Here is an 87,534-nt window from a genome sequence, read left to right as displayed (position 1 = left end):
GTCCAGATGGACTTTTTATTTTTCTAAAGTGTTCAATTTGATTTTACAATCGGCGAAATAATTTTTTGACTAAGTAACTCTTTATTTTGCAGCCAAAAATCTAATGCATTTTCACCTAAATAACCTAAATACGCTGCTTTAAAACTTATATCTAATTCTTGCCAATGTTTAGTGATTTGAGTCATTTCATGACTTAAATCTAAATATGTATTATTGCCAAAACCACCAGTATGCGTTGATAAAATTGCAGTCGGTAATACAGTGGGCTTCAACCCACATGCACCCAAAATTGGCAGGGCAACACTCAATGAAACTTGCCCCATACATGATAAATCTTGACTGATTAATACTCCCCCATCAATCATTTTTTACTCCAATCAAAAAATCCTGCTATTAGCTTAACATAGTTAATAGCAGGAAACATTAAAATTTAACGTGCATTGAATGTATTTGGCTTGATATGATTTAAAATTTGGTAACCAATTGCTTTGTTTCTATTTTCATCATTTTGAGTTTGATTTAAAAACATGATTAAACCATTTTGATTATCAGATGTCATTTGAATCCAATTACCAAAGTGAGTGTTGTATAAGTTACCATATGCTGACTTCAAGGCACCGTTATTCTTGATATACATACCACCTGAATAACCATTTGGAGATTTAGAACTCAAGTTAGTCATGTAATTATACTCGGTTTTATTCAAAATCTTTCCATTTGTAAGTCCAACTTGAATACGGTAGTAATCCATTGGTGTAGAGAACAAATTACCTGCACCAACTAATTGAGAAGCTTGTTGTTTTTTAACATATTGTGCCCATTGATAATTTTTCCGATTCCAGGTATAAGAAATACCATCAGTCATACCAGCAGGAACATCTTCCAAGAAGTAAGTTCTCTTTAAATTAAGTGGATTAATAATTCGTTCTTTAACATTATCTTTATATGATTTGCCTGTAACTTGACGAATAATTCCTGCTAACAAAATATAGTTGGTATTATTATAAGAAAAATTGCCTGGTTTATTTTGACTAGTAGAATTTAACTTATCAACCACCCAATTGATGGCACTAGCTTCAGAAACTACGGACCCACGGTTAACTTCCGTGTCACTAGCCTTAAGTCCTGAAGTGTGCGTCATCAAATTACCAACGGTAATATCTGATGAGCCCTTTAAGTTGGGATACCAAGTTGAAATTTTAGTATCTTGATTAAACTTTCCGGCATAGATTAATTGTGTAATCATTGCAGCCGTAATTACCTTTTGCAATGAACAAACAGGATAAACAACCTTTCTATTTCCAGCACCAAGACGCTTGCCATAATAGCCATAGCCATAACTAATTTGTTGTGGATGACCATCTTTAATAATTACGGTAGTACCTCGTGCATAATAATTAGCCAGTGTACTTCTAACAAAACTACGCATTTCAGTTTGATTATAACTTGCGGCATTTACTTGATTAGCGGCTGCTAACCCACCTATTGGTAAAGAGGCAGCCACAGTAAGTGAAGCGGCTGTTTTAATTAATGCCTTTCTTAAATTAATTTTTTTCGTTTTAATTCCCTCCAGAATCGATCAGTTCTTTATAAAATATATTAGCATTTATTTTTTTCAGTGAAGTTACAGATTAGATAAAAATTATTCATAATTAATATGGATAGTCATCTAAATGATCTTTTTCCGTAATTTTGCGGATAACTTTAGCTGGAACTCCCACTGCTAAGGAATTATCTGGAATATCATGCGTAACTACAGCACCTGCTCCAATTACACAGTTGTCGCCAATCGTCACTCCTGCACAAACAGTAACGTTGCTGGCCAACCAGCAATTATTCCCTACCTTAATAGGTGCACCATATTCAATATCTGCCATTTTGCCATCTGCTTGCATTCTAGGATTTCTTTGTTCAGGTAGTAAGGGATGCAAAGGTGTAGCAAAAGTAACATTAGGGCCACACATCACATTATCACCAATGGTAATTGGACAAGTATCCAGAATCGTTAAATTAAAATTAGCATAAAAATGATCACCTAATTTAGTAAAGCGACCATAATCTACCTCGATCGGTCCTTGCAAATAAACCCCTTCTCCGTGATCCGGAAAAAGCCGATCAATAATAGCTTTTCTTTCTAACTTATCTTCATCAGTTGTCAAATTATAATCTCGTGATAAACGATGTGCCAAACTAGAAAAATGTCCCAATTCTTCGGTATCAGGGCGATATGGTTTACCAGCGAGCATGTTATTAGTATTTTCTTCCATAATTATTTTTCCGCATTCTTTTTAATTTTTTGATCATTAATAATAATTATATGATATACTCGTTACTGTTGTTAAAAAATAATATATTAAAGAGGAAAAAATGCAAAAGAAAAATATTACAGCTATTTGTATTGGATTGCCTGTCTTTTTGATCTTGGCAATCTCAATCATGATTCATGCCAGCTGGATTAATGGTTTTGACAATTTCTTTGAACAAATTGTTCATACCATTCCTAATCTACAAGGCATTATGAAAAAGATTACTTTTTTAGCAGATACTAAAGTTGATTTAGTATGGATGATTTTAATCGCCATTATTTTATGGATTAAAAAGCAACGCCCTCTTTCGCTTAGTATCGTAATTACTTTAATTACTGCAGATGCTTTTGGATGGGTGGTAAAACACATTATTCAACGTGCCCGCCCTGTGCAACACTTGGCCGCAGATGATGGCTTCAGTTTTCCTAGTGGTCACACATTAGGAATGGCAATTATCGTCTTTTGGTTAATGATGATTTTAATCCCAGCATTAGTAAGAAATAGAACTGCCAAGATTTGGTTGAATGTTTTATTAATCGTTTGGCTGATTTTAGTCATGATTTCAAGAGTATATCTTTATGCTCACTTCCCATCAGATGTTTGTGGCTCTGTTGCTCTTGGAGCAATGTGGGTTGGCATTATCGATGCTATCTGGGATAAAGTTACTCCTAGAACTTCTAAAAATAACTTTTAAAACCAAAACGCTAGTTTTCTAGCGTTTTTTTATGCACAAAAAAAGTCACTAAGGAAAATGTCCTTAGTGGCTTTTCTACACCTTCAAATTTCTTCCTATCAGCAAATGCCATAAGAGACATCTTGCCTAGCCTTTTCATCCTCGGAGCGCTCATCACACGCTCCGCTATTATGATAACAGATTAAATAAGAAATATAAAGTGGTTTGTTTTGATTTTATTGAAACTAAAATTAATTTACCCATTCAGTGATTTTACTGTCATTTTCAGCTACGCCAATCACATTTAAATCTTTAGCCCATTCTTTAAAGTGGTTAACATATGCCTTGCGATTAGCTCCTGCGGAAGTAAAGAATGAGGCTACTTCTCCTTGATATCCCTTCATTTGATCTAATAAGGTCTTGATTGGAGTTGCTGGATAGCCTGACCAAACAGGACTACCAATTAAAATTAAATCATAATTATTAAAATCAATATTATCTAGCTTAATATCTGGAAAACTATTGGCTTGGATTTGATCTAAAGCGATATCATTGGTTTTATATTGATCCGCATCAAAAGTGCCGTCAACAGCATCGACTTCCTTAAGATCACTATCTGAAATTTGAGTATGAATCTTTTCTGCTAATTTCTTAGTATTGCCCGACCATGAATAATACAAAATTAACGTTTTCTTAGCCATAATTAGCCCTTCCTTTAATTATTTTATAGATATAAATAACCTTATAATCATAATTTACCAATTATAGCCGCCAATGTAAAAAGAATAACCTATTAATTTATAAATTGTCTAATTACATTAAGCATTGTGTGACCATATTTTTTCAATTTAGCTTGACCAACACCACTTACCTCTAAAAAATCATTTTCATTTTGTGGCTTAATTTTGGCCATATCATGTAAACTACGATCCGAAAAGATCATAAATGCAGGAACTCTTTGTTTTTTAGCTAGTTCTTTGCGTTTTTCTCTCAAAGCGTCAAATAGACTCACATTTTCATCTTCATCAAAAATTTGCTTCTTCTTTTGAATCTTACTGATCCGCCGTTTTACTATAGCTTTTCCATCTAAAACATCCCAGCCGCGGTTAGTTACATGGAGCAAAGGGTATTTTGTCCCTTCAATTTTTAAATATCCAGAGGCAATTAAATAGTCAATCAAACTTACAGCCTCTTTTTGACTGACTTTTAAGCTATTAAAATGTTCGTATTGCTCCGCATGCATTTCCTGCATCCGCTGATTAGTCGAACCAACTAAACATTGAGCTACGACATTTTTACCAAAACGTCCATCAAGTTCATAAACTAACGCAATAACCTTTTGGGCATCAGTAGTGATATCTTTCAAATCACCTTGATTAAGACAATTTGAACATTTACCACAAGGCGGACAATCTTGACCGAAATAGCGCACAATAAATTGTTGCAGACATTCACCGGTATTTACGTAATCAGTAATCACCTGGAATTTTTGATATTGTAATTCCTTATATTTTTGATCTGCATCTGATTCTTCAATAAAATAGCGATACTGGTGCAAATCCCCTGGATGGTAAATCATCACTGCTTCACTTTCTTCACCATCTCGGCCGGCTCGACCAGCTTCTTGATAATAGCTTTCAATGTTGCGAGCACTTGATGCATGAACTACAAAGCGGACATTACTTTTATCAATTCCCATACCAAAAGCGTTGGTCGCCACAATTACTTGAAATTCATCAAATTGAAACGCCTCTTGCACTTGTGATCTTTCTTTTGCATTCATCCCGCCATGATAAGCGCCTACTGAAATTTCTTTTTTAGCAAGATAATCCGTTAAAGATTCAACTTTTTTACGAGTATTAGTATAAATAATCCCGGCTTCATCAGGATGAGCCTTAATGTATTGCGCAATGTAAAGCTGAGTATTTTGCGGAGAATTAACCACCTTAAAACTGATATTGGGACGAGCAAATGAAGTAATAATAAAGTTCTCTCGTTGGATATTTAACTGTTGTCCAATATCATCTTGAACTGCTGGAGTGGCGGTTGCCGTCAATGCTAAAATATTCGGCTTACTTTTAAGAGAATTAATTCCTTCAAAAATTTGTCTATAAGCCGGGCGAAAATCGTGGCCCCACTGTGAAATACAGTGCGCTTCATCCACTGCGACCAAATCAACATCCAAGAAGTTAAGCTGATATCTAAAATAATCTATCGTCAAACGCTCAGGCGTAATATAAATTAGTTTGATTTTTCCCTCATATGCCTGACGTAAAATAGGATTTACTTCTTCTTGCGGGGTGGTTGAATTCAATGCCGCGGCGTTAATACCATTTTGTTTTAGAGAATCAATTTGATCTTTCATTAAAGAAATTAACGGTGAAATAACCAGCGTAATACCAGGATTCATTAAAGCAGGAACTTGATAGCAAAGCGATTTACCTGCACCTGTTGGCATAACTGCCAAGACATTTTTTCTATTTAAAATTAAATCAATTACTTTCTTTTGACCGGGACGAAAACTAGAATAGCCAAAAGTTTGTTTTAAAATTTGTTCTGGATTCATAAATTTTCCTAACTTATTTGAAACATTTTCTTTATTTTAGCAGAGTCCATTAAGGATTATAATTGAAGTATTATATGTAAGAAAGAAGGAAAAAAATTGATACATCTTTTTCATCGACGTATCACATTCTCGCTCGCTTTAACTATTGGTTTTTTAACTCTGATAATTATCGGAAGCATTTTATTATCACTACCTTTTGCAAATAAAGCGGGACAAACAACTAATTATTCTGATGCACTTTTTACTGCTACTTCAGCGGTTTGTGTTACAGGATTGAGTACAGTTACAACAGCAACACAATGGTCATTCTTTGGTCAATTAATTATCATGATTCTGGTCGAAGTGGGCGGTTTAGGGTTCATGACTTTTGCAGTTATGCTCAGTAATTTTGCTCATCAACGAATGAGCTTAGGCGCAAGAATGCTAACTGGAGAAGCATTAAACCTTAATCGTCCTTCTCAACTTCGAATAGTACAATTGATTATTAAACTTTCCTTGGTCGTTCAACTGATAGGGGCAATATTACTCTTTATCGCTTTAAAGCCGCGATTAGGGATAGGAAAAGGTATTTGGTATAGCATCTTTCATTCGGTAACAGCTTACTGTAATGCAGGATTTGATTTATTCGGACCATCTCTTGAACAGTTTAATAATAATCCCTATTTTCTAACTATTATTATGCTTTTAATCGGTGCTGGTTCATTTGGTTTCTTAGTATGGCGTGACTTGTTAACATATCACATTCATCATAAGCTTACCTTACATACTCGATTGGTATTAACAGTTGGCATAATTATTTTAATATTATCAATAATCGGTTTCTTAATTAGTGAACAAAATCTTAAACAATTTGATGGCAATCTCAACGCTGTTCAGAGATTTTTCAACACATTATTTTTGGCAGTAACGCCAAGAACAGCTGGTTTTGCTTCAATTCCTTATACTAAGCTTAGTGCAGCTAGCATTGTAATTACTATTATCTTAATGTTCATTGGTGGAGCTCCTGGATCTACTGCGGGTGGTGTTAAAACGTCAACAATAGGGATTTTATTCTTACAGAGTTTAGCAACCTTTACTGGAAAAGAAGCATCATTTTCTCATCGTCGCTTCACTCGTAATAATATTAATCGTGCCCTAACCCTATTTTGCTCTGCAATTTTATTAATTATTTTTGCGACACTATTGCTAACTATGACGCAACCACTCTCACCTCATAATGGCATTATCGAAGCAGTTTTTGAAGCAGTTTCTGCATTTGGTACCGTTGGATTAACTCTCGGTCTTACTCCACACCTTAATTTATTTGGAAAAATTATTATTATTGCTTTAATGTTTATCGGACGAGTTGGCATTTATACTTTTATGTATTCTATTTTCAAATCTCATCCTGCTAAACAAAGTTATCGTTACCCAGAGGAGGAAATTATCATTGGCTAATTTACATCAACAACAAAGTTTTGCAGTTTTTGGTTTAGGAAAGTTTGGCATGGCACTGACCATGGCGCTTTTACAAGCTGATCAAGATGTTTTAGTAGTAGATTCAAATGAAGAGGTCGTTAATGATGTCGCTCATTTGGTTACACATGCTGTAATTGCTGACGCCACTGATGAAGAGGAATTACGTGATCTTGATATCGGTTCTTTTGATCACGTTTTCGTTACTATGGGCGAAAACGTGGAAGGTAGTATTATCACTACTATGTTAGCTAAAAAGATTGGTGCACCAGATGTTACTACCCGAGCTAATAATCATAATCACCGTTTAGTTCTAGAAAAGATCGGAGCTGATCACGTCATTGAACCTGAACAAGATATGGCCAGACAATTGATTTTTCATCAGCTTCATCCTAATGTCGTCAACTATTTCAATCTTTCTAAAAACGTATCTTTAGTCGAAGTTAGCGTTGAAAACCCTAGCTTTTTTAACAAATCATTAGGTGACTTGGACTTCCGTAAAAATTACGATGTGAACATCATCGGCATTACTCATAATGGTAAATTGAATCAAGTTCCTCTTGCTACTGACATTATTAATCCGCATGATCGGATCACTTTGATAGGGTCAAATGAAGCCGTGCAGAAGATTAATGAAATTTTACAAGAAGATAAATAAATATAGAGCATTACAAAAAGCCTTGAGAATTTCTCAAGGCCTTTTAATTTGGTCAAAACTTTATTTACTTATAAAAGGTTTCTTCAACGGCATGCGTAATCGCAATTTTATCATGTGCATAAGACAAACCGCCTTGAATATAAAGCATGTATGGATCACGAAGTGGACCATCTGAAGAAAGTTCAATAGTTGAACCTTCGACAAATGAACCTGATGCCATGACAACTTCATCTTCATAACCATCTTGGTGATATGGAATTGGATCAACAAATGAGTTCATTGGTGAGTAGTGTTGAATAGCCGCACAGAATTTAACCATTGGGTCTGGTTTACCAAAGGTTACGGTTTGCACAATGTCGCTTCGTGGATCACTCCACTTTGGTGATACTTGCATCCCCATTTCTTCTAACAATGCAGCTGTAAAGACCATTCCTTTTTGTGCTTCACCAGTTGTATGTGGTGCCATGAAGAATCCTTGGTAGATATCACGTAAATAGCCCCAAGTTGCGCCTTCACCTTTACCAGCACCAGGAACAGTTAAACGCGAACCTGCTCCATCGATTAAGTCTTGACGACCAACTAAGAATGCGCCACCCTTTACTAAACCAGCACCCGCATTTTTGTAAAGTGAACCTGCCATCATATCTGCGCCGTAGAAAGTTGGTTCTTCACATTCAGAAAATTCACCATAGCAGTTATCAATAAAGATGTTAACATCAGGACGAACTTCCTTGATGAACTTAAGCATCTTTTTGATTTTGTCCATAGTAAAAGTTTTACGAGTTGCATAACCCAAAGATCTTTGAATGGCTACTACTTTAATTGACTTGTCTTGCAAATCTTTTTTAGCATTTTCATAGTCAACTTCGCCATTCTTTAATTCAGTTGTCTTGAAATTGATGCCCCATTCCTTCATGTTGCCTGGTTTATTACCAGCAAGACCAATTACTTCTTGGATCGTGTCGTACGGGGTACCTGTCAAATAGTAAAGAGTATCGCCTGGGCGCAACATACTAAAGAGACCGACAGTGATGGCATGAGTACCTGAACCGAATTGTGGTCTAACTAAGGCATCATCAGTCTTGAAATAATCGGCATAAATATCTTCGATCTTGTCACGGCCAATGTCGTCGTAACCATAACCAGTTGAAGGCACGAGGTCTTCTTCACCAACATGATGCTTTCTAAACAAATCAAGTACACGTTGTTGATTATATAAAACTTGTTCATCAATCTCATCAATGCGAGGTTGGATCATTTTTTCTACTTTAGTAACTTTATCACTTAATTCTTGTGGTAAATTTTCTTTCCATGAAAAACTCATTTCTTACTCCTTAATTTATCTATCCTTGATAACTTCAGCTTGCACTTTTATGCTGCCATCTTCTTGTGGTTCTAAGTAAACGCCCTGAATTTCTGGTACAAAGCCTGGAAATTTTTCAATCGCATGAGCCAAAACTTCAAAGTATTTTTGATCGATCTCTCCCCACTTTTCACCTGGTGCAACGATAAAGACTCCTGGTGGATATGGCAAGGCACCCTCAGCTGCCGTTCTGCCCACTACATCTTCAAGATCAACTAATTCTGTTTGATCTTTCTTAAAGAGTTGGTCAGCTTCAGCCGGTGTCATTTGGTAATTTTGCATATTAGGCTTAGCAAACAACTCTTGCTGCAGGACAAAAGTTTTATTTTCTTTATAATACTCATGCATTTTCTGGCAGAGCTGCTTCAACGTATAACCATGATAACGCTCAGGATATTCTTGATATAAAAATGGTAAAACATCCTTTACCAAAGCATCTTCATCATAATACTTTTCAAACTTTAAGAAGGCATCCAGCAAAGTATCTAATTCTTCTTGTGAATCACCAGGTGTTAGAAGAAACAGCAAAGAATTCAAATCATTTTTGGCACGAATAATATGATTTTCCATTAAAAATTCTGCAACTACCGCACCAGGAATACCGGTTTCTTCATACTTAGCATTTTTGACATCAATGCCCGGAGTTTTAACTGTAATCTTGAGTGGATCGATCATAGCTTCACCACTGCCCATTTTTCTAAAGCCATGCCAATCGTCATCTTGACTCATGTTCCAGTATTTAGCTTCATTCATTAAATCAGCAGTAGGAATTTCAGCAAAATTGTCAGGTACTAATGGCTTAAATAATTTAGATTGCTTTAATAACTTTTGGCGCCATTCAATGCCCATGCGTAGGGTGTCTGCCCACCACTTTTTGTTTCCTTCACCAGCAGTGACATAGGAATTTACTGTAAGGGATGCATATAACGGATATGCATATGAAGAAGTAACAAACTTCAAATAAGCATGATTGAAATGTTTGTGGTCCACATAACGCTTTTGCCCTTTAATATGCGAATCCTTTTTCAAAATTTGTGAAGCTTGAGCCATCCCTGCTTGTTGCTTATGCAAGGATTGAGTTACTAAAATTCCCGGATCATCCGGTCCCAGATTTAAAAGAAGCGGTGACAAGTGTCTCATAATTGGTACAAATTCTTCAAACCCGCCCCAAGCACAGTCAAACAAAATATAATCGCAAAGTTTACCAATTCGATCTACAATCCATTTTGCATCATAGAATACGCCATCATAGGTTTCTGCCTGCACTATTGCTAATCTAAATGGACGCTTAGCCTTGGCTTTTTCTGGATCAACTTTTGCTACTTCAGCTCTAATTTTGTCTTCAGTCAAAAAGTCAGGATCCATCTCACCAATCAGCCCCAAAGCATTACGATCAGTTGAAATGTAAACCGGCTTAGCACCGCTCATGACCAATGCGCTGTTATACAAGGACTTGTGGTTATTACGATCAAATAAAACCAAATCTCCTTCAGATAAAAGTGCGCTGGCACAAATTGAATTAGCACTAGTTGTACCGTTAGTACAGAAGTAAACCTTATCTGCATGATAAGTTTTTGCAGCTAATTTTTCAGCATCAAGTGGTGTACCTGCATGAGTCATAGTATCACCCAGCTGAGGCACAGTATCACTAGTATCAGCAAACATTAAATTCTTACCAAAGAACTTATTGAAAACAACACCTGCTGGATGCTTATCATAATACTGACCATTATGGTGACCTGGGGTAGTAAAACTAATCGGTTTTGCCTGCGCAAAATTAATTAGATCAGTCAAAAAACCTGGCACCATTTTCTGTTCATAATTTTTTGCCAGATCAACAATTTTTTCTCGATCAGCTGTTGAAACTTGCCTATCAACTTCAATTATTGGAATGGAAAAGCCAGATTGATCTCTTAACGCTTGGGCTTGCTTTTGCGCATTAGGATCTTTATTTTGAATTACAATTGCAGCTATTTCTGCACTATTTTTAACTCGATCAATAGGAACTGATTCCCAATTTTTTATTTTGCTTAAATTAACGCCGCTTCCGAACGCTATTTTCAAAAAATCCATGCTTTTCCTTTCCATTTTTATTACAAATTACGAATTCAAGTTGCAAAACTTAAATAATTCTTTATAATCTTTTTACAGTATTATGTAGTTTCTGAATCACTTCACAAATTACGGTACATATTATATAAATATTGGAGGTTTTAAACAAGTGCACTTGCCCTGTTCGCCCCCTGAACATAAAGATATTTAAATGTAATTGAATAAATACTTGGAGGAAAATATTTTTATGTCAGAGGAAATAGAAACCATTAATTTTGAGCCCGGCAAAAAACATTATATGAGCTGGCCGGTCATCGCATTAATCGACTTTGTTACTATCATCAGTTTTGAAAACATCTTCTATCCATTTCAAAACCAAGGATTATCTGTAGTTGTATCTTGGATTTTCCTTTTATTTGCCTACGTTATTCCTTATGCTCTTATGTCCAGTCAAATGGGATTAACGTTTACAGATCAGGCCGGAGGTTTAGCATCATGGGTACGTCATTCATCTAATGACACTCTCGGTTACTGGACTTCTTGGATGTATTGGGTTCAAACTGTACCATACTTAGTTGACGTTTCTAACTCAGTCATCGTGTCATTCTCCTGGATTATTCTAGGAAACAACACGCTAGACAAGCATATGTCTACTTTCTGGTTTGGAATTCTTACTTTCGTAATCATTTTAGTCTTTATCTTGATTGAAAATGCCATTAAGAATTCACTTGAACTGCTCTCATTAATCGGTGGTGGTGCAATGTTCATCATGTCCATGCTCTTTGTTTTACTTGCTGTTTGGGCAGTAATGCATGGTCATCATATTGCCACGCAACCATTTAACTGGGGTGCATTCAAACCATCATTTAGTTTGCGTTACTTCTCTACCACCGGATTATTAATTTTTGCTATGTCCGGTGCTGAACTTGCTGCTCCTTACATTGTGCAAATGCGTGATCCTAAGCACGAATTTCCTAAAGCAATGTGGATGTTGGCATTAATGACTGGTTTCTTAACTATCTTTGGTACCCTAGCTTTAGCAATGTTCTTTAACGCACACCACATCCCACATGATTTCAAGATGAATGGTCCTTACTACGCTTTCCAACTTTTAGGTGAAAGTTTAGGTTGGGGTAAAATCTTGATGTACATCTTTGCAGTTGTCCAAGCTCTCTTCATGATGGCTCAATTAGCTGTTTTGCTTGATGCTTCAAGCCGTGTATTTGCTGGTGACGTTGCTGATAGATACATGCCTAAGTGGTTAACCGGTAAAAAGGATAAGACCGGTCGTCCAGTTCACTCATATACTTTAACTTGTGGCTTAGCATTATTCTTACTCTTACTTACTGGTACTTTGCCAAACATTAACTCAATTTATAATTGGCTCTTAAATATTAATGGTATTATTTCACCATATAAGACTTGTTGGGTATTCTTTGCTTTCGTAATGTTAAGAATGCACCAAGAAAAGTTCCATTCAGATTATGTCTTTATCAAAAACAAGACTGGTGCTCTAATTATGGGCTGGTGGTGCTTGATCTTCACTTTCATCTGTGCAACTTTAGGATTCATTCCTCAAGAAGCTGAGGCAACATTTGGTAGTGCTGCATTTAACCACCAATTACTTATGAATATCATTACGGTAATTGTTCTCTTCGGTTTAGGATTCTTGCTTCCATGGTTACGTAAGCGCGAAGAAAAACGTGAAATGAATATATAATAAAAAAGGAGATGGCGCTAAGCCATCTCCTCTTTGTTTTGGTTGATAAAATCGAATTGCTTTTGAAAAACTTTTTTCTCACGTAAATCATACACTGATCCAATCACAGGTGTTAATGCAAAAGCTCTTAATGTATCAAAGTCTTCTGTCTTATTTGCATAGATATGATGCATTTCCGGCTTAATTTCAAAAATTTTATTCAAATAAGACGGACTAATTTCATCAACATATCCTTGCAAAGTAAAACCTACGCTAGTTAAAGTTTCTCGACCACGTAATGCTGTGATAGATACGCGATTATGTCTTTTTAGATTACGGTAAAAACTTTTTTGATTCGTAGTAGCGAAAATTAAGCGACCATTTTCATTAAAATCGATGTCTATAACATTGGTATGTGGTTCTCCGTTTTCATCTACTGTACCAAAAATTGCTGAATGAAAGCAATCTACAATTAAATCCAAAAATTCATCATTACCAATATCATCAGTTAATTCAGGAACGTGTTGTCTCATTGTTTTTTCCATTTCTATATCACTCTATTACATCTTTAATAAAGATTTTATTTCTTAAGTGACATAGTGTCAATGAATATACTACATATTTAGAATAACTTAATTATTGAATCTATTTACACAGTTGTCCTATCCAAAAGCCTATGAAAACTAAAATTACTCCCCCCAGATATGAGGTCACTGCATAAAGAATCAAGCCATGGTAATTTCTACTTTTATATAATTCAACTAATTCAGTATTCATTGTCGAAAAAGTTGTATAACCGCCTAATACACCGGTTCCAACTAAGGAATAGAAAAAGACATTGGTTCCAAGACCAAATATAATGCCTAAAATAAGTGCCCCCGTTAAGTTAATAAACAATGTGGGAGTTGGCAAATTAGAAAACTGTTTACCTATCCATTCCCAATGTTTTTTACCATAATTAGTTATTGCATATCTAATCATCGCACCAATTGACGCACCAAGTCCTGCTAATAGAATCTCCACTTTAATCTTCCTTTCTAAGCAACATTCCCACGTTTTTGCCGATTCTCATACCTAAAAAGGCAAAAATAAAGCCAAAAATAATTGAACTCAAAAAATAAATTAAAGCAGTCAATGGTAAACCGGCTTGAATATTTTTTAAAATATCTAAATTAAAAGTAGAAAACGTTGTAAAAGCCCCCACAAAGCCCGTACCAATTCCTACAGTTAACCATTGACGGAAATCTTTAAATTCCATAAAAAAGTAAGTGAAAAAGGCTAATAAAAAACAACCTATGATATTTCCCCAGAAGGTACCATAAAAACTCCATTGAGCATTTAAGCTATAGCGCGCCATGCCACCAAAAAAGGCAAAACAGGCTATACTAATATAATTGCTAATTTTCATTAAAAACATTCCCCCAAACAAAAAGCGTCCACTCTATCCCTCTGGATAAAGTAGACGTCATTAGATTACTCGGTTAATGGTGAACGTCATCACCTATTTAGTTAACAAATATGATGATACAACTTAATTTCAGGTTTCGCAAGTTACTATTTTTTGATTTGCTAGGTTGAACGAAGTGAAACCTAGCTTTTTATTTTTTAAAGTAGAATTTAGTAACAATCTACTTAAGGATGATATGATATAATAAAATAAAAAATTCAAGAAAGGATTTTTGCAATGTTTCCCTATGAAGATAAATTTCAAACATATTGCAAACAAAAAAAGCAATTAGCGCCTTCTACAATTGCACTTGCTGCTAAATCAATCACTACTTTTTGGAATTATTACGCCACTAATATCGGCCCCAGTGCTTCTATCAATGAAGTTACCACGAGCGACATTCGCAACTTTTTAGATTCTCTTGAACAAAAGATGCACTTCAAGAGCAATACAGTTAACAAGTATCTCAGTCACTTAAAAATGTATTTTGTCTTTTTGGCCGAATATGGCTTTATAAATTCCTACCCACTTTTCACATTACGTGGAAATAAATTTGATCGTAAACAAAAGTACGTTATCAACTGGATGGGTCATTTGTCAGAATTGACTAAAATGACTAAATTACATCCAGAAACTATTAAGATGATGACAGCTATTTCACTCGGCTACAAGCCAGCTGAAATATTAACTATGCGCATTAACACTCTGCTTGATCAAGTTTCTTATTCACAATTAAAGAAATATCTACAAGCCCATACTGACTTTTCACAAGATGCTAACCCATATATTTTTGCAACCAAAAGTGGCGATCACTATGCTTCAGATTTTAATATCAATCAAAAAATCGCACCAGATCGTGATCTAATTGGTATGCAACTAACTAGTCATAAATTACGCATGAGCTTTGTTTACTCAATTCTATCTAATCCTAAGCTCTCAGACGAAGAAATCCTCAAAACATTGCGCATCCCTCTTAAATCTCTGAACTACTACCGCAAAAATATGATGCTCTATGTTGAAACTACGGAATTTAAGTTAACTCAACCTTAGTCACTTCTCCACTCGAAAAGCTATGAGCTTCATTATTTGTTAAAATAACCAACTTTCCTGCATCATCAATAGTCTTAACTAGTCCTGTCACTTCTTTTTTTCCCAGCTTAAGATTTACTCTTTTACCTATTAGCCAAGATAGTTTGCGATATTGCTCCATAAACTGATTTTGACCATAATTTTTACTTGCTAAATCAACTGCTTGTAAAAGTTCATTGGTCATTTTTTTATGCTCAAAAAGAGTATCCGAAATGTACCCTGCTTTGAATCTTATCTGCTCTGGAAAATCGTGCGTTGCGATATTGATGCCGACACCAATTATTAAGCCACTATTCTCATATTCCGTTAAAATACCTGCTACCTTTTTATTTTTTAAATAAATATCATTAACCCATTTCAAACGGAAGTCTTTTTGAGGATAAAATTTTCTGAGCACATCAACTACATTGGTGGCTATACATGGCGTTAATAAATTGATTTTTTCCCGTACAATTTCAAAATTAGGAAAAGCCATACTAAAATAAATTCCTGTTTGAGCGGGCGAATAGAAAAAGCGACCTCGTTTGCCATAACCATTAGTTTGGCTTTGGGCAACAAAAGCCGCTTTTTTCTTGTTTTTATTTTTCAAATAATCTTTAGCCAAATCTTGTGTAGATTCAACCTGATCATATTGATAAACTTGCATTTTATCTTAAGTGAACACCCTTATCAACAAAAATCACGTCACCAGTTAAACCAGTTGCTAGATCACTCATTAGGAAAGCACAAGTATTTCCAACTTCTTCTTTAGTGACATTCACACCATCAACGGTTTCGCTTTGAGAGATTTTCAATAAATCAGCATGTCCTTTAATACCAGAAACTGCTAAAGTCTTCATTGCCCCTGCTGAAATAGCATTTACGCGAACACCTGCTTCACCTAAATCACGTGCCAAATAGCGGACACTAGATTCAAGAGCTGCCTTAGCAATGCCCATAGTATTGTAATTAGGCAAGGCACGATCGCTACCCATATAAGTTAATGTGACAATGCTGGCAGGATTATTTAAAATAGCAGCTCCTTCTTTGGCAACAGCGAGTAATGAATATGCGGAAACATCTAGAGCTTGACTAAAACCTGCGCGAGTTGAATTAAGAATCGAGCCGCCAAGTTCTTCTTTTTTAGCAAAAGCAATGGCATGAACAATTCCATCGATTTTACCAAAACGACTCTCAATAAGATCAAAAGCGTTGGCAATACTTTCATCATTGGCAACATCACATTCAATTAAACGATTTTCATCCGTTACTAACTTGGAAATAAATTTCTTTAAGCGTTCGTTTTGATATGTATAAATCACTTCTGCGCCTTGCTGCTCCATTGCTTGTGCACATCCCCAAGCAATAGAACGATTATTAGCAACGCCCATTACCAAAATTTTCTTTCCTGTTAAGATACCACTCATTTTTTCACCTAAAACTTCCTAAAACGTTCATAGCGTCTTACTAATAGCTCTTCAGCAGATAAATTTTGCAGCTTATCTAATTCAGTTTGTAAAACTTGCTCAATATTTTGACATACTTGCAGATGGTCTGCTGGCTCGTCAATAATACCTTCAATTACCTTTTGCTGTAACAGATTCTTTGGTGTTAACCGCATCACTTCCGCAGCTTCTGCTGCTTTTTTAGCATCTTTCCATAAAATAGAAGCAAAACCTTCAGGAGACAAAACAGAATAAATACTATCTTCTAGCATCCACACTCCGTCACCACAGGCAAGAGCTAAAGCACCGCCTGATCCACCTTCACCATATATTATGGTAATAATTGGCGTTTTAGCTTGGCCAATACGCAAAAGATTTTGCGCAATTGCTTCACCTTGGCCATTTTCTTCTGCACTTTTACCTGGATAAGCACCCGCAGTATCTACAAATAAAAATACTGGTCGATGAAACTTAGCTGCATTTTCTACTAAGCGACAAGCTTTGCGATATCCGCTAGGCTCTGGTTGGCCAAAGTGCTTTTCTATTCGTTCATTTAGACTATGGCCGCGACTAGTAGTAATGACAGTTACCGGTTGACCATGAAACGTTGCTAATCCGCCAACAATTGCTGGATCATCACCACTTAAGCCATCACCATGCAATTCAAAGAAATCTGGAAAAAGGACTTTTCTTAATTCATGACCTGAGATATGTTTTTCATCCCTAGCTGCCTGAACAACTTCCATTGCTTTCTTAGTCATTTGCTTCACCACCAAACTTCAAAAGCCACTCGATTGTGCTTCTTTCATCTTGTCTTTTGACTATATGATCAATAAAGCCGTGTTTAAGCACATTCTCCGCATCCTGCAAATCAGGAGCAATCTCTTGGTGGATTGTTTGCTCAATTACACGTCGACCGGCAAAGCCAACCATTGCATGTGGTTCAGCTAGAGTTATGTCTGCTTCTGTCGCAAAACTGGCAGTTACTCCTCCAGTAGTTGGATCAGTTAAAACAGCAATATACAAAAGACCAGCTTGACTGTGCTTAGCAACGGCATTGGATACTTTAGCCATTTGCATTAATGATAAGATACCTTCTTGCATGCGGGCACCACCAGATGCAGTAAATAAAACAACAGGCAATCCTTTTTTTGTAGCTTTTTCAAATAAACGGGTAATTTTTTCACCAGTCATTTGACCTAATGAACCCATAATAAAGGTGGGATCCATGATGCCTAGTGCAAAGCTTTGACCGTCAATCTTAGCCTGTCCTGTCAAAACAGCTTCATTAAGGCCACTATTTTTCTTTGCTTTAGCTATCTTTTGATCATAATTGGGAAATTTGAGTGGATCTGAAGGCGAAATCTCGCTGTCCCATTCCTCAAAATCATCGACTAACCATTCAATTCGCTTTTTAGCGGGAATTCTAAAACCATAATCACAATTAGGGCAGGTCAAATATGAATCTAACTGATTAGCAAAAATTTCAGTATGACACTTCGGACATTTCTTAAGTATGCCATCAGGAACGCGATCATCGGCAACTTTATTCGCCTTCACATGCTTTTCAGTTAACGTATTTTTATGCGGAAACAGCTTGACCATGTGCACGCTCCTTCCATTTAGGTAAAAATTCCTTCTCTAAATAAGTATTAGTAAATTTGCTGCTCTTAAATCCGGGATCCTTTAAAATTGCTAAATGAAATTCTTGGTTTGTAGTAATTTCGCGAATAACCATTTCTTTTAACAACCGTTCCATTTTAGCAATTGCTTCTGTACGAGTTTGACCGAAAGCTACTACCTTGGCAATCATCGAATCATAGAATGGTGAAATCATGCCGCCTTGATAAAGTGCAGTATCGATTCGCATCCCTGGATTGCCAATTGGTAAATAAAGATAATCAATATTCCCTACTGAAGGCATAAAATTATTGGCCGGATCTTCCGCATTAATGCGGCATTCGATTGCATGTCCCTTTGCCTTTAAATCAGCTTGAGTAAAAGGCAACTCTTGACCTGCAGCAACCATAATCTGAGCTTTTACTAGATCAACACCCGTAACCATTTCAGTAACAGTGTGTTCAACCTGAATACGAGTATTCATTTCCATAAAATAAAAATGATGGTCTTGATCCATTAAAAACTCAATGGTACCAGTATTTACATAATCTGCTGCTTCTGCTGCTTTGACTGCAATTTCACCCAAATGCTTTCGTTCAGCAGGAGTAATTAACTCACAAGGACTCTCTTCAAGCACCTTTTGCTTATTTCTCTGCAATGAACAGTCTCGCTCCGGGAAGTACACAGTATGACCAAAACTATCCCTAAAAATTTGGACCTCAATATGCTTTACATTTTGCATAACTTTTTCCAAATACATGCGATCATCACCAAAATCATTTTTAGCTTCGCTTTGAGCAGAGGCTAATGCGGCAGCCATTTCTTCGGGTTTTGTAACCTGGCGAATGCCTTTACCGCCACCGCCAGCTGCTGCCTTTAACAAAACTGGATAGCCTATTTTTTCCGCAATTTGCTTAGCTTCATCAGCTGAAGTAATAAAACCAGTACTACCTGGAGTAACTGGTACACGGTGAGCAACCATAGTTTGACGTGCATGTTCCTTATTTCCCATGCGATCAATTGTTTCAGCTTTTGGTCCGATAAAAATCAAGCCGCAATCAGTGCACATCTGGGCAAACTCAGCACTTTCTGACAAAAAACCATAACCTGGATGAACTGCTTCCGCACCTGTCCCTACAGCTGCTGCTAAAATATTTTTAATATTCAAATATGAATCAGTAGGCTGCGGTCCTCCTACACAGACTGCTTCATCAGCAAGCTGTACATGCAAACTATCACGATCAGCAGTTGAGTAAATTGCGACAGTCTTAATATTCATCTCTTTTAGCGAACGAATAATGCGAACTGCAATTTCGCCTCGATTTGCTACTAAAACTTTTTTAAACATCAATTTCACCTAGCCAATCATAAATGTTAATTCTGCTTCTGCAATCTTGTGTCCATCTATAGTAGCAATGCCTTTACCTACACCAATATTTTTGCGAATCTTGGTTAATTCAGTTTTTAACACTACTTGATCACCTGGACGAGCCTCTCTCATAAAATCAGCTTTTTGAATACCACCAAAATATGCAGTCTTGCCCTGAAAATCTGGAGTGCTCAAAAGAGCTACCGCTCCAGTTTGAGCCATTGCTTCAACAATTAGTGGCGAGGGGAAAGCTGGATCACTTTTTGAAGAAGCTTGCACAAACTTTTCACTAAAACTCACATTATGAATCGCTGTAGCACTTTTTCCTTCTTCAAGATCAATTACACGATCTATCAAAAGCATCGGGTATCTGTGCGGAATAATTTTTTCTATAGCAGCAATGTCTAATTCTTTAGCCATTTTAATCTTCCTTTACTGAAATCAAGGGTTGATCGACTTCAACTAAATCTTCGTTCTCAACATTAATTGCTGTTACCGTTCCAGTTAAAGTACTCTTAATTTCTGTCATCATCTTCATGGCTTCAATGATGCAAACAGTTTGACCTTTTTCTACGTGATCACCCACCTTTACAAAGGCTGGTTGACCTGGTTTTGCTTGCAGATAAACAATACCCACAATTGGAGCCTTAACTGCCGCATCCTTAGCATCAGAAGTACTTTCCACTTCAGTATCTTCAGATTTAGCTAATGTTTTAGAAGCTGGTTCTTTATTTTCAACTACTGGAGCAGGTTTACTTTGCATCTTATTAATCTTGTTTTTACTCAAGTAAAGATGAAAATCACCCTCGTCAATTTTCAATTCTCTAGTATCAGAATCTTCAAACTGATCCATTAAACTTGAAATTGCTTGCAAATCCATTAATTTTCACTCCATTTTCTAAATGCTAATACAGCATTATGTCCTCCAAAGCCAAAGGAATTAGAAATCGCATATTCAGTAGAAAAGCTTTGATTATCTTGATTAATTAAATTAATTGAACACTCAGGATCTTGATTAAAACATCCCACATTCATTGGAAACTTATCTTTCATCAAACCTGCTACAGTAATTACGGCTTCAATTGCGCCAGCTGCACCTAACAAGTGTCCTGTCATGCCCTTAGTTGAAGAAACGCGCACGCTGCTATCTGATCCAAATACCTGATTAATAGCCTTGCTTTCTCCGCTATCATTAGCATGAGTTGCTGTACCATGTGCATTAATATAACCTATCTCATCCGGCGTAATCCCAGCTTCATCAATTGCCATTTGCATTGCACGAGCTGCGCCTTTACCATCTGGATCAGGTGATGTAATATGGTAGGCATCACTTGTTGTACCGTAGCCAACAATTTCTCCTAAAATCTTGGCACCACGCTTTTGTGCATGTTCCAAGCTTTCTAAAACCATTGCTCCACTGCCTTCGCCTAAGACAAAACCATTTCGATCTTGATCAAAAGGCAAAGAAGCACGGTCAGGATCTGTATTTTGTGATAAAGCAGTCAAAGCAGCAAAACCGGAGATTGCTGTTTCATTGACAGTCGCCTCACTACCACCAGTAATCATTGCTTGAGCTCGGCCTTCACGAATTTGGCGATAAGCTTCACCGATCGAATTAGTACCCGAAGCACAAGCAGTCACAATTGAGGTAGAAATATTTTGTGCATTAAAACGAATTGAAATATTTCCGGCTGCCATATTAGCAATAGCCATAGGGATAAAAAATGGAGAAACTCGACGTGGACCTTTATCATGCATGCGAATAACTTGTTGTTCAATTGTAGTTAATCCACCGATACCTGAACCAAAAATCACACCTAAATCTTCAGGCTTAGTATTTTCTTCATTGATTCCGGCCATCTTCACTGCTTCTGATGCAGTTTGTACTGCATATTGAGAATACAGATCCATTCGGCGAGCCTCTTTTTTACCAACGTATTCTTTAGGATCAAAGTCATCTATTTCGCCGGCAACCGTAATCCCAGTTTCACTCGCATCAAATTTACTAATCTTTTTAATGCCGATTTTACCTGCCAAACTATTGTTGACAAAGTTTTCATAGTCATTTCCATTAGGAGCGATGGCTCCCATTCCTGTAATTACGACTCTTTGCATTGAGATTTCTCCTACATTGTCATTCCACCATCAATCACGATAGTTTGACCCGTAATATAGTCATTTTGTGCCAAAAAAATAGCAGTCTCTGCCACTTCGTTAGCCTCACCTAGACGAGTTAATGGTATCTGCTCTAAAATATTCTTTTTTACTCTGTCTGATAATTCAGCGGTCATATCAGTATTAATCATTCCTGGTGCAATGGCGTTCACACGAATATTACGCATAGCTGCTTCACGTGCTGCTGCTTTGGTAAAACCGACTAGACCTGCCTTAGCTGCAGCATAATTAGCTTGTCCTGCATTGCCATGTAAGCCGACTATACTGGACATGTTGATAACCACGCCGCTACGCTCTTTATTCATCTTTTTAATAATTGCCTTAGTTAAAAAGAAAGGAACTCGCAGATCAAGATTAATAACTTGATCGAAATCTGCTTCACGCATCCCGATCAACATTTTATCGCGATTAATACCAGCGTTATTGATTAACACGTCAATTTTCCCATATAGATCCCATGCTTTTTTAGCAAACTCTTTTAAATCTGTTTGTGCTAAATCAGCAGATAAATACTGATATTCCGCGTTTTCACTATCTAGAATAGCCTTAAATTCGTCGCTCAGTTGTTCATGTCGTCCATTAATAATGACCTTTGCACCCGCCTTAGCGAACGCTAAAGCCATCGCTTGACCAATGCCACGGGTTGAACCAGTAATCAAAACTACTTTATTTTTTAATTCCATGTTCTTCCTCAATAAATTTTTGATAATCTGTCAAATTACCAATATGATAGTGTTCAAGTTTGCGGTCAACTTGTCGTGCAAAGCTGGATAAAGTTTTTCCTGGACCGATTTCAAGAGTAGCGTCAATTCCTACTTGATCTATCAAATATTGCACACAAGAACCAAAATGAGTTGGCACAGCTAATTGTCTTTCCATAATTTCAGCCCAGTCATCAGTAAATGGTTTAACCGTAGTATTAGAAATTACTGGGATTTTAACTTGAGCAAAAGAAACGTTAGCAAGTCGTTGATGCATTTTTTTGCTTGCCTCGTTAAATAAAGGCGTATGAAAAGCACCATTTACTTTTAATTCGACAGCTCGCTTTGCTGCTTCCTGATCATTAATTTCTTGCACAGCCTTTTTAACTGCTGACTCTTCCCCACCAATTACAATTTGCTTAGGTGAATTAAAATTAGAAAAATATACTTGTTGGTCAGTATTTTGCAATGCCGTCAAAATTGCATTTACTTTATCAACATCTGGCTTGATTAACGCAGCCATGCTACTAGAAACTTGATCAGCATCTTCTTGCATATATTTTGCACGATCACTAACTAAACTAATTCCCTCTTTTAAAGAAATCGCTTTGCTGGCAATCATTGCCCCATATTCGCCTAAAGATAAACCCACCATTCCAGCAGCATTAAAATCTGGCAAATCACGTTGCAACATCCGATAAATTCCGGCTTCAAAGGCAACTAAAGCTGGCTGAACATGAACTGTCTTTTTCAATTCATCATGCTCGCTCTTAAAATCAGCAACAATATCTTGACCGCTAGCTTCACTAGCAATTTCTACTGTTTCTTTAAAAAGCGGATCAGCTAAGAAATCAATTCCCATACCTGCCCTTTGAGCACCTTGACCGCTAAATAGTAAACCGAACTTCATTATTTTTGCTTGTCCATTTGATCCTTAACAAAATCAACTAATTGACTAATAGTTTGAATACTATCATCAGCGTCAAGTTCAATGTCATATTTATCTTCAAGTTCATTCAAGATTTCAAATAAATCTAAACTATCGGCATCTAAATCTTCTTTAATATTAGTGTCCATAGTGATCTTTTCAGGTTCAACATCTAATTCGTCTTGTGCAATTTCTTGAACATCTTTTAAAATTTCTTCTTTAGTCATTATTTTTACCTCTTATTTTCTAAAATTTAAATATTAGTGTGGCTACGGTTAATCCTCCGCCAAAACCACTCATGGCGACTAAATCGCCTTTCTTAATTACTTTATTAGCTACACATTCTGCTAAAAGAATTGCCTCACTGGCTGCAGCAGTATTGCCGTATTCAGCAATATTCATTGGGAACTTGCTTAGTGGTTGATCCAATTTTTTAGCGACTTGCTTAATTATTCGTTCATTAGCCTGATGCAATAAAAAATGATCTATTTCATCCAAATTAACATTAGCTTGTTGAGCGGCCAGTAAAATAGATTTAGGAACTTGATGCGTTGCGAAACGATATACTTCTCGACCGTCCATCTCAAAAGCAGACATTTTTCGATCATTTTCAAGCAAATCCTTTTTCGGCTTAGTATGACCAGCAGTTAACTTATTACACATATTTCCAAAAGTTTTTAAATCCTGGCATAATAAATGCTGATCATTGCTTACACTTAGTAATGCAGCTCCAGCACCATCGCCAAACAAAACGGCTGTCAAACGATCATGCCAATCAATCAACTTAGATAAAACTTCCGCACCTATTACAATCGCTTTGTGCCAGTGATTGCTAAGCAAAATGCTACGAGCTACAGAAATAGCATAAGAAAAGCCTGAACAAGCTGCAGACAAATCAAAGGCAACGGCATTTTTTGCTCCCAACATTCCTTGGACCATCGCCGCGGTACTCGGAGTCATATTATCAGGTGACATTGTCGCCACAATAATTAAGTCAATTTCGTCCGGAGAAAAGTTGCTTTTTTCTTGTAACTTCTCTACCGCACGAAATGCTAACGAAGAAGTATTTTCCTCTGTACTTATATGTCTTCGTCTGATTCCAGTCCGCTTACTAATCCATTCATCAGAAGTATCCATGAATGAAGCCAATTGATCATTTGTAACAACTCGTTCAGGCACTGCAAAACCAGTAGCTATAAACTCAACATCTTTCACGTTTTTCAATCCCATCTAGTGTGAATTGACGAATTTCTCCAAATTTTTAAAAGCGTGATAGATCGTTTGTAATTCATCATCATTTAAATTCTGCAAAAAGCTTTTAACCATCATGTTGTGATAAGCATGATAAGCACGGCATAATACTCGTCCTTTTTTGGTTAAAGCTAATCGAACTACTCTGCGATCTTTTTCATCACGAATTCTTTCTGCATATCCCTTACGGACAAGCCGATCGACTGTCGAAGTAACTGTAGCACGTGACAAGTGCAACTTATCGGCCACTTGCGAAACGGTTAGATGATCATACATCGTAATCGCATCGATTGCATGTAACTCTTTAACAGTTAAATCTTTGAACTGACTCTTTTTAAGTTCTTCTTCTTCAATGCGATTAATACCGTAATAAGTGTTGTAAAGCGCATCATTTATCTCTTGATATAAGTGTTTCATAATCTAGTTCCTTTATCGTTTATATTCAACTTAAATTATAAAACAAAATCATTTAAATTATTTAAGAGAAAGAAAGTTCTGCACTACAAACAAGCTTATCTTGGATATATGCTTCAGTTTTAAAAATAAATTCGTCTTTAAGCTTACGTTTAACTTTAATTGTTAACTGATCTCCTGGCTTAACCATTTCTCTAAAACGAGCTTTTTTAATTTGACTCAGTTTCAAAGCAGATCGATCATTATCAAGCAATACTTCACATCCCTGCGCTAACGCTTCAACGATCAATACTCCTGGCATCACCGGATTACCCGGAAAGTGCCCTTGAAAAAATTCTTCATTCATCGTTACATTCGTCAATGCAGTTAATTCATTCGAATTTTTTTCAAGAACACAATCTACTAAACTAAGCGGCTCACTACGTCCAGTTAGCCGTTTTATTTCTACGGCATTCAAGATCATTTAGTTCACCTCTTTATTTTGCTTATCAAATAGTTTGATATTCAAATTATTTGATAAGCAAATCATATTACTTTCATTTAAAATGTCAATAGTTCAATTTCGTATAGAAAATCTTGAAATTGCTTTATTTAAACAATGAAAGCCGTTAAATTTATTTTTATTTTTTCTCAAAAAACAAAAAAGCCTTCCAATCGGAAAGCTTTTAAAGTCAAATATTCAAATTATTTTTATTCTTCAGGATCTGCATCTGAGTGGAACGTCATACTAAAACCGGCTTGAAATTCTTTATTAGGTTCCAAATGATTCATGCCATATTTATGTTCTAATTGACCATCTGCATCATCTCTGTCAGCAATTCCCCACCATGGCTCAATACATACATAATCCGCTGTCTTAGGATATTGTGACCAAATACCAACAAATGGTGCATTTCTGGTCCAAACATTAATATGGAATTTACTCTTGTCAGTTCTAAGTGATACTTTATTATCGTGTCCATGTAATTCATAAATTAAAGCATCATTCTTAAATAATTCATCACTCAAAGAAATAAAACTATCAGTTGAAGCTAATGAGCGGTTATTCCAATCAAGGAATGCGTTCTTTAAAGGAATTTTCACACGAGCTACAGATGGATGCATATCGAAGAAGTAATCTTCCTTCTTTTCATCATCTTTTATTGGCAAGTCAAATCCTGGATGTCCGCCAACACCAAAGATCATAGTGTCATCAGATTTATTTAAAACGCTAAAGTTTTCTTCAAGTAAATTATTCATCAAATTATAATTTACTCTAAATTCAAATTTGAAAGGATAAACCTTATGGGTTTCTTCGTTATCTTTTAACAAGAATGTGATACTTTCTTGAGTATGATTTTCAACCTCAAACTTAGAATCTCTTGCAAAACCATGTTGTCCTAAATGGTAAGTCTTACCCTTATAAGTATATTCGTCATTCTTCAGTCTACCTACAATTGGGAAAAGAACCGGTGCATGTCTTCCCCAAACTTTAGGATCAGCTTGCCACATAAATTCTTCACCAGTATGAACACTTTTAACACTTTGAATCTCAGCACCTTGATCTGAGATTACAACTTTAATCATATTATTTTCAATAGTATAATCCATAACTTAATTTGTCCTTACTTAGCTTATTTAATAATATCAAAAATATAATGTAATCGCTTTGATTACTTATATTTTAACATTAATCATTAAACAAAACAGATGCTTTTAACAAAAAACAGCTGGATAATCAGCTGTTACTTAATTTATAAATTATAAAATGAACTTAGTTAAGTCCTTGTTCATGATAATGTCATGTAATTTTTCTTCAACGTATGCTTCAGTAATGGTAATTTCGCCCATTTCCATATCAGGACCTTCATAGAGAACATCTTCAAGTAATTTTTCAAGAATAGTAGAAAGACGTCTGGCACCAATATTGTCTGTCCCCTGGTTAACATCAAAGGCAATTTGAGCAATCTTATCAACTGCTTCTTGAGTAAAGATTAACTTAATACCATCAGCCTTCATTAAAGCAATATATTGCTTAAGCAATGAATTTTGTGGATCCTTTAAAATCTTGACAAAGTCTTCCTTAGTCAATGCATTAAGTTCTACTCTAATTGGAAAACGACCTTGCAATTCCGGAATCAAATCACTTGGCTTGCTTTCTGCAAAGGCACCAGCAGCAATAAATAAAATATGATCAGTTGAAACAGGACCATACTTAGTATTTACGGTTGAACCTTCAACGATTGGCAAAATATCTCTTTGTACACCTTCACGAGAAACTTCACCAGAATTACGCTTGTTACCAGCAATAATTTTGTCAATTTCATCGATAAAGATAATACCATTATTTTGGCTTCTCTCAATAGCGCGTTGATAAATAGTATCATAATCTACCATCTTACGTGATTCTTCTTGAATCAAGACTTCACGTGCGTCACGAACAGATAAAGTACGCTTAACCTTCTTCTTTGGCATAATGTCATTAAGCATGGAACCCATGTCCATTCCCATTTGTCCCATCATGTCACTCATTGGATTAGCTTTAGGAGCTTGTTCAACTTCAATGGTTACTTCACGATCTTCAAGCAAACCTTTATTTAGCTTTTCAGCAACATCCATCCGCTGATTTCTAACTTCATCAGTTACTTCTTCTTGATCGCCATTTTGATTATTTGGATTTGCACCGCCCATTAGCATAGACATCATGTCTTGCATTTGTTGCATTTGGTTTCCACGCTTTTCACGCTTAACACCAGGAGCAAGCAAACGAACCAATTGCTTGTTAGCTTCTTTAGTAGCTTGAGGCTTTACACGCGCAAATTGATCCTTTTCTTCCATACGTACAGCTTCGCCTACTAAATCACGGACCATTGATTCAACATCACGACCAACGTAACCTACTTCAGTAAATTTAGTAGCTTCTACCTTAACAAATGGTGCTTCTACAATTGAAGCTAAACGACGAGCAATTTCAGTTTTACCAACACCTGTAGGACCTGCCATTAGCAAGTTTTTAGGTGTAATTTCATGTTGCATTTGCTTAGACAATTGCATTCTACGATAACGGTTATAAAGAGCAATTGCAACTGACTTTTTAGCTTCATCTTGACCGATAATATATTCGTTTAAGATCTTAACTATTTCTTTTGGTGTTTTAATAGCCATACTTTACTCCTTAAATTTCATCGGTAACAATATGATCATCAGTAAAGACATCGATTCCTGAGGCAATTTTTACAGCTTCATGAGCGATTTCATCAGCTTGCATATCATTTGCATGACGTGTCATTGCAATAGCTGCTGCTTGTGCAAAGTTACCTCCTGAACCAATTGCCACAACGTTTTCATCTGGTTCAAGAACTTCACCATTACCTGAAATTAGTAACAAATCTTTATCATTAAATGCGATTAACATTGCGTTTAATTTTTGCAAAGTTGGATCCTTACGCCATGCTTGAGCCATTTCTACGGCTGCACGACGAAGATCACCACTATATGCTTCAAGCTTGCCTTCAAGCATATCTTGCAAGCTAACAGCGTCAGCAACACCACCGGCAAAACCAATAATTACACGATCATGGTAAATACGACGAATCTTACGTGCAGTTGCCTTAGCGATTACCTTTTCACCTAAAGTAACTTGTCCATCACCTGCAATTGCAGTTTTTCCATTAAATCTTACTGAACAAATTGTTGTCATATTAAACCTCAACTTTCTTTATTACGAGGGAAGTATTTTTCATAATCTGATTTTAAATGCGCCATTGTAACATGCGTATAAATCTGGGTAGCAGATAAACTACTGTGTCCTAATAGTTCTTGGACGCTGCGTAAATCCGCCCCATTATTAAGCATAGCGGTTGCAAAAGTATGACGCAACTCATGAGGGTGAACTTTTCCACTTATTCCAGCCTGATTAAAAGTTTTTTGCATCACATATTCAATTCCGCGTTTGCTCAAAGGCTTGCCTAAATTACTTAAAAAAACATGCTGTTCAGCATCATTTTTTAATAAATTAGGTCGTGCATCTTCAAGATACTTAACTAGCGATTTTTTTGTATGATCATCAAAAGCAACGTAACGATCTTTATTTCCTTTACCATGGACCAAAATCGTTTGTAAATTAAGATCTATTTGATGCAAGGTTAAATTGCTAACTTCACTTACACGCATCCCCGTAGCGTAAAACAGTTCAAATAATGCCAAATTACGCACTGTCAAAGGCTGATTACCTTTCAGTGAGTCAAATACCTGCTTCAGCTCGTTCTCGTAAAAAAATTCTGGTAATTTTTTCTCCCCACGTCTTAGGGCAATTCCCTGTGTGGGATCAATCTGGATAAATTTTCTTCGCGTCAAAAAGCGGAAAAATGAATGTAAACTCGACATTTGTCGCGCTTGACTGCTACGTGCTAATTTACGATCAGCTAAATTTTGTAAATAAATCTGAATATCACGTTCTTGCACATTCTTCCAGCCATCAAAGCCACCATTATTTTGCCAAAATTTTTTAGCTTCTAACAAGTCGGTTTGATAAGAAGAAATAGTTAAATCGCTATAATGTCGCTCATTTTGCAAATAAGAAATAAAATGAGTTAATTCATCTTGTTTTTCTGACATTAATCTAAAACTTCCGCTTTAAATTTATCTATGCTTTCGATACCACGTTCACTAATTTTTTCGTGACGTTCACGCTTTTTACGGATCTTCTTACCTTCCCAGGCAGGTAAAAGCGCAAAACTAGCATTCATTGGTTGAAAATGCTTGGCACTAGTAGTAGTAACATAATTTGCCATTGACCCTAATGCAGTGTCTTTAGGAAAGGCAATTGGCTCCTCACCTAAAGCTTCACGTGCAGCGTTAATTCCGGCTACTAAGCCACTTCCTGCACTTTCAACGTAGCCTTCAACACCTGTCATCTGTCCTGCAAAGAACAATCCAGGACGCTTCTTAGCTTCGTAACTAGCAGTCAACACGTCTGGAGAAGCCATATAAGTATTTCTGTGCATCTTGCCGTAACGAACAAAACGAGCATTTTCAAGTCCAGGAATCATAGAAAAGACCCTCTTTTGTTCACCATACTTCAAGTGAGTTTGGAAACCAACGATGTTATACATTGAAGCAGCAGCATTATCTTGACGAAGTTGGACTACTGCATATGGTGTTTCACCGGTATGAGGATCTTCCAGACCTACTGGTTTAAGCGGTCCGAACAACATCGTCTTAGCACCTCGAGCGGCCATAACTTCAATTGGCATACAACCTTCAAAAACATCATTCTTTTCAAAACCATGTAATTGAGCAGTTTCTGCTTTAATTAATTCACGAGTGAAGTTTTCATATTGTTCCTTGTTCATTGGACAATTTAAGTAAGCAGCTTCTCCGCGGTCGTAGCGTGATTTTTTATAAACAATATTCATATCAATTGAATCCGCAGCTACAATTGGAGCAGCGGCATCAAAGAAATGCAGACTATCTGTACCAGAAAACTTCTGAATTTGCTCAGCCAATGCGTCACTGGTTAAAGGACCAGTGGCAATAATAGTGATGCCTTCTGCCGGAATTTCAGTAATTTCTTCCTCATGAACTGTGACATTATCTAAGCCACGCAAAGTATCAGTTACGTATTTACTAAAACTGTCACGATCCACTGCTAATGCTCCACCAGCAGGAACTTGGGTCTTATCAGCGGCTTTCATAATCAATGAATCAAGATGACGCATTTCTTCTTTTAAAAGTCCTACTGCATTAGACAACTGATTAGAACGCATGGAGTTTGTGCAGACTAATTCCGCAAATTCGCCGGTTTCATGTGCAGGCGTCTCTTTTTGAGGACGCATTTCGTACAGGTCAACGTGAATTCCACGCTTAGCTAATTGCCAGGTTGCTTCACTTCCAGCAAGACCTGCTCCGATTACAGTTACATTTTTGGGCATTAAATCACCTTATTCTTAATCTTATTTATCTTCATTTTCTTGTGGTTCCTCACGGTAATCACCATTTGGACACAAGATAACTGGTCCTTTCTTCGAATGCTTTTCTACTAAGAAATGACCATCGTTAGGGCAGTTCCTGCCAATTGGTTTGTCCCATGATACAAAATCACATTCTGGATAACGTGAACAGCCATAGAATTTGCGATTTCTACGTGATTTCTTTTCTACCACTTCACCTTTACCACACTTAGGACAAACCACACCAATCTTCTTCACAATTGGTTTAGTATTACGACAATCTGGGAAACGTGAACATGCATAGAACTTGCCATAACGTCCCATCTTAATTACCATCGGTGCACCACAGATATCGCAGTTAAATCCAGCTGGTTCGTCTTTAATTTGTACCTTTTGAATTTCGCTATCTGCTTTGTTCAATTCCTTCTTAAATGGTTGGTAATATTCGTCAACTACACTTACCCATTGCTTTTTACCATCTTCGACTTCATCTAATTCATTCTCAAGATGAGCAGTATAGTCTACATTAGCAATGTCTGGGAAAAATTCTTCAACTAATGTATCAACAATTTCACCTAATTCAGTTGGAACAATTGAACGACCATCTAACTTGACGTAATAGCGACGTTGAATGGTATCAATTGTAGGTGCATAAGTTGATGGACGTCCAACACCATTTTCTTCTAGAGCGTGAACCAAGCTAGCTTCAGTATAACGAGCAGGGGGTAAAGTAAAGTGCTGCTTGTTATCTGACTTGGTCATTTTAACTTGATCGCCTTCTTGCAAGTCTGGCAATTCAACATTCTTTTCTTGCTGATTATCATAAACTTTAGTAAAACCAGCAAATTTCATTTTTGAACCAGTAGTTCTAAAAATTACGCCATTTTGCACAATATCTGCTCTAACAGTGTCATAAACAGCAGGAGTCATTTCACTAGCTAAGAAACGTGACCAGATTAGTTTATACAAACGGTATTGCTCTTTAGTTAAAACATCCTTTAATGATTCAGGAGTTCTATATACGCTAGTTGGACGAATTGCTTCGTGGGCATCTTGAGCATCTTCCTGATTCTTAAAATGTCTTTGACTCTTAGCAGCAAATTCTGCTCCATAATTTTCATGCAAGAACTTTGAAGCTTCTTGTTGAGCAACTGGAGAAGTTCGTTTAGAGTCAGTTCTCATATAGGTGATTAAACCGACAGTGCCCTGCTTGCCTAGACTAATTCCTTCATATAATTGCTGTGCAATGCTCATAGTTCTACGAGTTCTATAGCCTAAGCGTTTATTAGCTTCTTGTTGCATAGTTGAAGTAGTAAATGGTGCAGCAGGCTGTCTGCGACGTTGACGAGAAACAACTTTTTCAACAACAAAGTCTTTCTTCTTATCAATCTTTGCTAAAACTTCTTTAACTGCATCAATATTTGGCAATTCTGTCTTCTTGCCATCAACACCATAAAAAGCAGACTTAAACTTTTCTTTGTCTTTTGCAAACTCGGCATCAATTGTCCAGTATTCCTTAGGCTTGAAGTTCTTAATCTCTTTTTCACGATCAATAACTAGCTTCAAAGCAACAGATTGAACACGACCAGCACTCAAACCTTTTTTCACTTTAGCCCATAAAATTGGGGAAAGTGAGTAACCTACGATTCGGTCAAGAACACGACGAGCTTGTTGAGCATCAACAGTATCCATATCGATTGTTCGTGGATGCTTAAAACTTTCTTTAACCGCATCTTTGGTAACTTCGTTAAAAGTTACTCGGTTTTTGGCATTCTCATCTAAATTAAGAGCATGCGCAACGTGCCAAGCAATAGCTTCCCCTTCACGATCGGGGTCGGATGCCAAGTAGACTTCTTTAGCTTTTTTAGCTTCGCTTTTAAGTTCTTTAATTGTGTCACCTTTGCCACGAATGGAAATATACTTTGGCTTATAGTTATCTTCAAAGTCAATCCCCATTTGAGACTTAGGTAAATCACGAATATGGCCTTTTGAGGCAATAACGTGATAATTTCTACCCAAATATTTTTCAATAGTTTTAGCCTTTGCAGGAGATTCCACAATGACTAAAGTTTTTTTACGTTTTTTAGTTTTTGATTTACTTTTTGCTTTAGTAGGCATTAAATGCCTCCTTATTTAAATATTTTTTTTACTTTATACAGTCCAAAGATAAATAATACTTTGTTAATTGTCAAATCTTTTCGTTTTTGAATTTAAAATCAACAATTGGTGTAGCGCCCGCTTCAATCAACTGATTAGGACCTGCCGACAACTTACTAGTAATTGGACCAGGGACTGCATAAATATCTCTATTTTCTTGTAATCCTAAGCTCGCAGTAATTAGTGAACCAGACTTTTCTTTAGCCTCTGTAACAATGATACTTTCACTCAAACCAGCAAGAATCCTGTTACGCTCGGGAAATCTATAGGGCCTCGGCGGCGTATCTGGCAGGTATTCACTAATAATTAAACCATTATTTTTTATTTGCTCTTGCAAGGAATAATTTTCTGTAGGATAAGAATGGTTCAAGCCATTGCCAACTACGGCAATAGTACGACCTTCATTTTTTAAAGTGGCTTCATGTGCCAAGGCATCTACTCCCCTAGCTAAACCACTAGCAATTACTTTATTTTGATCAAGCAAATTTGGAACTAATCGATTAATTACATCCCTACTGTAGCGTGTCGGATAACGCGAACCAACAATCGTTACGATATCCTTCTTTAATAAAGACAAATTTCCCTGTGCAAATAAAATTAAAGGCGGACGATAAATCTGCCGGAGTTTTTCAGGATACTCTTCATCAAAGAAACTAATTACAATACATTGCCGCTCAATTTGGCTAGTCAGTTTGGCTAATTTATCATCATTAAAAGCCAATTGACATGCATTTATCAATTTTTCTGATAAATCCATCTCGTTTAAATCATCAATTTCAATTTCTAATCCCGGCTTCATTTGATTGGTAATCGTTAATAATTTTACGTAGCCGACACCCTTTTGCAATTTTAGTCTTAATAAAAATTCTTTCTTTTTCATAAAAAGCCTCCACTATTTATTACGCAAAAAAAGAGGCTTTTTTCTTTTAAAATCGAATTTTATTTAAAAAAATCACTTACAGGAGCAAAAGTCTTACGGTGAATCGGAGTTGGACCATATTTCTTTAACGCTTCAACATGTTCCTTAGTGCCATAACCCGCATTTCTAGGAAAACCATATTGTGGATAAATTTTATCATAATCATCCATCAATTTATCCCGAAATACCTTAGCAACAATAGACGCAGCTGCAATAGAATTGGATTTAGCATCCCCCTTGATCAACTCAATTTGGGGTATATCTATTGGTACATTCATAGCATCAACCAAGAGTGCATCAGGTTTTACATCAAGAGCTTTTACTGCTTGAGCCATCGCCTGACGGTCTGCTTCATAGATATTAATCTGATCAATTACAGCGGCACTTTTGACGCCAATTCCGACGCTGACAGCTTCTGACAAAATCTTAGGATAAAGTTGCAGTCTTTTTTCAGGGCTTAATTTTTTAGAATCATTCACTTCTAATAAATCAAAATTATGATCAATAATCACAGCAGCTGTGACTACTGGCCCAGCCAAAGGTCCACGACCAACTTCATCAACGCCAGCGACTAATTCTCCTTTTTGCCAAAATTGTTTTTCATATGAAAAGCGTTCTAAAAAAGCTTCTTTCTTTGCTAATAACTTAGCTTGCTTTTTTCGATAACTAACTATTAATTTCTGTACGCCCACCCGAGGATCTTTTTCTAATTCCGCTAATTGAGCCTCAGTTACATCATTTGATGATAATAATTCTTTTACTTCTTTAATCGTCATTGCTTGGCCTATCTAACGTAATTCTTCCAATTGCGCCCTTACGTAATCGCTGCAACATAAATAGTGAAAATCTATCATAATCATCACGCATACCATATTTTTCAGTCATTGCTAAAAGAATATCCGGATCTGACAAATTCTCAATATCTGCACTATTTAACTTAGAAAACTTAGTCAAATCTTTCAAATAGTGCTGGCGTAAATTCTCAAGTACATATAAAGCCACATCATCAGCATGAAATACGCTATCCTTAATTGCACCAAAGGCAGCCAACTTATAACCAACTTCTTGGTCTGAAAACTTAGGCCATAAGATACCCGGTGTATCCAAAACTTGAATATTACTACTGGTCTTTAGCCATCTTTGGCCTTTCGTAACGCCTGGCTTATTACCTACTTCAGCCACATTGCGTCCTACTAAGCGATTAATGATGGTCGATTTGCCGCAGTTAGGAATACCTGCAAGAGCTATTCTAATCGTAGGATTTGAGGCACCTCTAGCTTCCAGTTTTTTAGTCTTTTCTGCAGCAGCTTTTTTAACCATTGAGATTAACTTTTGCATATTGGTATTATGCAGTGAATCAATAGCCAAGACATATTTACCTGGTCCACTTAATTTAGTGGCCCACTTTTTAGTTAAAGCAGGATCAGCTAAATCTGCTTTATTCAAAATAATAATATGAGGCTTATTGCCTACTAATTCTTCTATCATTGGATTTCTTGATGATTCGGGAATTCTAGCATCAAGAACTTCAACTAAAACATCGATCAAGCCTAATTTGTCTTCGAGCTGATTTCGAGCCTTATTCATGTGACCTGGATACCATTGAATTGTTGCCATATTATCTCTTCTTTCTTTAATATTATTCTTCTTCATCACCTAAGAAAATTACTTCCGCAATCAAAATTTCTCGATATAATACCAAAAAGCCATGCCGATACTCTTGTTCTTGCTGTGCAATTTTTCCTAAATAATTACGTTCTTGTCTAAAAGCATAGCGATAAACTTCCGCTCTAAATTCTTTTTGATCATCTGTTAATTCTTTTTGTTTAACAGTATATTTAACTTCTCTAATAAAATCCTTAATAGAAGTTTGATTCATTTGTGTTCGCAAATCGAACTCTAGCTGCTTGCGAATCTTTTTAGGCAAATAAACCTGATTCATCTGCTTTAGTGCATAATGAACCATCGCCTTGCGTACACGATTTACTTCTTTCCTTTGATCTAAATCAGGCTTGTCTTTTTCCAAAATAAATCTAAACACAACTGTAGGAACTATTAAACTTAATAAAATCAATACAATTTCACTAACTAAAATCAAATGAAAATCAGCAATATTAACGCTCATTTCACTTAAAGTATAAGCCAAGGCAAAAGTCACTGCACCATGAATTCCACCTAAACTAAAGATTAATGCGTCCTTTGAACTGACTTTTCCTTTAATTGATGGTGAAAATCGACAATAGAAAAAGCGCACTGCCAAATTCGCAACATATAAAATTATACCAATTAAAATTGCCTCAATCGTCTGTTGATTGAAAACATCATCGCGCATTGATCGAATAATAATAATTCCTAAAAGCAAAAAGACAGCACCATTTAAAATATCAATTATTAATTGTGAAAATTGGTGATTACTGTAAAAAATCGATGCATTCGTTAAACGACTACGCTCAGATTCTACGTTGTGAAGTAAACCCGCAGCTACCACAGCTATGATCCCTGAAACATGAATTTCTTCAGCTACAAAATAAATAATAAAAGGTGTCAAAAAGAATAAAACTTCCATGGGCATCTTTACATCAGATACCAAATGGTATTTTGATCTGAAGCTCTTTTGCCTCAAAAAGACTAGAATAGCCGCGATTAAAATTCCTAGCACAATTCCACCACCAGCAGAATAAAGGAAGTCAATAATCGCTTCACCAACATGAAGCTGCTTATGAATATACCAATCTACTGCCATATTGAGCAGTATAATACCGGACGCATCATTAAATAAAGATTCATCTTTAAGATAAAAACTAATTTTTTTAGGCAGCTTTAGCCCGTGAATGACTGATTCAGTTGCCGTTGCATCTGTTGGTGTAGAAACAGCTGCCAAAATAAATGATAGTGGCAGAGAAAGTCCTATAGCATAAACTCCCAATCCTGCTACAACTGTTGCTAACACGATCATTACTACCGTTAAGCCAACGATTGCACGCCAGCTACGTAAAATACTATATAGCCGAGTTCTTTGGCCCTCAAAAAATAAGAGCGGTGCGACAATCAAGCCCAAAAAGACTTCTGAATTAAAATTTTCAATTAAAAGATTGGTCTGCGGCACTAACGCAATTGCCATCCCAATAACTAGGGCAATATAATTAACTGATATTTTTTGTAAAAATCGTTGCTGGATCATCGTTGCCATGGCAACAGCAAAGACGAGCACTCCAATAAAAATCATTACTTCCATTTTATTTCTCATCCAATGAAAAAGCCCAGGCAACAGAGGCTTGGGCTTAATACATCATTTTGTCTTCGTACATTCTATATGCACGATCAAAAATAGACATACTTGGTAAATAACTAGCATTAAGTTCTAAATAATCTGACAATTTTTCATAATCTTGTTCCTGCTTAGGAAAAGTCAGATCATGCTGTGCGTTATTCGCAAATTGTGCTATTTCATCTGAAGAATCCGCATCACGCTGCGTCATCAAATAACGATAAAAACTTTCTCGATAAGCCATTTTTACTCCGTATAAAACATAACTGCGTAGGCACCATGACCTGCATGAGTAATAATAATTGGACTAGTTTCTCGAATCAAAATATCTAAATTAGGATTTACTTCCTTAAAACGAGCAGCTAATTTTTCCATATCATCTAGTGTATCAACATATGAAATACCTACTTGCTTAACCTGATCACCCAATTCCTTCAATTGGTCAACCAACATATCATTAAACTTTTCGGTGAATTTCTTGCCCCGTCCCTTTTTAGGTACTAAGACTTTCCCATTCTTCATTTGCAAGAAGATTCTAATATTTAACATGCTGACTACACGACTAGCCAATTTTCCAAGTCGGCCGCCTTTTACAATATTGGTTAAATCAGGAATCATCATTTCCAAATACATATTGTCTTCCATTTTCTTCAGATGATCCAAGATTTCATCAATAGACTTGCCTGCTTGAGCATCTTTAGCTGCAGCAAGGACTTCATAGCCTTCGCTTCGATCTGTATAACCAGAATCATGGCATACGACCTTAGCATCAGGAACCATTTGAGCTGCTTGCTTAGCGGCATCGATTGTTCCACTAAGAGACTTAGCCAAAAAGATTCCTAACACTTCACTGCCATCAGCAGTCAACTTTTTAATTGTTTCTACAAAGCGACCAATTGGAGGCTGACTGGTCTTAGGCACATCACTGCCTTCATCCATTCTTTCAATAAAGTCGCGTCTAGTAATATCTACACCGTCAACATATGTCTTACCATCAATAGTTACTGACAAAGGTACAACAGTAATATCATATTTTTTTATTTCTTCTTCAGTTAATTGAACTGAGGAATCTGTCATAATTTTAATTTTTGACAATGTATTCGACCCCTATTCTAAGATGCTCACTTTAATTTTTATGATAAAATATGAGCAAGTAACATATAGTTAGTATATCAAAAATTTTCCAGAAGAAAAAAGGAATGATTGGATTGTTGGATTGTTGCATCACAAAAATGAAAAAACTTTGGCAGGAGCCAAAATTAAGATCGGAAAGATACTATTTACTTGATAACATTTTTAGTGCTATTACACATGGCATCGGCTTTGGTCTAGCTGTTGCAGGCTTAGTAGTTTTAATTGTTAAAGCTGCACATACTGGCAGTCCCATGCGCATAGTAACTTTTACTATTTATGGTTCATGCCTAGTCTTGTTATATTTGTTTTCAACTTTATATCATAGTTTAGTTTTTACGCGAGCTAAAAATGTCTTCCAGATTTTCGACCATTCTTCAATTTTTCTCTTGATTGCAGGTTCATATACCCCATACTCTTTAGTTGCAATTGGCGGTGCATGGGGTTGGACATTATTTGGCTTGATCTGGGGATTAACGATCTTTGGGATCATCTATTATATTTTCAACCGGGGAAAGCATGTAATTCTCGACACCGTACTTTACGTTGCTATGGGCTGGTTAGTAATTTTATCCGGTTCATACTTGTATGTGCGTCTTAGCCCAACAGGCTTTTGGCTATTAGTCAGTGGTGGTATTGCTTATACGGTCGGAGCGATTTTATTCAGTATGCGTAATGTGCCATTTATCCATACGGTTTGGCATTTATTCGTCATGTTAGGTTCAATTTTAATGTATTTTTCCGTTTTACTTTACGTTTAAAAAGGATGTATCAATTCTGATACATCTTTTTTAGTTAATCTAAATTTTCTAAATACTTTTCTATTGCATCTGGACTATTCTCTAATCTGCTTGAAACTACTAATTCTCTAATTTGATTAAGAGTATGTCCTAATTGAGCACCAGGACGCATCCCATGCTTAATTAAAAAGCGTCCATCTATTGCAAGCTCAGCTGGCTTTTTAATCGGCAAAGCCATATAACGATCAACCAACGCTTCCGAAGCAACAGGCTGTCCCAAAATATGAGCCACATCGATAGTATTAATTATTGTCCTTTCACCTGCTTGGAATAATTCATAATCATTCGGAGTATAATCAGAAATAAGGTCAAAGAATTTAATAATACGTCCTACCTGTTCAGTCATAGCATTAGAATTTTTCCAATCTCGCATAAATCGACTGATTTCTTCATTAGGAAGCTTAAGTAGAATAATAATCAATGACCACAAACTTGTTTCAAGAGTTGGACTAAACTGCAAACGTGGATAAATTTGCAGTAATTCTTTTTTTCCTGCAAAGTCAGGAACATCTTCACTTAATTGCGTATCAAGGAAAATCTGAAAAGCTTGTCTTGAATGAGGACCCAATCCCATCTTTACAAATTCATCCCGAATTCGTTCTACCGAAATTTTCTTTAAAAGTTCATGATTATCCTTAATTGCTTGTCCAGTCTTTTCTTCCAAATTGAATTTTAATTGACTGGTAAAACGAACTGCCCGCATCATTCTTAATGCATCTTCATGAAATCTCTTTTCAGGATCACCAACCGCACGAATAATATGATTTTTTAAATCTTCTATACCATTAAACAGGTCAACAATTTGCCCATGAAGATCCATTGCTAGTGCGTTAATTGTAAAATCTCTGCGCTTTAAATCTTCATCAAGGTTTTGTACAAATGTAACATGATCTGGTCTTCTAAAATCTTGATAACCAGATTCAGTTCTAAAAGTGGTAATTTCATAGCTTTCACCGCCATACAAAACGGTTACCGTACCATGCTTAATTCCTGTATCAATCGACTTTTCAAAAAGCTCTTTAACTTCTTCAGGATAGGCACTAGTAGTAATATCTACATCATGAACATGTCTATCAAGTAAAAGGTCTCTCACTGAACCACCGACAAAATATGCTTCAAAGCCGGCATCTTCTAAAATCTGTAAAACCGGCATTGCTTTAATAAATACTTCTGGTAATTTATCTACTTTAATCATTAGCAAAATCTCAATTCTTAATTTCTTTATTTATAACTTTTCACTTTTAGTTTGTTAAAATGAAGGGAAAGACATAAAGGAGGTAATCATTATGCTTAAAATCAATAAATCTACCGCGATTGATATCTTTATGATTGCATTAGGATGTGCCATCTATGGACTAAGCTTGGAAATCATTTCAGTTCCCAATGAATTAGCCGACGGTGGAATAAGTGGTATTTCACTTATCTTACGCCATTTTTGGAATATTAATATGGGACTTTCCACCCTAGTACTTAATATCCCATTAATCATATTAGGTTATCGTTTTATGGGCAAACGCTTATTAACCTATACAATCTGGGGAACGCTCTGCCTTTCCTTTTTTCTTTGGTTTTGGCGTTCAGTACCTATTATAAAACAATTAGATTTAGAACACGACCTCTTCCTTTCTGCAATTTCAGCAGGTGTACTCTCAGGTATAGGTTTAGGGCTGGTTTTCAGATATAACGGTACCTCTGGCGGGACTGATATTATTGCTCGAATTTGTCAAATCAAATTTGGCATTTCATCTGGCAAAATGCTGCTATTCTGTGATGCTGTAGTTTTATTTGCATCCCTGTCCTATCTAGATCTCAAGCATATGATGTATACTTTGCTTGCTTCTTTTGTCTTATCACGCGTAATGGATACTGTACAACAAGGTGCTTATAGTGCACGTGGTTTATTAATTATTTCTAATAAGTATGAACAAATTGGTAAAATGATTGATTTAAAACTTGATCGTGGTTTTACTTACTTTAAAGCTCTAGGTGGTTATAAACAAGATGATAAACGAGTAATCTACGTAGTCGTGTCTCCTAGAGAAATAGCGACTATTAAACAACTAATTAGGCAGGAAGATCCTAATGCATTTGTGTCAATTATTGAAGTTCACGAAGCGTTAGGTGAAGGATTTACATATAAGCAAAAACGGCATCACTTATTAATCCGTAAATAAAAAGCGTCCGAGAAAAGCAATTTTCTCAGACGTTTATTTTTTACAAATTATTGTACAAATCTTGCATTTCCATATCTTCGGGTACTAATTCAAGATATTTTTGCAATAACTGTTTAGTAATATCAGGATTGTTTTGAACACTAAAGAACATAATCATTTGATGCAAGAAATCTGGATTCTCTTTAAAATCTGGATAAGCCAATAAAAATTCACTTTGTGCTTTTTCTGTATCATCTAGACGTTCATATGACAAAGCCATATTCCAGTGAGCTTGAGCATCAATGTTCTCATTATCAAAGTCTTTGAATAAGGCAATATTTTGCTTATTCTGGTGTCGATGCAAATATAGGTTAGATAGTTGCATCCGTAATTCACTGTTGTCAGGCGCCTGTTTAAGCCCCTTCTCGAGCAAATCTGCCGCAGTGTCCAACTGATTCAAATTTGCGGCTGCACGCGCCCCCATTGAATAAAGAGTTTCATCTAATTCATTATAGGCTAATCCTGCTTGTACGCTGCGCAATACTTGCTCGTTATCATGCTTATGTTCATAAGCTTGAGCAAGTAAAGGATAAGCATTGACATAATCAGGACTTTGATCTATTACTTCGTCTAATAGCTTAATAGCCTTATCATCATCACCAACAGCTAGCATTACTAGCCCAGCTTCATACTTGCTATCAATATCTAGCAGGCTACTGCTGTGCTCTCTAATAATTTTTGCGGCTGCTTCGTAATTGCCTAATTTTGCGTTAGTAGCAATTAATCTTTGATTTAGGTTAACTTCACCAAAAGTTTTCTGGCGCTGAATTAAATCTTGGTATAAAGATAAGGCTTGTTCATAGTTTCCACTTAAATAGTCAAGTTCAGCTAATCCAAATTTAATTGCATCCTCTTCTGGAGCAAGTTTAAGAGCTTGAAGCAATTTATCTTTAGCTGTCTCAATTAAGCCGCTTGTTTGGTAGTAATCTGCTTGTACAAGTAAACTATCCAGATAGGCTGAAGACTCTTTAGAAACGCCATACAGAAGCGAGAGACCATCATCTTCATCTCCATCATTAAGCATAATTTCTGCCAAATAGACTTTAAATAAGTCTTCCTGAGGAAATTTTGCAATTAAAGCGCGATAAACTTCTTTAGCTAAATCTGTAAATCCTAAATCGGTCAGATTTTCCGCTAAAGAAGATAAAATTTCAGGGTCATCTTTATCTAATGCTTCTTTTAAAAGATTTTTGCTTTGTGAAAAATCATGGTTTTGAATTGAATCAAGTAATTGTTCTGAATAACTCATTATTTTGCCTCCAGTCAGACTTTAATTGTACTAAAAAAAGACGCTGGAACAAAGTCCAACGTCTTTTTAAACTAAGGTTAAGTATCTTACTTAACAGCTTCTTTAAGAGCCTTACCTGGCTTAAATGCAGGTACTTCACTAGCTGGGATTTCGATTTCATCACCAGTTTGTGGGTTACGACCCTTACGTGCTGCACGGTGACGTACTTCAAAAGTACCAAAACCGATTAATTGTACCTTTTCACCCTTAGCAAGGTTGTCTTGAATTGAGCCAAAGATAGCATCAACAGCAGCAGCAACTTCCTTCTTGGTTAACTTAGTCTTTGAAGCAACTTCAGAAACTAATTCAGCTTTATTTGCCATAAATATTTCACCTCCTGAATTTGAACCCGAAGTTCAAAGTTTTTTCTTTGTTTTGAAAAAACAAGGAATAATGATCTAGATCTAGACTAATCATTGTTTCCTAGAAACCAAAATATCACAAAACCCCTGTTACAACAAGGATTTTTACAAAATATTGGTGTTTTTTTCATTATTTTCTCTTACGTGGAAGAATTTTGATCGGAGTTCCAGCAAAATCAAAGTTTTGTCGCAATTGATTAATCAAAAATCGTTCGTAAGAAAAGTGCATTAATTCTGGATCATTGACAAAAACAACAAAAGTTGGTGGATTGGTACTTACCTGTGTCATATAGTAAACGCGCAATCTCTTTCCCTTAACCATTGGTGTTGGAACTAACTTACTTGCTTCAAGCAATAAATCATTCAACACGCTTGATTGAATACGTTGATTTTGATTGTCATAAACTTCTTTAACCATTGATGGAATTTGATCAAGACGTTGACCAGTTTTAGCTGAAACAAACAAAATTGGAGCATAATCCAAATATTGAAATTCAGCTCTAATCTCGCGTTCAAATTCTTTAGCACTAGTACTATTTTTCTTTGGTAAATCCCACTTGTTTACAACAATGATAATTCCGCGCCCTGCTTCATGGGCATATCCGGCCACGTGCTTGTCTTGTTCTCTAATGCCTGTACTTGCATCAAGAACAAGTAAAACCACGTCTGAGCGTTCAATAGCAGCCATAGCTCGCAAGACAGAGTACTTCTCGGTTTTTTCGTAGACTTTTCCACGTCTTCTAATACCAGCAGTATCTACAACTTTAAATTTAATTCCGTCTTTAGTAAATGGCGTATCAACTGCATCACGAGTAGTACCTTCTTCATTTGCAACAATTACTCGATCTTCACCCAATAATTTATTAACAATTGAAGATTTACCTACATTTGGTCGTCCAATTACGCTAAATGAAATGACGTCATCAGCTTCGCTATCTTTTTCTGCTGGAAAATCATTAACTATTTCATCTAGCAAATCACCGATTCCCGTACCATGACTACTAGAGACAGGAATTGGATCACCTAATCCTAAACTATAAAAATCATAAATATCATTTCTTTGCTCAGGATTATCTGCCTTATTAACCGCTAAAATTACCGGTTTTTTAGTGCGATAAAGAAGATGTGCAATTCTTTCATCAAGATCAGTCACATGATTTACTACATTAGTTAACATCACGATGACATCTGCTTCTTCAATTGCAATCTCAGCCTGTGCACGGATCTCTTCTTCGATTTTTCCGCCTTCCCAGGTAATACCACCTGTATCGATCAAATCAAATTTATGGCCCATCCATTCAGCTTGAGCATAATTACGATCACGAGTAACACCGGGTTTATCTTCTACGATTGCTAAGCGTTGATTGATTATTCTATTAAAAAGTGTAGATTTACCTACATTTGGTTGTCCAACGATTGCAACAACTGGTAAAGCCATATGCCCCTCCTTTAAAAATATAAAAATAAAAAAGCCGACACAGAGTCGGCTTTTTTAACAGAAATGACTACTTACGGTCCTTTAATTGGTCACCAATGATATCACCTAATGCAAAGCCGTTATCGTTGTCACCCATGTACTTCTTGTTAACTGAGTTTTCGTTACGTGAACGATGTGGACGAGAACTGTGGTTATCTGATGAAGAAGCGTTTGAGTCAGCAGCCTTGATTGAAAGTGAAATTCTTCTGTCACTTGGGTCAATGTTCAAAACCTTAACCTTAACAGTTTGACCAACCTTCAAAACATCGCTTGGCTTGTCAACGTGCTTGTTTGAAATTTCTGAAACGTGTACTAAACCTTGAATACCGTCAGTAACTTCAACAAATGCACCAAAGTTAGTTAATGACTTAACTTCGCCTTCAAAAATATCGCCTTCGTTTAAGTCAGCTGTAGCTTGTTCAAATGGTGAAGGTTCAGTTTGCTTAATAGACAGGGAAATACGATGTCTGTCATTGTCAATACCAATGACCTTAACCTTAACATCTTGACCAGCCTTCAAAACATCACTTGGCTTATCAACATGCTTGTAAGAAATTTCTGAAATGTGAACTAAACCGTCAACACCACCGACATCGATAAATGCACCGAAGTTAGTTAAGCGTGAAACCTTACCTTCGATAACGTCACCAACAACTAATTGTGATGCAACCTTATCAAATGCTTCTTCACGTTCTTCTTCAACTAAATCCTTGTGTGAAAGAATCAAACGGTTCTTGTTAGGATCAATTTCAGTAATCTTAAGCTTCATAGTCTTACCAATGTATGGCTTAAGATCTGAAACGTAACGGTTTGAAATTAATGAAGCTGGCAAGAAACCACGTGTACCAACATCTACAAGTAAACCACCACGAACTGATGAAGTTACAGTACCTTCGATAGCATTTCCTTCTTCGAAGTCCTTTTGTAACTTGTCGTAAGCTTCTCTTTCCTTCAAGCGGGTAACTGAGAAGAAGAATTCACCATTTTCCTTATCGCCACCGGCTCTTCTTAATACCAAGGCCTTGAACTTGTCGCCAGGCTTAACTAAATCATGTAAGTCTGCGTTACGATCTGAAGTGTATTCACGACGAGTAATAACGCCTTCAACACCAGCGTTTACAACGCCAACATCGATTTGGCCGTCTTCAACGTCTAATACTTCGACATCGACAATATCTCCGACCTCAACTCCTTGCATTTGCTTTAATGCGTCTAAAAATTGATTACTGTTTTCTGACATATGTACCTCCCAATATCATGTCCCATTTTAAAGGAAAGTTTGATATTTTTCTACTATTTTGTGCTGTTTTTTTAAAAATTTTTTTGACTTTTTTCGATTTCGGCTAAAATTGCGTCTACAACCTGCTCAATTGACATATTTGTAGTATCAATTTCAATTGCATCATCTGCCTTTTTTAATGGTGAAATCTTGCGGTGTGAGTCTTTATAGTCCCTTGCTGCAATATCTTGTTCGATTTCATCCACTGTCTGATTAGATTCAATGCCGCGCTCTTTAAAATCTAAAAGTCGACGCTCAGCACGAGATCTAGCAGAAGCCACTAAGAAGATCTTTACTTCCGCATCTGGTAAAACGGTCGTACCGATATCACGACCATCCATGATTACATCAGTTTTACCTGCCATTTGACGTTGTAAACTAACCATTTTTTCTCGTACTTTAGGCAAGGCAGAAACTTGTGACACATTAGCAGAAATTTCTGGTGTTCTAATTTCTTTAGAAACATCTTTTCCTGCTACATACACCTTTTGCTCACCATGTTCAGATTTCAATTCAATTCCATCTTCATCAATAGCTTGCAAAATTCCTGCTTCATCCCCGTAATCTAGCTTATGATTACGAGCAATAACTGTACATGCACGATACATTGCACCAGTGTCTATATAAACGTAAGACAGCTTTTTAGCAATGATTTTAGCAACCGTGCTTTTACCTGCTGATGCAGGTCCATCTACTGCTACTTGCATTTTAATAAAAAAGAGATCTTACTGCTCGACCTCTTTTACCCTTTCTGAAAGATTATCTCAATTTAAGTGTTTGGCCAACATTGACGTTTGAAGAATCTTTAAGATTATTTAATCTGGCTAATTGATCAACAGTCATGCCATATTTTTCTGCAATATTAGTTAAAGTATCACCATCTTTAACTAAATAAGTCTTAGGTTCAGTCTTTTGAGATGAACTTGAACTAGTCTCAACAGAATTCTTCTTAGCTGAAGATGAAGTCTTTTTAGCTTTACTTGATGATTTAATTGCCTTAGATGACTTTTTAGAAGAAACCTTCTTAACTGTTTGAACTTCTTCAGCTTTTTCAGAATGGCCTGATGACAAACGATGAACAACTGGGATTAATGCAATTAATATAACAACTAAAATCACAATAACTGCAATCCATCTAGCAGATCCACTGGGCTGCTTATCCTGTGAACTTCGCTTTTCAGTTGGCCGTTCATAGTGTTGATATGGCCCTGTTGATTTTTTATCCATCTGTAAATTCCTCCATTCACTTAACGGATTAATTCTAGCATACTTTAATAGTCTTTGAATATGAAAAATCCCATCAACTTAAAAAGTTAATGGGATTTTACTTTAATTCAAATTAAATCTTTTTCGTACAAATGGCTTAATCGTCTTAATAGTTGCCTCAAAAAGCAAATATACAACGACACTGTTAATTACACCTTTTAATAAATTAAATGGCACTATAATCGTAAAAATATAAGCTTGCATAGATGGTAAATGTAATAACTGACCTAGATATACCTTTTCAGTGAAGTGATACAAAGCACCATAACTATTAATCGCAGGTAAATTAGGAACCGCAGTTACTGCATATACTGGAGTCAAAATAAATGCGTTAGTTAAAGACATCACACAGGTCATTGCCAGAATACCAATAATTAATCCACACATTGGTTTAACTATTCCCATCTTAGTTTTTCTATTCTCAACCGTAACATTCTTACTAAAGAAATAAAATGGCAAAGAGAAAGACATCGAAGCAAGAAAAGCTGCAATTTCACCTACTACACTTGGTAAAGCAAAACCAGCAAAAATCAAGCTTAACACCATTCTAATTAATGCAATAATTACACCTGGAACAGCTCCAAAGATAAACATTCCAACTGTAATAATTACATCTGAAAAATCAAACTTTAAAAAGCCTACGCCAGGGATAATTGGAAACTCAAATTTCATTACCACAAAGGCAATACACCCAATTAACGCATACGCAATAATATTAGCTAATCCTGTAGCATTTGCTCTAGATTTACTCATGACTTACTTTCCTTCCTACAAAAAAGGTCTATTGCTCCAGCAACAGACCTTTATAAAGTAAAGTAAGATTTACTTTATTGATCTGTCTTCTTCCATCTAGACTTTAACTATCGGTATCAAAAGATTCAGCCACTTGCGTGGGTCGCGGACTCTAACCGCCGGTCGGGATTTTCACCCTGCCCTGAAGACAATAACCTATATATTTAATTTCTAAGTATAAGTTAATCTAATCTCATTAATTTGTCAACTTCGCGCTTTGACAATTCGCGATATTGTCCAGAAGTAAGAGAATCTAAGGTTAAAAATGCATATTTTTCACGGGATAATTTTTCAACTAAATGTCCTACAGCCTTAAACATACGCTTAACTTGATGATAATGTCCCTCGTGGATAGTCAATTGAACAATTTGAGTATCTTTACGCTTATCTGTTTTAAGAATCTTTACCTTTGCTGGAGCAGCCTTAAAACGATCCAATTTAACCCCTGTAGTTAATGTTTTAATCTCATCAGGAGTTAAAATCCCCTTGATTTTAGCAACATAAACTTTAGATACTTCATTTCTAGGGTGCATTAATAAATTAGCTAACTTACCATCGTTAGTCACTAAAAGCAAACCTGAAGTATCATAATCAAGACGGCCAACTGGATATAAACGATATGGCACATCTTCAAAATAATCAACAACCGTTTTTCTACCCTTATCATCATCTGCAGTAGAAACAACACCACGTGGCTTATAGAAAAGATATGTATGCAAGCTTTCTCTTTCAATTGGTTCATCATCAACCGTAATATTACTGAAAGTTTCAACCTTGGTTCCTAGCTTAGTAACTACCTTACCATCCACTTTCACGCGGCCAGCTACAATCATTTTTTCTGCTTTTCTTCTGGAAGCAATTCCTGCTTCTGCTATTACTTTTTGCAGTCTCTCTACCATTATCTTTCCTCTTTCTGCATTTGCTTATCTGCGGTTCCTTTTGCCTCAAACAAATCTATTTCACCATTACTATCATTATCCGCAAAATCTTCTATTAAAGGCAAATCTGCTAAACTATGATAATTAAAATACTGTAAGAAATAATCCGTAGTTACATACAATTTAGGATGTCCAGGAGCATCTTTTTTGCCATCGGCTTTAATCAAACCGCGCCAAACTAATGTCTGCAATGCTCCAGATGAATTAACCCCACGAATATCATCAATTTCTACCCTAGTAATAGGCTGACGATATGCAACAATTGCCAAAATTTCTAGAGCTGATTGACTTAAGTTTTTTGTTAAATCTTTTTGAAAATATTTTTCAATAATCTTGGCTGTTTGCGGACTAGTAGTCAACTTGTATGTATGAGCAATATGAATTAATTGCAAGCCAGAATCTGAATTCTTCGTTAGCTTTCGTTGCAAATTCTCGGCAACCTTATCTAAAGTTTCACCATCAATCTCTAGCATTTCAATTAAATTTTGCTCTTCTAATCCATTATCACCAGCCGCATATAAAAGTGCTTCTAAATTTGCCTCTTTACTTGCCATTTACATCAATTCTTTCTAAATTTAAATCACCAAATTCTCTTGCTTGTAAAATTCGAATTTCGTGTTTTTTGCTCAATTCAAGCATTGCTAAAAACAAACCAATCACATCAGAAATACTATGCATTTGATCAGTACAACTAAAAAAGCTGACTTGTCGTTTTTTTGCCAAACGCTGATCCAAATAATCAATCATTTCGTTAATTGGAGTCTCAGCCACTTTAATTGAAGCAGTATCCGGTTGACGCATCTTTAATCTGCGGAGAACCATGGAAAAAGTTGTTGCCAGTTCATTTGAAGTAATTTGTCCTTTAGGCAATGGTTGAACCTTAACAGAAGTTGAAACACTTGCTTCCTTTGACACAACAATTGGTACTTCTTCATTTCTTTCTTTAAAATATGCAGAAATCTTTTTAAAAATTGAATATTGTACTAATTGCTGTACTAATTCATCCCGAGGATCATCTTCAGCTTCCACCTCATCTACAAAATCATTTTGTGGCAATAAATATTGTGACTTTATTCTAAGCAAAGTTGAAGACATCACAAAATATTCCCCAGCAATTTGTAAATTCAGACTTTGCATTTGCCTCAAGTACTCTAAATATTGACTAGTAATTTGAGCAATGGGAATATCATAAATATCTATTTTTTGCGATTGAATTAAATGGAGCAATAAATCTAATGGCCCCTCAAAATTAGGTAACTCTAACGTTAAATTACTTTTATTCATTATCTTCTTCGACAGTTTTTAATAAATTGGTATATTCAGGTACAGCGGTAACTCTTTTATCAGGGTATTCATTTTTTAACTCACTGACAATTTCTTTTTCATAACTAATTTCACGAAAACCGGGAGCTAAAGAAAGATATCTGATCACAACAAACTGCTTAGTTACTTGTGTACCCAACACTCCTACAATATTATTCTGTTTATTACGGTACAAATAAAGCAGAAAATCATTATCTTCTTGATTAAGTCCTACTTCTTCTTTTAGATTTTCAATATTTTTAAAATCAGGCAAATATGAGAGTAATCCCATTGCCGTTTTTTCATAGTCTTTTTTATATTGTATTAGCATTATTAATCACCTAAAGACGAGGATGTGTCTTTTGATATACTTGTAAAATATGTTTTTGAGATAGATTAGTGTAAATTTGGGTAGTACTAATATCTGAGTGTCCCAAAATCTCTTGCACTACCCGTAAATCTGCCCCATTTTCAAGTAAGTGCGTTGCAAACGTATGGCGCAATGTATGGGGAGTAACATCTTTAGTAATTCCAGCAGATTGACAATATTTTTTTATCATTTGCCAAATTGCCTGCCGTGTAAGTTGCTTGCCTCGACTATTCAAGAAAATATGCTCATCATTTTGACCAGCTTTTAAAATTAATTGATCTCGCACATCTTGTTGATATTGCTTTATCCAATGCAAAGCAACTGAACTAATCGGTATCAAGCGCTCCTTAGAGCCTTTACCCAATACTCTAACTAAACCCAAATTTTCATGTAAGTCTTGTAATTCCAAATTAATCAATTCACTTACACGCATACCAGTCGCATATAAAGTTTCCAATATTGCTCGATCTCTTAAACCCAATTTTCGTTTAATATCAGGTTGTGCAAGCAAATCATTAATTTCTTTCTGATTTAGAGCTACAGGAAGACGTCGCTCTTTTTTAGGTAAATCAATTTCAAGCATTGGATTTAACTTCTGAATGTTTTGACGCGCAAGCCATTGATAAAATTTACGCATACTAGAAATGAGCCGACTAATTGAACTAGTAGCTTTATTTAAATCGTATTGTCTTGCTAAAAAGGCATCTACATCGCTAGCCTCTGTTGGCCAAGAATTCATACCCTCTTTTTTTACAAAAGCCAGGTACTCTTCCAAATCTTGACGGTAAGCAGTAATCGTATTATTGCTTAGGCCACGTTCAATTTGACTATAGCGTAAATAATCATCAATCTGGTCTTGTAGTTTATTCTTCTCCATCAGTATTCTCTTCTGGATCTTTAATTAAAGTGATAGTACCGGCAGTTTTATCTTCTTCGATTAAGCCTGCTTTGAGCAAATGACCTAATGCGCGCTTAAATGCGGATTTAGAAATACCGAAGTAACGCTTTATATCTTGCGCATCAGATTTATCGTAAAATGGTAAAGTTTTAGTCTCTCTTCGGCGCAAACTCATCAAAATCATCTGAGCATCATCGTCAATTTCTTCAAAAGCACGTGGCAAAGTGCTTAAATTTAATCGACCGTATTGACTGATACCAATAACTCTGCCCTTAAACTGTTCACCTAAGCGCATTGGACGAGGCATTTGTGATTCGTGTACAAAACCTAAATAATAATCATTAGTTAAAACAAAGGCACCAATTTCACGACTAGCATAAACAGTTCCGAAAACATTTTCATTATTCATTCCATTCGGAAAGTTTGCTGCTAACTGATCAAAAATATTTTCATCTGCTAACTTAGCCCAAATTCGATCCTTATAGTCGGTTTCTAATCGCACCAAAAGACGATCATCACGACGAGGCCATCTTTCCTTTTCTCGTGGCAAGTCATCCATAGATACTACCACATCTTTATCGGGTAATCCGACATCAACAAATACACCTAAACCCGGTCGAACTTCTGTTACCTTGCCCCAGCCATATTGATCAGGCTGAGCAAAAGGTAAAAACTGGGTCATTTCTCGATCATGAGACTTATTATCATAAATAAAGCCTTCTATTTCATCACCGATCTTAGGAATTTCGTCTTGGGTAAGCTCTTGCTTTTTTAGTTCATAAGTAGTGCCATCAATTTGTACATAATAGGCATTATCATTTTCATCAATTATTTTTCCTTTTGCAACAGTTCCAAGCATGTTTATAATCTCCTACTTTACATATTCTTTCATATACAAGTATAAAAGATATTTGCGCAAAATAAAATAGCCAGCTCGAAAGCTGACTATTTTTTTGATTAGCTAATCTATTTTTTATTTTATCTTTTAATTAAAGATTTGAGATTTCGCCTTGGTAGATAGCACCACGACGAGCATCAACAGTAATAGTTGAACCATCAGAAATCTTTTCAGTAGCGTTAGTTGCACCAACAACAACTGGGATACCTAATGATAAACCGATAACTGCTGCGTGTGAAGTCAAACCTGAAGCTTCAACAACTAAACCTGAAGCCTTCTTGATAGCTGGGTTGTAGTCTGGGTTAGTAGTCTTAGCAACTAAGATGTCGCCTTCCTTAACCTTGCTGTTAGCTTCTTCAGCTGAGTTTGCTACAACAGTCTTGCCGATAACTGAACCGTTACCAACACCTAAACCTTGAACAAGCTTGTTACCGATGATTTGTAACTTCATCAAGTTAGTTGTACCTGAGTCACCAACTGGAACACCAGCAACGATGATTACAAGGTCGCCATCCTTAACAAAGCCCTTTTCCTTAGCTACCTTAGCAGCTACTTCAAACATGTCATCAGTTGACTTAGGCTTTTCAGTCAATAATGGTTGTACACCCCAAACGATACCCAATGAGTGTTGGATCTTTTCATCGAAAGTCAAAGCAATGATGTCTGCGTTTGGACGGTACTTAGAAATCATACGTGCAGTGTAACCTGAGTTAGTTGCAGTAATGATAGTCTTAACACCTAATTCTTGAGCAGTACGTACAACTGATTCACCGATAGCTTCAGTTACATTTGAACCCTTGTAAGCTTCGAATCTTTGAAGTGCTAAAGTGTTACGCTTAAGCATTTGCTTTTCAGTACGTTCGTCAATTTCAGCCATTGCCTTAACAGCCTTAACTGGGTAAAGACCGTTTGCTGATTCACCTGAAAGCATAGTTGCGTCAGTACCATCAAGAACAGCGTTAGCAACGTCAGAAACTTCGGCACGAGTTGGACGTGGGTTTTCTTGCATTGAGTCAAGCATTTGAGTAGCAGTAATAACTGGCTTACCAAGTGCGTTAGCCTTGCGGATTAAGCTCTTTTGTACAAATGGAACTTCCATGAATGGAATTTCAACACCCATGTCACCACGAGCAACCATCAAACCATCTGAAACTTGTAAAATTTCGTCAGCGTTGTCAATACCTTCTTGTGATTCAATCTTAGGGAAGATCTTAACGTAATCTGCACCAGCTTCTTCACAAAGCTTACGGATGTCTAAGATGTCTTGAGCCTTACGTGCAAATGAAGCAGTAATGAAGTTAATACCGTATTGTAAACCGAACTTAATGTCGTCAGTATCCTTTTCAGTGATACCTGGAAGGCGAATTTCAACACCAGGAGCGTTAACACCCTTCTTTGAGCCGATAACACCAGTGTTTTGAGCTTCACAGACTAATTCTCTCTTTGAGTCGTCCTTTTCCTTGATCAAAAGGTCAACCAAACCATCATCGATTAATACGTGACCACCAACGTGAGTATCATCGTACAAACCTTCGTAGGTAACGTGGATCATGTCCTTGTTACCCTTCTTAGTGTCGTCCATTGATACACGGATCATGTCACCGGTATTAATAGTAAACTTACCACCTTCTTGTTCAGTGGTTCTGATTTCAGCACCCTTAGTGTCAAGGTCGATACCAAGAAGCAAACCAGTATCCTTTTCCACTTGACGAACCATCTTCATACGAGCAAGGTGTTCTGGGTGGTCACCGTGTGAGAAGTTGAAACGGAATACGTTTGCACCAGCTTTAGCTAAAGCAGTAATAGTTTCAATATCGTTTGAAGCTGGTCCTAAAGTACTAACAATCTTAGTTTTCTTCATTATTAAAAAAATCCTCTCCAAAAATCAACTAAATTAATATTTAGTCATTTCTTCATTTACATCCAACAACGCATAATCGCCATGGTGCTTTCCGTCAAACAGATCAAGAATGTCGTGGGTACCAAGTTGACCATTCTCCATGCCGACAGCTAAACCGCCCTTCCCATCGAGAAGCAACTTAACAGCATAGTTACCCATCTTAGTAGCATTTACTCTATCTGTGACAGTTGGTGAGCCACCACGTTGCATATGCGCAAGGACATTAGCACGAGCATCAAAATCGCCGTATTTAAGTAATTCATCCTTAAACTTATCAGCGGTCATGACACCTTCTGCTAAAACAATGATACCATGATCTTTGCCATCTGCAAAACCACGAGTGATAGTTTCTGCAATTTCTTTTACGTCGTATGGACGTTCAGGAATAACAATTGCATCTGCACCACTAGCTACACCAACACGCATAGCGATGTCACCACATTCACGTCCCATTACGTTAACAACGAAGACGCGGTGGTGACTACTTGCTGTGTCGCGAATCTTATCGATTGCGTCCATAGCAGTACGACAAGCAGAATCAAAGCCAATCGTGTAGTCAGTATAAGGAATATCATTATCGATAGTTCCTGGTAAACCAACTGAGTTTACGCCGTGGCGAGTCAAGGCTAAAGCACCATGGTATGATCCATCACCGCCAATAACGATAACAGCATCAATACCATGCTTCTTTAATTGCTCAACACCCTTTTGTTGCACTTCTTCTTGTGCAAATTCAGGGAAGCGGGCACTGTACAAGAATGTACCGCCTTCACTTATCTTGTGGTCAACATTTTCCGTAGTAAGCGGAACAAAGTCACCTGCAACCAAACCAGCGAAACCATAACGAATTCCAAAGACTTCAAGTCCATGATGGATAGCAGTCTTGGTGACAGCTCTAATTGCTGCATTCATACCAGGGGCGTCTCCACCACTAGTTAAAATACCAATCCGTTTCATGAATTCACCTCATCATGATTATTTTGTGTAATTTCTCACATCAAATAAATATTAACATTTTTTCACCCAAAAATCTCACAAAAATTGGGCTAAATTACGGTTTATTTTTATTTAAAAAATGTTAGCACTTACATGTATGGCAAGAAATAAATTCCTCTTGTCTAAAATTATTCTTTAAAATTTACTTTTCGCAAATTGGTAAGTAAATATTGCTTTTTATTTTGATCAAAACGGTCTCCTTGTACACGTAATCCCAATAAATAAATATCTCCTACCTTTAACTCTGTGCCAAATTTTTCATAAATGCGGGGAAAAATCACAACCTCTTGCTCTCCAGAAGTATCAGCAAAGCTAGCAAAAGCCATATTCTTACCGTTTTTAGTTCTAATTTGTTTAAATCGGATCAATTTACCGACTCCAACTCCCGATTCATTTAATTGGAATTGATTGAGCGGCCTACTATTGAATTTTTGAGCAAATTTTTGAACAGCAATTAATGGTGACGTAGTTGTGGCAAAACCTAAAACTTTTTCTTCCATTTCAACTTTTTCTGCACTCGTTGGCTCTTCTGCTGGCTTAAGCGGAGCATCCCCCAATATCTCAGATAAAGAAATATTTTGGCCTGTCAATTGCACATTAGCAATTATTTCATCGCAATTAATCAGCAATTCGTTACGATTCTTTTCAAGTTGATCAAAGGCTCCGGCCATGATCAAAGCTTTAATAGCATCAACCTGCAAAAACTTAGGATCTATTCGGCGAAGAAAATCATTTAATGATTTATACGGCGTGGTGTTATCGGCAATCTCTTTAGCAAAATCAACCCGCAAGCCTTTAATAGCCTTTAACCCTACTAAAATCTTTTTGTCTTTCAAGGTATATTCAAGGCTGCTGTAATTAATGTCAGGGGGCAGAATTTTAATATTAGCTTCCTGTGCATGCATAATATAATCCTGAGCTTTAGCTCCAGCTGCTGAATTTAGCATTGCCGTATAAAACGCAGCAGGATAATGGACTTTTAAGTAAGCTAGCCAGTAAGCAATCTTAGTATAAGCAACAGCATGTGAACGATTAAAACCATAATTGGCAAATTGCTCTATATATTGATATACCCGTTCAGCTACGGCCTTGGTATGACCTTGTTTAATTGTTCCAGCAATAAACTTACCTTTTTCCTGTTCAATTACATCTTGCTTTTTCTTAGACATGGCCCGCCGCAAAATATCAGCCTCGCCTAAAGAAAAGCCAGCTAAAATTTGCGCTGTTTGCATTACCTGTTCTTGATAAACCAAGATGCCATATGTTGGCTGCAATATTTTTTTTAAACTAGGATCAGGATATCTAACTGCTTCTTGCCCATTTTTTCTTCTGACAAAGGCATCAATATTTTGCATAGGACCCGGACGATATAAAGCATTCACCGCTACTAAGTCTTCAAAATTATCGGGATGCAATTTGCGCAAAACCTGGCGAATTCCTCCAGATTCAAATTGAAAGACTGCATCCGTTTTTCCTTGTTGAAATAGCTGCAAAGTTTGCGCATCATTTAAAGGAATTTGATTAGGATCGATCTTTATTCCTTGCTGGCGAATCAAATTCAAAATATTGCCTAGCACAGTTAGATTACGCAACCCTAAGAAATCGATCTTAAGGAGACCCAAAGATTCAACGTATTTTTTAGTCTGTTGCGTAACCGGTATCCCTAACGGACCCGCTTGCAATCCTGAAATTCCTGCGATTGAATTATCGCTAATCACTAATCCTGCAGCATGAATAGAGTAATGGCGCGGCAATCCTTCTAGACCTAAAGCTGTTTTAAAGAGCAATTTGTTTTCGGGTGTAGCATCGACTAATAAACGCAACTCCCTTGACTGTTGATATGCATCTTTTAACGTAATCTTGCCCTTTGAATATGGAATCGCATCTGCCCATTTCTTAATTTCGACCATTGTTAAGCCAAATGCTCGGCCTACATCACGCAATGCTTGCTTTGCTGCTAGCGTACCAAATGTCAAAATCTGTGCCGCATGATCCATGCCATATTTTTGATACATATACTTAATTACAGTATCTCTTTGAACATCAGGAATATCCAAATCAATATCCGGCATTTCATGACGAGCTGGATTCAAAAAACGTTCAAACAGCAAGTTGTATTCAATTGGATCAACTTCGGTAATTCGTAATGAATAAGAAACTAACGAACCACATGCTGAGCCCCGTCCTGGTCCAGTCGTAATTTGAACACGATGACAATAATTAATCACGTCCCATACAATCAAAAAGTAGTCATCAAACCCCATTTGATTAATGACGCGCAGTTCATAATTCAACCGTTTTTGATACTCTGCTGGAATTTTATTTTGACCAAAGCGTTGCTGTAAGCCAGTTTGAGCCAAGTAATGCAAATATTCTTCTGAAGTTGCAAACCTTTTTTGGTGATATTTAGACAAAACAGGCTTCTGAAAAACAACTTCTGCATTGCATTTTTCAGCAACTTGCCATGTATTATTCACTGCATCATCCAGATCAAATTCATGGTATCGCTGAAGCAATTGCTCTGCTTCAACTAAGTAATGTGATCCTTCTTGCTTAGCTAAAGGCAGCACATCCTGAATTTTATTTCCTGTAGCAATAGCACGCAAAGTTTTTTGTAAAAATTGATCATGTGGATTTAAGTATTCGCTATCTTCAGTTGCAAGTAAGGGTAAATCAAATTGCTTGCTTAAACTGCGCACATAATCAATATAATTCTGCATACTTTGATTAGCATACACGCCTAAATAAAGATCAGGCGTTAATTCTTTCAAATCTCGAATTAAATCACTACCTAATTGCTTATTTGTCTCAAATAAGTACAATAATTCGCTTTTAGTATTTGCAGGCACAACGAGCAATAAATCAGTCAAATACTTGCTTAAATCTTTTAGAGTTAAGACATTATTATTTTGTCCATTTTCAGTTAGTAGATTAATCGCACTCGATAAACGCAATAAGTTATGGTACCCCGCATTTGTTTTAGCAAACGCAAGCAAGTCATATTTCTGCGTACTATCAACTAAACCATTTAAACGCAGCTGCATCCCTAAAAGTGGCTTAATTCCCGCTTTTTTAGCCAATTCATAAAAATTAACCAAGCCATATGTTACGTTTACATCAGCTAATCCTACTGCCTGATAGCCTCGTTTCTTGGCCGTTTCGATTAAATCTGGAACTTTTGTAGGACTATCTAGCAAAGTAAACGAACTTAGGTTTTGAAGTGTTGCTACTTGCATAAAATAACCACCTTTCACTGCAGAAATTTATCAAATTAAGTATAACAAATTGCATTAATCTCGTTTGAAATTGCGCCTTATTTTTGATAAAATTCTATCCGAAAGAAGGAATCAATATGGGTCGATATCTAGTCACAATTGTATGGAGCATAATCTACATGTTTGTTGTAGGCTTTATTGCTGGTCCTTTAACTCAAAGTGCCTCATTCAACACTAACGATGTCAAAACTTGCTTGGTCGTTGGCCTTATCTTCGGCATTCTTTTCTCAGCAATTATTGCAACTATTACTGCTCATTCACACAAAGACAACAGTAAATACAGTAAGTTAAAATAATTATTTTAAAATTAAAACACGTGAGAATTTCAAAGTTCTCACGTGTTTTTTGTCTTCTTAATAGAATTTATAGTTTTTCTTGGTGTCTACTTGTACATCGCCATGAGTTAAGTATTCGCTAAACATTTGAACATAATCTTTATCAAGTGTCATTTCGATTTTGTCCATACTGTATTCAGGATAGAATCCACCACCCATTGCACGATAATTATTGACAGCTAAATGATAAATCTTATCGTCTTCAATTGGCTTGTCATGCAAAGTAAGCTTAGTCAGACGTTCACCCTCTGGCTTAGATAAATCAGCTTCATATTCAACTGGATAAAAGACATCAAAATGATAAAGCATTGGCTTAGGTTTAATCCAGCGATCGATGAAGCCAATCTTGCCATCTTTGTCTTTCTTCAAAAAGCCAGCGCTATGTTCAATAATATGACGCAATTCTTTACCAGTCAGTTTAACGCGACAAAGTTGGTTAGCATATGGATAGTTTAACAAAACATCACGCATAGTAACTGTCTCATTAAAACCTTTAGCATTTTCACTCATAACAGCAGTGGCAGAGACATCGGCTTTTGTAAACCATAATTGCATTTGTTGAATCAAGTTGATGAATGGTGCCCCCTCAATGCGGCCTTTCATGGCATTTTCAATCCGTGCAGGCTTATTTAAGTGGGCTATAGGCTTGTCTAACCATTCTTGAGTTCTCTTGTCTAAATCGGCAATTTTCTCGACTACAGCAGGATCTGGATCATAGTCCTTAGTATTAATCAACTTAGTAGTCATATTGGTAATTTTCTTAGTGTTATCATCAACATCTACAATTACTTCCGCAACTGCTTCTCCGCGATAACCTGGTTGAACAATTGCAGTATTTTTAGTAACTACATTCAAACGACGGTGTTGGTGACCAGTTAAAAAGACATCTACTTCAGGAATTTCAGTTAAAATCTTATAGCCTTCATTTTCACCACGATGTGGCTCAGTAGCTTCGCCAGTTTCTGGATCACTTTCAAATCCACCGTGGTACATTACAGCTAAAATATCTACTTGTGGCCGTAAAATTTTGGCATAATGCTTAATCTTTTCATATGCGGATGCAAATTCTAGACCAGCCACATTTTCTTTAGGTTCCCAATGAGGAATATATTGAGTGGTAATACCTAAAATACCAATCTTTAAGCCGTTTCTCTTAATGATGATATATTCACGACCAAAAAACGGCACCTTAGTTTCAGCATCTAAAACATTGTCATTAATAATTGGAGCCTTATTATTATCAACGTAATAGCTTAAATAATCTAATCCAAAATTAAAATCATGATTACCCAAACAACGTGCATCATACCCTACTGCATTATATGCTTCAGTAAATTTGCGTAAATCACTATAATCACCAGTAGAATGAGCATATGAAGCAAGTGGAGAACCTTGAAGGCAATCACCAGCATCAGTGACAACAACATTATTATCACCATACTTTTTCTTTTCAGCTTTAATCACTGAACTAACTCTGCTTAAACTAAAAGGTGCATTATAATCAGTTTTATTTTGATAATCTGTTGGCAGTAAAAAGCCATGAGTATCACTAGAGTGTAAAAATACTAATTTCATCTTTCTGTTTCCTTTTCTTAGGCATAAAAAAAGACACCATCATTCCAGGTGCCTTTTAATTAGTTATTGCCGTTATCGTTGTTATTTACAACTTGACGACCCTTGTAATAACCCTTTGGTGAAACACGGTGGCTTAAGCGGTATTCACCAGTAGTTGCATCATAGTGCATTGCTGGAACACTCAACTTAATATGACCACGACGTGAACGTTTCTTTTGTTTAGAAGTATGTCTTGCAGGAACTGCCATTTAATTGATCTCCTTTATTGTAGTCTTAAGCTTCAGGATTAATTAACCCTGAATTACTCACGTGATTCAATCATACTATTCAATTAAGAATAAATCAAGATCTATTCTTGGTTCTTCTTGTTTTTATTTAAAATTGAACCGAAATATTGCTTATCTTTCTCTTTTTTATCACGGCCGAAAAACCAAGCAATAATCATCCCAATAATTACCATCACTACCAAAATAACGATTAATGGCAATCTAACTTTAAAAAAGCCAAAATTAATTGCTACTGGTGCGGTATTTAGAACGACGAAAATTACCGCAATTAAAGCGATAATTGAGCCTATAATTAGATTCTTCTCTTTTTCCATTTCCAATTACTTTCTAGAAGCAAATTTTAAAGAAAGCTTATCACCAAGTGCTGGGAATAAGTTGTAAAGTTTTGCCAATACAGCCAAGCTTAATGGCAAATTAAGTTCACGCTTATCGCTGCCAAAGAAATGGACAACTTGCCAAGCTACATCATCTGGATCAAGCATAAACTCTTGTACATTTTCCACATAGTTGCCTGTCTTATCAGCAATGTTAAAGAAGTTAGTGTAAACAGGACCTGGGTTAACTGTCATCACTTTAACACCGAATGGCTTAAGTTCTAGACGCAGTACATTTGAGAATTGAATAACTGCAGCCTTAGAAGCGCTGTAAGCAGCTGACTTAGTAGTTGGAACTTTACCAGTAATTGAACCGAAGTTAATGATTTGACCGGTCTCTTGTTCCATCATGACGCGACCGACCAATCTAGTGAAGTACATCAAACCTAAAACATTTACTTGGAATATGTTGGTTACATCTTGCATCTTTTGTTCCATAAATTCTTCGAACTTACCAAAGCCTGCACAGTTAACTAAGAAATCAATATGCTTAACTTGCTTGGTGATTTCATCAAAAGCCTTTTCAATATCATCAGGCTTGCCCATATCTGTTGGGAAAACGTAAGCTTCTGCACCAGATAATTCTCTAGCTTCTGCCGCAATTTCGTCCAGACGTTCTTTTCTTCTAGCAATCAAAATGACGGTAGCACCGCGGCCAGCACTTTCAAGAACAATTGAACGACCAATACCGCTTGAAGCACCAGTAACAATAACAACTTTATTTCTTAATGAATCTTTCATTCTTCTGAACCTTTCATTGGAATATTAACTTGATCAAAATCATTAACTAATATTGTATTCGGGAAAACCTTCTTAGCTTGACTCTCAAGTTTTTTGGCCTTGCTACCCATATAACGAGCAGAAATATGACTCAAGCATAGCTTCTTAACATTTTCCTCTTTAGCAATTTTAGCTGCTTGAACAGAAGTTGAATGGTAATAACTATGAGCCAGCTTAGCTTCATTCCCGGCAAAAGTTGACTCATGAACTAAAACATCAGCATCCTTTGCCAAACGAGCAATACTTGGTGTAGACCGAGTATCGTAAATAATGGTGACAATTCTACCTGGCTTTTCAGCACCTAAAAAGTCCTTGCCATTTAGCACCGTTCCATCAGCTAAAGTAACTTGCTCACCTCGTTTTAATTTACCCAGAAGTGGGCCGTTAGGAATATTATACTTTGCTAGTTTATCAATTAAAAGTTCACCAGGGTGAGAATCTTCCACTACTCTAAATCCAAAACTAGGTATTCTGTGATCTAATCGATCAGTATAAACACGAAATCCCTTATCCTGACAAATTAAACCTGGTTTAGATAATTCCACAAATTTAATTGGATACGATACTTTAGTTCTTGATACTTTCAATGAAATTTTAACAAATTGTTCAATACCAGCAGGACCATAAATAGTTAATGGACCTACATCCCCTTGAAACGATCGAGTTGAAAGAAGTCCTGGTAAGCCAAAAATATGATCACCATGATTATGCGAAATAAAAATTTTCGTAACTTTTCTTAATCTAATATTTGTTCTCAAAATTTGATGTTGAGTAGCCTCCCCAACATCAAATAGCCAAATTTCATTTAATTCATCTAATAACTTAAGCGCGACACTTGAAACATTACGCTGTTTAGACGGCTGTCCTGCTCCAGTGCCCAAAAATTGTAATTCCATGAAAATCCTATTCTAAACTTAAAACTTTGAATGCTTAATAATTGTCTTAGTGATAAAGGTACTGTAATATTTAGAACCCTTAATATTCGGATGAGTATGGTCATCATAAAACCATTTAGGATGATTCTTTGAATATGAATACCAGTCAATGACTATAAGATTATGATATCGTTTTGCACCTTGCTTTAGCAAATCATTTACTGGTCTTTGCCAATCACGAGTTGGTACATGAACATTGATCCAAAATACTTTTCGTTTAGGTCCAACTTCTTGCATAATCCTATTTAAATCATCCATTGAAAATGGGCCATTCGTACCTAAGCCAATCAGCACGTTGTCGGCTAAGACACCCTGTCTCTTATAACTATCTAACAAACCAAAGGCCACATTTAATTGACGAGATACTGCGGCGTCAATCAAAGCTTTAGGCATTAGCTGCTTAAGATCATTGCTTGATCCTGCCATGACGGAATCCCCGATCGCAGTTACCTGAATTTTTTGTGCTAATTCCAAATCAAGTTGAGAAATACCATATTTAACATATGATTGATTAACTGGATTACTTTTTGCTTTCTCAGCCGCTTCTTTTATAATTTTTGATTCATTTTCTTTTTGTTTTTTCTGCTTTTTCTGCTTTTTTAACTTTTCAATTAATTTAGCATTATCTGACTTTTGTTTTTTAGCGTTACGATTTATTCTTTGCGCTAACTGACTTTTATTAAAATCTTCTGCTTTAACATGAAGAGAAATCGCAATAGCAATGCTGCCAAATATTATCACAAATGCGGCTAATACGGCTTGACCTTTCTTCACATAATTTCTAGCTTGCATATCGAAAACATGAGCAAAATATTGTTTGGTCTTCTTCCAAGTAATCTTACTCATTGGCCGCTCGATTAAACGGTATGTTATTTCACTAATAGTTAAAATTAAAATCAATTCAATGATTCGATACATGACGGGATGATCGCCCAGGTTATTAATTTTAGATTCAAAGAAAATCATTACTGGGAATTGATAAAGATAAATGCCATAACTTCTTGAACCGATCCAATCAAAAAGCTTATTAGTCATAATTTGATTCCAATGACTGCTTGGATGTGCAATTACTCCAGCAAAAATGCACACAATCAATGAAAATAGCAGCATCCCACCACAATATGCAAATGCTTGTTGTGGATTCATCGCCTTAGCAAAATACATTACCAAAAGCAAAATAAAGGAAACAAGACCTACTAAGTCTAATATGATTCTATCTTGCTTTGGCACTTCTGGATTTAACACCTCTACTGGCCAAATAACAGCTAAAGCGGCTCCCAATCCTAATGAGAAAAATCGAGTATCTGTTCCGTAATAAATTCGATTAATGTCAGTTTTAGTTAAATATAATATTGCCATTTCTAATGCTGACAAAAAAGATAGCGCTAATAAGAAGTAAAAAATTCGTTTCTTCTTTTTAACTAATTTGACTAACAAAAAGATGACTAACGGCCATATTATATAAAATTGTCCTTCGATGGACATCGTCCACAAGTTCGTAAACGGCGATTCATTATTGGCAAAACGTTCAAAATAGCTTTGACCATTATTTATTTGCCAAAAATTAAAGACATTTAGCAAATTAGCAAAAACAATTTGATTTAGTTTAGCTAATAAATTCCTTTGAAAAAGAAAAATATATGTTGCGCTTATCCATAATACTGCAATTAATTGCGGATAAAGTCTCTTAATTCTATTCAAATAAAAATGGCGATTGTTATAAGAACCAGTTTGATCATATGAATTAAGCATATGATCGGTCACTAAATAGCCTGACAAAACGAAAAAAATCGGCACTCCTAGATACCCGCCGATAAAAGAATTAGGATCAAAGTGATAAAGTATTACCCCTATAACTGCTAATGTTCTAAGTCCAGAATATCCTGTAATAAACCGATTTCTTCTCATATTCATTTCTACCCTTATTGCACGAATTCAAAGACAAATTTGCCGATGGCGACATCGTCACCATTAACTGCTCCCTTTTCACGCAATGCATCATCAACGCCTAATCTCTTAAGACGTCTTGCTAAGCGCATAATTCCGTCTTGGTGATCCAAGTTAGTCATTTGAACTAATCTTTCTAACTGTTCGCCCTTAACAACAAATTCGTGTTCTCCAACTTTTTCAATAGTAAATTCATTCTTTTGTGGTGCCTGATACTTGTATTCCTTGGTCTTTTGTACAACCTTAGGCTCTTCTTCTGCACGCTCTTTTTCTACTTCTTCAACAAGCGTTGCAGTATCATTCATAAGCTTATTGACACCTTTATGAGTTACACTGGAAATTTCATAAACAGGTTCATTGTTTTCCTCTTCTTTTAACGCCTTCTTAAATGCGGCAAGCTTTTCTTCCGCACCAGGAATATCCATTTGAGAGGCAACAATTAGTTCTCGTTTTTTGGATAAATCTGTTTCGTAATTTTTCAGCTCGTTTTTGATGGTGTGATAGTCTTCAATTGCTTCACGACCATTATTAGGGTCCATTGACACTAAGTGCAAAATTACCTTAGTTCTTTCAACGTGACGCAAAAATTGAATACCAAGTCCTACGCCTTGGCTAGCTCCTTCAATTAAACCTGGCAAATCGGCCATTGAAAAGTCACGACCATCTGGTAGAATTACCATTCCCAAGTTAGGAGTTAAAGTAGTAAATTGGTAGGCTGCAATCTTTGGCTTAGCCTTAGTGGTTACTGACAATAAAGTAGATTTACCCACTGATGGGAATCCTACTAAACCAACATCAGCCAAGAGCTTTAACTCAAGACGTAAAACTCTGTCTTCACCAGGTTCACCATTTTCTGCAATTTCAGGAGCGGTATTTACACTCGTAGCAAAGTGAATATTACCACGGCCACCGCGGCCGCCTTTTGCTACTACTAACTCTTGGCCCTTTTCAACTAGGTCGCCAATTAATTCACCAGTATTAAAATCATAAACGGTTGTCCCCACAGGCACCTTCAAGTAGAGGTCCTTAGCTGCACGACCATATTGGGATTTTATTCGACCATTTTCACCACTATCGGCTTTAAACTTGCGTCGGTAACGGAAATCCATTAAAGTACGCAAACCACTATCTGCAACAAAAATAATGCTGCCGCCGCGGCCGCCATCACCGCCTGCTGGTCCGCCATTTGGAACATATTTTTCATGGCGGAAAGCCACCATGCCATCGCCGCCTTTTCCGGCTTGGACTTCAATTTTAGTCTGATCAACAAATGTAGGCATGTTTATCTCTTCCTTCCGTCTCAATCTAACTTTTATACTATACCACACAAATACGCTCAACAGCGCGAATTCTGGGTTTTACAACATTAATTTTACAGTTTGTGCTTGGGGTAATGTCAACCCTGCTGCACGCAAATCATCCACTGATGCTTCTTTAATTTTCTTCAAGGAACCAAACTTGCGCAATAACTTATTCCGGCTCTTGGGTCCAATTCCCTTAATTGAATCTAACCGGCTAGATAAAGCATTTTTAGCATGTCTTCTACGGTGAAAAGTGATGGCAAAACGGTGAACTTCATCCTGAATTCGAGTCATTAAATAAAAGCCTTCAGATTTTGGATTCAACGGTATTAGTTTTAATGGCACGCCGTTAATCGGATCACCAAACAGCAAATGGTTAGTCCGGTGTTTGTCATCCTTTACCATACCCGCTACCGGAATATTTAAATTAAGCTCATTACGCAAAACATCCTCACAAGCATCAACCTGAATTTGACCACCGTCCATCAAAATCAAATCTGGCATCTTCTTATGTTCGCGCAATAAACGACCATATCGACGGCGAACAACTTCACGGGTATTGCGAACTTCATCGCCTCCGTTTTGATGTTCAACTTCGCCTTTTAACTTATATTTACGGTAAGCCGTTTTATCAGGTTCTCCATCTTTGAATACTACTAAAGCAGAAACTGGATCTGCTCCTTGAATGTGCGAGTGGTCAAAACTTTCAATAATGTGGCCATATGGCAAGCCTAGTGCATCGAAGATTTCTTTTTGGGCACCTTTGGTCTTACGGTTGCCTAGTTCTAATAATCTAAACTTATCGTCTAACTTCAACTTAGCATTGTCTTTAGCCATATCAAGCAAGGACTTCTTTTGACCACGCTGAGGAGTTCTAACCGGTACTGTTAAAACCTCTGCTAAAGTAGCATTATCAAATCCTGCTGGAATCAATACTTCTTTAGGAAGAACACGGTTTTTTTGACCATAAAATTGCACAATAAAAGAAGTAAAGGCGTCTTCTGGATCAGTGGTGTCAGTCAATGGAAACATGCGCGTCTCACGCCGCAATAATTTGGCCTGACGCAAGAAGAAAATCTGAATAGAAATCCATGATTTATCAACATAATAGTTAAAAATATCACGTTGAGTATTATCATTAGAAATAATTTTCTGCTTTTCAACAGTTTCTTCAATATATTTTAACTGATCACGTATCTCCGCAGCTCTTTCAAATTCAAGCTGTTCAGAAGCCTGCTCCATTTTTTGAGTTAAATCTTGCTTAACTGCACCGATATCTCCATTCAAAAAACGTTTGATCTTTTTAATCTGCTCATCGTACTCCTTTTGAGGAACCTTTTTAAAGCAAGCACCTAAGCATTGCCCCATATGATAATAAAGACATGGGCGTCCTTGATAACCATGACAGCGTCTTAATGGAAAAACTTTTTGAATAAACTTCAAGGTAGCCTGTGCAGCATAGACATTGGGATAAGGCCCAAAATAGTAGCCACCATCTTTACGTACAATACTTGTTAAACGTGTCTGAGGATCATGTTCCCGTGTAATTTCAATATACGGATAGCCTGTCCCTTGCTTTAATTGCACATTGTAATATGGTTGGTATTTCTTGATTAAAGTAATTTCTAATAAAAAGGCTTCTTTGTCTGTAGAAACAGTAATGATGTCATAATCTCTAATTTCACGAACAAGTTCTGCCCTTCGTCCTACTTGTTTGCTTTTAAAATAAGAACGTACTCTATTTTTTAGATTTTTAGATTTGCCAACATAAATAACCGTACCATTAATATCTTTCATCAAATAACAGCCCGGTTTCTCTGGTAAAAGTTTTAATTTATTTTCAATTAATTGTGTTGCCATTATTCTCATCCTAACAAAAATTCGTATGTAATAGTGTACCACAGCTTTTTTAAGAAGATATTAACTTTGCTCACAAGCCATAGCTATTTATATCAAAATTTGCTAAATTAAATGTACATTGTTATAGAAATATAGAGGATACATGATGACTAATTTTGTTTTTGACTTAATCAACCAATTTGGCTACATGGCCATCAGTTTTCTAATTGCTATCGAAAACGTTTTTCCGCCAATTCCTTCCGAAGTAATTCTTTCTTTCGCTGGCTTTGCTACACACCACTCACAAATGACAGTTGTGGGAACAATTATTGCCTCTACTATTGGTGCAGTACTTGGAGCCTTAATTTTATACGGTGTTGGTTGGTTCCTAAATGAAGAGCGTTTAGAACGCATCCTAGATCACAAAGCGTTCAAAATGCTTGGCTTTAAAAGAGGAGATGTACAAAAGGCCATTAATTGGTTTGATAAGTATGGCACAGGCGCTATTTTCTACGGACGCTGCATCCCTGTCGTACGAAGCTTAATCTCTATTCCAGCAGGAACCGCAAAAGTAAAAATGTCTAAGTTCTTAATTTACACTACCTTAGGAAGCTTAGTCTGGAATACAATTTTAGTAGCTTTAGGTTCATACATGGGAGAAAAATGGCAAGTTATTGTTACTATCTTTGAAGAATACTCTTTAATCATTGCCGGCTTAAGTGTGGTCACAACGATCTGCTTTTCATTCAAGTGGTACAAACAAAAAATTAAGAATTAACACAAAAAGTCCTATTTATTGCAAAATAGGGCTTTTTATTCTTCAAAAAATTAAAAATATAATGTAAAATTAATCTAACTTTATTTTAAGGGATGATGTAATGAGATTTAATATTTTCAGAAAACAAAGCATTCAAAATTATCTAGGTAAAGATATTAAATTTGCCAAGACAATGAATGCAGTAGACTTAATGTCCCTCGGGGTAGGTGCTGTAATTGGTACTGGGATTTTCATCTTACCAGGAACAGTAGCAGCTACCCTAGCCGGGCCAGGTGTAAGTTTATCATTCGTAGTAGCTGCTATAGTTTGTGCGCTTGCAGGGATGTGTTACGCCGAATTTGCTTCAGCTATTCCAGTTGCTGGTAGTGCCTATTCATACGGGAATATTGTGTACGGTGAATTTGCCGGCTGGATTATCGGTTGGGCTTTAATTCTTGAATACATGCTCTCTGTAGCTACAGTAGCCGCTGGTTGGTCCTCTTATTTCAGCTCTTTTATTAGTCCATTCGGCCTCAAAATTCCCCATGCCGTTTCAGGGCCAATGGATCTAAGTCATGGTGTTTATTTTGACCTAGTGTCCGTTTTAATCATTCTCTTGATCAGTATTTTGCTTTCTCGAGGAATGAAAAATTCAATTAAGATCAATATCGTAGCAGTATTTATCAAAATTGCTATTATCTTAATTTTCATCTTTGCCGGCTTACACTTTATTAAACCAGCAAATTATCATCCATTTTTGCCATATCATTTTTCAGGCGTAATCAAGGGAGCAACCACGGTTTTCTTTGCCTTTCTTGGATTCGATGTAGTTTCTTCTTCCGCTGCCGAAGTTAAAAATCCTAAGAAAAACATGCCACTAGGAATTATTGGTACTTTAGCAATTGCGGCTCTGCTATACTTTGGCGTATCAATTGTCTTAACAGGAATGGTTAACTATACCAAATTAAACGTTTCTAACCCTGTTGCTTTTGCTTTACAATACGTTCACCAAAATTGGGTGGCAGAATTGCTGTCATTTGGGGCAATGCTCGGAATGGCTACTATGATGTTGACTATGATTTATTCAAGTTCTCGTTTAATTTATGCCATGGCTAGAGATGGCCTGCTTCCAACTACTTTCAGCAAGTTAGACAAAAAACACAATTCTCCTCAAAACGCATTAGTAGTAGTAACTATTATTATTGCTCTTGGTGCAGCATTCTTCTCAGTAGATCAATTAGCTAACTTGGTTAACTTCGGTACTCTTTTTGCCTTTACGTTAGTATCTTTCGGTATTTTAAAACTAAGAAAAAGAACAGATATTACCAACGATGGCTTCAAAGTTCCAGGTTATCCATACTTACCTATTATTTCTAGTTTAATCTGTATCTTTATGATTTGTCATTTAAGTTCTGAAGTATATCTAATGGCTGTCATTTGGCTAGTAATTGGAACTGTTATTTACTTTGTCTACGGCTACCATCACAGCCAACTCGATCACGACTAACATACCCAAAATTATGTAAAATAAAAACAGCAATTTCAAAATTGCTGTTTTTTATATTGTCTTTAATTAATTTGATTGATGGCTTTGCCATCCTTAAAGAAGGATAAAACATTATTGGCTGCTTCTTTAGATAAATTAAATCTAGCAACATGAGTAGCTGAACCAACATGTGGAGTCATAATTACATTGTCCATCTCCACTAATTCTTGTCTAGGATGTGGCTCTTTTTCAAAGACATCTAATGCTGCACCAGCAATTTCATCATTCTTTAAAGCAGAAATCAAAGCGTCACTATCAACTAAAGAACCGCGAGCTACATTGATTAAAAATGCAGTGTCCTTCATTTGTTTAAACACATCGGCATTAATAATGTGGTAAGTTTCATCGGTTGCAGGAGCATGTAAACTTAAGAAATCAGCATTCTTAATTAATTCATCAAAGTCAACATACTTAGCATCAAGTTCTGCTTCAATTTTTTCATCAAGTTGATGACGATTATGATAGATAACCTTCATCCCCAATGCCTTAGCAAAACGAGCAACTTGCTGACCGATTCTACCCATGCCTAAAATTCCCAAGGTTTTGCCTTCGATTGAATAGCCTTGATTATCATATTCATCAGCATTTAAAAATACGCCTTCACGTAAAGTATGATCATAGTAACGAATTCGACGTGCAGAAGCTAAAATCATTGTTAGAGCTAATTCAGCAGTTGGACGCAGAACACTTTCAGGACAATTTGAAACTACAATTTCGTTTTCCTTTGCATATTCCGTATCTACATGATCAAAGCCAACACCATATGTTGAAATTATTTTTAAATTTTTGGCTGCGTCGATCATTTGCTTATCAAAAATCATCTTAGCAACAATTACACCATCATATTCGGCGATATGATCTAAAACCCATTGGCGATCATCATCTGGACGATGACCTACAGGTCCAATAGTTATATCACATACTTCTTTTAAGTCTGTCAAGGCGTCGTCTCTTAAGCCACCTAAAACTAAAATTTTTGCTTTACTCATCTTTATTAACTTCTATTTAAGTATTCTTTTCTTAAGTCAAGATACTACTAATTTGTTTAAATTAACATCTATTTTGCAAATTTATTAATTGCAAGAGCTACGCCATCATGATCACAATCAGCGGTTACGGCATCGGCATGCTCTTTAGTATAATCAACTGCATTGCCCATTGCCACTCCGACACCAGCATATTCTAGCATGGGTGCATCATTTGCCTGATCACCTAAAGCCATAACATTTTTGGGAGCGATTTTCAAATAATCGCACAGTCTTCTTAGTCCAGCCCCCTTATCAACTCCGGCTGCAGTCGCTTCATAATAAAATGGCTCAGTTTTAGAAAAAACTACCCGATCCTTCATCTTTTGAAATAATGGACTCGTAATTTTACTATCTAAGTAATCTGGATCATCAATATACATACATTTAATAAGTGGAATGTGGCGCATCTCTTCTTGAGTTCGATAAGACACTTCTAATTTAACTACACGCGAATTATAAATTGTATAATGTCCTAAATCTCGATTAGCTGTGTAAATTCGATCTAGGCTTACGCTGTGAAAATGCAAGTTCAATTTACGTGCAATTGCTTCAAGATCAATATAATCATCATATTTCAAGCCTTGTTTGAAAATAACCTGACCATTGGTTGATTCAACTACTGCCCCATTAAAACTGACCACATACTCATTATCTTGCTTATTTAAGCCTAGTTCATCTAAATACCACTGTGCACCAGATAGAGGACGACCTGTACAAATAACTATTTGTTTACCTTCATCTCTAGCAGCCAAAACGGCTTTTTTAACTGCTGGCGTTATTTCTTTTTTAGAATTAACTAAGGTCCCATCAATATCGATTGCTATTAATTTTATTTCGTTCATTTTTCTTTCTTAAAATAAATAAGTATCGTTTATCGCGATACTTATTAAACAGCTACATTTTGGTCATTCTCCTTGAGCTTGACCAATTTTTTCATATCCTCATCACTAATTTGAAAATTGATATTCAAATTTTCTTTCATTTCCGCAACATTATCGCTCTTTGGCAATACAATGCATCCAAGTTGTAAATCAAAGGCTAACATTAATTGAGCCGGACTTACATTATATTTCTTCGCATATTTATTTTCGGATCTTTAAGTAATCGTCCATGTGCTAATGGTAAATAAGCTTCAATTTTAATATCCAAATCATTGCAATATTTCATCAAATCCATTGGTACCTTATTAATATGGACCTCAATTTGATTAACTACAGGCTTTATCGTGCCATTATTGACAATATTTGCCACGTCTTCTTGCAAAAAATTAGATACGCCAATTGATCTAACCTTACCTGCTTTTACAGCTTCCTCCATTGCACGCCAATTTTCTAGATTTCCTTCAAAATGGCGGTCGTTGGTTCGATTTACTTCAATCCAAGGTTTTGCGGTGAATGAATAAGCAATAAATCAATATACTCCAAGCTAAAACGGTCTAAGGCTTCGTCTATCGCTTCCTTAGTACCTTCATAGTCTTTAACCGCAGTTGGCAACTTAGTTGTTAAAAATATATCACTACGTTCAATATCGGAGTTCCAAATACCTTTACCGACTCCCCTTTCATTGCCGTAGTCCTTGGCAGTATCAAAGGCACGGTAGCCAACATCAATTGCCTGGCGTACTGTTTTTCTAACATCATCATTATTGATTAACCAAGTTCCCAATTGAATTTGAGGAATTTCTACTCCGTTATTAAGCGTCAAAGTCTTTCCAAATTTCACACTTTCACACCTCTATACCTTTGTTTTAGATGTCTCTACTTTTCAAAAATCAATCCATGAATAGCTTTTTACTTCCATGCTATATTTAGCATACATCAAAGTATAATCAAATCCTATACATATATTTATTTTTTCGTATGGGTTTCAACATCTTTTTCTTCAGCTTAAGCATTGATATAAAGCAACTATTATAGCTTTATTATTTGCTTAGCTAAAGTATATATAATATACAAATATAGTTATAAAAAAAGAAAGAGCTGATTTACGTTTCATCAACTCTTTCTCTTCAGTCTCTTAATTCCCACAACCTATAATACTATTTTTAAATATTTAAACAATCTAGTAAATTAAGATGTTATTTTTGAGATGTTATTTTTACCAGCTAAAAAGTAAGGCATCTAAAGCACTTGCACATAATTTCATGCGTTATTTTACAAAGGTGTTACATTATCCTTCAAAATAATGTGTATATGAATATTATTTGAGCTTATCGGCGATCTTTTTTATTAAACCCTTCGCAATTGCCTGCTTAGACATCAATGGCCATTTATCTATCCTTGTATTGTTTTGCTCTAAAATAACGACTTGGTCTTGATCATTACCAAAAACATTCTTCGAAACATCATTGGCTACAATCATATCTGCACCCTTACTCATTAATTTCTTTTGTGCGTTTTTAAGTAAATCATTCGTTTCCGCTGCAAAGCCAACTACTACTTGATTTGCCTTTTTATGACGCGCGACTTCACGCAAAATATCCTTAGTTTTTACTAGAGTTAAAGATAAAGTATTTTGCTCAGGATCTTTCTTTAATTTATGGTCGGCCACCTTTGCCATTCGCCAATCTGCTACCGCTGCAGCCATAACCAAAGCATCCCCCTGCTCAAATTCTCTCTTCACTGCAGTTAACATCTCTTCACTACTTGCTGCATGAATCAATTCAATATTGCCTGCCTTAGGTAGTTCAACTGAAACATTGCCATAAATCAACTTTACTTGTGCACCAGCATCTGCTGCTTCTTGGGCTATAGCAATCCCCATTTTTCCACTTGAACGATTGCCAATAAAACGAACTGGATCGATTGCCTCTTGTGTTCCACCAGCTGTTACTATGACTGTTTTATTTTTCAGGATCTTATTTTGATTCAAGATATTCTCTACCCAAGCTGTAATTTCTTCAGGTTCAGGCATTCTGCCTTTAGCAACATAACCTTCAGCAAGCATCCCTGTGGCTGGTTCCATTACATGAACGCCATCTCTTTTTAAAAGTGATACATTGCGCTTGGTTGCAGGATTATTCCACATTTGATCATTCATAGCAGGCACAACTAATTTAGGTGCTTTTGTTGCCAAAATAGTTGTACTAGCTGCATCATCTGCAATTCCATTAGCCATTTTACTGATAAAGTTTGCTGTTGCAGGGACAACCAAAGCTAATTGACTCCAACGCGCTAAGTGCACATGAGGGATGCTAGCCTCATTTTCTTTTTCCCATAAATCATCTAAAACCGGATATTTTGTTAAAGCTGCCAAAGTATTAGTCGTTACAAAATGCTCTGCATTTTTGGTCATCACTACCCAAACATCATGCCCTTGTTTTTCTAAATTACGAACGACTTGAACAGCTTTATAAGCCGCAATTCCGCCTGTTAAATAAACTGTTATTCGTGTCATTTCTTTTGTTCCTCTTCTAAAATCATTCGTTTTCATTTTATCTCATTCCAGAAAATAGTAGAATAATTTATAGGGGTTAGATTTTGGAGGATAAAATAAAAAAGTGAGATTCATAGCAAAGATAATAGTTTCTTGTCTATTATTGATTACCCTTTCATCCTGTAGTTTTAATAAACAAGCAACTTCATATCCCAAGGTTAAAACAATTAAAGTAGTTGACGAACCGATTTTTCTTAAAAAGCCTCAAATTAGCAAAATGATTCCTTATTCACCATTAAGATTAAAAGATTTATCTACCAAAAAAACGATCTATATTAATCCAAACCAAATTTTGGAGCATTCAAAGAAATGACTAGGTTCATTTCTTTTTTAATTTGCATATAAAAAGGTTGTCATATATAAATTGGTCCTATAAAATTTAAGTAATACAGAAAGGAACTTCATATATGCCAAATTTATCTAATGATTTAAATTCAATTATTAACAAAAGACTTAATAATTTATCTGCTTCAAAAATTCGGGCATTTGATCAAAAGGTTTCAGGTATCCCTAGTATTATCAAATTAACTATCGGTGAGCCTGACCTTGCTACACCTGAACATGTTAAGCAAGCGGCCATCGCTGATATTCAAGCTGATGATTCGCACTATGCTCCTCAAGCCGGAAAGCCGGAACTTCTTGACGCCATCAGCAACTATCTTGACCGTTCAATCGGTGTTCATTATGATCCAAAAAGCGAAATTTGCGTTACTGTCGGAGCTACTGGTGCTTTAAACGATGTATTTATGACCTTGTTAAATCCTGGTGATAAGATTTTAGTACCTACTCCTGTATGGGCATTATATTTCCAATTAATTAAGATGACTGGTGCAATCCCTGTTCAGATTGATACTAAGAAAGATGGCTTTATTTTAACCCCTGAACATTTGCGTCATGTTTTAGAGGGTCGTGGTAAAGGCGCAAAAGCAATCATCTTAACTGATCCATCTAATCCAACCGGCCGTGTTTACCCAGCAGAGACATTGAAGGCTTTAGCTGAAGTTATTAAAGAATATAAGATCTTCTCTGTCACTGATGAAATCTACGCTGAATTAGTTTACGGCAATGCCGAACACCATTCACTTTCAGAATATATTCCTGAGCACAACATCCTTATTTCAGGTTTATCTAAGGCATATGCAATGACTGGTTGGCGTTTAGGTTATATTGCTGGTCCAAAGCAAATCATGCAAAGCATTCGCAAAATCAATGCCTTTTTAGTAACCTCAGTAACAGACAATGTTCAAATGGCTGCTGTAGAAGCTTTAAATAATGGCCAAGATAATCCAATTCAATCACGCAAGATTTATGAAAGTCGCTTGCAATTTATGCAAACTGGTTTGGAGAAGTTAGGCTTTGAAATGGCCACTCCACAAGGTGCCTTTTACATCTTTGCCAAGATTCCTGAAAAATATGGTACTGATGATGAAACCTTTGCATATGAATTAGCTCAAAAAGCAAAAGTTGGTGTTACCCCTGGCCGTTACTTTGGTAAAGGTGGCGAGGGATACGTTCGACTTTCCTACGCTTCATCAACTGAGCAATTACAAGAAAGTCTTCGTCGAATTACTGACTTTGTTAATAACTTATAAATCCATACTAAAAAAGAGCGATCCAACGATCGCTCTTTTTTATTTGTCTTTTATTCTACTTATTCCAAGTTGAGTTTTCTTTAGCATCTTCAGCGGCTAAATCTTCAAGACGCTTTTCAGCTGCCTTGACACTATCTTCATACTTAGCTTCAACTTCAATACCCAAGTCATTCAATTGTTGATCTGCAACTGGAGCTGGAGCGTGCATCATAGGTTCTGAAGCACTAGCATTCTTAGGGAATGCCAATACGTCACGGATGTTGTCCTTATCAGCAAGCATCATAGCGAATCTGTCAAGACCGATTGCCAAACCTGCGTGAGGTGGGAAGCCCATGTCTAAGGCGTCAAGCAAGTAACCGAATTGTTCATAAGCACGCTTTTCAGTAAAGCCTAATGCCTTGAACATGTTTTCTTGGATTGAACGCTTGTGGATACGGATTGATCCACCACCCATTTCGTCACCGTTCATTACGATATCGTAACTACGAGCATGTGCCTTGTGTGGTTCAGTAGTCAAAAGTTCTACACCCTTGTCGTCTGGCATAGTGAATGGGTGGTGAGCTGCTACCCAACGACCAAGACCTTCATCGTATTCGAATAATGGCCAGTCAACAACCCAAACAAAGTCGTAAACGCCCTTTGGAATAATGCCAGTTTCCTTAGCAAATTCACGACGAAGGTGGTTCAAACTGTCACAGCAGACCTTCCACTTATCAGCGATGAATACAACTAATTCTCCGCCTTCAAGATCGAATTCTTTCTTCAAAGCTTCCTTGTTTTCGTCAGTTAAGAAACGAGCAACAGGACCTGAGAATTCGCCACCTTCAAACTTAACCCAAGCTAAGCCCTTTGCATGGAAACGCTTGATGAATTCTGCCTTTTGGTCGATTTTCTTACGTGAGTATTCCTTAGCACCATTCTTAACAGCGATACCCTTAACAAAACCGCCATCAGCGATTGCACCTGAGAAGACTTTGAAGTCGCTGTCCTTAAAGATTGGGCTCAAGTCATGAATAAGCATACCGTAACGAGTATCAGGCTTATCACAACCGTACTTGTTCATTGAATCGGTCCATGAAATACGCTTAATTGGAGTCTTAAGGTCGATGCCCTTAACGTCCTTCATAATCTTCTTCAAAAGACCTTCAGTGTAGCCTTGAATAGTTTCTTCGTCTGCAAATGACATTTCCATATCGATTTGAGTAAATTCTGGTTGACGGTCACCACGAAGGTCTTCGTCACGGAAACAACGAGCCAATTGGTAGTACTTGTCAAAGCCAGCACCCATGAGCAATTGCTTGAACAATTGTGGTGATTGTGGAAGTGCGTAGAAGCTACCTGGGTAAATTCTTGATGGAACTAAGTAGTCACGCGCACCTTCTGGAGATGACTTACCTAAAATTGGAGTTTCAATATCGATAAAGCCATTTTCATCAAAGAATTCGTGAGTAGCACGCAAAATCTTTGAACGTAAGATAATAGCTTGTTGAACTTCTGGACGACGAAGGTCAAGGTAACGATACTTCAATCTAGTTTGTTCTGAAATTTCAACGCCATTCTTAATTTCAAATGGAGGGTTCTTAGCCTTGTTCAAAACAATAATATCAGTTGCGTCAACTTCAACTTGACCAGTCTTCATGTCAGGATTTACTTCTGAACGCTTAACTACCTTACCCTTAACTTGAAGTACGTATTCATTACCAAGTGAGTCTGCAATGTCCATTAACTTCTTACCAGAGTCCTTGTTAACAACAATTTGTACGATACCTGCACGGTCACGTAAATCGATAAATACCAAGTTACCAAGGTTACGTACACGTTGTACCCAACCATAAAGGTTTACATTTTCACCAATATATTTTTCAGTAATATTGCCACAATAATCTGTTCTTTTTTCGATTTTTTCCATTATTACTAGTCCTTTAATTCTTTCATTACTTTATTCATATCATTAATATCTTCAAGGCTAAGATCAATGGTCTTACCGTCAGCTAAACGCTTAACATTCAAGATGCCATTTTCAAGTTCTTTTTCACCTAAAGTGATTACATACTTGGCACCTTCACGGTCAGCCTTCTTGAATTGGCCCTTAAGCTTCTTCTGGTTAACATCAAAATCAGCTTCAAAGCCTTGCTTACGCAAGCTTCTAGCAATTTCGATAGCCTTTTGAGCAGTGCCATCACCGATATTAGTAATGAAGAAATCAATGCCTTTATTTTCAAACAAAGCTGGATTTTGCTTTTCAAGAACAAGCATTAATCTTTCTTCACCAATACCAAAACCTACAGCTGGAGTTTGTGGACCATTGAATTCTTCAACCAAATGATCGTAACGACCACCACCCAAAATGGTAGTTGCTGATTCCCAAAGACTCTTATCTTCAACCATGAACTCGAAAATAACGCCGGTGTAATAATCAAGACCACGAACCAAATCATCATCAATCACATAATCAATACCTAATTGATCAAGCATCTTCAAGATTGATTCAAAGTTAGCCTTAGAATTATCATCCAAGAAATCACGAATCTTAGGTGCATCTGGTAAGAACTTCTTATCACGATCATCCTTAGAATCCAAGATACGAAGAGGATTATCACGTAATCTTCTTTGAGAATCTTCTGATAATTCGTCCTTAACTGGAGTGAAGTAATTTACTAATGCATCGTGATAATCTTTACGAACTTGCTCATTTCCCAAAGTGTTGATGTGAAGTTGGTAGTTCTTAACGCCCAATTCTGCAAGCAAATCGTGACCCATCATAATGGTTTGAACATCAGAAAGTGGATTGCTTGAACCAAAACTTTCTACACCGATTTGGTGGAATTCACGTTGACGACCTGCTTGAGGACGTTCATATCTAAAAGTAGATTCCATGTAAAATACGTTAAATGGCTTTACTACTTCTGGTGCGTACATCTTGTCTTCAACGTAGGCACGAACTACGCCGGCAGTTCCTTCTGGACGAAGAGCAATATGACGACCACCTTTATCGTTGAAGTCATACATTTGCTTTTCTACGATTTCAGAACTATCGCCGCTTGAACGTGAGAAAATTTCGTAATTTTCAAAACTTGGCGTACGAATTTCACGGTAGTTGGCGCGGTTGAAGAAATTTCTTGCAGTTTCTTCGACCTTTTGCCATGAACCGGATTGTTCAGGCAAAATATCGACTGTACCTTTTGGTTTTTGTACTCTCATTTAATCATCCTTTTTTATTTTGATAACTTTAATAATAAAAAAAGCGCCCTTGAACTAAATCAAGGGCGCTCAAATTAGCACGGTACCACCTTTTTGGTTGCTGCGATTAACGCTCGCCAGACGATCCATTATCTGTTAAAGGTGTCACAGACCGCAATCTATCTGCTCTCTCACCACAATGAGCAGTCTCTTTAAATAGATCTTTGCTAATCTTCATTCTTTGTCATCGATAATTCTTTTTTAGCTTATATTTTTATTGTATTAAAGTCAACCTTTGAAAGCGATTTTCTCTAAAGATCTAACACAATTGTGAATGGACCATCGTTTTCTAAGCTAACTTGCATGTCAGCACCAAACTCACCGGTCTCAACATGGAAGCCATCTTGCTCAAGTTCTTTATTGAAATCTTCCCACAATTCCTTAGACTTAGGTGGACGCATAGCATCGACAAAGCTAGGACGGTTACCCTTCTTAGTGTTAGCCATTAGCGTAAATTGACTAACACTCAAAATTTCACCGCCAACATCTTTCAAAGATAAATTAGTCTTACCATTTTCATCTTCAAAAATACGCATCTTGGCAATCTTATCAGCTGCTTTTTTCACAACTGGAAGTTCATCCCCATTTTTGATGCCGACTAATAACATAAAACCCTTGCCAATTTTACCAACGGTTTTACCGTCGATATTTACTTGAGCATGGTTAACTCTCTGAATTACAACTCGCATTAATTATCTGACCTCTTAGTTTCATAAACATCTGGAATATCACGCAACTTGCTTAAAATCTCATCAAGCTGCTGTGAATTCTTAACTGCAACTGTCACATACATATGAGTAATGTTGTCTTCATTAACCTTACCTGAAATATTATTAATATTCTTAGTAAGTGAATTCAACTTATTAATTACATCACTGAGCAAGTTAGAACGATTGTAGCCAAAGACTTCGATATTCGCATTAAATGATTGAACGCTGTTTTCTTCAACATTCTCCCATTCAACATCAATTAAACGGCCTTGCTCTTCTGCTTCCTTAGTAATATTTCTACAATCGGTTCTATGGATAGTCACTCCGCGGCCTTTAGTAACATAACCGATGATCTTGTCACCAGGAACAGGGTTACAACATTTAGCTAAATGAAGCATCAAATCACTAACGCCTTGAATCATGACGCCATTCTTATGCTTGACCTTCATTGTAGAACTAGAGTTTTTCTTTGGTTGCTCATCTTGAATAGACTGCTGACCAGAATTAAGGATCTTTTCTTCTAATTCTTTTTGCTTTTGCTTCTCATCTTCACGACGCAAGTCAACCGTTAACCGGTTAACTACGGCTTGAGCTGATAAATCACCAAAACCAACTGCAGCATACAATTCTTCCTCAGTATGGTAGTTAAAGTGATCCAACAATTTTTCAACGTGCTCTTTATCCATGAAGTCTTTAGGAGCAAGTCCTTCTTCACGAATCATATTAGCTACCATTTGTTCACCGTGAGTGGTGCTTTCTTCACGGTCTTGGCCTCTGAAGTAACGACGGATCTTGTTACGTGCTCTTGAGGTCTTAACCATATCGGCCCAGTCACGTGAAGGAGTGGCATTAGTTTGCGTCATAATTTCAATGACGTCACCGTTTCTCAACTTGTAGTCAAGTGGAACCAACTTGTTATTTACTTTGGCACCAACCGCATGGCTACCTACTTGGGTGTGAATTGCGTATGCGAAGTCCAAAGTTACAGAACCCTTTGGCAATTCGTAAACTTCACCCTTTGGTGTGAAGACGTAAACACGGTCAGAGAAGATATCACTCTTAACTGACTTCATGAATTCGCCGGCATCTTTAGTTTCATCCTTCAATTCAAGAATTTCACGAACCATGTCTAGCTTTTCACCAGAAGAGCTTTCTTGCACACCAGTGAAGTTACCACGTTTGTATGCCCAGTGTGCGGCAACACCGTATTCAGCAACCTCATGCATTTGTTCAGTTCTAATCTGAATTTCTAGTGGACGACCGCCAGGTCCAATGATAGTTGTATGCAAGGATTGATAGCCGTTAACCTTTGGCATAGCAATATAATCTTTAAAACGCCCAGGCATTGGCTTCCATTCTGTATGCACAGCACCTAAAACAGCATAACAATCACGGACATTTTTCACAATTACTCGGACAGCAAGCAAATCGTAGATTTCATCAAAATCCTTATGCTTATTAACCATCTTTTTATAAATGGAGTAAATATGCTTAGGACGACCATAGATTTCATACTTAATGCCTAATTCATCCAAGGTCTTTCTCAGAGTCTTAATGGTATCAGCGATATACTTTTCTCTTTGACTTCTTTTAACATCCATTAAGTTAACGATGCGGTAGTAAGCCTCAGGATTTAAGTAGTGGAAACTCATATCTTCCAATTCCCACTTGATAGTACCAATACCTAATCTATCAGCTAGTGGTGCATAGATATCCATTGTTTCTGAGGCGATCCGGCGTTGCTTATCAGGACGCAAATGTTGCAAAGTATGCATATTATGCAAACGATCGGCCAACTTAACCATGATTACTCTCAAATCTTTAGCCATCGCAATTAACATTTTACGGTGATTTTCTGCTAAAAATTCTTGGTGAGACTTGTACTCATATTTGTTTAATTTGGTTACACCATCGACAATAAAAGCAACGTCTTCGCCAAATTTTTCCTTTAATTCATCATTGGTAACCGGTGTATCCTCAACAGTATCATGCAAAAAACCTGCAGCAATTGTATCCGGATCTAGGCCAAGCGTAGCCAAAGTTCCTGCAACTTGCGTTGGGTGAATAATATAAGGTTGTCCGGATGCCCGTTTTTGGCCAGCATGTGCTTTATTTGCAAATTCATATGCCTTCTCTACAAAAGCAACCTGATCATCATTCATATACTTTTTACAAGTATCAATCACTTGATCATGCGTCATTTCAATGTATTTAGACATTCTGGTCATCCCTTCTAACGGTAAATATTTTTATTCATTAAGCCAAAGGCTTCAATTATTAGATAAATCAAGCCAAACATTAAATTATATAAAGCAAATTTAGGCAGAATTGCTAAGCAAAAAATGATCGGCAACAATAAAAGCCACCATTTTTTAAGCTTTAATTTCAAGATTAAATTACCAACATGATAAGCGATCAAACTATTAATTATCATAAATAATATTCCCTCACGCCAAACAATTGACACGTGAAGAAGACTTGAAATGTAAGGCAAGATTGCCACTAAAATACTCCACCAGATAAGCGGCATCCATTGATAGGTGTTTAATTTTTTGATTATCGGAATGTTCTTAATTTTATCCCCTATTTTTCTCATTAAAAATTCGTGCCTCTCATCAAAGTTTAATTTAATTGATAATATTTTACCACGATTATTTTTCTTTTCTAGTGATAGCAAGTCCAACCCAACGACCTTGCTTCATGGTAAGATCAATCTTAAAACCATTTTCATCTAATGCTTTTTCAATCTTAGGCAATTGTAAGTAATCAATTCCTGAGAAGATAACCTGTCCACCTTCATTTAAGTGAGCATCCATTTGCGGAATAAGTTCAAGTAAAATTTCAGCTAAAATATTAGCCACGATAATATCAAATTTTCCATTTACATCTGCTAATAAGCTAGTTTTTTGAACACGAATATTTTTAATATCATTTAAAGCTGAGTTTTGTTCTGTGGCGGTCATTGATTCATCAGAAATATCAGTAGCTAAAATGTCTGTTGCACCAAGTTTTGAAGCAGCGATTGCCAAGATACCTGAACCAGTACCTACATCAACTACGCTAATTGGCTTCTTAACGATTGCGCGTTCAAGCCCCATCATTGCTAATTGAGTAGTCTTGTGATTACCGGTACCAAAGGCCAAACCTGGATCAAGCTTAATTAATTGTTGATCCTTAAAGGCAGGCTTATAGTCTTCCCATTTAGGAACAATAGCCAAGTGACGAGAGAAGTTGATCACATGGTAGTACTTTTGCCAAGCCGTGTTCCAATCTTGGTCTTCAATATAAGAGGTAGTAATTTTGGCATCCCCAATATTAAGACCATAGCCCTTAAGTTCTTGCATCTTTTCTTGGAACTTTTTAGCCAATTCATCTTTATCTGCTTCTTCATCAAAGTATGCGTAGAAATAAGTATCTTTAGGCAAATCCTTGATATCGTCCATATCAACAACAGTTGAATCATGTAGCCAGCCAGCTTGTTCAAAATCGCTGCGGTTTCTAGATTCAACACCTAAGGCATTCAAATTATCCATAGCATAAATGCTTAAAGCATCTTCTACTTCTTGACTAGTATCGATTTTAATAATTAATAATTTCATTATAGTAATCTCCTTTTGGGATTTTCTTTGTACAATGCTATCATGATAAAGGTGATAAATATGTCAAAGAAAAAGAATAAAAAAAACAAACTTGAAAAAACTTTAGTTGAAAAGATCTTAGATCAAAATAAGATCAAATATCGTCAAGCTTTATTTGCAGTCACCAAAGATAAAGGTGGCGTTGCACAGATGGACACTTCTATTCTAGAAGACAAAGAGCATTTAGTCTACAAAACGTTAGTCTGTGAAGGAAATAAAACTGGTCCATTAGTTGGTGTTGTTCCAATTACAGAGCACTTAAGCATGAAAAAATTAGCCAAAGTTTCTGGCAACAAAAAGTGTGAAATGCTTCCTTTGAAGAAATTAGCTAAAACTACTGGCTATGTTCATGGAGCTAATACGCCAATTGGCATTTACTTCAAAGAAAAACTACCTATTTATCTAGATGATTCTATGAAAGGCAACGAAGAAATTGCCGTTTCAAGTGGTGAATTAGGTAGAAGCGTTTTCTTAAATCCTGAAGACTTGGCAAGATTCTGTCATGCACCTTTTGTCGATTTAAAAGAATAAAAGCGTTTTCAAATAATTGAGTCATCATCTTCTTTTTATGTTAAACTATTCATGTACCACATATAGAAACATGACAGATATAGAAGAAGATGACTGAATTGAATATATTATTAGGAATTGTTGGTTTTACAGTTGCTATGCTTGCTGCATTTGTTGTTACAGCAGTGGCGATTTCGAATTAACCAAAAATAAAATTGATAACATATTACTGATATAAAAAGAGCAGCTTGATGTTGCTCTTTTTATTTGCCCTCTGTTATTAAATTAAAGTAATTTTTCTAATATTATTTTCTTATGGTTAGTCGACTCGCTTTTTACAGATTATTAGTTTTACAAAAGAATTACAATTATTGAGTATCATTGTTATTTTTTGTGCTAAGTTAAAAGTGTTAAAGCTGATAATAAACGTTATATAACTTTTAATATCTAATCTTTCAAATTTCTAAAATACAAGGAGTTTAAGGAATGAAACATAAAAATGATTTAAGCTTCAACGCTAAACTTAACGGTAAGCAAAAATTTAGTTTTAGAAAATTATCTGTTGGTTTAGCTGCTGTTGCTCTCGGCACTACCTTTTTCTTAAGTAATGGTCAACTTGTTCATGCTGATGTTGAAAATAATACTCAAACTTCAGAGGCAAAAACTGAAGAAGTTGATAGTCAATCTCAATCAACTCCAAATCAAGATGAACATGTAGAAAAAGTTGATCAACCTAGTCAGTCTCAACAAGTAAAGGAAGAAAATAATTCTACTGCAGCTAATGAACAAACTGCTGCAAGTAAAAATGATGAAGCAACTGCTACTTTAAAGATTAAAAAACAGCCTTCATTAACTGATCCTAAATTATTAGCAGAAAATAAAACTCAAAGGAATTTAGATAATTCTACTAAGGTAGAGACTATTTATGATACTTCAACTGAAGACCAACAAAAGCACTCTGTCATCGGTGGTCAAGGTTAGGTCAAAGTTGAAGTTACTAGTCCTGAATTTCAAGATGTTAAAAAAGGGGGATAAATATTCCGTACAATTTGGATCAGTTCAAAACTTTAACTATGATCAAACACCGCTTGCTGATGATTCATCATCTAAATTTGAAATATCAAATAAAGGAAAAGGTCTTTTCGAATTAACTGCAAAAAATAATTATGATCATGGCAAGTTTGACATAACTGCATCTGTTATGCCTAAAGAAATAGTTACAGAAAAACAGAAAAACAAGCACAAACTGCTACTGTAAATGAAGTAATCAAAGGCTACTACGAAATTGGTCCTAAAGCTCAAAACTTTACAGGCATCAGTGATCCTAATGCGGTAGTTCCAGCAAATGCTGAAACAGCATCCCCTAACTACACAGCTTCAGTTTCATATACCAGAACAAGAACCATTGATTTAGTTGAGGATCCTAACGGCACTTCTACTAAATGGTCAGATTGGTCAGTCCAAGACAATCAATCCTTCCCTGCTATCTCATATGATAACGGTATTATTAAGAATCAAATTTCTGATAACTATTACCTGAACAAGAATGGTGTAGTACATATTATTGGTACTGAGGATGGATTTAAAGTTACTGCTGATTCTAATGGTATTTCAGCAATTACCCCATCTTCTGATTTCTTAAGCAGTTTAGTTGCTAAAAACAATAATCAAGGTTCTGCTCAAATCAACGTTTGGATACCTTATACTCTTCATGAAAACATCACTGTTCATTATATTGATGAAGACACTAATGCTGAAATCACCCATAATTCTAATAATAAAGTCGATGCTTCTAAATTGGCTGATCCTCAAAATTATCAAAACGGCATCCCTAATACAACTGTTACAAATCGAACTCAATCAGTTATCGGATACTTAAAAGGATTAGGGTATCAATTTGATAAAGAGGCTACTGAGGGGCAACAATCTAATCATGTAAAATCATTAGGCAATAAGTTCACTTTTAACCTCAGCGAGAAAAACTTTAAAGGTAACAACGGTGTGAATGCATGGAATAGCAAAGATTTGTCCTTTGACAACACAGAGAATCCAAACGATCAGAATTATTACGTTTACCTTTACCATGCAGTTCGCACTGATCACCAATATAAGTCAGTCAAAGAACGCGTATCTTACTACTACGAAAATGGTCCAAAGCAAGGTCAACCTGTTCCAGATCGTTTCCAACCTAAAGACTATGATCTTTACTTTGTTCGAATCCAAGATGTTGATCTGGTTACCGGTGCCAAAAAGGATTGACTAATTGGTCACTTGATGCTAAGAAGACTAGCACTAATAACAATGGTCTTTCATTCAAAGCAATTCCATTTAAAGATCTTTACCAAGAATTAGATGATGGTTATACCATTGATCCTAATGGTAAATTTATCATTACTGATAACACTGGTAAGCATGAAAGTGAACAAGCTCTAATTGTCAAAGGCGAAAATGGTAAAATCAAAGTAATTCCATTTACTAATGATGAAATCACCAACTTACCAGAAAATGGCGTAATTGGTATTCAAGTTCCATATGCTGTAGTTATCCCTACTCCAGGACCAGAACCTAAACCAGAGCCCAAGTCACAACCTAAGAAGCCCGAACCTAAACCAACTCCTAAGCCAACTCCAGAACTAGATAAGCCTGTAACTCCTACTCCAACTAAAACGCCTAAACACAAGAAACGTACTCCAAAGAAGAATCACTCATGGAGTTCTAACCATAATCCAAATGGTGAAAATTTAGACCACAACAAGAAGAGAGACTACAGCTTTAACTACGTTCCAAAGGGCGAAGACTACAACCACAATATTGGACCAAAGGGTCAGAATATCCCTACTAACCAAAGTTTGACCTCTTCAAAAGCAGACCATAACTCTGCTTCCACCAACACTCTTCCAGAAACTGGTGAAAAGAAGTCTAACTTAGGCGTAATTGGATTAAGCTTAGCAGCTGTAGCTGGTTTAATGGGACTTGCTATTAAAAAGCGCAAGGATTAAATAAATAGAGTAGAGGGAGTTTAATTCTCGCCCCTCTCATTGCACCGGACGTACGGTT

The 87,534-nt window shown here is 36.4% G+C and carries 85 protein-coding genes, 2 pseudogenes and 2 riboswitches; of the genes and pseudogenes, 16 read left to right on the top strand and 71 right to left on the bottom strand.

Going from position 1 to position 87,534, the window contains the following annotated elements; all coding sequences use genetic code 11:
• Window positions 1-77 precede the first annotated feature (77 nt).
• The 3 genes and pseudogenes from CP355_RS00990 to CP355_RS00980 all read right to left on the bottom strand — a co-directional run.
• Window positions 78-365, bottom strand: a pseudogene (locus tag CP355_RS00990) (pyridoxal kinase); the annotation flags it as partial.
• A gap of 65 nt (window positions 366-430) precedes the next feature.
• Complete coding sequence (locus tag CP355_RS00985; protein ID WP_098043694.1) at window positions 431-1,528, bottom strand: serine hydrolase; 1,098 nt, start codon at window positions 1,526-1,528, stop codon at window positions 431-433.
• Window positions 1,529-1,652: 124 nt separating this feature from the next.
• Window positions 1,653-2,267 (bottom strand): sugar O-acetyltransferase, encoded by a 615-nt coding sequence (locus CP355_RS00980; protein ID WP_098043693.1) that lies wholly within the window; start codon window positions 2,265-2,267, stop codon window positions 1,653-1,655.
• Window positions 2,268-2,367: 100 nt separating this feature from the next.
• Between CP355_RS00980 and CP355_RS00975 the strand changes: the two genes are divergently transcribed.
• Window positions 2,368-3,000: a phosphatase PAP2 family protein gene (locus tag CP355_RS00975; protein ID WP_098043692.1), complete on the top strand. Its 633-nt coding sequence runs from the start codon at window positions 2,368-2,370 to the stop codon at window positions 2,998-3,000.
• 230 nt (window positions 3,001-3,230) lie between these two features.
• Here CP355_RS00975 and CP355_RS00970 read toward each other — a convergent pair whose 3' ends face one another.
• Window positions 3,231-3,680, bottom strand: coding sequence for a flavodoxin (locus CP355_RS00970; protein WP_098043691.1), 450 nt, complete (start codon window positions 3,678-3,680; stop codon window positions 3,231-3,233).
• 92 nt (window positions 3,681-3,772) lie between these two features.
• A complete protein-coding gene (recQ, locus tag CP355_RS00965) occupies window positions 3,773-5,545 on the bottom strand; it encodes a DNA helicase RecQ (RefSeq protein ID WP_098043690.1) in 1,773 nt (590 codons plus the stop codon).
• 96 nt (window positions 5,546-5,641) lie between these two features.
• Between recQ and CP355_RS00960 the strand changes: the two genes are divergently transcribed.
• A complete protein-coding gene (locus tag CP355_RS00960; RefSeq protein WP_098036295.1) occupies window positions 5,642-6,982 on the top strand; it encodes a TrkH family potassium uptake protein in 1,341 nt (446 codons plus the stop codon).
• Entirely contained in the window at window positions 6,975-7,658 is a 684-nt protein-coding gene (locus CP355_RS00955; RefSeq protein WP_087176153.1) for a TrkA family potassium uptake protein, read from the top strand. Before CP355_RS00960 ends, CP355_RS00955 begins: the two co-directional genes overlap by 8 nt.
• 64 nt (window positions 7,659-7,722) lie before the next feature.
• On the opposite strand, the gene CP355_RS00950 is transcribed toward CP355_RS00955, so the two are convergent.
• On the bottom strand, window positions 7,723-8,982 hold the full coding sequence (locus CP355_RS00950) for a methionine gamma-lyase family protein (RefSeq protein WP_014918875.1): 1,260 nt from the start codon (window positions 8,980-8,982) through the stop codon (window positions 7,723-7,725).
• Between the two features lie 15 nt (window positions 8,983-8,997).
• Window positions 8,998-11,094 carry a putative ornithine decarboxylase gene (locus tag CP355_RS00945; protein ID WP_098043689.1) on the bottom strand — a complete coding sequence of 699 codons (2,097 nt, stop codon included), beginning with the start codon at window positions 11,092-11,094 and terminating at the stop codon, window positions 8,998-9,000.
• A gap of 226 nt (window positions 11,095-11,320) precedes the next feature.
• Here CP355_RS00945 and CP355_RS00940 point away from each other — a divergent pair, with 226 nt between their 5' ends.
• On the top strand, window positions 11,321-12,793 hold the full coding sequence (locus CP355_RS00940; RefSeq protein ID WP_087176155.1) for an APC family permease: 1,473 nt from the start codon (window positions 11,321-11,323) through the stop codon (window positions 12,791-12,793).
• 17 nt (window positions 12,794-12,810) lie between these two features.
• Here the strand turns inward: CP355_RS00940 and CP355_RS00935 are convergent, their stop codons facing one another.
• From CP355_RS00935 to CP355_RS00925, 3 genes are all read right to left on the bottom strand, one after another.
• Complete coding sequence (locus CP355_RS00935; RefSeq protein WP_087176156.1) at window positions 12,811-13,305, bottom strand: pyridoxamine 5'-phosphate oxidase family protein; 495 nt, start codon at window positions 13,303-13,305, stop codon at window positions 12,811-12,813.
• A 112-nt stretch (window positions 13,306-13,417) separates the two neighbouring features.
• Window positions 13,418-13,795: a fluoride efflux transporter CrcB gene (gene crcB, locus CP355_RS00930; protein WP_087176157.1), complete on the bottom strand. Its 378-nt coding sequence runs from the start codon at window positions 13,793-13,795 to the stop codon at window positions 13,418-13,420.
• Window position 13,796: 1 nt separating this feature from the next.
• Window positions 13,797-14,180 (bottom strand): CrcB family protein, encoded by a 384-nt coding sequence (locus CP355_RS00925; protein ID WP_087176158.1) that lies wholly within the window; start codon window positions 14,178-14,180, stop codon window positions 13,797-13,799.
• A gap of 44 nt (window positions 14,181-14,224) precedes the next feature.
• Window positions 14,225-14,283, bottom strand: a riboswitch (Fluoride riboswitch).
• Between the two features lie 173 nt (window positions 14,284-14,456).
• On the opposite strand from CP355_RS00925, the gene CP355_RS00920 reads away from it, so the two are divergent.
• On the top strand, window positions 14,457-15,269 hold the full coding sequence (locus CP355_RS00920; protein WP_098043688.1) for a site-specific integrase: 813 nt from the start codon (window positions 14,457-14,459) through the stop codon (window positions 15,267-15,269).
• Here CP355_RS00920 and CP355_RS00915 read toward each other — a convergent pair.
• The 26 genes from CP355_RS00915 to CP355_RS00790 form a co-directional block, all read right to left on the bottom strand.
• Window positions 15,250-15,954 (bottom strand): biotin--[acetyl-CoA-carboxylase] ligase, encoded by a 705-nt coding sequence (locus CP355_RS00915; RefSeq protein WP_087235560.1) that lies wholly within the window; start codon window positions 15,952-15,954, stop codon window positions 15,250-15,252. The genes CP355_RS00920 and CP355_RS00915 overlap by 20 nt on opposite strands.
• A 1-nt stretch (window position 15,955) precedes the next feature.
• The gene (gene fabI, locus CP355_RS00910) at window positions 15,956-16,714 is read right to left on the bottom strand and encodes an enoyl-ACP reductase FabI (protein WP_087176161.1); all 759 of its coding nucleotides are present in this window, start codon (window positions 16,712-16,714) and stop codon (window positions 15,956-15,958) included.
• An 8-nt stretch (window positions 16,715-16,722) separates the two neighbouring features.
• A complete protein-coding gene (gene accA / locus CP355_RS00905; protein ID WP_098043687.1) occupies window positions 16,723-17,493 on the bottom strand; it encodes a carboxyltransferase subunit alpha in 771 nt (256 codons plus the stop codon).
• A complete protein-coding gene (locus tag CP355_RS00900; protein ID WP_087235563.1) occupies window positions 17,486-18,337 on the bottom strand; it encodes an acetyl-CoA carboxylase carboxyltransferase subunit beta in 852 nt (283 codons plus the stop codon). The genes accA and CP355_RS00900 overlap by 8 nt, the downstream gene beginning before the upstream one ends.
• Window positions 18,315-19,700: an acetyl-CoA carboxylase biotin carboxylase subunit gene (accC, locus tag CP355_RS00895; RefSeq protein ID WP_098043686.1), complete on the bottom strand. Its 1,386-nt coding sequence runs from the start codon at window positions 19,698-19,700 to the stop codon at window positions 18,315-18,317. The genes CP355_RS00900 and accC overlap by 23 nt, the downstream gene beginning before the upstream one ends.
• 9 nt (window positions 19,701-19,709) lie before the next feature.
• The gene (gene fabZ / locus CP355_RS00890) at window positions 19,710-20,141 is read right to left on the bottom strand and encodes a 3-hydroxyacyl-ACP dehydratase FabZ (RefSeq protein ID WP_098043685.1); all 432 of its coding nucleotides are present in this window, start codon (window positions 20,139-20,141) and stop codon (window positions 19,710-19,712) included.
• A gap of 1 nt (window position 20,142) precedes the next feature.
• Window positions 20,143-20,601 carry an acetyl-CoA carboxylase biotin carboxyl carrier protein gene (gene accB / locus CP355_RS00885; protein ID WP_098043684.1) on the bottom strand — a complete coding sequence of 153 codons (459 nt, stop codon included), beginning with the start codon at window positions 20,599-20,601 and terminating at the stop codon, window positions 20,143-20,145.
• Window positions 20,601-21,836, bottom strand: a complete 1,236-nt coding sequence (fabF, locus tag CP355_RS00880) for a beta-ketoacyl-ACP synthase II (protein WP_098043683.1) — start codon at window positions 21,834-21,836, stop codon at window positions 20,601-20,603. The genes accB and fabF overlap by 1 nt, the downstream gene beginning before the upstream one ends.
• Before the next feature lie 11 nt (window positions 21,837-21,847).
• Window positions 21,848-22,579: a 3-oxoacyl-ACP reductase family protein gene (locus CP355_RS00875; protein WP_098043682.1), complete on the bottom strand. Its 732-nt coding sequence runs from the start codon at window positions 22,577-22,579 to the stop codon at window positions 21,848-21,850.
• The gene (locus CP355_RS00870; protein ID WP_098043681.1) at window positions 22,563-23,507 is read right to left on the bottom strand and encodes an ACP S-malonyltransferase; all 945 of its coding nucleotides are present in this window, start codon (window positions 23,505-23,507) and stop codon (window positions 22,563-22,565) included. The genes CP355_RS00875 and CP355_RS00870 overlap by 17 nt, the downstream gene beginning before the upstream one ends.
• On the bottom strand, window positions 23,507-23,752 hold the full coding sequence (locus CP355_RS00865; RefSeq protein ID WP_087176170.1) for an acyl carrier protein: 246 nt from the start codon (window positions 23,750-23,752) through the stop codon (window positions 23,507-23,509). Before CP355_RS00865 ends, CP355_RS00870 begins: the two co-directional genes overlap by 1 nt.
• A gap of 19 nt (window positions 23,753-23,771) precedes the next feature.
• A complete protein-coding gene (locus tag CP355_RS00860) occupies window positions 23,772-24,740 on the bottom strand; it encodes a beta-ketoacyl-ACP synthase III (RefSeq protein WP_098043696.1) in 969 nt (322 codons plus the stop codon).
• 15 nt (window positions 24,741-24,755) lie between these two features.
• Window positions 24,756-25,193 carry a MarR family winged helix-turn-helix transcriptional regulator gene (locus tag CP355_RS00855; protein WP_087176172.1) on the bottom strand — a complete coding sequence of 146 codons (438 nt, stop codon included), beginning with the start codon at window positions 25,191-25,193 and terminating at the stop codon, window positions 24,756-24,758.
• Between the two features lie 61 nt (window positions 25,194-25,254).
• The gene (gene fabZ, locus CP355_RS00850) at window positions 25,255-25,653 is read right to left on the bottom strand and encodes a 3-hydroxyacyl-ACP dehydratase FabZ (RefSeq protein ID WP_098043680.1); all 399 of its coding nucleotides are present in this window, start codon (window positions 25,651-25,653) and stop codon (window positions 25,255-25,257) included.
• 227 nt (window positions 25,654-25,880) lie between these two features.
• Window positions 25,881-26,780 (bottom strand): aldose 1-epimerase family protein, encoded by a 900-nt coding sequence (locus CP355_RS00845; protein WP_098043679.1) that lies wholly within the window; start codon window positions 26,778-26,780, stop codon window positions 25,881-25,883.
• Between the two features lie 150 nt (window positions 26,781-26,930).
• The gene (hslU, locus tag CP355_RS00840) at window positions 26,931-28,334 is read right to left on the bottom strand and encodes an ATP-dependent protease ATPase subunit HslU (protein WP_098043678.1); all 1,404 of its coding nucleotides are present in this window, start codon (window positions 28,332-28,334) and stop codon (window positions 26,931-26,933) included.
• 10 nt (window positions 28,335-28,344) lie between these two features.
• Window positions 28,345-28,869, bottom strand: coding sequence for an HslVU peptidase proteolytic subunit (hslV, locus tag CP355_RS00835; RefSeq protein WP_014918884.1), 525 nt, complete (start codon window positions 28,867-28,869; stop codon window positions 28,345-28,347).
• Between the two features lie 8 nt (window positions 28,870-28,877).
• Window positions 28,878-29,786, bottom strand: a complete 909-nt coding sequence (xerA, locus tag CP355_RS00830; protein ID WP_098043677.1) for a site-specific tyrosine recombinase/integron integrase — start codon at window positions 29,784-29,786, stop codon at window positions 28,878-28,880.
• Window positions 29,786-31,102, bottom strand: a complete 1,317-nt coding sequence (trmFO, locus tag CP355_RS00825) for a methylenetetrahydrofolate--tRNA-(uracil(54)-C(5))-methyltransferase (FADH(2)-oxidizing) TrmFO (protein WP_025005758.1) — start codon at window positions 31,100-31,102, stop codon at window positions 29,786-29,788. The genes xerA and trmFO overlap by 1 nt, the downstream gene beginning before the upstream one ends.
• Before the next feature lie 21 nt (window positions 31,103-31,123).
• Entirely contained in the window at window positions 31,124-33,238 is a 2,115-nt protein-coding gene (gene topA / locus CP355_RS00820) for a type I DNA topoisomerase (RefSeq protein WP_087176177.1), read from the bottom strand.
• 70 nt (window positions 33,239-33,308) lie between these two features.
• Window positions 33,309-34,157: a DNA-processing protein DprA gene (gene dprA / locus CP355_RS00815; protein WP_025005756.1), complete on the bottom strand. Its 849-nt coding sequence runs from the start codon at window positions 34,155-34,157 to the stop codon at window positions 33,309-33,311.
• Window positions 34,158-34,216: 59 nt separating this feature from the next.
• Window positions 34,217-34,972, bottom strand: coding sequence for a ribonuclease HII (locus CP355_RS00810; protein WP_025005755.1), 756 nt, complete (start codon window positions 34,970-34,972; stop codon window positions 34,217-34,219).
• The gene (gene ylqF / locus CP355_RS00805) at window positions 34,962-35,813 is read right to left on the bottom strand and encodes a ribosome biogenesis GTPase YlqF (RefSeq protein WP_056945444.1); all 852 of its coding nucleotides are present in this window, start codon (window positions 35,811-35,813) and stop codon (window positions 34,962-34,964) included. The genes CP355_RS00810 and ylqF overlap by 11 nt, the downstream gene beginning before the upstream one ends.
• Before the next feature lie 22 nt (window positions 35,814-35,835).
• Complete coding sequence (locus CP355_RS00800) at window positions 35,836-37,431, bottom strand: sodium:proton antiporter (protein ID WP_098043676.1); 1,596 nt, start codon at window positions 37,429-37,431, stop codon at window positions 35,836-35,838.
• Window positions 37,432-37,477: 46 nt separating this feature from the next.
• A complete protein-coding gene (locus CP355_RS00795) occupies window positions 37,478-37,708 on the bottom strand; it encodes a YozE family protein (protein ID WP_025005752.1) in 231 nt (76 codons plus the stop codon).
• Between the two features lie 2 nt (window positions 37,709-37,710).
• Window positions 37,711-38,559: a DegV family protein gene (locus tag CP355_RS00790; protein ID WP_087235574.1), complete on the bottom strand. Its 849-nt coding sequence runs from the start codon at window positions 38,557-38,559 to the stop codon at window positions 37,711-37,713.
• Between the two features lie 104 nt (window positions 38,560-38,663).
• On the opposite strand from CP355_RS00790, the gene CP355_RS00785 reads away from it, so the two are divergent.
• Window positions 38,664-39,356, top strand: a complete 693-nt coding sequence (locus CP355_RS00785; RefSeq protein ID WP_025005750.1) for a hemolysin III family protein — start codon at window positions 38,664-38,666, stop codon at window positions 39,354-39,356.
• Window positions 39,357-39,390: 34 nt separating this feature from the next.
• Here CP355_RS00785 and CP355_RS00780 read toward each other — a convergent pair whose 3' ends face one another.
• Complete coding sequence (locus tag CP355_RS00780; protein WP_025005749.1) at window positions 39,391-40,590, bottom strand: CCA tRNA nucleotidyltransferase; 1,200 nt, start codon at window positions 40,588-40,590, stop codon at window positions 39,391-39,393.
• A gap of 91 nt (window positions 40,591-40,681) precedes the next feature.
• On the opposite strand from CP355_RS00780, the gene CP355_RS00775 reads away from it, so the two are divergent.
• Window positions 40,682-41,569, top strand: coding sequence for a YitT family protein (locus tag CP355_RS00775; protein WP_087176180.1), 888 nt, complete (start codon window positions 40,682-40,684; stop codon window positions 41,567-41,569).
• 40 nt (window positions 41,570-41,609) lie between these two features.
• Here CP355_RS00775 and CP355_RS00770 read toward each other — a convergent pair whose 3' ends face one another.
• From CP355_RS00770 to CP355_RS00695, 16 genes are all read right to left on the bottom strand, one after another.
• A complete protein-coding gene (locus CP355_RS00770) occupies window positions 41,610-42,857 on the bottom strand; it encodes a tetratricopeptide repeat protein (RefSeq protein ID WP_098043675.1) in 1,248 nt (415 codons plus the stop codon).
• Between the two features lie 86 nt (window positions 42,858-42,943).
• Entirely contained in the window at window positions 42,944-43,219 is a 276-nt protein-coding gene (locus CP355_RS00765; RefSeq protein ID WP_003547110.1) for an HU family DNA-binding protein, read from the bottom strand.
• A gap of 169 nt (window positions 43,220-43,388) precedes the next feature.
• Window positions 43,389-44,696, bottom strand: coding sequence for a ribosome biogenesis GTPase Der (der, locus tag CP355_RS00760; RefSeq protein WP_087176181.1), 1,308 nt, complete (start codon window positions 44,694-44,696; stop codon window positions 43,389-43,391).
• 67 nt (window positions 44,697-44,763) lie between these two features.
• Window positions 44,764-45,975 (bottom strand): 30S ribosomal protein S1, encoded by a 1,212-nt coding sequence (gene rpsA, locus CP355_RS00755; RefSeq protein ID WP_098036275.1) that lies wholly within the window; start codon window positions 45,973-45,975, stop codon window positions 44,764-44,766.
• Between the two features lie 71 nt (window positions 45,976-46,046).
• Window positions 46,047-46,721, bottom strand: a complete 675-nt coding sequence (gene cmk, locus CP355_RS00750) for a (d)CMP kinase (protein ID WP_025005745.1) — start codon at window positions 46,719-46,721, stop codon at window positions 46,047-46,049.
• Between the two features lie 52 nt (window positions 46,722-46,773).
• A complete protein-coding gene (locus tag CP355_RS00745) occupies window positions 46,774-47,241 on the bottom strand; it encodes an SAG1386/EF1546 family surface-associated protein (RefSeq protein WP_025005744.1) in 468 nt (155 codons plus the stop codon).
• Window positions 47,242-47,343: 102 nt separating this feature from the next.
• On the bottom strand, window positions 47,344-48,033 hold the full coding sequence (locus tag CP355_RS00740) for an ECF transporter S component (RefSeq protein WP_025005743.1): 690 nt from the start codon (window positions 48,031-48,033) through the stop codon (window positions 47,344-47,346).
• Window positions 48,034-48,113: 80 nt separating this feature from the next.
• A riboswitch (FMN riboswitch) is annotated at window positions 48,114-48,226 on the bottom strand.
• A 28-nt stretch (window positions 48,227-48,254) separates the two neighbouring features.
• Complete coding sequence (locus tag CP355_RS00735; protein WP_087176182.1) at window positions 48,255-48,971, bottom strand: pseudouridine synthase; 717 nt, start codon at window positions 48,969-48,971, stop codon at window positions 48,255-48,257.
• Window positions 48,971-49,564, bottom strand: coding sequence for an SMC-Scp complex subunit ScpB (gene scpB / locus CP355_RS00730; protein WP_025005741.1), 594 nt, complete (start codon window positions 49,562-49,564; stop codon window positions 48,971-48,973). The genes CP355_RS00735 and scpB overlap by 1 nt, the downstream gene beginning before the upstream one ends.
• Entirely contained in the window at window positions 49,554-50,294 is a 741-nt protein-coding gene (locus CP355_RS00725) for a ScpA family protein (RefSeq protein ID WP_098043674.1), read from the bottom strand. Before CP355_RS00725 ends, scpB begins: the two co-directional genes overlap by 11 nt.
• Window positions 50,287-50,643: a reductase gene (locus CP355_RS00720; protein WP_025005739.1), complete on the bottom strand. Its 357-nt coding sequence runs from the start codon at window positions 50,641-50,643 to the stop codon at window positions 50,287-50,289. The genes CP355_RS00725 and CP355_RS00720 overlap by 8 nt, the downstream gene beginning before the upstream one ends.
• A gap of 10 nt (window positions 50,644-50,653) precedes the next feature.
• A complete protein-coding gene (xerD, locus tag CP355_RS00715) occupies window positions 50,654-51,559 on the bottom strand; it encodes a site-specific tyrosine recombinase XerD (RefSeq protein ID WP_098043673.1) in 906 nt (301 codons plus the stop codon).
• Window positions 51,546-52,439: a S1 RNA-binding domain-containing protein gene (locus CP355_RS00710; RefSeq protein WP_098043672.1), complete on the bottom strand. Its 894-nt coding sequence runs from the start codon at window positions 52,437-52,439 to the stop codon at window positions 51,546-51,548. The genes xerD and CP355_RS00710 overlap by 14 nt, the downstream gene beginning before the upstream one ends.
• 130 nt (window positions 52,440-52,569) lie before the next feature.
• Window positions 52,570-54,339: a pyruvate kinase gene (gene pyk / locus CP355_RS00705; protein WP_025005736.1), complete on the bottom strand. Its 1,770-nt coding sequence runs from the start codon at window positions 54,337-54,339 to the stop codon at window positions 52,570-52,572.
• A 33-nt stretch (window positions 54,340-54,372) separates the two neighbouring features.
• Window positions 54,373-55,335 (bottom strand): 6-phosphofructokinase, encoded by a 963-nt coding sequence (gene pfkA / locus CP355_RS00700; protein ID WP_025005735.1) that lies wholly within the window; start codon window positions 55,333-55,335, stop codon window positions 54,373-54,375.
• A 167-nt stretch (window positions 55,336-55,502) separates the two neighbouring features.
• Window positions 55,503-58,610: a DNA polymerase III subunit alpha gene (locus tag CP355_RS00695; RefSeq protein ID WP_098043671.1), complete on the bottom strand. Its 3,108-nt coding sequence runs from the start codon at window positions 58,608-58,610 to the stop codon at window positions 55,503-55,505.
• Window positions 58,611-58,726: 116 nt separating this feature from the next.
• On the opposite strand from CP355_RS00695, the gene CP355_RS00690 reads away from it, so the two are divergent.
• Window positions 58,727-58,945, top strand: a complete 219-nt coding sequence (locus CP355_RS00690; RefSeq protein WP_025005734.1) for a YjzD family protein — start codon at window positions 58,727-58,729, stop codon at window positions 58,943-58,945.
• Between the two features lie 57 nt (window positions 58,946-59,002).
• On the opposite strand, the gene CP355_RS00685 is transcribed toward CP355_RS00690, so the two are convergent.
• From CP355_RS00685 to uvrC, 8 genes are all read right to left on the bottom strand, one after another.
• Window positions 59,003-60,559: a bifunctional UDP-sugar hydrolase/5'-nucleotidase gene (locus CP355_RS00685; RefSeq protein WP_098043670.1), complete on the bottom strand. Its 1,557-nt coding sequence runs from the start codon at window positions 60,557-60,559 to the stop codon at window positions 59,003-59,005.
• Window positions 60,560-60,618: 59 nt separating this feature from the next.
• Window positions 60,619-60,807: a 50S ribosomal protein L32 gene (rpmF, locus tag CP355_RS00680; protein WP_003547064.1), complete on the bottom strand. Its 189-nt coding sequence runs from the start codon at window positions 60,805-60,807 to the stop codon at window positions 60,619-60,621.
• A gap of 101 nt (window positions 60,808-60,908) precedes the next feature.
• Window positions 60,909-61,160, bottom strand: coding sequence for a lipopolysaccharide assembly protein LapA domain-containing protein (locus CP355_RS00675; RefSeq protein ID WP_025005826.1), 252 nt, complete (start codon window positions 61,158-61,160; stop codon window positions 60,909-60,911).
• 6 nt (window positions 61,161-61,166) lie between these two features.
• A complete protein-coding gene (locus CP355_RS00670; RefSeq protein ID WP_025005825.1) occupies window positions 61,167-61,961 on the bottom strand; it encodes an SDR family oxidoreductase in 795 nt (264 codons plus the stop codon).
• Window positions 61,958-62,896 (bottom strand): ribonuclease Z, encoded by a 939-nt coding sequence (gene rnz / locus CP355_RS00665; protein ID WP_025005824.1) that lies wholly within the window; start codon window positions 62,894-62,896, stop codon window positions 61,958-61,960. Before rnz ends, CP355_RS00670 begins: the two co-directional genes overlap by 4 nt.
• A gap of 18 nt (window positions 62,897-62,914) precedes the next feature.
• On the bottom strand, window positions 62,915-64,843 hold the full coding sequence (locus CP355_RS00660; protein WP_025005823.1) for an acyltransferase family protein: 1,929 nt from the start codon (window positions 64,841-64,843) through the stop codon (window positions 62,915-62,917).
• A gap of 14 nt (window positions 64,844-64,857) precedes the next feature.
• Window positions 64,858-66,162: a GTPase ObgE gene (gene obgE, locus CP355_RS00655; RefSeq protein WP_025005822.1), complete on the bottom strand. Its 1,305-nt coding sequence runs from the start codon at window positions 66,160-66,162 to the stop codon at window positions 64,858-64,860.
• A gap of 78 nt (window positions 66,163-66,240) precedes the next feature.
• Window positions 66,241-68,043, bottom strand: a complete 1,803-nt coding sequence (uvrC, locus tag CP355_RS00650; RefSeq protein ID WP_025005821.1) for an excinuclease ABC subunit UvrC — start codon at window positions 68,041-68,043, stop codon at window positions 66,241-66,243.
• 145 nt (window positions 68,044-68,188) lie between these two features.
• Here uvrC and CP355_RS00645 point away from each other — a divergent pair, with 145 nt between their 5' ends.
• On the top strand, window positions 68,189-68,800 hold the full coding sequence (locus CP355_RS00645) for a DedA family protein (RefSeq protein ID WP_098043669.1): 612 nt from the start codon (window positions 68,189-68,191) through the stop codon (window positions 68,798-68,800).
• A 100-nt stretch (window positions 68,801-68,900) separates the two neighbouring features.
• Window positions 68,901-70,286: an APC family permease gene (locus CP355_RS00640; protein WP_056945430.1), complete on the top strand. Its 1,386-nt coding sequence runs from the start codon at window positions 68,901-68,903 to the stop codon at window positions 70,284-70,286.
• A gap of 62 nt (window positions 70,287-70,348) precedes the next feature.
• On the opposite strand, the gene CP355_RS00635 is transcribed toward CP355_RS00640, so the two are convergent.
• The 4 genes and pseudogenes from CP355_RS00635 to coaBC form a co-directional block, all read right to left on the bottom strand.
• Window positions 70,349-71,314 carry an NAD(P)-dependent oxidoreductase gene (locus tag CP355_RS00635; RefSeq protein ID WP_098043668.1) on the bottom strand — a complete coding sequence of 322 codons (966 nt, stop codon included), beginning with the start codon at window positions 71,312-71,314 and terminating at the stop codon, window positions 70,349-70,351.
• 68 nt (window positions 71,315-71,382) lie between these two features.
• Window positions 71,383-72,195 carry a sugar-phosphatase gene (gene yidA / locus CP355_RS00630; RefSeq protein WP_098043667.1) on the bottom strand — a complete coding sequence of 271 codons (813 nt, stop codon included), beginning with the start codon at window positions 72,193-72,195 and terminating at the stop codon, window positions 71,383-71,385.
• 44 nt (window positions 72,196-72,239) lie between these two features.
• Window positions 72,240-73,074 (bottom strand): annotated as a pseudogene (locus tag CP355_RS00625) (aldo/keto reductase).
• Window positions 73,075-73,551: 477 nt separating this feature from the next.
• Window positions 73,552-74,748, bottom strand: a complete 1,197-nt coding sequence (coaBC, locus tag CP355_RS00620) for a bifunctional phosphopantothenoylcysteine decarboxylase/phosphopantothenate--cysteine ligase CoaBC (RefSeq protein WP_056945428.1) — start codon at window positions 74,746-74,748, stop codon at window positions 73,552-73,554.
• Window positions 74,749-75,194: 446 nt separating this feature from the next.
• On the opposite strand from coaBC, the gene CP355_RS00610 reads away from it, so the two are divergent.
• The gene (locus tag CP355_RS00610; RefSeq protein ID WP_025005817.1) at window positions 75,195-76,379 is read left to right on the top strand and encodes an aminotransferase class I/II-fold pyridoxal phosphate-dependent enzyme; all 1,185 of its coding nucleotides are present in this window, start codon (window positions 75,195-75,197) and stop codon (window positions 76,377-76,379) included.
• A 55-nt stretch (window positions 76,380-76,434) separates the two neighbouring features.
• Here CP355_RS00610 and aspS read toward each other — a convergent pair whose 3' ends face one another.
• The 6 genes from aspS to prmA form a co-directional block, all read right to left on the bottom strand.
• Window positions 76,435-78,288 carry an aspartate--tRNA ligase gene (gene aspS / locus CP355_RS00605; protein ID WP_087235584.1) on the bottom strand — a complete coding sequence of 618 codons (1,854 nt, stop codon included), beginning with the start codon at window positions 78,286-78,288 and terminating at the stop codon, window positions 76,435-76,437.
• Window positions 78,289-78,293: 5 nt separating this feature from the next.
• Window positions 78,294-79,580, bottom strand: a complete 1,287-nt coding sequence (gene hisS / locus CP355_RS00600) for a histidine--tRNA ligase (protein ID WP_087176192.1) — start codon at window positions 79,578-79,580, stop codon at window positions 78,294-78,296.
• 290 nt (window positions 79,581-79,870) lie between these two features.
• A complete protein-coding gene (dtd, locus tag CP355_RS00595) occupies window positions 79,871-80,308 on the bottom strand; it encodes a D-aminoacyl-tRNA deacylase (RefSeq protein WP_098043666.1) in 438 nt (145 codons plus the stop codon).
• Complete coding sequence (locus tag CP355_RS00590) at window positions 80,308-82,548, bottom strand: bifunctional (p)ppGpp synthetase/guanosine-3',5'-bis(diphosphate) 3'-pyrophosphohydrolase (RefSeq protein ID WP_087176194.1); 2,241 nt, start codon at window positions 82,546-82,548, stop codon at window positions 80,308-80,310. The genes dtd and CP355_RS00590 overlap by 1 nt, the downstream gene beginning before the upstream one ends.
• Before the next feature lie 14 nt (window positions 82,549-82,562).
• On the bottom strand, window positions 82,563-82,925 hold the full coding sequence (locus CP355_RS00585; protein WP_025005813.1) for a hypothetical protein: 363 nt from the start codon (window positions 82,923-82,925) through the stop codon (window positions 82,563-82,565).
• 55 nt (window positions 82,926-82,980) lie between these two features.
• Window positions 82,981-83,928 carry a 50S ribosomal protein L11 methyltransferase gene (prmA, locus tag CP355_RS00580; protein WP_087176195.1) on the bottom strand — a complete coding sequence of 316 codons (948 nt, stop codon included), beginning with the start codon at window positions 83,926-83,928 and terminating at the stop codon, window positions 82,981-82,983.
• Between the two features lie 60 nt (window positions 83,929-83,988).
• Between prmA and CP355_RS00575 the strand changes: the two genes are divergently transcribed.
• The 5 genes from CP355_RS00575 (at window position 83,989) to CP355_RS10340 (ending at window position 87,476) form a co-directional block, all read left to right on the top strand.
• Complete coding sequence (locus CP355_RS00575) at window positions 83,989-84,498, top strand: aminoacyl-tRNA deacylase (RefSeq protein WP_098043665.1); 510 nt, start codon at window positions 83,989-83,991, stop codon at window positions 84,496-84,498.
• Between the two features lie 465 nt (window positions 84,499-84,963).
• Window positions 84,964-85,458, top strand: coding sequence for a YSIRK-type signal peptide-containing protein (locus CP355_RS10450; protein ID WP_233185791.1), 495 nt, complete (start codon window positions 84,964-84,966; stop codon window positions 85,456-85,458).
• Between the two features lie 34 nt (window positions 85,459-85,492).
• Window positions 85,493-85,735: a hypothetical protein gene (locus CP355_RS00560; protein ID WP_143468918.1), complete on the top strand. Its 243-nt coding sequence runs from the start codon at window positions 85,493-85,495 to the stop codon at window positions 85,733-85,735.
• A 539-nt stretch (window positions 85,736-86,274) separates the two neighbouring features.
• Window positions 86,275-86,736 carry a hypothetical protein gene (locus CP355_RS00555; RefSeq protein ID WP_087176198.1) on the top strand — a complete coding sequence of 154 codons (462 nt, stop codon included), beginning with the start codon at window positions 86,275-86,277 and terminating at the stop codon, window positions 86,734-86,736.
• Window positions 86,733-87,476, top strand: coding sequence for an LPXTG cell wall anchor domain-containing protein (locus tag CP355_RS10340; protein ID WP_098043663.1), 744 nt, complete (start codon window positions 86,733-86,735; stop codon window positions 87,474-87,476). Before CP355_RS00555 ends, CP355_RS10340 begins: the two co-directional genes overlap by 4 nt.
• Window positions 87,477-87,534: the final 58 nt, after the last annotated feature.

The organism is Lactobacillus sp. UMNPBX4, assembly GCF_002554115.1.
Taxonomy (GTDB): Bacteria; Bacillota; Bacilli; order Lactobacillales; family Lactobacillaceae; genus Lactobacillus; species Lactobacillus gallinarum.
Note: the sequence above shows the minus strand (reverse complement) of the source record. Positions and strands in the feature narration are given on the sequence as shown.

Excerpts from the sequence above, each read along its gene's own strand:
- CP355_RS00980 (WP_098043693.1), bottom strand. The coding sequence starts at position 2,267 with ATGGAAGAAAATACTAATAACATGCTCGCTGGTAAACCATATCGCCCT.
- CP355_RS00975 (WP_098043692.1), top strand. The coding sequence starts at position 2,368 with ATGCAAAAGAAAAATATTACAGCTATTTGTATTGGATTGCCTGTCTTT.
- CP355_RS00970 (WP_098043691.1), bottom strand. The coding sequence starts at position 3,680 with ATGGCTAAGAAAACGTTAATTTTGTATTATTCATGGTCGGGCAATACT.
- recQ (WP_098043690.1), bottom strand. The coding sequence starts at position 5,545 with ATGAATCCAGAACAAATTTTAAAACAAACTTTTGGCTATTCTAGTTTT.
- CP355_RS00950 (WP_014918875.1), bottom strand. The coding sequence starts at position 8,982 with ATGAGTTTTTCATGGAAAGAAAATTTACCACAAGAATTAAGTGATAAA.
- CP355_RS00945 (WP_098043689.1), bottom strand. The coding sequence starts at position 11,094 with ATGGATTTTTTGAAAATAGCGTTCGGAAGCGGCGTTAATTTAAGCAAA.
- CP355_RS00940 (WP_087176155.1), top strand. The coding sequence starts at position 11,321 with ATGTCAGAGGAAATAGAAACCATTAATTTTGAGCCCGGCAAAAAACAT.
- CP355_RS00935 (WP_087176156.1), bottom strand. The coding sequence starts at position 13,305 with ATGAGACAACACGTTCCTGAATTAACTGATGATATTGGTAATGATGAA.
- CP355_RS00925 (WP_087176158.1), bottom strand. The coding sequence starts at position 14,180 with ATGAAAATTAGCAATTATATTAGTATAGCCTGTTTTGCCTTTTTTGGT.
- CP355_RS00920 (WP_098043688.1), top strand. The coding sequence starts at position 14,457 with ATGTTTCCCTATGAAGATAAATTTCAAACATATTGCAAACAAAAAAAG.
- CP355_RS00915 (WP_087235560.1), bottom strand. The coding sequence starts at position 15,954 with ATGCAAGTTTATCAATATGATCAGGTTGAATCTACACAAGATTTGGCT.
- fabI (WP_087176161.1), bottom strand. The coding sequence starts at position 16,714 with ATGAGTGGTATCTTAACAGGAAAGAAAATTTTGGTAATGGGCGTTGCT.
- accA (WP_098043687.1), bottom strand. The coding sequence starts at position 17,493 with ATGACTAAGAAAGCAATGGAAGTTGTTCAGGCAGCTAGGGATGAAAAA.
- CP355_RS00900 (WP_087235563.1), bottom strand. The coding sequence starts at position 18,337 with ATGGTCAAGCTGTTTCCGCATAAAAATACGTTAACTGAAAAGCATGTG.
- accC (WP_098043686.1), bottom strand. The coding sequence starts at position 19,700 with ATGTTTAAAAAAGTTTTAGTAGCAAATCGAGGCGAAATTGCAGTTCGC.
- fabZ (WP_098043685.1), bottom strand. The coding sequence starts at position 20,141 with ATGGCTAAAGAATTAGACATTGCTGCTATAGAAAAAATTATTCCGCAC.
- accB (WP_098043684.1), bottom strand. The coding sequence starts at position 20,601 with ATGGATTTGCAAGCAATTTCAAGTTTAATGGATCAGTTTGAAGATTCT.
- fabF (WP_098043683.1), bottom strand. The coding sequence starts at position 21,836 with ATGCAAAGAGTCGTAATTACAGGAATGGGAGCCATCGCTCCTAATGGA.
- CP355_RS00875 (WP_098043682.1), bottom strand. The coding sequence starts at position 22,579 with ATGGAATTAAAAAATAAAGTAGTTTTGATTACTGGTTCAACCCGTGGC.
- CP355_RS00870 (WP_098043681.1), bottom strand. The coding sequence starts at position 23,507 with ATGAAGTTCGGTTTACTATTTAGCGGTCAAGGTGCTCAAAGGGCAGGT.
- CP355_RS00865 (WP_087176170.1), bottom strand. The coding sequence starts at position 23,752 with ATGACTAAAGAAGAAATTTTAAAAGATGTTCAAGAAATTGCACAAGAC.
- CP355_RS00855 (WP_087176172.1), bottom strand. The coding sequence starts at position 25,193 with ATGAAACACTTATATCAAGAGATAAATGATGCGCTTTACAACACTTAT.
- fabZ (WP_098043680.1), bottom strand. The coding sequence starts at position 25,653 with ATGATCTTGAATGCCGTAGAAATAAAACGGCTAACTGGACGTAGTGAG.
- CP355_RS00845 (WP_098043679.1), bottom strand. The coding sequence starts at position 26,780 with ATGGATTATACTATTGAAAATAATATGATTAAAGTTGTAATCTCAGAT.
- hslU (WP_098043678.1), bottom strand. The coding sequence starts at position 28,334 with ATGGCTATTAAAACACCAAAAGAAATAGTTAAGATCTTAAACGAATAT.
- hslV (WP_014918884.1), bottom strand. The coding sequence starts at position 28,869 with ATGACAACAATTTGTTCAGTAAGATTTAATGGAAAAACTGCAATTGCA.
- xerA (WP_098043677.1), bottom strand. The coding sequence starts at position 29,786 with ATGTCAGAAAAACAAGATGAATTAACTCATTTTATTTCTTATTTGCAA.
- trmFO (WP_025005758.1), bottom strand. The coding sequence starts at position 31,102 with ATGCCCAAAAATGTAACTGTAATCGGAGCAGGTCTTGCTGGAAGTGAA.
- topA (WP_087176177.1), bottom strand. The coding sequence starts at position 33,238 with ATGCCTACTAAAGCAAAAAGTAAATCAAAAACTAAAAAACGTAAAAAA.
- dprA (WP_025005756.1), bottom strand. The coding sequence starts at position 34,157 with ATGAAAAAGAAAGAATTTTTATTAAGACTAAAATTGCAAAAGGGTGTC.
- CP355_RS00810 (WP_025005755.1), bottom strand. The coding sequence starts at position 34,972 with ATGACGATTAAAGAAGTAAAAGAATTATTATCATCAAATGATGTAACT.
- ylqF (WP_056945444.1), bottom strand. The coding sequence starts at position 35,813 with ATGGCAACAATTCAATGGTATCCAGGTCACATGAATAAGGCTCGAAAT.
- CP355_RS00800 (WP_098043676.1), bottom strand. The coding sequence starts at position 37,431 with ATGGAAGTAATGATTTTTATTGGAGTGCTCGTCTTTGCTGTTGCCATG.
- CP355_RS00795 (WP_025005752.1), bottom strand. The coding sequence starts at position 37,708 with ATGGCTTATCGAGAAAGTTTTTATCGTTATTTGATGACGCAGCGTGAT.
- CP355_RS00785 (WP_025005750.1), top strand. The coding sequence starts at position 38,664 with ATGATTGGATTGTTGGATTGTTGCATCACAAAAATGAAAAAACTTTGG.
- CP355_RS00780 (WP_025005749.1), bottom strand. The coding sequence starts at position 40,590 with ATGATTAAAGTAGATAAATTACCAGAAGTATTTATTAAAGCAATGCCG.
- CP355_RS00775 (WP_087176180.1), top strand. The coding sequence starts at position 40,682 with ATGCTTAAAATCAATAAATCTACCGCGATTGATATCTTTATGATTGCA.
- CP355_RS00770 (WP_098043675.1), bottom strand. The coding sequence starts at position 42,857 with ATGAGTTATTCAGAACAATTACTTGATTCAATTCAAAACCATGATTTT.
- CP355_RS00765 (WP_003547110.1), bottom strand. The coding sequence starts at position 43,219 with ATGGCAAATAAAGCTGAATTAGTTTCTGAAGTTGCTTCAAAGACTAAG.
- der (WP_087176181.1), bottom strand. The coding sequence starts at position 44,696 with ATGGCTTTACCAGTTGTTGCAATCGTTGGACAACCAAATGTAGGTAAA.
- rpsA (WP_098036275.1), bottom strand. The coding sequence starts at position 45,975 with ATGTCAGAAAACAGTAATCAATTTTTAGACGCATTAAAGCAAATGCAA.
- cmk (WP_025005745.1), bottom strand. The coding sequence starts at position 46,721 with ATGCAAGTAGCAGTAGATGGACCTGCATCAGCAGGTAAAAGCACGGTT.
- CP355_RS00745 (WP_025005744.1), bottom strand. The coding sequence starts at position 47,241 with ATGGATAAAAAATCAACAGGGCCATATCAACACTATGAACGGCCAACT.
- CP355_RS00740 (WP_025005743.1), bottom strand. The coding sequence starts at position 48,033 with ATGAGTAAATCTAGAGCAAATGCTACAGGATTAGCTAATATTATTGCG.
- CP355_RS00735 (WP_087176182.1), bottom strand. The coding sequence starts at position 48,971 with ATGGTAGAGAGACTGCAAAAAGTAATAGCAGAAGCAGGAATTGCTTCC.
- scpB (WP_025005741.1), bottom strand. The coding sequence starts at position 49,564 with ATGGCAAGTAAAGAGGCAAATTTAGAAGCACTTTTATATGCGGCTGGT.
- CP355_RS00725 (WP_098043674.1), bottom strand. The coding sequence starts at position 50,294 with ATGAATAAAAGTAATTTAACGTTAGAGTTACCTAATTTTGAGGGGCCA.
- CP355_RS00720 (WP_025005739.1), bottom strand. The coding sequence starts at position 50,643 with ATGCTAATACAATATAAAAAAGACTATGAAAAAACGGCAATGGGATTA.
- xerD (WP_098043673.1), bottom strand. The coding sequence starts at position 51,559 with ATGGAGAAGAATAAACTACAAGACCAGATTGATGATTATTTACGCTAT.
- CP355_RS00710 (WP_098043672.1), bottom strand. The coding sequence starts at position 52,439 with ATGCTTGGAACTGTTGCAAAAGGAAAAATAATTGATGAAAATGATAAT.
- pyk (WP_025005736.1), bottom strand. The coding sequence starts at position 54,339 with ATGAAGAAAACTAAGATTGTTAGTACTTTAGGACCAGCTTCAAACGAT.
- pfkA (WP_025005735.1), bottom strand. The coding sequence starts at position 55,335 with ATGAAACGGATTGGTATTTTAACTAGTGGTGGAGACGCCCCTGGTATG.
- CP355_RS00695 (WP_098043671.1), bottom strand. The coding sequence starts at position 58,610 with ATGCAAGTAGCAACACTTCAAAACCTAAGTTCGTTTACTTTGCTAGAT.
- CP355_RS00690 (WP_025005734.1), top strand. The coding sequence starts at position 58,727 with ATGGGTCGATATCTAGTCACAATTGTATGGAGCATAATCTACATGTTT.
- CP355_RS00685 (WP_098043670.1), bottom strand. The coding sequence starts at position 60,559 with ATGAAATTAGTATTTTTACACTCTAGTGATACTCATGGCTTTTTACTG.
- rpmF (WP_003547064.1), bottom strand. The coding sequence starts at position 60,807 with ATGGCAGTTCCTGCAAGACATACTTCTAAACAAAAGAAACGTTCACGT.
- CP355_RS00675 (WP_025005826.1), bottom strand. The coding sequence starts at position 61,160 with ATGGAAAAAGAGAAGAATCTAATTATAGGCTCAATTATCGCTTTAATT.
- CP355_RS00670 (WP_025005825.1), bottom strand. The coding sequence starts at position 61,961 with ATGAAAGATTCATTAAGAAATAAAGTTGTTATTGTTACTGGTGCTTCA.
- rnz (WP_025005824.1), bottom strand. The coding sequence starts at position 62,896 with ATGGAATTACAATTTTTGGGCACTGGAGCAGGACAGCCGTCTAAACAG.
- CP355_RS00660 (WP_025005823.1), bottom strand. The coding sequence starts at position 64,843 with ATGAGAAGAAATCGGTTTATTACAGGATATTCTGGACTTAGAACATTA.
- obgE (WP_025005822.1), bottom strand. The coding sequence starts at position 66,162 with ATGCCTACATTTGTTGATCAGACTAAAATTGAAGTCCAAGCCGGAAAA.
- uvrC (WP_025005821.1), bottom strand. The coding sequence starts at position 68,043 with ATGGCAACACAATTAATTGAAAATAAATTAAAACTTTTACCAGAGAAA.
- CP355_RS00645 (WP_098043669.1), top strand. The coding sequence starts at position 68,189 with ATGACTAATTTTGTTTTTGACTTAATCAACCAATTTGGCTACATGGCC.
- CP355_RS00640 (WP_056945430.1), top strand. The coding sequence starts at position 68,901 with ATGAGATTTAATATTTTCAGAAAACAAAGCATTCAAAATTATCTAGGT.
- CP355_RS00635 (WP_098043668.1), bottom strand. The coding sequence starts at position 71,314 with ATGAGTAAAGCAAAAATTTTAGTTTTAGGTGGCTTAAGAGACGACGCC.
- yidA (WP_098043667.1), bottom strand. The coding sequence starts at position 72,195 with ATGAACGAAATAAAATTAATAGCAATCGATATTGATGGGACCTTAGTT.
- coaBC (WP_056945428.1), bottom strand. The coding sequence starts at position 74,748 with ATGACACGAATAACAGTTTATTTAACAGGCGGAATTGCGGCTTATAAA.
- CP355_RS00610 (WP_025005817.1), top strand. The coding sequence starts at position 75,195 with ATGCCAAATTTATCTAATGATTTAAATTCAATTATTAACAAAAGACTT.
- aspS (WP_087235584.1), bottom strand. The coding sequence starts at position 78,288 with ATGGAAAAAATCGAAAAAAGAACAGATTATTGTGGCAATATTACTGAA.
- hisS (WP_087176192.1), bottom strand. The coding sequence starts at position 79,580 with ATGAGAGTACAAAAACCAAAAGGTACAGTCGATATTTTGCCTGAACAA.
- dtd (WP_098043666.1), bottom strand. The coding sequence starts at position 80,308 with ATGCGAGTTGTAATTCAGAGAGTTAACCATGCTCAAGTAAATATCGAC.
- CP355_RS00590 (WP_087176194.1), bottom strand. The coding sequence starts at position 82,548 with ATGTCTAAATACATTGAAATGACGCATGATCAAGTGATTGATACTTGT.
- CP355_RS00585 (WP_025005813.1), bottom strand. The coding sequence starts at position 82,925 with ATGAGAAAAATAGGGGATAAAATTAAGAACATTCCGATAATCAAAAAA.
- prmA (WP_087176195.1), bottom strand. The coding sequence starts at position 83,928 with ATGAAATTATTAATTATTAAAATCGATACTAGTCAAGAAGTAGAAGAT.
- CP355_RS00575 (WP_098043665.1), top strand. The coding sequence starts at position 83,989 with ATGTCAAAGAAAAAGAATAAAAAAAACAAACTTGAAAAAACTTTAGTT.
- CP355_RS10450 (WP_233185791.1), top strand. The coding sequence starts at position 84,964 with ATGAAACATAAAAATGATTTAAGCTTCAACGCTAAACTTAACGGTAAG.
- CP355_RS00560 (WP_143468918.1), top strand. The coding sequence starts at position 85,493 with ATGTTAAAAAAGGGGGATAAATATTCCGTACAATTTGGATCAGTTCAA.